At 62.6% G+C, this 112,305-nt stretch carries 117 protein-coding genes (1 of these 117 only partly in view); 40 read left to right on the top strand and 77 right to left on the bottom strand.

The features are described 5' to 3' along the window. Together ACE3OO_RS17650 and argS are read right to left on the bottom strand one after the other, a co-directional pair. Positions 1–424 carry the 5' portion of an SPOR domain-containing protein gene (locus ACE3OO_RS17650; RefSeq protein WP_374304844.1) on the bottom strand. It extends 443 nt beyond the left edge of the window, so the window shows 424 of its 867 coding nt (coding positions 1–424); it begins with the start codon at positions 422–424; the stop codon falls past the left edge of the window. 4 nt (positions 425–428) lie between these two features. Beyond that, on the bottom strand, positions 429–2,180 hold the full coding sequence (gene argS, locus ACE3OO_RS17645) for an arginine--tRNA ligase (protein WP_374304841.1): 1,752 nt from the start codon (positions 2,178–2,180) through the stop codon (positions 429–431). Between the two features lie 277 nt (positions 2,181–2,457). Between argS and erpA the strand changes: the two genes are divergently transcribed. From erpA to ACE3OO_RS17625, 4 genes are read left to right on the top strand one after another with little or no spacing between them, the layout of a single operon-like run. After that, on the top strand, positions 2,458–2,778 hold the full coding sequence (gene erpA, locus ACE3OO_RS17640; RefSeq protein WP_374304839.1) for an iron-sulfur cluster insertion protein ErpA: 321 nt from the start codon (positions 2,458–2,460) through the stop codon (positions 2,776–2,778). A 46-nt stretch (positions 2,779–2,824) separates the two neighbouring features. Further along, the gene (locus tag ACE3OO_RS17635) at positions 2,825–3,370 is read left to right on the top strand and encodes a cysteine hydrolase family protein (RefSeq protein WP_374304837.1); all 546 of its coding nucleotides are present in this window, start codon (positions 2,825–2,827) and stop codon (positions 3,368–3,370) included. Between the two features lie 20 nt (positions 3,371–3,390). After that, the gene (gene xth / locus ACE3OO_RS17630) at positions 3,391–4,161 is read left to right on the top strand and encodes an exodeoxyribonuclease III (protein ID WP_374304835.1); all 771 of its coding nucleotides are present in this window, start codon (positions 3,391–3,393) and stop codon (positions 4,159–4,161) included. A 1-nt stretch (position 4,162) separates the two neighbouring features. Continuing rightward, positions 4,163–5,056 carry an alpha/beta hydrolase fold domain-containing protein gene (locus tag ACE3OO_RS17625; RefSeq protein ID WP_374304832.1) on the top strand — a complete coding sequence of 298 codons (894 nt, stop codon included), beginning with the start codon at positions 4,163–4,165 and terminating at the stop codon, positions 5,054–5,056. Here the strand turns inward: ACE3OO_RS17625 and recQ are convergent. After that, positions 5,053–6,915, bottom strand: a complete 1,863-nt coding sequence (gene recQ / locus ACE3OO_RS17620; RefSeq protein ID WP_374304830.1) for a DNA helicase RecQ — start codon at positions 6,913–6,915, stop codon at positions 5,053–5,055. The genes ACE3OO_RS17625 and recQ overlap by 4 nt on opposite strands. Positions 6,916–7,016: 101 nt before the next feature. Further along, a complete protein-coding gene (locus ACE3OO_RS17615; protein WP_374304828.1) occupies positions 7,017–7,835 on the bottom strand; it encodes a hypothetical protein in 819 nt (272 codons plus the stop codon). Positions 7,836–8,031: 196 nt separating this feature from the next. Here ACE3OO_RS17615 and ACE3OO_RS17610 point away from each other — a divergent pair, with 196 nt between their 5' ends. After that, positions 8,032–8,697, top strand: coding sequence for a hypothetical protein (locus tag ACE3OO_RS17610; RefSeq protein ID WP_374304825.1), 666 nt, complete (start codon positions 8,032–8,034; stop codon positions 8,695–8,697). Positions 8,698–8,728: 31 nt separating this feature from the next. Here ACE3OO_RS17610 and ACE3OO_RS17605 read toward each other — a convergent pair whose 3' ends face one another. From ACE3OO_RS17605 to ACE3OO_RS17590, 4 genes are all read right to left on the bottom strand, one after another. After that, positions 8,729–9,406 carry a glutathione S-transferase family protein gene (locus ACE3OO_RS17605; RefSeq protein ID WP_374304823.1) on the bottom strand — a complete coding sequence of 226 codons (678 nt, stop codon included), beginning with the start codon at positions 9,404–9,406 and terminating at the stop codon, positions 8,729–8,731. A 172-nt stretch (positions 9,407–9,578) separates the two neighbouring features. After that, positions 9,579–10,031 (bottom strand): nuclear transport factor 2 family protein, encoded by a 453-nt coding sequence (locus ACE3OO_RS17600; protein WP_374304821.1) that lies wholly within the window; start codon positions 10,029–10,031, stop codon positions 9,579–9,581. A 75-nt stretch (positions 10,032–10,106) separates the two neighbouring features. After that, positions 10,107–10,952: a helix-turn-helix domain-containing protein gene (locus tag ACE3OO_RS17595; protein ID WP_374304820.1), complete on the bottom strand. Its 846-nt coding sequence runs from the start codon at positions 10,950–10,952 to the stop codon at positions 10,107–10,109. Positions 10,953–11,024: 72 nt separating this feature from the next. After that, complete coding sequence (locus ACE3OO_RS17590; RefSeq protein ID WP_374304819.1) at positions 11,025–12,227, bottom strand: MFS transporter; 1,203 nt, start codon at positions 12,225–12,227, stop codon at positions 11,025–11,027. 345 nt (positions 12,228–12,572) lie between these two features. On the opposite strand from ACE3OO_RS17590, the gene ACE3OO_RS17585 reads away from it, so the two are divergent. Beyond that, positions 12,573–13,532 (top strand): DUF2971 domain-containing protein, encoded by a 960-nt coding sequence (locus tag ACE3OO_RS17585; protein WP_374304818.1) that lies wholly within the window; start codon positions 12,573–12,575, stop codon positions 13,530–13,532. 15 nt (positions 13,533–13,547) lie between these two features. Here the strand turns inward: ACE3OO_RS17585 and ACE3OO_RS17580 are convergent, their stop codons facing one another. From ACE3OO_RS17580 to ACE3OO_RS17560, 5 genes are all read right to left on the bottom strand, one after another. Next, a complete protein-coding gene (locus ACE3OO_RS17580; RefSeq protein WP_374304817.1) occupies positions 13,548–14,558 on the bottom strand; it encodes a fatty acid desaturase family protein in 1,011 nt (336 codons plus the stop codon). Positions 14,559–14,627: 69 nt separating this feature from the next. Then, on the bottom strand, positions 14,628–16,259 hold the full coding sequence (locus ACE3OO_RS17575) for a hypothetical protein (RefSeq protein ID WP_374304816.1): 1,632 nt from the start codon (positions 16,257–16,259) through the stop codon (positions 14,628–14,630). Between the two features lie 538 nt (positions 16,260–16,797). Further along, on the bottom strand, positions 16,798–18,315 hold the full coding sequence (locus tag ACE3OO_RS17570) for a M81 family metallopeptidase (RefSeq protein ID WP_374304814.1): 1,518 nt from the start codon (positions 18,313–18,315) through the stop codon (positions 16,798–16,800). A gap of 71 nt (positions 18,316–18,386) precedes the next feature. After that, complete coding sequence (ilvD, locus tag ACE3OO_RS17565; RefSeq protein ID WP_374305431.1) at positions 18,387–20,111, bottom strand: dihydroxy-acid dehydratase; 1,725 nt, start codon at positions 20,109–20,111, stop codon at positions 18,387–18,389. A 124-nt stretch (positions 20,112–20,235) separates the two neighbouring features. Then, positions 20,236–21,111 (bottom strand): YihY/virulence factor BrkB family protein, encoded by an 876-nt coding sequence (locus ACE3OO_RS17560; RefSeq protein ID WP_374304812.1) that lies wholly within the window; start codon positions 21,109–21,111, stop codon positions 20,236–20,238. Positions 21,112–21,218: 107 nt separating this feature from the next. Between ACE3OO_RS17560 and ACE3OO_RS17555 the strand changes: the two genes are divergently transcribed. Further along, positions 21,219–21,596: a hypothetical protein gene (locus ACE3OO_RS17555; RefSeq protein WP_374304811.1), complete on the top strand. Its 378-nt coding sequence runs from the start codon at positions 21,219–21,221 to the stop codon at positions 21,594–21,596. 69 nt (positions 21,597–21,665) lie between these two features. Then, complete coding sequence (locus ACE3OO_RS17550; protein WP_374304810.1) at positions 21,666–22,586, top strand: AEC family transporter; 921 nt, start codon at positions 21,666–21,668, stop codon at positions 22,584–22,586. Between the two features lie 5 nt (positions 22,587–22,591). On the opposite strand, the gene era is transcribed toward ACE3OO_RS17550, so the two are convergent. The 9 genes from era to folK all read right to left on the bottom strand — a co-directional run bounded on the left by era (position 22,592) and on the right by folK (position 30,278). Next, positions 22,592–23,518: a GTPase Era gene (gene era / locus ACE3OO_RS17545; protein WP_374304809.1), complete on the bottom strand. Its 927-nt coding sequence runs from the start codon at positions 23,516–23,518 to the stop codon at positions 22,592–22,594. After that, the gene (rnc, locus tag ACE3OO_RS17540; protein ID WP_374304807.1) at positions 23,515–24,264 is read right to left on the bottom strand and encodes a ribonuclease III; all 750 of its coding nucleotides are present in this window, start codon (positions 24,262–24,264) and stop codon (positions 23,515–23,517) included. The genes era and rnc overlap by 4 nt, the downstream gene beginning before the upstream one ends. A gap of 7 nt (positions 24,265–24,271) precedes the next feature. Next, positions 24,272–25,063 (bottom strand): signal peptidase I, encoded by a 792-nt coding sequence (gene lepB / locus ACE3OO_RS17535; RefSeq protein ID WP_374304806.1) that lies wholly within the window; start codon positions 25,061–25,063, stop codon positions 24,272–24,274. 70 nt (positions 25,064–25,133) lie between these two features. Continuing rightward, positions 25,134–25,568, bottom strand: coding sequence for a holo-ACP synthase (acpS, locus tag ACE3OO_RS17530; protein WP_374304804.1), 435 nt, complete (start codon positions 25,566–25,568; stop codon positions 25,134–25,136). An 11-nt stretch (positions 25,569–25,579) separates the two neighbouring features. Continuing rightward, the gene (locus ACE3OO_RS17525) at positions 25,580–26,332 is read right to left on the bottom strand and encodes a pyridoxine 5'-phosphate synthase (RefSeq protein ID WP_374304802.1); all 753 of its coding nucleotides are present in this window, start codon (positions 26,330–26,332) and stop codon (positions 25,580–25,582) included. Positions 26,333–26,349: 17 nt separating this feature from the next. Continuing rightward, on the bottom strand, positions 26,350–26,937 hold the full coding sequence (gene pyrE, locus ACE3OO_RS17520) for an orotate phosphoribosyltransferase (protein ID WP_374304801.1): 588 nt from the start codon (positions 26,935–26,937) through the stop codon (positions 26,350–26,352). 23 nt (positions 26,938–26,960) lie between these two features. After that, the gene (locus tag ACE3OO_RS17515; protein ID WP_374304800.1) at positions 26,961–29,132 is read right to left on the bottom strand and encodes a bifunctional (p)ppGpp synthetase/guanosine-3',5'-bis(diphosphate) 3'-pyrophosphohydrolase; all 2,172 of its coding nucleotides are present in this window, start codon (positions 29,130–29,132) and stop codon (positions 26,961–26,963) included. A 133-nt stretch (positions 29,133–29,265) separates the two neighbouring features. Then, positions 29,266–29,652, bottom strand: coding sequence for a DNA-directed RNA polymerase subunit omega (gene rpoZ, locus ACE3OO_RS17510; protein WP_374304799.1), 387 nt, complete (start codon positions 29,650–29,652; stop codon positions 29,266–29,268). 113 nt (positions 29,653–29,765) lie between these two features. Beyond that, a complete protein-coding gene (gene folK, locus ACE3OO_RS17505; protein WP_374304797.1) occupies positions 29,766–30,278 on the bottom strand; it encodes a 2-amino-4-hydroxy-6-hydroxymethyldihydropteridine diphosphokinase in 513 nt (170 codons plus the stop codon). A 96-nt stretch (positions 30,279–30,374) separates the two neighbouring features. Between folK and ACE3OO_RS17500 the strand changes: the two genes are divergently transcribed. Together ACE3OO_RS17500 and ACE3OO_RS17495 are read left to right on the top strand one after the other, a co-directional pair. Continuing rightward, positions 30,375–31,043 carry an NYN domain-containing protein gene (locus tag ACE3OO_RS17500; protein WP_374304796.1) on the top strand — a complete coding sequence of 223 codons (669 nt, stop codon included), beginning with the start codon at positions 30,375–30,377 and terminating at the stop codon, positions 31,041–31,043. Positions 31,044–31,063: 20 nt separating this feature from the next. Further along, complete coding sequence (locus ACE3OO_RS17495; RefSeq protein WP_374304794.1) at positions 31,064–31,702, top strand: uracil-DNA glycosylase; 639 nt, start codon at positions 31,064–31,066, stop codon at positions 31,700–31,702. Between the two features lie 24 nt (positions 31,703–31,726). Here the strand turns inward: ACE3OO_RS17495 and ACE3OO_RS17490 are convergent, their stop codons facing one another. Continuing rightward, positions 31,727–33,310: an ABC transporter substrate-binding protein gene (locus tag ACE3OO_RS17490; protein ID WP_374304792.1), complete on the bottom strand. Its 1,584-nt coding sequence runs from the start codon at positions 33,308–33,310 to the stop codon at positions 31,727–31,729. A gap of 70 nt (positions 33,311–33,380) precedes the next feature. Here ACE3OO_RS17490 and ACE3OO_RS17485 point away from each other — a divergent pair, with 70 nt between their 5' ends. Next, positions 33,381–34,934: a M81 family metallopeptidase gene (locus tag ACE3OO_RS17485; RefSeq protein ID WP_374304791.1), complete on the top strand. Its 1,554-nt coding sequence runs from the start codon at positions 33,381–33,383 to the stop codon at positions 34,932–34,934. Positions 34,935–34,941: 7 nt separating this feature from the next. Here the strand turns inward: ACE3OO_RS17485 and ACE3OO_RS17480 are convergent, their stop codons facing one another. Genes ACE3OO_RS17480 through dapA form a run of 3 tightly spaced genes read right to left on the bottom strand, consistent with a single transcriptional unit; the run spans position 34,942 to position 37,033 of the window. After that, the gene (locus tag ACE3OO_RS17480; RefSeq protein WP_374304790.1) at positions 34,942–35,613 is read right to left on the bottom strand and encodes a sulfite oxidase-like oxidoreductase; all 672 of its coding nucleotides are present in this window, start codon (positions 35,611–35,613) and stop codon (positions 34,942–34,944) included. 25 nt (positions 35,614–35,638) lie between these two features. Further along, positions 35,639–36,106: an SsrA-binding protein SmpB gene (smpB, locus tag ACE3OO_RS17475; RefSeq protein WP_374304789.1), complete on the bottom strand. Its 468-nt coding sequence runs from the start codon at positions 36,104–36,106 to the stop codon at positions 35,639–35,641. Positions 36,107–36,112: 6 nt separating this feature from the next. Next, the gene (gene dapA, locus ACE3OO_RS17470; RefSeq protein ID WP_374304788.1) at positions 36,113–37,033 is read right to left on the bottom strand and encodes a 4-hydroxy-tetrahydrodipicolinate synthase; all 921 of its coding nucleotides are present in this window, start codon (positions 37,031–37,033) and stop codon (positions 36,113–36,115) included. 141 nt (positions 37,034–37,174) lie between these two features. Between dapA and ACE3OO_RS17465 the strand changes: the two genes are divergently transcribed. From ACE3OO_RS17465 to pcaF, 5 genes are all read left to right on the top strand, one after another. After that, entirely contained in the window at positions 37,175–39,352 is a 2,178-nt protein-coding gene (locus ACE3OO_RS17465) for a transglycosylase SLT domain-containing protein (RefSeq protein WP_374304787.1), read from the top strand. 4 nt (positions 39,353–39,356) lie between these two features. Further along, positions 39,357–40,043, top strand: coding sequence for a haloacid dehalogenase type II (locus ACE3OO_RS17460; RefSeq protein WP_374304786.1), 687 nt, complete (start codon positions 39,357–39,359; stop codon positions 40,041–40,043). Beyond that, complete coding sequence (locus tag ACE3OO_RS17455; RefSeq protein ID WP_374304784.1) at positions 40,040–40,906, top strand: alpha/beta fold hydrolase; 867 nt, start codon at positions 40,040–40,042, stop codon at positions 40,904–40,906. Before ACE3OO_RS17460 ends, ACE3OO_RS17455 begins: the two co-directional genes overlap by 4 nt. 70 nt (positions 40,907–40,976) lie before the next feature. Continuing rightward, complete coding sequence (locus ACE3OO_RS17450) at positions 40,977–41,984, top strand: threonine/serine dehydratase (protein ID WP_374304783.1); 1,008 nt, start codon at positions 40,977–40,979, stop codon at positions 41,982–41,984. A 59-nt stretch (positions 41,985–42,043) separates the two neighbouring features. Continuing rightward, positions 42,044–43,246, top strand: coding sequence for a 3-oxoadipyl-CoA thiolase (gene pcaF / locus ACE3OO_RS17445; protein WP_374304781.1), 1,203 nt, complete (start codon positions 42,044–42,046; stop codon positions 43,244–43,246). A gap of 57 nt (positions 43,247–43,303) precedes the next feature. On the opposite strand, the gene ACE3OO_RS17440 is transcribed toward pcaF, so the two are convergent. Next, positions 43,304–45,142, bottom strand: coding sequence for a methyl-accepting chemotaxis protein (locus ACE3OO_RS17440; RefSeq protein WP_374304779.1), 1,839 nt, complete (start codon positions 45,140–45,142; stop codon positions 43,304–43,306). A 342-nt stretch (positions 45,143–45,484) separates the two neighbouring features. On the opposite strand from ACE3OO_RS17440, the gene ACE3OO_RS17435 reads away from it, so the two are divergent. The 3 genes from ACE3OO_RS17435 (at position 45,485) to ACE3OO_RS17425 (ending at position 48,412) form a co-directional block, all read left to right on the top strand. Then, entirely contained in the window at positions 45,485–47,494 is a 2,010-nt protein-coding gene (locus tag ACE3OO_RS17435; protein WP_374304778.1) for a PhoX family phosphatase, read from the top strand. A 130-nt stretch (positions 47,495–47,624) separates the two neighbouring features. Beyond that, positions 47,625–48,131 (top strand): hypothetical protein, encoded by a 507-nt coding sequence (locus ACE3OO_RS17430; protein ID WP_374304777.1) that lies wholly within the window; start codon positions 47,625–47,627, stop codon positions 48,129–48,131. A 59-nt stretch (positions 48,132–48,190) separates the two neighbouring features. After that, positions 48,191–48,412 carry a hypothetical protein gene (locus ACE3OO_RS17425; RefSeq protein ID WP_374304776.1) on the top strand — a complete coding sequence of 74 codons (222 nt, stop codon included), beginning with the start codon at positions 48,191–48,193 and terminating at the stop codon, positions 48,410–48,412. 1 nt (position 48,413) lies between these two features. Here ACE3OO_RS17425 and ACE3OO_RS17420 read toward each other — a convergent pair whose 3' ends face one another. The 4 genes from ACE3OO_RS17420 to ACE3OO_RS17405 all read right to left on the bottom strand — a co-directional run bounded on the left by ACE3OO_RS17420 (position 48,414) and on the right by ACE3OO_RS17405 (position 53,488). After that, the gene (locus ACE3OO_RS17420) at positions 48,414–49,394 is read right to left on the bottom strand and encodes a pentapeptide repeat-containing protein (RefSeq protein WP_374304775.1); all 981 of its coding nucleotides are present in this window, start codon (positions 49,392–49,394) and stop codon (positions 48,414–48,416) included. 91 nt (positions 49,395–49,485) lie between these two features. Continuing rightward, positions 49,486–50,016: a gamma carbonic anhydrase family protein gene (locus ACE3OO_RS17415; RefSeq protein WP_374304774.1), complete on the bottom strand. Its 531-nt coding sequence runs from the start codon at positions 50,014–50,016 to the stop codon at positions 49,486–49,488. After that, a complete protein-coding gene (gene argC / locus ACE3OO_RS17410) occupies positions 50,013–51,059 on the bottom strand; it encodes an N-acetyl-gamma-glutamyl-phosphate reductase (RefSeq protein WP_374304773.1) in 1,047 nt (348 codons plus the stop codon). Before argC ends, ACE3OO_RS17415 begins: the two co-directional genes overlap by 4 nt. Before the next feature lie 74 nt (positions 51,060–51,133). Next, positions 51,134–53,488 (bottom strand): methyl-accepting chemotaxis protein, encoded by a 2,355-nt coding sequence (locus ACE3OO_RS17405; RefSeq protein ID WP_374304771.1) that lies wholly within the window; start codon positions 53,486–53,488, stop codon positions 51,134–51,136. 176 nt (positions 53,489–53,664) lie between these two features. Here ACE3OO_RS17405 and ACE3OO_RS17400 point away from each other — a divergent pair, with 176 nt between their 5' ends. From ACE3OO_RS17400 to ACE3OO_RS17345, 12 genes are all read left to right on the top strand, one after another. Then, complete coding sequence (locus ACE3OO_RS17400; protein ID WP_374304770.1) at positions 53,665–54,276, top strand: aminodeoxychorismate/anthranilate synthase component II; 612 nt, start codon at positions 53,665–53,667, stop codon at positions 54,274–54,276. Next, a complete protein-coding gene (gene trpD / locus ACE3OO_RS17395; protein WP_374304769.1) occupies positions 54,273–55,337 on the top strand; it encodes an anthranilate phosphoribosyltransferase in 1,065 nt (354 codons plus the stop codon). Before ACE3OO_RS17400 ends, trpD begins: the two co-directional genes overlap by 4 nt. Then, positions 55,334–56,140, top strand: coding sequence for an indole-3-glycerol phosphate synthase TrpC (gene trpC, locus ACE3OO_RS17390; protein ID WP_374304768.1), 807 nt, complete (start codon positions 55,334–55,336; stop codon positions 56,138–56,140). Before trpD ends, trpC begins: the two co-directional genes overlap by 4 nt. After that, entirely contained in the window at positions 56,137–56,616 is a 480-nt protein-coding gene (gene moaC, locus ACE3OO_RS17385; RefSeq protein ID WP_374304767.1) for a cyclic pyranopterin monophosphate synthase MoaC, read from the top strand. Before trpC ends, moaC begins: the two co-directional genes overlap by 4 nt. Further along, positions 56,613–57,824, top strand: a complete 1,212-nt coding sequence (gene glp / locus ACE3OO_RS17380) for a gephyrin-like molybdotransferase Glp (RefSeq protein ID WP_374304766.1) — start codon at positions 56,613–56,615, stop codon at positions 57,822–57,824. The genes moaC and glp overlap by 4 nt, the downstream gene beginning before the upstream one ends. A gap of 4 nt (positions 57,825–57,828) precedes the next feature. Then, complete coding sequence (locus tag ACE3OO_RS17375; RefSeq protein ID WP_374304765.1) at positions 57,829–58,707, top strand: MBL fold metallo-hydrolase; 879 nt, start codon at positions 57,829–57,831, stop codon at positions 58,705–58,707. 161 nt (positions 58,708–58,868) lie between these two features. After that, entirely contained in the window at positions 58,869–59,879 is a 1,011-nt protein-coding gene (gene dctP, locus ACE3OO_RS17370; RefSeq protein WP_374304763.1) for a TRAP transporter substrate-binding protein DctP, read from the top strand. Between the two features lie 58 nt (positions 59,880–59,937). Beyond that, positions 59,938–60,408 (top strand): TRAP transporter small permease, encoded by a 471-nt coding sequence (locus tag ACE3OO_RS17365; protein WP_374304761.1) that lies wholly within the window; start codon positions 59,938–59,940, stop codon positions 60,406–60,408. After that, positions 60,405–61,715: a TRAP transporter large permease gene (locus ACE3OO_RS17360; RefSeq protein ID WP_374304760.1), complete on the top strand. Its 1,311-nt coding sequence runs from the start codon at positions 60,405–60,407 to the stop codon at positions 61,713–61,715. The genes ACE3OO_RS17365 and ACE3OO_RS17360 overlap by 4 nt, the downstream gene beginning before the upstream one ends. A gap of 16 nt (positions 61,716–61,731) precedes the next feature. Next, the gene (locus ACE3OO_RS17355) at positions 61,732–62,961 is read left to right on the top strand and encodes an MFS transporter (RefSeq protein WP_374304759.1); all 1,230 of its coding nucleotides are present in this window, start codon (positions 61,732–61,734) and stop codon (positions 62,959–62,961) included. 5 nt (positions 62,962–62,966) lie between these two features. After that, the gene (locus tag ACE3OO_RS17350) at positions 62,967–64,472 is read left to right on the top strand and encodes an acyl-CoA synthetase (RefSeq protein ID WP_374304758.1); all 1,506 of its coding nucleotides are present in this window, start codon (positions 62,967–62,969) and stop codon (positions 64,470–64,472) included. Positions 64,473–64,554: 82 nt separating this feature from the next. Continuing rightward, positions 64,555–65,226: a hypothetical protein gene (locus ACE3OO_RS17345; protein ID WP_374304757.1), complete on the top strand. Its 672-nt coding sequence runs from the start codon at positions 64,555–64,557 to the stop codon at positions 65,224–65,226. 25 nt (positions 65,227–65,251) lie between these two features. Here the strand turns inward: ACE3OO_RS17345 and kefC are convergent, their stop codons facing one another. From kefC to ACE3OO_RS17330, 3 genes are read right to left on the bottom strand one after another with little or no spacing between them, the layout of a single operon-like run. Then, positions 65,252–67,057, bottom strand: coding sequence for a glutathione-regulated potassium-efflux system protein KefC (kefC, locus tag ACE3OO_RS17340; RefSeq protein WP_374304756.1), 1,806 nt, complete (start codon positions 67,055–67,057; stop codon positions 65,252–65,254). 7 nt (positions 67,058–67,064) lie between these two features. Then, on the bottom strand, positions 67,065–67,670 hold the full coding sequence (locus ACE3OO_RS17335; protein WP_374304755.1) for an NAD(P)H-dependent oxidoreductase: 606 nt from the start codon (positions 67,668–67,670) through the stop codon (positions 67,065–67,067). A gap of 22 nt (positions 67,671–67,692) precedes the next feature. Continuing rightward, a complete protein-coding gene (locus ACE3OO_RS17330) occupies positions 67,693–68,454 on the bottom strand; it encodes an SDR family oxidoreductase (RefSeq protein ID WP_374304754.1) in 762 nt (253 codons plus the stop codon). Here ACE3OO_RS17330 and ACE3OO_RS17325 point away from each other — a divergent pair. After that, positions 68,432–69,199, top strand: a complete 768-nt coding sequence (locus ACE3OO_RS17325; RefSeq protein WP_374304752.1) for a DsbA family oxidoreductase — start codon at positions 68,432–68,434, stop codon at positions 69,197–69,199. The two genes, ACE3OO_RS17330 and ACE3OO_RS17325, sit on opposite strands and share 23 nt — an antisense overlap. 2 nt (positions 69,200–69,201) lie before the next feature. Beyond that, positions 69,202–69,732 (top strand): PAS domain-containing protein, encoded by a 531-nt coding sequence (locus tag ACE3OO_RS17320; protein ID WP_374304751.1) that lies wholly within the window; start codon positions 69,202–69,204, stop codon positions 69,730–69,732. Here ACE3OO_RS17320 and mfd read toward each other — a convergent pair. Together mfd and ACE3OO_RS17310 are read right to left on the bottom strand one after the other, a co-directional pair. Beyond that, complete coding sequence (mfd, locus tag ACE3OO_RS17315; RefSeq protein ID WP_374304750.1) at positions 69,729–73,268, bottom strand: transcription-repair coupling factor; 3,540 nt, start codon at positions 73,266–73,268, stop codon at positions 69,729–69,731. The genes ACE3OO_RS17320 and mfd overlap by 4 nt on opposite strands. Positions 73,269–73,272: 4 nt before the next feature. After that, positions 73,273–73,539: a succinate dehydrogenase assembly factor 2 gene (locus ACE3OO_RS17310; protein ID WP_374304748.1), complete on the bottom strand. Its 267-nt coding sequence runs from the start codon at positions 73,537–73,539 to the stop codon at positions 73,273–73,275. 80 nt (positions 73,540–73,619) lie between these two features. Between ACE3OO_RS17310 and recG the strand changes: the two genes are divergently transcribed. Further along, a complete protein-coding gene (recG, locus tag ACE3OO_RS17305) occupies positions 73,620–75,731 on the top strand; it encodes an ATP-dependent DNA helicase RecG (RefSeq protein WP_374304746.1) in 2,112 nt (703 codons plus the stop codon). Between the two features lie 6 nt (positions 75,732–75,737). Here the strand turns inward: recG and ACE3OO_RS17300 are convergent, their stop codons facing one another. After that, a complete protein-coding gene (locus tag ACE3OO_RS17300; protein ID WP_374304745.1) occupies positions 75,738–77,876 on the bottom strand; it encodes a methyl-accepting chemotaxis protein in 2,139 nt (712 codons plus the stop codon). Positions 77,877–77,882: 6 nt separating this feature from the next. On the opposite strand from ACE3OO_RS17300, the gene ACE3OO_RS17295 reads away from it, so the two are divergent. Together ACE3OO_RS17295 and ACE3OO_RS17290 are read left to right on the top strand one after the other, a co-directional pair. Beyond that, positions 77,883–78,101: a hypothetical protein gene (locus ACE3OO_RS17295; RefSeq protein WP_374304743.1), complete on the top strand. Its 219-nt coding sequence runs from the start codon at positions 77,883–77,885 to the stop codon at positions 78,099–78,101. 114 nt (positions 78,102–78,215) lie between these two features. Further along, positions 78,216–79,823, top strand: a complete 1,608-nt coding sequence (locus ACE3OO_RS17290) for an alkaline phosphatase (RefSeq protein ID WP_374304742.1) — start codon at positions 78,216–78,218, stop codon at positions 79,821–79,823. 35 nt (positions 79,824–79,858) lie between these two features. On the opposite strand, the gene ACE3OO_RS17285 is transcribed toward ACE3OO_RS17290, so the two are convergent. The 7 genes from ACE3OO_RS17285 to ACE3OO_RS17255 form a co-directional block, all read right to left on the bottom strand. Beyond that, on the bottom strand, positions 79,859–81,859 hold the full coding sequence (locus ACE3OO_RS17285; protein WP_374304741.1) for an acetyl-CoA carboxylase biotin carboxylase subunit: 2,001 nt from the start codon (positions 81,857–81,859) through the stop codon (positions 79,859–79,861). A 14-nt stretch (positions 81,860–81,873) separates the two neighbouring features. Next, complete coding sequence (locus ACE3OO_RS17280; protein WP_374304739.1) at positions 81,874–83,406, bottom strand: acyl-CoA carboxylase subunit beta; 1,533 nt, start codon at positions 83,404–83,406, stop codon at positions 81,874–81,876. A 183-nt stretch (positions 83,407–83,589) separates the two neighbouring features. Then, positions 83,590–84,825, bottom strand: coding sequence for a pentapeptide repeat-containing protein (locus ACE3OO_RS17275; RefSeq protein WP_374304737.1), 1,236 nt, complete (start codon positions 84,823–84,825; stop codon positions 83,590–83,592). Between the two features lie 120 nt (positions 84,826–84,945). After that, entirely contained in the window at positions 84,946–85,650 is a 705-nt protein-coding gene (locus ACE3OO_RS17270) for an ATP12 family chaperone protein (protein WP_374304736.1), read from the bottom strand. A 22-nt stretch (positions 85,651–85,672) separates the two neighbouring features. Next, positions 85,673–87,748 carry an AsmA family protein gene (locus ACE3OO_RS17265; RefSeq protein WP_374304735.1) on the bottom strand — a complete coding sequence of 692 codons (2,076 nt, stop codon included), beginning with the start codon at positions 87,746–87,748 and terminating at the stop codon, positions 85,673–85,675. Further along, positions 87,736–88,449: an HAD-IA family hydrolase gene (locus ACE3OO_RS17260; RefSeq protein ID WP_374304734.1), complete on the bottom strand. Its 714-nt coding sequence runs from the start codon at positions 88,447–88,449 to the stop codon at positions 87,736–87,738. The genes ACE3OO_RS17265 and ACE3OO_RS17260 overlap by 13 nt, the downstream gene beginning before the upstream one ends. 111 nt (positions 88,450–88,560) lie before the next feature. Next, complete coding sequence (locus tag ACE3OO_RS17255) at positions 88,561–88,932, bottom strand: hypothetical protein (protein WP_374304733.1); 372 nt, start codon at positions 88,930–88,932, stop codon at positions 88,561–88,563. Positions 88,933–89,072: 140 nt separating this feature from the next. Here ACE3OO_RS17255 and queF point away from each other — a divergent pair, with 140 nt between their 5' ends. Both queF and ACE3OO_RS17245 read left to right on the top strand, forming a co-directional pair. Further along, the gene (queF, locus tag ACE3OO_RS17250) at positions 89,073–89,561 is read left to right on the top strand and encodes a preQ(1) synthase (protein WP_374304732.1); all 489 of its coding nucleotides are present in this window, start codon (positions 89,073–89,075) and stop codon (positions 89,559–89,561) included. A gap of 4 nt (positions 89,562–89,565) precedes the next feature. Next, complete coding sequence (locus ACE3OO_RS17245) at positions 89,566–90,378, top strand: hypothetical protein (protein ID WP_374304731.1); 813 nt, start codon at positions 89,566–89,568, stop codon at positions 90,376–90,378. Here the strand turns inward: ACE3OO_RS17245 and ACE3OO_RS17240 are convergent. Beyond that, entirely contained in the window at positions 90,353–90,973 is a 621-nt protein-coding gene (locus tag ACE3OO_RS17240) for a cysteine hydrolase family protein (protein WP_374304730.1), read from the bottom strand. The genes ACE3OO_RS17245 and ACE3OO_RS17240 overlap by 26 nt on opposite strands. Before the next feature lie 100 nt (positions 90,974–91,073). On the opposite strand from ACE3OO_RS17240, the gene ACE3OO_RS17235 reads away from it, so the two are divergent. After that, complete coding sequence (locus tag ACE3OO_RS17235; RefSeq protein ID WP_374304729.1) at positions 91,074–91,946, top strand: LysR family transcriptional regulator; 873 nt, start codon at positions 91,074–91,076, stop codon at positions 91,944–91,946. On the opposite strand, the gene ACE3OO_RS17230 is transcribed toward ACE3OO_RS17235, so the two are convergent. From ACE3OO_RS17230 to ACE3OO_RS17210, 5 genes are all read right to left on the bottom strand, one after another. Continuing rightward, a complete protein-coding gene (locus ACE3OO_RS17230) occupies positions 91,943–93,265 on the bottom strand; it encodes a DUF3422 family protein (RefSeq protein ID WP_374304728.1) in 1,323 nt (440 codons plus the stop codon). The genes ACE3OO_RS17235 and ACE3OO_RS17230 overlap by 4 nt on opposite strands. Continuing rightward, positions 93,253–94,236: an RluA family pseudouridine synthase gene (locus ACE3OO_RS17225; RefSeq protein ID WP_374304727.1), complete on the bottom strand. Its 984-nt coding sequence runs from the start codon at positions 94,234–94,236 to the stop codon at positions 93,253–93,255. The genes ACE3OO_RS17230 and ACE3OO_RS17225 overlap by 13 nt, the downstream gene beginning before the upstream one ends. Before the next feature lie 39 nt (positions 94,237–94,275). Continuing rightward, positions 94,276–94,638 carry a hypothetical protein gene (locus tag ACE3OO_RS17220; protein ID WP_374304726.1) on the bottom strand — a complete coding sequence of 121 codons (363 nt, stop codon included), beginning with the start codon at positions 94,636–94,638 and terminating at the stop codon, positions 94,276–94,278. A gap of 118 nt (positions 94,639–94,756) precedes the next feature. Continuing rightward, positions 94,757–96,085 carry a replication-associated recombination protein A gene (locus ACE3OO_RS17215; RefSeq protein ID WP_374304725.1) on the bottom strand — a complete coding sequence of 443 codons (1,329 nt, stop codon included), beginning with the start codon at positions 96,083–96,085 and terminating at the stop codon, positions 94,757–94,759. After that, on the bottom strand, positions 96,082–97,566 hold the full coding sequence (locus ACE3OO_RS17210; RefSeq protein WP_374304724.1) for a DegQ family serine endoprotease: 1,485 nt from the start codon (positions 97,564–97,566) through the stop codon (positions 96,082–96,084). The genes ACE3OO_RS17215 and ACE3OO_RS17210 overlap by 4 nt, the downstream gene beginning before the upstream one ends. 47 nt (positions 97,567–97,613) lie before the next feature. On the opposite strand from ACE3OO_RS17210, the gene ACE3OO_RS17205 reads away from it, so the two are divergent. Continuing rightward, the gene (locus tag ACE3OO_RS17205; protein ID WP_374304723.1) at positions 97,614–98,087 is read left to right on the top strand and encodes a PAS domain-containing protein; all 474 of its coding nucleotides are present in this window, start codon (positions 97,614–97,616) and stop codon (positions 98,085–98,087) included. Between the two features lie 58 nt (positions 98,088–98,145). On the opposite strand, the gene rplQ is transcribed toward ACE3OO_RS17205, so the two are convergent. The 27 genes from rplQ to rpsJ form a co-directional block, all read right to left on the bottom strand. Continuing rightward, positions 98,146–98,565 carry a 50S ribosomal protein L17 gene (rplQ, locus tag ACE3OO_RS17200; RefSeq protein WP_374304722.1) on the bottom strand — a complete coding sequence of 140 codons (420 nt, stop codon included), beginning with the start codon at positions 98,563–98,565 and terminating at the stop codon, positions 98,146–98,148. A gap of 35 nt (positions 98,566–98,600) precedes the next feature. Continuing rightward, positions 98,601–99,617 (bottom strand): DNA-directed RNA polymerase subunit alpha, encoded by a 1,017-nt coding sequence (locus ACE3OO_RS17195; protein ID WP_300296595.1) that lies wholly within the window; start codon positions 99,615–99,617, stop codon positions 98,601–98,603. 144 nt (positions 99,618–99,761) lie between these two features. Beyond that, on the bottom strand, positions 99,762–100,154 hold the full coding sequence (rpsK, locus tag ACE3OO_RS17190; protein WP_298727782.1) for a 30S ribosomal protein S11: 393 nt from the start codon (positions 100,152–100,154) through the stop codon (positions 99,762–99,764). Positions 100,155–100,192: 38 nt separating this feature from the next. Beyond that, the gene (rpsM, locus tag ACE3OO_RS17185; RefSeq protein ID WP_300296592.1) at positions 100,193–100,570 is read right to left on the bottom strand and encodes a 30S ribosomal protein S13; all 378 of its coding nucleotides are present in this window, start codon (positions 100,568–100,570) and stop codon (positions 100,193–100,195) included. Between the two features lie 189 nt (positions 100,571–100,759). Beyond that, positions 100,760–101,410: an adenylate kinase gene (locus tag ACE3OO_RS17180; RefSeq protein WP_374304721.1), complete on the bottom strand. Its 651-nt coding sequence runs from the start codon at positions 101,408–101,410 to the stop codon at positions 100,760–100,762. Beyond that, positions 101,407–102,753, bottom strand: coding sequence for a preprotein translocase subunit SecY (gene secY / locus ACE3OO_RS17175; protein WP_374304720.1), 1,347 nt, complete (start codon positions 102,751–102,753; stop codon positions 101,407–101,409). The genes ACE3OO_RS17180 and secY overlap by 4 nt, the downstream gene beginning before the upstream one ends. An 82-nt stretch (positions 102,754–102,835) precedes the next feature. Beyond that, entirely contained in the window at positions 102,836–103,351 is a 516-nt protein-coding gene (gene rplO, locus ACE3OO_RS17170; protein WP_374304719.1) for a 50S ribosomal protein L15, read from the bottom strand. 51 nt (positions 103,352–103,402) lie between these two features. Beyond that, the gene (gene rpmD, locus ACE3OO_RS17165) at positions 103,403–103,606 is read right to left on the bottom strand and encodes a 50S ribosomal protein L30 (RefSeq protein WP_374304718.1); all 204 of its coding nucleotides are present in this window, start codon (positions 103,604–103,606) and stop codon (positions 103,403–103,405) included. A gap of 5 nt (positions 103,607–103,611) precedes the next feature. Further along, positions 103,612–104,187: a 30S ribosomal protein S5 gene (gene rpsE / locus ACE3OO_RS17160; RefSeq protein ID WP_374304717.1), complete on the bottom strand. Its 576-nt coding sequence runs from the start codon at positions 104,185–104,187 to the stop codon at positions 103,612–103,614. Between the two features lie 16 nt (positions 104,188–104,203). Further along, the gene (gene rplR, locus ACE3OO_RS17155; RefSeq protein WP_374305428.1) at positions 104,204–104,569 is read right to left on the bottom strand and encodes a 50S ribosomal protein L18; all 366 of its coding nucleotides are present in this window, start codon (positions 104,567–104,569) and stop codon (positions 104,204–104,206) included. Between the two features lie 17 nt (positions 104,570–104,586). Then, positions 104,587–105,120, bottom strand: coding sequence for a 50S ribosomal protein L6 (rplF, locus tag ACE3OO_RS17150; RefSeq protein ID WP_374304716.1), 534 nt, complete (start codon positions 105,118–105,120; stop codon positions 104,587–104,589). A 12-nt stretch (positions 105,121–105,132) separates the two neighbouring features. Next, positions 105,133–105,528, bottom strand: a complete 396-nt coding sequence (gene rpsH / locus ACE3OO_RS17145; RefSeq protein ID WP_374304715.1) for a 30S ribosomal protein S8 — start codon at positions 105,526–105,528, stop codon at positions 105,133–105,135. 13 nt (positions 105,529–105,541) lie between these two features. Beyond that, positions 105,542–105,847 (bottom strand): 30S ribosomal protein S14, encoded by a 306-nt coding sequence (gene rpsN, locus ACE3OO_RS17140; protein ID WP_374304714.1) that lies wholly within the window; start codon positions 105,845–105,847, stop codon positions 105,542–105,544. A 20-nt stretch (positions 105,848–105,867) separates the two neighbouring features. Then, entirely contained in the window at positions 105,868–106,398 is a 531-nt protein-coding gene (gene rplE, locus ACE3OO_RS17135; RefSeq protein WP_374305426.1) for a 50S ribosomal protein L5, read from the bottom strand. Positions 106,399–106,424: 26 nt separating this feature from the next. After that, a complete protein-coding gene (gene rplX / locus ACE3OO_RS17130) occupies positions 106,425–106,748 on the bottom strand; it encodes a 50S ribosomal protein L24 (RefSeq protein ID WP_374304713.1) in 324 nt (107 codons plus the stop codon). Between the two features lie 3 nt (positions 106,749–106,751). Further along, positions 106,752–107,120: a 50S ribosomal protein L14 gene (gene rplN, locus ACE3OO_RS17125; protein WP_374304712.1), complete on the bottom strand. Its 369-nt coding sequence runs from the start codon at positions 107,118–107,120 to the stop codon at positions 106,752–106,754. A gap of 35 nt (positions 107,121–107,155) precedes the next feature. Further along, a complete protein-coding gene (gene rpsQ, locus ACE3OO_RS17120) occupies positions 107,156–107,392 on the bottom strand; it encodes a 30S ribosomal protein S17 (RefSeq protein WP_300296564.1) in 237 nt (78 codons plus the stop codon). Between the two features lie 10 nt (positions 107,393–107,402). After that, positions 107,403–107,603: a 50S ribosomal protein L29 gene (gene rpmC / locus ACE3OO_RS17115; RefSeq protein WP_374304711.1), complete on the bottom strand. Its 201-nt coding sequence runs from the start codon at positions 107,601–107,603 to the stop codon at positions 107,403–107,405. Between the two features lie 3 nt (positions 107,604–107,606). Next, entirely contained in the window at positions 107,607–108,026 is a 420-nt protein-coding gene (rplP, locus tag ACE3OO_RS17110) for a 50S ribosomal protein L16 (RefSeq protein ID WP_374304710.1), read from the bottom strand. Positions 108,027–108,043: 17 nt separating this feature from the next. Beyond that, positions 108,044–108,751 (bottom strand): 30S ribosomal protein S3, encoded by a 708-nt coding sequence (gene rpsC, locus ACE3OO_RS17105; protein ID WP_374304709.1) that lies wholly within the window; start codon positions 108,749–108,751, stop codon positions 108,044–108,046. Further along, positions 108,751–109,200, bottom strand: coding sequence for a 50S ribosomal protein L22 (rplV, locus tag ACE3OO_RS17100; RefSeq protein ID WP_374304708.1), 450 nt, complete (start codon positions 109,198–109,200; stop codon positions 108,751–108,753). The genes rpsC and rplV overlap by 1 nt, the downstream gene beginning before the upstream one ends. A gap of 2 nt (positions 109,201–109,202) precedes the next feature. Beyond that, on the bottom strand, positions 109,203–109,478 hold the full coding sequence (rpsS, locus tag ACE3OO_RS17095) for a 30S ribosomal protein S19 (RefSeq protein ID WP_300296551.1): 276 nt from the start codon (positions 109,476–109,478) through the stop codon (positions 109,203–109,205). A gap of 19 nt (positions 109,479–109,497) precedes the next feature. After that, the gene (rplB, locus tag ACE3OO_RS17090) at positions 109,498–110,334 is read right to left on the bottom strand and encodes a 50S ribosomal protein L2 (protein ID WP_374304707.1); all 837 of its coding nucleotides are present in this window, start codon (positions 110,332–110,334) and stop codon (positions 109,498–109,500) included. A gap of 4 nt (positions 110,335–110,338) precedes the next feature. Then, entirely contained in the window at positions 110,339–110,632 is a 294-nt protein-coding gene (locus tag ACE3OO_RS17085; RefSeq protein WP_374304706.1) for a 50S ribosomal protein L23, read from the bottom strand. Further along, entirely contained in the window at positions 110,629–111,249 is a 621-nt protein-coding gene (gene rplD / locus ACE3OO_RS17080) for a 50S ribosomal protein L4 (RefSeq protein ID WP_374305424.1), read from the bottom strand. The genes ACE3OO_RS17085 and rplD overlap by 4 nt, the downstream gene beginning before the upstream one ends. Positions 111,250–111,273: 24 nt before the next feature. Next, complete coding sequence (gene rplC, locus ACE3OO_RS17075) at positions 111,274–111,957, bottom strand: 50S ribosomal protein L3 (protein WP_374304705.1); 684 nt, start codon at positions 111,955–111,957, stop codon at positions 111,274–111,276. Between the two features lie 13 nt (positions 111,958–111,970). After that, positions 111,971–112,279 carry a 30S ribosomal protein S10 gene (gene rpsJ / locus ACE3OO_RS17070; protein WP_144257943.1) on the bottom strand — a complete coding sequence of 103 codons (309 nt, stop codon included), beginning with the start codon at positions 112,277–112,279 and terminating at the stop codon, positions 111,971–111,973. Positions 112,280–112,305: the final 26 nt, after the last annotated feature.

Genomic DNA, 112,305 nt, shown 5'->3' with positions numbered 1-112,305 from the left:
TGGGCACGGCGGCCGGGGCCGGACGGTTCGGCACCGTCACGGCATTTGCAGTGGTGTTGCTGGGTTGGGTCGGCGCGGCAGACGGCCGCTCCGGCGGCGGCAGCAGTTTTTCCGTGCCCGGCGTCGCCGCCGGCTGGTTGCCACCAAGACGTTCGTAAATCTGCTTGTCCTGGTTCGGCACCTGCATGCCGCCGGGATTCTCCGGCGCGACCTTCGCCGGGCTCTGATCCGCACGGATCAGCGGCGGGGCACCCGAGGCGCCGCGCTTCACGCCCTGGTCGTAGGCGAACCAGATGCCGATACCGAAGGCCGCCACGGCGCCCAGCGCAATGGCGGCGGTGATGATCTTCTTCGGACTGGTCGGAGCCTGCTCCGGCTCGCTCGGGACAGGGCGCGAGCCCCGGTCGCTGCGCAGATCGCTCATACTCTCACCTCATCTCTTCGACGGGCGTCACGCCCATCACAGACAATCCCGACGCGATCACCACAGCCACGGCACGCAGCATGGCCAGCCGCGCCCGCGTCAGGGGCAGGTCGTCGGGGATCAGGAACCGCACGCTGGTATCGTCGCGCCCCACATTCCACAGACCGTGGAAAGCGGCAGCCACATCCTGCAGGTAGAACGCCACGCGATGCGGCTCATGCGCCTCGGCAGCGGATTCCACCAGGCGCGGCCAGCCGGCCAGCAGCTTGACCAGCGCCAGTTCGGATGGATGTGACAGCCTGGTCATGTCGGCCTGCGCCAGCGCGCCATCCTCGGTGTCGATATCCGGCACTTCCGAAACGGCGTTGCGCAGCACCGAGCAGATGCGCGCATGGGCATACTGCACATAGAAAACCGGGTTGTCCTTCGACTGTTCGGTCACCTTCTTGAAATCGAAATCGAGCTGCGCGTCGTTCTTGCGCGTCAGCATGATGAAGCGCACGACATCCTTGCCCACTTCATCCACCACATCGCGCAACGTCACGAACGTGCCGGCCCGCTTGGACATTTTCACCGGCTGGCCGCCATCCAGCAGGTTCACCATCTGCACCAGTTTGACGTCCAGCTCGGCCTCGCCGTTCGACATGGCCTTCACGGCGGCCTTCATACGCTTGACGTAACCGCCATGGTCGGCGCCCCAGACGTCGATCATCTGCCTGAAGCCGCGCCGATACTTGTCGTCATGATAGGCAATGTCGGCGCCGAAATAGGTCCACGAGCCATCCGACTTCTTCAGCGGCCGATCGGTCTCGTCGCCGAATTCGCTGGCCTTGAACAGCTCCTGCGGCCGCGCCTCATAGTCGTCCGGCGTCTTGCCCTTGGGTGGTTCCAGCACGCCGGTATAGATCAGGCCTCGCTGCTTCAGACGATCAAACGCGCCCTGCACCGCACCGCTGTCATGCAGCGCCTTTTCCGAGGTGAACACGGCATGATGGATGTTCAGCGCCGCGAGGTCATCGCGGATCATGTCCATCATCGCCTCGGTCGCTTCCTTGCGGAAAAGCTGCAACCATTCGGCGTCCGGCGCGGTCTTGTATGTGTCGCCGTATTTCTGCGCCAGCGCAGCACCCAGCGGCTTGAGGTAGTCGCCCGGATACAGGCCCTCGGGGATTGTGATGCTTTCGCCCAGAGCCTCGCGGTAACGCAGATGCGCCGAACGGGCCAGCACATCCACCTGGGCGCCGGCATCGTTGATGTAGTATTCGCGCGCCACCTGGAAGCCGGCCTTGTCCAGCAGGGCGGCCAGCGCGTCGCCAAACACCGCGCCACGGCAATGGCCCACATGCATCGGGCCGGTCGGGTTGGCCGACACGTATTCCACGTTCACCGGTTCGCCCTGGCCGATATCGCTGTCGCCATAGGCTTTGCCGGCGCGCAGGATCACGGCCACCTGCAGCTGCCAGTGTTCGGGCTTGAGGCGCAGGTTGATGAAACCCGGGCCGGCGATCTCCACCGCCGTCACGGCCGGATGGGCCTCCAGCAGGGGTTTCAGTTTCTCGGCCAGCGCGCGCGGCGCCATGCCGGCCGGCTTGCCCAGCACCATGGCCACGTTGGTCGCCAGGTCGCCATGGGCCGGGTCGCGCGGCGGCTCGACCGCGATGGCAGACAGCGGCAGTTCACCCGCCAGCATGCCCTGCTCGGACAGGCTGTGCACGGCGGCCATGATGGCGCGGCGGAAATCGGTGAAAACGTTCATTGCGGAAGGCTTTTCTGTAAATCCCAAAACGGGGCCAAAAATCGGGGCGGACACTACCGGCTGCCCCTCCCGGCCGCAACGCACCCAAATGCCCGGACCCAATACTGAACGAACGGCATAATACCGGGCGAAATTGACTTCCGCGCCCGGGTCCCTAAATTGCTCAGGCAATGTGGCAAATTATTGGTAAACCGAGTGTAAACCTGCGATGAGCAATGCTCCAGCCCAGACGGCCCCCCAGACGGCCCCCCTTCCGGCCGCGACGGCGGATTCCGCGGTGACCCTGAGCGCCTCTGCCGCCCGCCGCATCCGCAAGGTGGCCGAATCGGAAGGCAATCCGGCGCTGGGGCTGCGCATCAGCGTGTCGGGCGGCGGCTGCTCGGGCTTCCAGTACAGCTTCAGTCTCGACGATGCCCCCACCGCCGACGACATGGTGATCGAGCGCGACGGCGCCCGCCTGCTGGTCGATACCGTGTCGCTGGACTACCTGCGCGGCTCGGAAGTCGATTTCGTCGAAGACCTCTCCGGCGCCGGCTTCCGCATTTCCAATCCGCTGGCCCAGCAGAGCTGCGGCTGCGGCAATTCCTTCTCGGTCTGACATTTCCGGGGGCGGCATAACCCTGCCGCCGAACGCGGCCCTGCTGGTGATCGACCTGCAACTGGCCATCGACGCGCCCTATCACGCCGCCGAGGGCCCGCGGAACAACCCCGACGCGGAAACCGCGGTTGCCGCCCTCCTGGCGGCATGGCGCAAAACCGCCCGGCCGATCTTCCATGTCCGGCACGATTCCGTCCTGCCTGACTCCGCCTACCGGCCGGGCCAGCCGGGCAACGACTTCAAGCCCATCGTGGCGCCGCTGGCCGGCGAGATCGTGATCCCCAAGCGCACCAACAGCGCCTTCATCGGCACCGGACTGGAAGATCGCCTGCGCCAGGCCGGAATCGACACCCTGGTGATCGCCGGCGTCGTCACCAACAACTCGGTGGAGGCCACGGTCAGGATGGCCGGCAACCTCGGGTTCCACACACTCCTGGCCGAGGATGCCTGCTTTACCTTCGCACGGCGCGACTGGCGCGGCGTGCTGCGCAGCGCCGAAGAGGTGCATGCCATGTCGCTGGCGAACCTCGATGGCGAATATTGCACCGTGGTAAAATCATCCGGCCTGCTCGACGCGGTCGCAAAAGCCTGACAATCGGCTAAGCTGCGGCCATGAGAATCGCGACCTGGAACGTCAATTCGATCAAGGCCCGTCTGGGGAACGTCACCGACTGGACACGGGCGGCCAAACCCGACGTGCTGCTGCTGCAGGAAATCAAATGCCAGGACGCCGATTTCCCGCGCCTGGAATTCGAGAGCCTCGGGTATCAGGTCCATACCCATGGGCAGAAAAGCTATAACGGCGTCGCGCTCCTGAGCCTGACCAAACCCGATGCCGTGCGCATCCGGCTGGATGGCGAGGATGCTGATGAACAGGCGCGCTACATCGAGGCCGATATCGCCGGCATCACGATCTGCGGCCTCTACCTGCCCAACGGCAATCCACGTCCGGGCGAGAAATACGATTACAAGCTGCGCTGGATGGAGCGCCTGCACCAGCGCGCCGCCACGCTGCTGGCCGCCGAGACACCCTTCCTGATGGCTGGCGATTTCAACATCTGCCCGGCCGATGTGGATGTGTTCGACCCCGTCGGCTTCGCCGAGGATGCGCTATGCGCGCCCGACAGCCGCCGGGCCTGGCGCCGGCTGCTCAACCTGGGCCTGACGGAAGCCTGGCGCGCGCTGCATCCGCGCAAGGTCGACTACAGCTTCTGGGACTACCAGGCCGGCTGCTGGCCGAAGAACAACGGCCTGCGCATCGATCATTTCCTGCTCTCGCCGCAACTGGCCGACCGGCTGGTGAGTTGCGAGATCGACCGCGAACCGCGTGGCCGCGAGAAAGCCTCCGATCATACCCCGGTGATCTGCGAGATCGCGGCCTGACATGGCGATGTTGCCGCTGCCGCTGGTCATCACGTATCTGCGTTTCACCGGGCGCACGCGCAAATTCCGCTCGGTGGAAAATCTGCACCGTGAGATCGCGAAGGAACGCCGCGGCTTCAGCCATGAACCGCCACCGGCGATTGCGCGCGATTTCACCATTCAGCGTGACGAAATCCTCGGCCGTCGCGTCTATACGCTGTCGCCCAAGGGCCGGCATTCGGACGTGCGCCTCATGCACCTGCATGGCGGCGCTTACGTCTCGGGCCTGACGGCGCATCACTGGAAGTTCCTCGCCGGCATTGCCGCCGCCACCGGCTGCCGCATCACCATACCGATCTATCCGCTGGCGCCGGAAGGCAACTGGCGCGAAGCTTTTCCGTTCGTCACCGAGGTTTACCGCCGGCTGGCAGCCGAGACCGCGCCGGAAAATCTGGTGCTCTCGGGCGACAGTGCCGGCGGCGGACTGGCGCTCGCGCTGGCGCAGACTCTGGCTGCGCAAAACCTGCCGCAGCCACGCGACATCGTTCTGATCTCGCCCTGGCTGGAAGTCACTGCGCGCAATCCCGGCATTCCCGCCGTGCAGCCTTTTGATCCCTGGCTGGCCGTGCCCGGCGCGCTGGAAGCCGCCAGGCTCTGGGCTGCCGGCGACGATCCGAATGATCCGCGCATCAGTCCGATCAATGGCGCGCTTCAGGGACTGGGTCGCATCAGCCTGTTCATCGGCACGCGCGACATCCTGCTGCCCGATTGTCGCGACCTGCGCGACCGCGCCGCGCGCGAGGGCGTGAAGCTGCATTACGTGGAGCAGCCCGGCATGATCCATGTCTGGCCTTTACTGCCGATCCGTCAGGCGAAAATCACTGCCGCCGAGATCGCCGGCATCGTCGCGGGCTAGTCCGCCGCTTCGCTCGCGGGGTCGTCGTGGGCCAGCACCACGTCGAGGAAAGCCTGGCCGAACCGTTCCAGCTTGGCCTGGCCGATGCCGTGGATGTCGCTCATGCGCCACAGCGTGCGCGGCCGTTTCACGGCGAGTTCTATCAGCGTGCGGTCGGAAAAGATCACATAGGCCGGCTGCTGCAGTTCGCTGGCATAGCGCCGCCGCAGGTCTTTCAGCGCCGCCAGCAGTGCCTGATCGCGGCCTGACAGCGCGATCTCGGCCGCCGCCGATCTTGATTTCGCCGTGTTGCGTTTGCCGGCCTGCAGGCTTTCGCTGCGCAGTTCCACGCGCTGCTGGCCTTTCAGCACGGCACGGCCGGCATCGGTGATGAACCAGCCGCCGAAACCGGCGATATCCAGGTCGATCAGGCCGGCGCCATAGATCTGCCGCAGGATCGAACGCCAGGCATGGGCATCACGATCCTTGCCCACCCCGAAGGTGGGCAGCCGGTCATGCTCGTGGCGCAGGATGGCGTCCGTCGTGTTGCCCAGCAGGATCTGCACGATGTGTTCGGTGCCGAACCGCTGCCCGGTGCGGGCGATGGCCGACATGACCTTCTGCGCCTCCACCGTTCCATCAAAACGCGCCACGCCGTCCTGGCACAGGTCACAGTTGCCGCAAGGCTGGCTCTCCTCGCCGAAATAGGCCAGCAACGTCTGCCGGCGGCAGCGTGGGCTCTCGCATAGCGCGATCAGCGCATTGAAGCGCTGACGCTCAATGCGTTTGCGCTCGTCGGAGGTCTCACCCTCCTCGATCTGCAGCCGGCGCAGGCGCATGTCGTCCAGGCCATAGAGCGTCAGCGTCTCGGCCGGCAGGCCGTCGCGCCCTGCCCGGCCGATCTCCTGGTAATAGGCTTCCACGTTGCGCGGCAGGTCGGCATGGCACACATAGCGCACATCGGGCTTGTCGATGCCCATCCCAAACGCAACCGTTGCCACCATCACCACGCCATCCTCCGCGAGAAACCGGTCCTGCGCGGCATCGCGCGCTTTCGGCTCCATGCCGGCATGATAGGCGATGGCGTCATGGCCCATGGCCTGCAGGCCGGCGGCCAGGTCTTCGGTGCGTTTGCGCGAGGCGCAATACACGATGCCGCTCAGGCCCCGGCGTGCGGCGATGAAATCGCCGATCTGCTTCTTCGCGCTGGATTTAGGCTGCATCATCAGATGCAGGTTCGGCCGGTCGAAACTGCGGATGAATTCGCGCGGCCGCCGCCCGGGCTCTGCTCCTGTGCCGAACAGCTTCTGCACGATGTCGGCCCGCGTGGGTGCGTCGGCGGTGGCGGTCAGCGCGATGGTCGGGATATGGCCCAGCTCGGCGCGGATGCCGCCCAGCGCCAGATATTCCGGGCGGAAGTCATGGCCCCATTGCGACACGCAATGCGCCTCGTCAATGGCGAGCAGCGACGCGCCGGCAGTCCTGAGCAGCGCCACGGTGTCATCGCGCACCAGGCGTTCGGGCGCCACATACAGCAATCGCAGTGAACCGTCGCGCAGGCCGCGCAGCACGCGCTGGCGCTCGGCCTCGTCGGTGGCGGAATTCAGGCTGCCGGCATTGACGCCGAAACCCTGCAGCTGCCGCACCTGGTCGCGCATCAGGGCGATCAGCGGCGACACCACCACGGTCAGTCCGCCGCGCACAATGGCAGGCAGCTGGTAGCAAAGCGACTTGCCGCTGCCGGTCGGCATCACCGCCAGCACATCCTCGTCGTTGAGCAACGCCTGCACGATCTCGGCCTGGCCGGCGCGAAACCGCTCGAAGCCGAATACGGTATGCAGGGCGGCCTCGGCCGCAACGAGGGAGGATGGAACAGTCACCGCCCAGAGCTACGCCCTGCCGCCGATTCGCGACAAGGCATCTCGGACCTAAAACATCGATCCCCGGCCGGCGGCGCTGCGTTCCGGTCCCGGGCGGCCGGTCATGCCGGCAGGCGATCCTCCGCGGTCAGTTCCAGCACCGGCTTCTGCAGCGCCAGGTCATTCACGCCGTACATGTTGGTGATGATCGGCGCCTCGCCCAGGATCATGGCGCCAAGCGGCGGACCGTCCACATCGAAGATGGTGATCACGTCGGTGAGCTGCCAGCGCAGCACCAGGCAGGGCTGGTCGGTATAGGGATTGGTCAGCACGTCGGAGAAATAGGCGGTGTTCTGCTCGCTCACCGTCACCTGCTGGAAGGTGCGCGAGGTCATGCTCAGGCTGGAGGAGACGCTGGCGGAGAACGGCCCGAATCCGGCGCTGGCGCTCATGTTCAGGCTCGCCGCCAGCGTGCTTTCATGCGTCGAGGTCTCCTGCCGGCCGGTGGTGACCGTGGTGGTGATGGTCTTCTGCTCGCCCGGCGCCAGGGTGAGCGAGTCCGGCTGGCGGTCCCAGAACTGTTCGCGCAGCACCGTCTTGCCATCGGCCAGCTGCGAGCAGCCGACCAGGATGCGCGGCGAATCCGGCGGGATCAGCATGGCGGCGGTCGGCACCGGCGGCGCGCCGATATCGTTGGGATCGACCAGCAGCGTGTAATCGACGGTGGCGGACAGGACATCCGCCTCGATTATCAGGCCGCACATGAAGGATCCGGTCTGCGCCGCCTGCACGATGCAAAGATCGTCCTCGAAATAGGTCAGCGACCCCGACTGGCCGGCATTGACATAGACCTTGGCGGTCGGGTTGGAGAGCAGACTGATATACACGGGTATGTCGAAATTGTTCTGCACCGTGAATTGCGGCAGCGGCGGCGGCGCCATGGTTGTTCCGCCCTTGGTTCCGCCCGCCGTTCCAATCTGACGCGCGGCCGGCGGCCGCGGCGCGGGCCACTGGCAATGCAGGATTTTCCGATACAGCGACCGCATCCCGACCTCCTCCAAACCCTTCGTTGCGCCTCAAGGTTGCAGCCTGTATCGTTTCCACAGCTTTTTGTTTTAGTAAAGCGGAAAAACCGCCATGCCGCTCGACCTCCTGCAGTTCCGGCAATTCCTCACCTCCGGCGCCATGCCGGCCCAGGTGAAGGCGACGCTCGAGAACAACCCCTTCTCCATCCTGGTCAACCTCAGCGAGGCCGGCGGCCCGGCCATCTCGGTCGTTACCCTGAACAGCGCCGAAATGACGCCGAAGCCGATCATCATGCAGACCACCAACAACATGCTGATGAGCCCGACCATCGCCAAGTCGCCGAGCTTCCATTCCAGCGTGCTGAATGTCACGCCGGCGCCACGTCCCGCTTTCAACGCGCAGGCCCTGACCGGCATCCGCCTGGCACTGGACGACGCCAACGACGTGATGGTGACGACGCGGCTGAATGGCTGCAGCCTGGTGTTCCAGAAGTCGCGGCCCGGGCATGATTACGTGCGCATCGTGCATCTGCAGCCCACCATGGGCTGGAACGGCCAGCAGCTCTGCCGCTATCTGCTAGACAACCCGCCGCATTTCGCCGCCGACCCGACCCTGCCGGCCTTTGTCTTCGGCCGGCTCCACCAGTCGCGCGACGATGCCGACGTGAACATCATCGCGCTGCGCCGCGGCGGCCGATGGACGCTCTATGCGCAGGAATACAACCTCGACACCAAGGCGATCTTCGAGGTGCATGTCATCCCGCTCTACGAACTGTGAGCGGACCACCTGACGCAGCAGCAGTTCACGCCTATTTCAGAAGTTCGTAGGGCCCGCCCTGCTCCAGCGCGCGGTGATAGGCCGGGCGGGCATGAATGCGGGCGAGGAAATCCTGGATCGGCCGGTATTCCGGCCGGTCGAGGCCGATGCGGCTGGCCGCCGCCTCCAGCGGGAAACTCATCATGATATCGGCGGCCGTGAAATCGCCGCCGGCGAACCAGCCGCCGCCCCTGCTGAGCGCATCGGCCCAGTATGCCATATGGGTCTTCAGCTGCGGATCGGTCACGGTCTGCTGCGCCTTGGCGGCGATCTTGGAAACCAGCGGCCGCAGCAGGGCCGGCACGCCCTTGGGCATGCGCATGAACACCAGTTTCAGCAGCAGCAGCGGCATGGCCGAGCCTTCGGCGTAATGCAGCCAGTAGGTATAGGCCCCGCGGGCGGCGGTGCTGCGCGGCGGCGACAGGCGATGGCCCGCATCATAGGTATCGAGCAGGTATTCGACGATCGCGCCGGTCTCGGCATAGACATGGCCGTTATCCTCGATCACCGGCGACTTGCCGAGCGGATGCACCTTCTGCAGCTCGGCCGGGGCGCGCATGGTGAGCGGATCGCGCTCGTAGCGTTTCACCGTATAGGGCAGGCCCAGCTCCTCCAGCAGCCAGAGCACGCGCTGGGAGCGGGAATTGTTCAGGTGATGGACGGTGATCATGGGGAGTCCCTGGGGAAAAACGGGGCCGGGCTGGATGGTCATCAGGGTAGACCATGACAGCGTAGCCGTCACCACCGCCGGGGGGAAGGGACATCCCGGCAACGCCCAGCATGAACGCAGCGCCCTGCATGAACGCAGCATTCCGGCCCCGCTCCCTCCCGGGAGAGAGCCGTCAGGCCGCCTCGGCAACCATCTCGCCACGCAGATAGCGCCGCACGATGGTGTCGTCGGGCGGGTAGTAAGCCGGTTGCAGCGGCGTCATCTGCGCCTGCACGCAGGTCCACAACCCGCCATCGAGGAAATACGTGTCGGTATAGGCGGTCATGCCGGTCACCTCCTGGCCGTCGCGGATGCGCACGTACTTGGTCACCGAGCGCACCAGCGCGGTATCGCCGAAGATGCTGATCTGCTCGTCGCGGTAATCCCAGTAGATGATGACATCGGGATCGAAGCCGGTGGCCCAGTAGTCGAGATACTCCTTCCGCCCCATCATGCGGCCGTCGGGCATGATGCAGACAAAGCGTTCGTGGATGATGGCGCTGTGCGCCTTCACGTCATTGGTGACGAAATTGTGGATGAACTTGGCATTCAGCGCGCGCAGCGCGGGCATCGGATTGTGGCGCATGGGGCTTCCCCTGGTTGACGATGCGCCACCCTGCCCCGTGCGTGCTCGCGCCGGCAATTACGCGCGATGTAAGTGCTAATCGAACACCGAGCGCTGCGGATCGGCGGCCAGGCGCTGCGCCCAGGCTTGCGTCGCGTCGTCGGCGGGAAAGAAGAACTCGATCTTCACCTGCTGCAAGGTCACGTCGCGCGGCATGGCGAACTGCGTGAGCGTGACGAAAAAGGCGATCTCGTTCACACCCACGCGCAGGCGCAGCACCGCCATCGGGCTCACACCCGCCTGCGCAGCCTGGTCTTCCGCCCCGATCAGCTCAGGAATGCCCGGATAGGCCAGCAGGTCGGCGCGCAGTTTCGCCGCCGCCGCGTTCAGGCCCTGGTTCGCCTCGCGCTGCAGCATCTGCAGGAAGGCGGCGATGAAATCCTCGCCGCCCGACATGAAGCGCCGCATGCCGCCGGGATGGCACAGCGAATGCAGCGCGTTCACCGCCAGATCCTGCGGCATGTCGTAGAGCGGCCGCAGCGCGCCGAACAGCCGCGACGCGGCCGCATTGCGCAGCCGCACGCCCCAGCTTTCGTCCAGCACGAGCGCCGGATACGGCTCCTGATGCGCGAGCATGATGTCGAGCGCCTGACGCGCCGGCGCCAGTTCGGGGGCCCCTAAGTCGCGCGCGGCATACAGCGGCGCGAAGCCGGCCGCCACCAGCAGCGCATTCTGCTCGGCCAGCGGCAGGCCCAGCACACGGGCCAGCAGCACCACCATCTCGCGGCTGGGCGCCGACCGCCCGGTTTCCAGGAAACACAGATGCCGCGCCGAGATGCCGGCCTCGGTGGCGAGCCCGAGCTGGCTCAGCCGGCGCAGGCCGCGCCAGTGTTTCAGCAGGCCGGGAAACCCTGACGAGACGGGCCGGATCATCTGGTTCATGCCTGAACGCTAGACCCGCGCCGTAAGGCGGGCAATGACGTCTGAGGTAAGCGCGTCATGGGCCGGCCCCGCTCAGGCTTTCCGGCGGACCAGCCGCCACAGACCTATCAGCCCCAGCACCGGCCCCGGCGCCAGCAGCCACACCACCGACGCGCCCATGGCGGGCAGCCTATGCGTGGCGAGTGCGATGGCGGCCAGCGTGATGGCAAAGCCGATGGCATTCTGGATCGCCAGCGCGCTGCCCACCGCTTCGGGCGGACAGGCGCGGCCCGAGAGCGCCGAGAATTGCGGCGAGTCCGCCACCACCGCCACGCCCCAGACCACCAGCAATACCAGCAACAATCCCGGCGCGGCACTCGTCGCCAGAAACGGATAGGCCACGCACAACGCGCCCGATGTGGCCAGCGCCGTGGCGGCCACCCGCGCGCTGCCCCAGCGCGCGCTGACCACACCGCCGAGGATGCAGCCCAGCGTGCCGGCGCCGATCACGGCAAAGCTCAAGCGCGAGACATCCGCCGGCGCAAGATCCGGCGCGGCCAGCAGGATCAGGAAGGGCGTGAGCGTCCAGAAGGCATAGAGCTCCCACATATGGCCGAAATAGCCCAAAGCGGCCGAGCGGAAATCGGGGATGCGGAAGGCGCTCAAGACCGCGCCGGGGCTCAGCCTTCGCGCAACAGCCGGCCGCGCCAGATGCGGCCCGTCCCCCAGCCGCAGCACCATCAGTCCGCCCAGCAAAGCCAGCGCCGAAGCCGCCAGCATCGCCGCCTGCCACGGCACCCCTGCCCCCAGCCCCCGTATGCCATGCGGCAAAGCCGTGCCGAGCGTGAGCATGCCCACCAGCAAGGCCAGCGTGCCGCCGGCCGCCCCTCTGGTCCAGCCGATCACCAACTTCATGCCCAGCGGATAGATGCCGGCAAGAGCCAGACCGACGATGAAGCGGAGCGCCAGGGCGGCGGCATAACTCTGCCACACCAGCAGGAAGGCGGCATTGGCGATGGCGCCCAGCACACAGCAGGCAAACACGATGCGGCTGGCGGCAAAGCGGTCGGCCAGGCCGCTCAGCGCCATGGCCAGCGTGCCGGCGATGAAGCCTGCCTGCACGGCATTGGTGAGCCAGCCGATATCGCGCGCCGACAGCGACAGCAGAGCCTGCAATTCGAAGGCGGCGGCGTTGGAGGAAAACCAGAGCGTGGTGCCGAGAAACTCGGCCACCACGATCAGGGCGATGGCATAGCGGGCCGAAACGGGGGGCGAAGGCGGGCTGGAGTCGGTCACCGCAACAGCCTAGCACCCCGCGCCCGCCGCGCCAGATCGGCTGGGCCAGGGCCGGATGACATTTGCGGGAGCAGCAACATGACGGGGCAGAAAAGCAACGAGCCAAACAGGTGAACGAAACTAATGCCCGCAACATAAGTCAAATGAAGTGGCCCACCGCATACTCCTACTTGGGATTCGGCTCCAAGCAGGCTGTTTTTAGGGGCCTCATCAACTAAATTTGCGCCGTATATTTCCGAATTACTAATGGGTACATATAATATCTTCACCACATTTAGAATTGATTTTGTAAGGCATTTAAAATCCTCTCAGAATAGCGAATTATAATAAGCAGGGGGTGGATCAATGGAATTACCGCCAGATCAAGAAAAACTTTTACAAATCTTTTATCCAAATTTCTGGAATCGTGTTCAAAAGGTTCAGCAGAAGCGCATTCGTTTTGTCCACTACACCTCTGCGGAAGTCGCAGCCAATATTCTAAAAAAGAAAGAACTCTGGTTGCGCAACGCTTCATGTATGAATGATTTTACCGAGATCATGCACGGCCTTGAGTGCATTGAAAAAACGATAAATAAATCTGATTCCGGGATTAAGTTTAAATCCGCATTGAACAGCACATTCGATAAGCTGTTTGATGAGATTTGGGGACATCTCATCGGATGGGAAACCTACCTTCGCACAGATACATTTTTATCCTGCTTCTCTGAACATTATGATGGTGAAGATGCCCATGGGCGTCTTTCTATGTGGCGAGCATATGGCGGAACCACCGGAGTCGCCTTAGTTCTCAAAAGCGCGCCATTCTTTACACCCAATGACTCTCTGAAAGTTGACACCAGCCCTGTTGCTTACCTCGACGAGAAACAGTTCGAAGATGAGATTGAAACAATCACGAGTAATATAATCCGCGAAGTAGACTTCATACGCCAACGAGGAAGGAATGAAATATTTAAACTTATATTTGATGCTCTAAGATTCGCAGCACTTTGTACAAAGCACGAAGGTTTCCGTGAGGAACAAGAATGGAGAATATTGCATTGTCCGTCTTATGCTAAGTCCAACATTTTGAGGAAAGAAATTGAAATTGTTCGTGGAGTACCGCAACAAGTTTACAAACTACCTTTAGTCAATATTCCGAAAGAAGGCTTGTTTGGAATAACATTACCAAATCTCATAGACCGTATCATTATTGGGCCGACAGCATACCCGACTCAATTAAGAACTACGTTTATCGATTTGCTGCTTCAAGCGGGCGTCACAGAAGCTCAAAATAAAGTTGTTATATCTGGAATCCCGCTGCGATAGCGCTTTCGTAATGTTTCAAATATGCGCCGGCTTCGCCCCGCCTGAGCCGCCGCCATCACTCATCGCACTCGCCGCCAGCCGCAGCACCTCGGCATAAGAGCCGCGCAGTTCCATCCTCTCAGCATAACCCTTCGCCAGCATCATGCGATGCGCTTGGCGTAAGCGCCAGCAGGGCACAAACAGCAGCAGGTGATGTTCGAGATGGTAGTTCACCCAGAATGGCGCGAGCAGCAGGCGCGTGAGCGGCCCGGCATAGGTCGTGCGCGTGTTGCGCAAGCTGTCGTCGTTGTCGGGCACCATGGCATGCTCGGCGATGTTGCGGATGCGGTTGACGAGCTGATACCAGGTGGCGAGCGGCAGCAGCCATAAAGCCGGATAGAGCCACCAGTAGCCCAGAGCCGTCAGCAGGCCGAGCAGCGTCAGGTTGACAAGCGCCGCGCCGACGAGGCCGCCCTTGACGAGCCGTTCCCATCTCTGGCCCCAGTTCAGGCCCGCCTCGCCCCAGGTGAGCATCACCTGCTCGCGCCGGCGGGTGAGCGCCGTGCGGCCGCTGAGGTCGCGTTGAATCTTGCGGCGCAGGCTTTGCCGCGTGATCGGGAATGGCGCGGAAAGCACAAGGTCGGGGTCGTCTTCCTGCTGGGTGAAGCGATGATGCTTCAGGTGATAGGGCCGGTAAAGATGCAGGTCGGTGATCACCGGATACGCGCAGAGCCACTGCCCGGCCAGTTCGTTGAAGCGCCGGGTTTTGAACAGCAGGCCATGGGCGGCATCGTGCATCAGGATGGCCAGCCCCAACTGCCGCCCGCCGATCACCATCACGGCAACGAGGAACGTCGCCGGGTTGGGCCAGGCGGCAAACATCGCCATGGCCAGGCCGATCAGCCCCCAGGCCGAAAGCACCAGTCCCGCGCCCATGAAATCGGAGCGCGCGCCCAGGCGCCGGATTTCATCGGCGGTGAAAATGTCAGTGGCTTTAACCGCCTTGGCCGTGTCGGCCCTATCGACTTCCGGCGCACCCTCACCCACGCCCCGCTCCCTCGTGTTCTGAATCTTTGGGTCGAGTGTAACGCGCCATCAGAAAGACGTCATGTCCGATCATCCAAGCCGCGGCAGGCGCGGACCTCGGTCGGGCGGCGGATCGCGCCGTGGCGGCTCACGACGGGGTGGTTCACGACGCGGCGGTTCGCGTGGCGTCGCCTGTGGCGGCTCGGGCCGCGGACGGTCGAAATGGTGCGGACGACCACCGCCGCCGTCACGGGCATTCTCACGCTCGCGCCGTGCCGCCTCGCGTTCGCGGCGCGCGATCTCGGCATTCACGCGGTCCAGCTCCTGCCGCACGGCGGTATAGGCGGCGGAAACACGGGTGAACAGATCGGCCTGCTTGTTCAGCTCGTCGCGGCGGGCACGCAGGTCGGCTTCGGCGCGGGCCCGCTGCTCGGTCAGCTTGTTGCGATCGAAAATGGCCTCGGACCGCACCGCCTCCTGTCCGCGCGCGATGCTCATGGCCTTGGCATGATAGGCCCGCACCATGGCCAGGCGGCGCACGGCATAGCCCCGCGTGAAGGTTGCCGGCGCGAAATGGACCGGATCGTTGGCCACGCCCATGTCGAGACCAAGCTTGGCCAGCGTCTCGCGCAGGCTCTTGTGGTTGGCCGAACTCCAGCCCCAGCCGGCAGGCAGGGACAGGTCGGCCGCCTGGCCGAACATGTGCGCGCTGCGCACGTATTTCGCCACCGGATTGCCGTCCTTCTTCGCCGCGGCATACAGATGCGCCTGCCGCAGCGGCGTGCGCGCGCCGGACGTCACCTTGATGCCGGTGAAGCCCGCCGCCTTCAGCGCCTCGACCTGCGCCTTCAGGGCCGCGTCCTTGATGTTTTCCGGATGGGCGAAAGCCTCGTTCGCCGCATCGATCAGCTTGGCGAATTCCACATCGAGGTATTTGCCGCCCTGCATCTGGTCGGTCGCCCAGGGGCGGCCGGAAACATCCTCGACATGATCTTTCACCACATCGACAAAGGGATCCTTCTCCCGGTCGTATGGAGTCTTCAGGTCGAAGGGCGGCAGCTCGGCCTTCGGCTCCTCCGGCGCCAGGAATTTCATCGTCGACATTTTGCCACGCCGCGCGTCCAGCTCGGTCTGCAGCCGGGCGGTGGCGGCTTCGGTCTCGGCAATACGCTTGCGGTAATCCGCGATGGCCGTATCGATCTCGGCGATGGTCCGCCGCGTATCGGCGATGCTGACGGCCAGCTTCCGGTTCTCCTCCGCCAGGGCGCGGTTTTCGATGTCCTGCGCTTCCCAGCGCGTCAGGTAGGACAGCCAGAAGCCGAACCAGGTTTCATCGAACAATTCGCCCACCTCGACGTCAGGCATGACGCAGAAGCGGTTCGGATAGGCCACCGGCGCGAAGGTGTCGAACGAGTCATCCTCGCGCGCCGAGGCATAGAGGCTGCGGAAAGGCTGGCTCCAGATCTGCGACTGCATCGAGCCGTCGAGCGTGAACACGCTGATGCCGCCTTCCCAATCCTGATAGCACCACAGATGCCCCGTATAATGGGCGAGCTGGAACTTCACGGGCAGCGTGGACAGAAACTCGTCGCCCAGATCCTCGGCAGGAACCCGGCCGTCCTTCGGCTTCGTGCCGCCATAGGCATGTGGATAGATGTCCGGAAAGGAATAATAGCTGCAGCCCGCGAGTAGCGGCGCCACCATCGCGGCCATGGCCAGCATTCTTTTTATCGGTCGCATGCAATCCCCCCGGATTGGCGGAAAGCTTACGGCTGAATCGCATAAACGCAAAATCGGGAAACGCGTGTCGCAGAAGAAACCGACGCGACATGCTCATCGCGCATATTCATGCATGAGGACGAGTGTATGCGGGCCGTTCCGTTACATAGGCCGTCATGGCCGGGCAAGAAGAGTTTCCTGGGCCCGGCCATCCACGAGTTCCCTTTTTTAAAAAAGCAAAACGTGGATGCTCGGGCCAAGCCCGAGCATGACGGCTGTGGGTTGGAGAGACCGGGCCGTGAAGTTTACCGCCGGCCCGACCTTCGGTCGGACCCGGTGGCCCGGCCATGACGTAACCAGTGGGGTGCCCGCCCCTTGATCCCGCCGCCTCGTTCCCTACATGTTCCAATGACCGGCATAACACCGACCCGCCGGATTATGGAAAACGCCATTTACACAGAATCAATGACTTACCTATGCAAAACCATCGCAAAACGACGCAAAGCCGGCGCGGAACAGCGCCACAAGGCGGGATGCGGCCTCAGGCGTTGGCGCGGCCGAGCGGGCTGAGCCGGATGCCCTTGCGCAGGCGGCGGTATGGCAGGGTCTCGGCGCGCTCCACGAAGGCGCCGGGGCTTTCCACGTTCAGGATCTCGTGGGCGATGTCGGTGAAGTCGCCGCGGAAATGCACGGTGCTTTTCAGGCCCACGATCTGCCGCTCGCCCGGCTCGATCCCCAGATGCCGGAACATCTCCTTGTCGGCCGCCTGCACGCGCACGGAGTTGAGCACCACATCCACGCTGCCCCCCGGCGTTTTGCAGGTCAGCCGCGCCATGGGGCCGAGCGCCATGCGCGTGCCCTTGTAGAACGGCCCGGTGCAGAGGAACCGGCCGTCGTTGAGTGCTGAGACGGTGAAGCGGTTGCGGTAGGGCTTGGCGCCGTCGAAGTAGCGCCCGCCGACCTGCAGTTCGATCTCGGCGCCCTGCCCGGCCTGGTGCGCGATGCGCGCGGCTTCGGGGTCGAACAGCAGGCCCAGCGTGGCATCGGGCACACCCTGCTCGATCAGCGCGGCGAGCAGCCCGGTGGTGTCCGAGGTCGCGCCGGTGCCGGCATTGTCCTGCACGTCAGCCAGCACCACCGACTTGCGCGCACCGCCCTGGATCATCCGGCGCGCCTGCTCGATGGCATCCACGGGCGAGAGCAGGTTGAGCCTGAACTCGGCCTCGCGCTCGGTGATGTGGCGGGCCAGATCGTCGGCGGCCTTGTCGGCGGCCTCTTGGCTATCGGCATAGGCCACGATGGTCGGGCCGCATTCAGCGATGTCGGCCGGGTGGAAGCCGGGCGAGAAGCTTAAAGAAGAAACCGCGCCGCGCTCCATTTCCCCCAGCGTCTCGTAGATGCTCTTGCATGGTTCCAGGAAGGTGCATTGCGCGGTGAGCGGGATCAGGAAGGGCACGCGGCGCAGGGCCTTCGCCTGTTTGGGTCGCTCACCGGTCAGGCGTTTTTCCAGCTGCCGCGCCACCCGGCCGCCGGTCACCGCCATGTCCAGGTGCGGATAGGTGCGGTAGGCGATCAGCAGGTCGCTGTGCCGCACCATGGCCTCCGTCACGTTGGCATGCAGGTCCAGGCTCGCCATCACCGGCAGGTCGGGGCCTACAGTAGCGCGCACGCGGCGCAGCAATTCGCCTTCGCCGTCCTCAAAGCTCTCGGTCACCATCGCGCCGTGCAGGTCCAGATAGACGGCGTCGATCCGGCCCTTCAGCCTCAATAGGCCGTCGGTGATCTTCTTCGCGACAAACTCGAAGGCTTCGTCGGTGACGTAGCTGCTCGGCTGCGCCGCCGCCCAGACGATGGGCTCCAGCGCCCAGCCCTTCGCGCGGCCTGAGGTGATGAAGCCGCCGATGGGAATGTTCATCGGCTCGAACACCTCGAAGATCGCCTTGCCCTCGGTCAGCGGCGGCCAGCCCTCGCCCTCGATGAACTTGTCCAGCGTCGCCTTCTGCGGCGCGAAGGTATTGGTCTCGTGCTGGAAGCCGGCAATGGCAATCGTATAGGTCATGGGGAGCTCGTCGTTTTTTTATGGTGGAATGAGGAAGGGCGCCGCGTTGGGCGCCCTTCGTGTGGTCGTGCTCAGATATCCGCGTAGCAATGCGTTTCCGCTTTGCCGCCGGGATGGGTCACGGCGCCGTCATGGGCGTCGCCCACGGTCTGGGCGTATTTCCACAGCGCGCCCGACTGGTAGTCGGTCTTGCGCGGCTTCCACTTCTTCTTCCGCGCCGCCATCTCCTTGGCCGAGACGTCGACGCTGAGCACACCCTTCACCGCGTCGATGGTGATGATGTCGCCGTTCTTGATCAGGCCAATCGGCCCGCCGACCGCCGCTTCCGGCCCCACATGGCCGACGCAGAAGCCGCGCGTGCCGCCCGAGAAGCGGCCGTCGGTGATCAGCGCCACCTTCTCGCCCATGCCCTGACCGTAGATCGCCGAGGTGGTGGAGAGCATCTCGCGCATGCCCGGGCCACCCTTCGGGCCCTCGTAGCGGATGACGATCACATCGCCTTCCTTGTACTTCTTGTTCTGCACGGCATCAAAAGCGGCTTCTTCAGAGTCGAACACGCGGGCCGGGCCCACATGCTTCAGCCGCGCCATGCCGGCCACCTTCACGATGGCGCCGCGCGGCGCCAGGTTGCCCTTCAGGCCAACCACGCCGCCGGTCGGCGTGATCGGGTTGGTGATCGGGCGCACCACGTCCTGGTTCTTGGGGAACTTCACGCCCTTCAGGTTCTGCTCGATGGTCTTGCCGGTCACTGTCAGGCAGTCGCCGTGGATATAGCCGCCCTTCATCAGCTCGTTCAGCACCACCTGCACGCCGCCGATCTCGTACATGTCCTTGGCGACATAGCGCCCGCCCGGCTTGAGGTCGGCGATGTAGGGCGTGGACTTGAAGATCTTGGCCACGTCATCGAGGTCGAACTTGATGCCGGCCTCGTGCGCAATGGCGGGCAGATGCAGCGCGCCGTTGGTCGAACCGCCGGTGGCGGCCACCACGCGGGCGGCATTCTCCAGCGACTTGCGGGTAACGATGTCGCGCGGGCGGATCCCAAGCTTGATCAGCTCCATGATCTGCCGGCCCGAGGCTTCGGCATACTGGTCGCGGGTTTCATACGGCGCCGGCGCGCCGGCCGAACCCGGGATCGCCAGGCCAATGGCTTCCGACACGCAGGCCATGGTGTTGGCGGTGAACTGGCCGCCGCAGGACCCGGCCGAGGGGCAGGCCACGCATTCCAGCTCGTGCAGGTCCTTCACGTTCATCTTGCCGGCGGCATGCTGGCCCACGGCTTCGAACACATCCACCACGGTCACGTCCTTGCCGCGGAAGCGGCCCGGCAGGATCGAGCCGCCATACATGAAGATGGAGGGCACGTTCAGGCGTACCATCGCCATCATCAGGCCGGGCAGCGACTTGTCGCAGCCAGCCAGGCCCACCAGCGCGTCGTAGCAGTGGCCGCGCACGGTCAGTTCGGTGGAATCCGCAATGGCCTCGCGGCTGACCAGCGACGACTTCATGCCCTGGTGGCCCATGGCGATGCCGTCGGTGACGGTAATGGTGGTGAATTCACGCGGCGTGCCGCCGGCGGCCTTCACGCCCTTCTTCACCGCCTGCGCCTGGCGGCCCAGCGTGATGTTGCAGGGCGCGGCCTCGTTCCAGGTGGTGACCACGCCGACGAAGGGCTGGTTGATCTCCTGCTCGGTCAGGCCCATGGCGTAGTAATAGCTGCGGTGCGGGGCGCGCTCGGGGCCGACCGTCACATGCCGGCTCGGCAGGTTGGACTTGTCGAATTTCCCGCCCTTCATCACGGCGCCCGTGCGCTTTTTCGCCGGGGCTTTCTTGGTCTTCTTGCTCATCTGCTGGTCCCGTCCTTGGCAAACTAAAAACCGGACACGGAGCATAGCCAGCGGACTGGCGGCGGGCCAGAGCCTAGGCAGCGTCGACAGGCGGTTTTTTGACGCTTCTGCGCCGCAGCAGGGCGGCATTCACCTCGGCGCCGAAAATGAACAGCACGGCCGAGACGTAGAAGAAGACTAGGGTGACGATCACCCCGCCCAGGCTGCCATAGGTGGCGCTGTAATTGCCCAGCCGCGCCACGTAGAGCGAGAACATTCCGGCCGCGACCAGCCACAGCACAGTGGTCGCCAGCGCCCCCGGCAACAGATGGCGCCATTTCAGGTGCCGGCCGGGCAGCCAGCGATGCAGGGCCAGCAGGCCCGCCGTCAGCACCAGCGCGGCAATGCCATACCGAAACAGGATGAAGGCCCAGCGCTCAGCATTGCTCAAGGGGAAAAGCCAAAGCAGCCCCTGCCAGATCAGCGGCCCCAGCACGATCGCCACCGACAGCAGGATGAACACGAAGCCGCCGAGCAGGATGGCCCCCAGGTTGCCCAGCCGGATCAGCCACCATGGCCGCGGCTCGCTGAAGCCGTAAGAGCTGTTCAGGGCGATCCGCAGCGCGTCGATCCCGCTGGATGCCACCCATAACGCGCCGATCAGGCCGAGCGTGAGCAGGCCGCCGTCGCGTCGCGCCAGCACTTCTCGGATCACCGGACTGAGCGTGGCCCGAACATCCTCGGGCAGCAGGTCCAGCATCGCCTGCACCGAGGCCAGGCTGCCGCCATATTCCCCCAGCACGCCGGCGAGGAAGCCGGCCAGGGCGGCGAGGAAAATCAGGAAGGGAAAGATCGCCAGCAGGCCGGTATAGGCGATATGGCCGGCCAGTTCGAAAGACAGGCTGTTCACCATGGCGCGGCCGGCGCCATACAGCACTTTCCCGATGAAGACGGTCCAGTTGCGAAACATGGTAAACATCTTCGCCGCGCCGACCCGGCCGACGCAATGCCCGTCAAGGATGAAAAAATTAACCTGTCTTTAATGTTTCTTAATGATGTTTTGACAAGGTTTGAAACATGGGCATGCAGGCAGAAATCGTTGTCCCCCGCTATGTCGTCCTGACCAGGATGGCCGACAGCTGGATTCCGCGTGCCTCCCTCAGCAATGCCGACAGCGCCGAAGCCGAAGCTTTCCGCTGGCGGCGCATCTATGGTCCGACCCGGACCAGGGTGGCCGAATACCTGATTCCCGAACGGGTGAACCTCGAGCCGATCACCGTGCCAGCCCTGCCGGTCGAACTGGCCGAAACCCCGACGCGTTATATCCGCTCATCGACAGCCACCTGCGACCATATCGGCTGGTACGATGCCGCCCTGCGCGCCTTTGCGCTGTATCTGGGCTTTGGTTTCGCCAATCGCGCGATGGAACTGCTGATTCTGCTGGCGACGCCGTAAGCGGATCGGTTTCCGCTTTCTCTCACATCCGCTACAGTCGGGCAAAATACGCCTCGCCCGAGTCTTTCCATGCTGTCCGTCATCTTCGCCATCGTTCCGATCTTCCTGCTGATCGCCATCGGCGGCGCGATGAAACGCGGGAACTTTCCAGGCGACGCGTTCTGGCCGCTGGCTGACAAGGTCACCTACTTCATCTTCTTCCCGGCCCTGCTGGTCGACAATCTGAGCAGCGCCAAGCTGGGCGATTTCGATCCCAGCGGCATGCTGGGCGCATTGCTTGCCGCTTTGCTGCTGCAGGCCGGACTGGTTTATGCGCTTAGGCCGCTGGCGAAGGTGAACGGCCCCGGCTTCACCTCGATCTTCCAGGGTGCAGTGCGGTTCAATACCTTTGTCGGCCTCGGCGCCGTGGCGGCATTGGAAGGCGGCGCCGGCATCACATTATTCGCCGTCACCATCGCGCTGGCGATTCCGACCATCAACGTGATGTGCGTGCTGACCCTGGCTCGTTACGGTGACCACGGCCAGAGCACCAGTTTCAAGAACCAGGCGATGTTCCTGATCAAGAACCCGCTGATCATCGCCTGCCTGGCCGGCATCCTGATGAACGGTCTCGACCTGTCGCTGCCGCGGGGTATCGAACCAGTATTCAAGATGCTGGGCAGCATGGCCGCGCCCATGGGCCTGCTGACCGTGGGTGCCGGCCTGCAATGGGAAGCGGCCAAGAATGCCGGGCGCGCCGTGGGCATCGCCTGCGTGCTGAAACTGATGGTCTATCCAGTGGTGCTGTTCGGCCTCAGCCGGCTGTGGGGCCTGGGGCCGCTGGAGACCAAGGTGCTGGTGCTGTGGGGCACCATGCCGACAGCCAGCGCCAGCTATATCCTGGCCCGCCAGATGGGCGGCGATGCGCCGATGGCAGCCGCCATCGTGACGGCCAGCACGATCCTGGCTTTCGTCACCGTGCCGCTGTTCATGCTGATGGTGGGCGTCTAACCCGACTACTTCTTCGGGAAATCGAGGCCCATCGCCTCGTAGCGTTCCGGGTCGTCGCCCCAGTCCTCGCGCACCTTCACAAACAGGAACAGATGCACGCGTCGCTCGAACTGTTCTTCCATGATCTTGCGGGCGAAGGCGCCGATGCGCTTGATCATCTGGCCGCCCTCGCCCAGCACGATCTTCTTCTGGCCCTCGCGCTCGACATAGATCACCTGATCGATACGGGCGGAGCCGTCCTTCTGGTCCTTCCAGTTCTCGGTCTCGACCGTGATCGCGTAAGGCAGCTCATCGTGCAGACTGTGATAAACCTGCTCGCGGGTGATCTCGGCGGCGAGGAAGCGCATCGGCACATCGGCCAACTGGTCTTCCGGATAGAGCCACGGCCCAGGCGGCATGCGGCCGGCCAGATCGCGCAGGACGTCATCGACGCCGGTGCCCTTCTGGGCCGAGATCATGAAGATGCGCTCGAAGGGATAGGCTTCGCTCAAAGCCTTGGCCAGGCCGAGCAGCTTTTCGCGCGGCACGGCATCGACCTTGTTCAAGGCCAACAGCACATGGCCGCGTTTGCGCCCCTGCAGCGCATCCACGATGGCGCGGGATTCGTCGTCGAAGCCACGCTCGGCATCCACCAGCAGCAACACGGCATCGGCATCGTCGACGCCACTCCACGCCGCATTCACCATGGCGCGGTCAAGCCGGCGCTTGGGCGTGAAAATGCCCGGCGTGTCGAGGAAAATCACCTGCGCATCACCCTGCACGGCGATCGCGGTGATGCGCGCCCGCGTGGTCTGCACCTTTTTGGAGACGATCGAGACCTTCGCGCCGACCAGACGGTTCAGCAGCGTCGATTTACCGGCATTCGGCGCACCGATGATGGCGACATAACCGCAATGCGGCGTCGCCGGGGTACTGGTGTTGGCTTCGTTCATTTCTTTCCGTTTTCAAGCCGGCCCAACAAACGACCGGCCGCTTCCTGTTCGGCGGCGCGTTTCGAACCGCCCTGCCCGCGTTCGGGATCGCCACTGCCCAACCGCACCGCGACGGTGAAGCGGGGTTCATGCGGCGGACCTTCCTGGCTGACCACATCATATTTCGGCGCGGCCATGCCACGGGCCGCGGCCCATTCCTGCAGGGCCGTCTTGGGATCCTTCGACGCCCCGCCGGTGACCTCGTCCAGCATCGGCACCATGTAGCGGCGCACGAACTTTTCGGCCACCCGCAGGCCGCCATCGAGATACAATGCCGCCACCACGGCCTCGCATGCATCAGCCAGGATCGCCGGCTTGCCGGCGCCACCGGAATCACGCTCGGAGCGCGATAGCTGGATGAAATCACCCAAGCCCAGAGACTGCGCGAACCGCGCCAAGCTTTCCTGCTTGACCAGCGCATTGTAGCGCAAGGCCAGTTCGCCAGCTTCGGCCTGCGGGAAGCGTTCGGCCAGCAGGGTGGCAACCACCAGGCCCAGCACGCGGTCGCCGATGAATTCGAGCCGATTGTAATCGCGCATCGCCGGGGGAGCATCCGGCGCTTTCTGGCGCGCCGACTTCGACCGGCTACGTCGCGGGTTGGCCGAAGGATGCACCAGGGCTTCCTCCAGCAGCTTGGGATCGGCGAATTTATGGCCGAGCGTCTGCTGCAATGCCTCGAGCGGGGATTTCCGGGTATCTGCCGTCACGCCCGCCTCAGTCGATGCCCGTGAACATCCGGTTCCAGCGCAGGGCACTGAACCACGTCCACGGCTTCAACAGCGAGGCCGAGGGCTCAATCGAAATCCAGCGCACATCGGCGCGGCCAATCAGATGATCCGACGGCACATAGCCGACGCCGCCGACCTCAAGCGCCACGCGGCTATCCTGCGAGTTGTCGCGATTGTCGCCCATCATGAAATAATGGCCGGGCGGTACAGTATAGACCCCGGTATTGTCGCTGGAACTGTAGGCATAAAGATCCAGCGTGCGATAGGTGACGGCCGGATTCTTGCCATCGGCCGGCAAGGTCTCTTCCCATTGCTGGTTGCGTTCGACCAGATTGCCGAACCGGTCGCGGCGCTCGAAATCCTCGACGCGCCGGCGCTTCACCGGCTCGCCGTTCAGATACAACACGCCTTCGCGCATCTGGATGCGGTCGCCCGGCAGGCCGATCAGGCGCTTGATGTAGTCAACCGAAGGATCATGCGGCCAGCGAAACACCACGACGTCGCCGCGCTTGGGTTCGGAGCCCAGAATGCGGCCCTCGAAAATCGGCGGGCTGAACAGCAGGGAATACTTGCTGTAGCCATAGGCGTATTTGGAAACGAAGACATAATCGCCAACCAGCAAGGTCGGCAGCATGGATTCCGAGGGGATGTGGAAGGGTTCGTAGGCGACGGTGCGGATGCCCAGCGCGATCAGCACGGCATAAACGAGGGTGCGGAGGCTGTCCCAGAGTTCTCCGCCACGCGTTTTGTGCTTCGCCACCACCTGCTCCCGATCCATATAAATCAATCCCTTAAGGCCATTTTAGCCCCAGCCGGGGCTGCATCAAGCCGGCAACCAGCCAGCAAAGTCAAGCACCCGCTGCCGTCGGCAATCCGGGGGGCAATATCGGCCTTGCCGTGATGATGACAATGGCCTGGGCGAGCGGCGGTTCGTCGGTCAGCGACACATCGATCTGGGCCTCGTGACCGGGCGGCAACAGGCTTTGCAACTGGGCCAGCGCCCCGCCGGTCAGGGCCATGGACGGCTTGCCGCTGCGCAGGTTGACCACGCCCATATCGCGCCAGAACACCCCCTTGCGGAAACCGGTGCCCAACGCCTTGGAGCAAGCCTCCTTGGCCGCGAAACGCTTGGCGTAGGATTCGATGCGGGTGAGTTGACGGCGCTCGGACCGCGCCTTCTCGACCGGCGTGAAGATACGATCGAGGAAACGGTCGCCGAAACGGGCAATGGTCTGCTCGATACGGCGGATATCAATCAGGTCGGAACCGAGGCCGATGATCATCGCATCATCACTCAGGCCGTACGGCCGGTGACGCCGCGGGCGTCATTCATCAGGGCGCGCATGCGCCGGATCGCGCTGTCCAGCCCGCTGAAGATCGCCTCGCCGATCAGGAAATGGCCTATATTGAGTTCGACAATGGTTGGGATTGCCGCTACCGGCATCACCGTATCGAAACTCAGGCCATGGCCGGCATGGCATTCCAGTCCAATGGCATGCGCATGGATGGCGGCCTGCTCGATACGCTGCAATTCGGCGGCCTGCGCCTCGCCACTGGTTTCGCAGTAGCGACCGGTATGCAGTTCAACGACCGGAGCCCCCAACTTTTTTGCAGCATCGAGCTGGCGGACGGATGGTTCGATGAACAGCGATACGCGGATACCCGCTGCCGACAGCCTTTCGATCATCGGCGCCAAGTGATCATACTGACCGGCTGCATCCAGACCACCTTCGGTGGTGCGTTCCTCGCGCCGCTCGGGCACGATGCAGCTCGCATGTGGCTTGTGGCGCAGCGCGATGGCCAGCATTTCTTCGGTGGCAGCCATTTCCAGATTGAGCGGCAGATCGATCTCGGCCATCAACCGGTCGATATCGCTGTCGGAAATATGGCGGCGGTCTTCGCGCAGATGGGCCGTGATGCCATCTGCGCCGGCAGCCGCGGCCTGCTTCGCGGCGCGCACAGGATCGGGATGGTGCCCGCCGCGTGCATTGCGGATGGTGGCAACGTGATCGATGTTGACGCCCAGACGCAGAATCCGCGAAGTCATCACCGCCCTCCTCTCCCTTACGCCAGATTACGCGAGCCGGGCTTGATTGCCGGAATCTTCTGCAGTTCAGGCGGCAGTTCATCCTCGCGATAGGCCGGCACCTTGAAGCCGCAGAGCGAAAACAGCGGCACGCCCAGATCGACCTCACCGTCCGACCGGTCAACGATGCAGGAGGCCGCGACCGTGACGCCGCCATGGGCTGAAATGCAATCGATGCATTCGCGGCTGGACTTTCCGGTGGTGACCACATCTTCCGCCATCAGCACGCGGGCCCCCTTGGGGATATCGAAGCCGCGGCGCAGGGTGAATTTCCCATCCACCCGTTCTGTGAAGATCGACGGCACGCCCAACTGCCGCGCCAGCTCGTAGCCAACAACCACGCCGCCCATGGCCGGCGAACAGACCAGATCGACCGGCTTCGGCCCCAGCTTGGCACGGATCGCGTCGGCCAGCGCCTTGCACAGGGCCTCGGCGCGTTCGGGATGCATCAGCACGCGCGCCGACTGCATATAGACCGGGCTGTGCAGGCCGGAGGTGAGCAGAAAATGGCCTTCCAGCAATGCACCGGACTCCCGGTAATGCCGTAACACGTCCTCGCGATTCATGATCCCCCGTTTCTCCGTACTGGTCAGCCCTTGGCGCGTTCCACCGAGCTGATGCTCGGCGTGGCGCGCAGGGCGGCGATGATGTTGGTCAGGTGTTTCACGTCGCGTACCTCGATATCCACGAACATCTCGAAGAATTCGGGGCTGCGATTGGTGATCTTCAGGTTGGTGATGTTGCCCTTGTGCTTGGCGATAACAGTGGTGACCGCGCTGAGCGCGCCGGTTTCGTTGTTGATCACCAGGCTAACGCGACCGACATGGCCGTGGGCCTTCTCGTTCTCTGTGGGTGCATCCCAGGCCAGATCGAGCCAGCGCTCGGGCTGTTCGGCGAACTGTTCCAGCGCATCGCAATCGATGGTGTGGATCGTCACGCCCTTGCCGGTGGTGACGATGCCGACGATACGGTCACCCGGAAGCGGATGGCAGCATCCGGCGAAATGCATCGCCATCCCGGGGATCAGGCCGCGGATCGGGATGCCGCCACCCTTGCCATGTTCGGCCTTGTGCAGCCTGGGCAGCGGCGGCGCCTTCTCGGCCTCGTCCTGCTTCTGGCCCGGGAAAACGATGTTGAGCACCTGGCGTGCGGTGATGTTGCCCTCGCCGACACCGACAAACACATCGTCGGCCGAGCGCAGCTTCAGCACCTTCACCGCCGGTTCCAGTGCCTTTTCCGAAGCGGTGGCATCATGCTCGCGGAATGCCTTCACCAGAATCGCCTTGCCAAGTTCGTGATACTGGCCGCGCTGCTGCTGGCGAATGAAGCGGTTGATGCAGGATTTGGCACGTCCCGATTTGACAAAATTCAGCCAGGTCGGATTCGGCGCCGGCACTTTCGAACGCAGGATTTCCACCTGATCGCCGTTGCGCAGCACGGTGCGCAGCGGCACGACGCGGCCATTCACCTTGGCGCCAACAGCCGTGTCGCCCACGTCGGAATGCACCGCATAGGCGAAATCGACCACGGTGGCGTCGCGCGGCAGGGCGATCAGGTCGCCTTTGGGCGTGAAGCAGAATACCTGATCCTGGAACATGTTGAGCTTGGTATGCTCAAGGAATTCCTCCGGATCGGAGGTCTGCTCCAAGATTTCCAGCAATTCGCGCAGCCAGCGATATTGCCGCGCTTCCGCCTCAGGCGCGGCCTGGCCGTTATGCTTGTATTGCCAGTGTGCGGCGACGCCGAGATCGGCGATGTCATGCATTTCCTGGGTGCGGATCTGGATTTCGATCCGCTTGTTTTCCGGGCCGATCACCGTGGAATGCAGGCTGCGATAGCCGTTCTGCTTCGGTGTGGAAATATAATCCTTGAAGCGCCCCGGCACCGACGGCCAGGTCTGATGCACCACACCCAGCGCGTGGTAGCAGGCGGCCAGATCCCGTACCACGATGCGGAAGGCCATGATGTCGGAGAGCTGCTCGAACGCGATGTTCTTGCGCTGCATCTTCTCCCAGATCGAGAACGGCCGTTTCTCGCGGCCGGACACCCAGGCATCGATGCCGTTTTCGGCCAGCGTGCGTTTCAGCCGGTCGGCAATGCGATCGACCAAGCTGCCGCCCTCGCTGCGCAACTGATCCAGACGCGCGATGATCGAGGCGCGCGCATCGCCGTTCAATTCGGCGAAGGCCAGATCTTCCAGTTCCTCCTTCAAATCCTGCATGCCGATGCGGTCGGCCAGCGGGACGAAGATTTCCATGGTTTCCTTGGCGATGCGCCGTCGCTTGTCGGGGTCCTTGATGAAATGCAGCGTGCGCATGTTGTGCAGCCGGTCTGCCAGCTTGACCAGCAGCACGCGGATGTCGTTCGACATCGCCAGCAGCAGCTTGCGGAAATTCTCGGCCTGGCGCGTGCGGTCGGACTGCAGCTCGATGCGTGACAGCTTGGTGACGCCATCGACCAGGCGCAGCACATCGCTACCGAAATTCTTCTCGATTTCGTCGGGCGTGGCGACGGTGTCTTCCAGGGTGTCGTGCAGCAGGCCGGTGGCGATCGCCGTGCTGTCGAGCTTCATGCCGGCCAGGATGCCGGCCACCTCGACGGGATGCGAAAAATACGGGTCACCCGAGGCGCGTTTCTGCGCCCCGTGGGCTTTCATGGAGAACACGTAGGCACGGTTCAGCAGGTCCTCGTCCGCCGCGGGATCGTAGGCGAGGACTTTTTCCAATAGCTCAACCTGGCGCATGACACGCGGACGCATCATTCCTGCCCCGTTCTCCGCCTCCGGCAAACGGTTGTACATAAAGAGTAATTTTGATCGAAAAACCGGCGGGGACAAGCCCGCCGGCAGCAGAATTCGGGGAAATCAGCCCTGCAGGAAATGCAAGGCGACCGGATCAGGCCTCGTCGGCTTCGTCGGCGACCTCGGGGCCCTCGTCGCCCTCGGTCTCGTCGATCGACATGCCTTCGGCAAGGTCTTCATTGTCCTGCTGCACGCCGGCCCATTCGCCGGACTGCATCAGGGCCGCCATGTTGTCCTCTTCCGGCTCGTCGACCTCGACATGCTTCTGCATGCCGCCGATCATGCGCTGGCGCAGACCTTCGATATCCACGGTTTCATCGGCGATTTCGCGCAGGGCGACCACCGGATTCTTGTCGTTGTCGCGATCCAGCGTCAGGGAAGCACCCGACGAGATGGCGCGGGCGCGCTGGGCGGCCAGCAGAACCAGCTCGAAACGGTTCGGGATCTTGATGACGCAATCTTCGACGGTGACGCGGGCCATGGTTTACCCTCGGTAAAATCGGCAGCGGAAAGCGGGAGCGCGCTTATTAAGGGCGATTCCCAGCGGTTGCAAGCCCTTATACAAGCAGAAAACAGGCCGGAAACCCAAGAAAATCATTCTAACTTATTGATTTTAATGACATTCGCCTGCCCAATCAGAGCGTCGATAACAACCCCGGAAACAGGATGCCGCCATTCCGGGGCGATTTCCTGCAGGGGCAGCAGCACGAACAGCCGCTCCTGCAGCCGCGGATGCGGAAGGATCAGACCACCGCCCTCGCCGCTGGTGCTCTGGCCGCGGTAATCGATCAGGTCGAGGTCCAGCACCCGGGCCCCCCAGCGGGTCTGGCGCACCCGTCCGAAAGACGCCTCAATGCGATGCAGCAACGCGAGCAGCCCATCCGGCGGCAATGTCGACCCGATTTCCACAACACCGTTGATGAAATCCGGCTGGTCAGAGACCGGCTGCGCCGCCGACTGCCACCATGAGGAGCGTTTCACAATCTGAACACCCTCGCGGGCGAGAAACCGCACGGCGGCCTCAAGTGTTGCGCGTGGCGCGCCATGCACCGCACTCGGGAGATTGGCGCCCAAGGCGACAAAGATGCCGGATCGCTCTGTTGCCATGATTTTATTCTTGCCTTAGGCCTGTCGCCGCCGCACAAAGGATTACATAAAACGTTACGGTCATTGAACCCAAGTCTATACAGCAAGGAATAGATCATGAAGTTCTATACTCAGGAGCGCGTGGCGCTTTTCATTGATGGCGCCAATCTGTATTCCGCCGCCCGCAGCCTCGGTTTCGAAATCGATTACCGCCGCCTGCTCGAGAGCTTCCGCAAGGAATCGCATCTGGTGCGCGCCTTCTACTACACGGCACTGGTCGAGGATCAGGAATATTCGCCGCTGCGGCCGCTGATCGACTGGCTGGATTATAACGGCTTCACCATGGTGACCAAGCCGGCCAAGGAATACACCGATGCCATGGGGCGCCGTAAGGTGAAGGGCAACATGGATATCGAGCTGGCTATCGACGTGATGGAGATGGCGCCGCATATCGACCATGTCGTGCTGTTCTCGGGCGATGGCGATTTCCGCCGCCTGGTCGAAGCCGTGCAGCGCAAGGGCGTACGTGTCAGCGTGGTCAGTTCGACCAAGACCCAACCGCCCATGGTGGCCGACGAACTGCGCCGCCAGGCCGACACCTTCATCGAATTGCAGGATCTGATGCCCAAGATCATGCGCGATCAGACTGCCCGCGATCACTCGCGCACCGCCGGCGTGCATGCCACGTTGCGCACCGGCTCCAGCAGCGCGCCGCCCAGCCCGGCCCAGGCGATGGACGATTTCGACGAGATCGACACGGCCGATCCGCGCAAGCATCTGCGCTAACCGGTTCGTCGCCTGTCGCGATGACTGTTGCTCCTCAGCCGGGCCACAATTGCCCGTTCTGCCCACGTCTGGCTCAGTTCCGCGACGCGAACCGCCAGGCCTATCCGGATTTCTTCAACGGCCCGGTGCCGCCCTGGGGCGACAAAGACCCTGCCCTGCTGGTGGTTGGCCTGGCACCCGGCTTGAAGGGCGCCAATCGCACCGGCCGGCCCTTCACCGGCGATTATGCCGGTGATCTGCTGTATGGCACGCTGATCAAATACGGTTTTGCCAAAGGCGTTTTCCGCGCCGATCCGAATGACGGTCTGCAGCTCGTGCGCTGCCGCATCACCAATGCTGTGAAATGCGTGCCGCCGGAAAACAAGCCGACCCCGGCTGAAACGAAAACCTGCCGCAACAGCTTCCTGGCGCATGAGATCGCGGCGTTGAAGAATCTGAAGGCCATCCTGGCGCTCGGACAGATCGCCCATGTCGCCGTGCTCGATACCTTGAAGGTCAAACGCGCGTCGGCGCCATTCGGCCATGGCTCGGAACACAGGATGCCGAATGGCGTGACGCTGTTTTCCAGCTACCATTGCTCGCGCTACAACACGAATACCGGTCGGTTGACCGAGGCAATGTTTCACGCCGTGTTCGACAGGATCGCCGCCGCCATCTGAACGACGGCGGCAATCCTGTCGGAATCAGGCCTTGGGCTTCAGCATCAAGGCATTGAACCGGCGTTCCGGGCGCGGGGTGATCACCATCTCGCGCTTGCAGGCCATTTCTGCATTGGGATGGAAAACCGGGATAATGGCCTGGGCCTCCATCGACATCTCGATGGCCTGCTGCACAAGCTGTTTGCGCTTGGCCGGATCCATCTCGGTCTGCGCCTTCTCGACCACCGCATCGATGGCTGGATCTGAGAACTTGGTGCGGTTGGCCGTGCCATAACCACCGCCCGGCGTATGGACCAGGACGCGCGGACCGATGGATGCATCCTCCGAGCCGTATTGCGCCATGAAAGCGGAGTATTCCTGCTTGCTGGCCTGGCTGAAGAACACCGTTCCCGGCAGGGCTTCGACATTTACCTGCAAGCCGATGCGCGTCCACGCCTGACCAACCGCCTGAGCGATGTCCTTGTCCTTCGGATAGCGGTCGTTCGTGGCGTGCAGCGTGATCTTGAAGCCATTCTCGTACCCTGCTTCCTTCAGCAGCGCCTTGGCCCGCTCCAGGTCGGCCGCTTCCACTTTCAGTTTCGGGCTGGTGCCCTCGAACCGAGACGGCAGGAATTGCGATGCCGGTACGCCTGATTTGTCCAGAATACGGTCAACGATGAGCTGCCGGTTGATCGCCAGCGACAGAGCCCGGCGCACCCGGCGGTCTTTCAGCGGATTGCCCTTCAGCGGCGGCTGACCATCCTTGGCCGAGACAAACGGACTCTCGTCACGCACGGCATCCATGGCGATATACTGCACGGTCGCCGCCGTGCCGCTGGATACCGTGAAACGCTTGTCCTCGCGGATACGCGGCAGATCAATCGTCGGTATCTCGTCGATGGCATCCAGATCACCGGACAACAGGCCGGCGATACGACCGGCATCGCTCTTGATCACCCGCTCGGTGACGCGCGCCCAGGGCTGTGCCGGCCCCCAGTATAGGGGGTTGCGATCCAGCACCAGATGCTGGCTGTTCACCCATTCCACCACCTTGTAGGGGCCAGTGCCGATGGCGGCCGCACCGGAATTGAAATCTGCAGTGCTCGCGGCGACGAATTTCTTTGAGATGATAAATACACGGGCCAGGTCGTTGGGCAGGCTTGGCGTCGGCGCATCGGTGCGGAAACGGATGCGGTGATCGCCCAGCTTCTCGCTGGATACGATGGCGCGCGTGAAGAACGTAAATGGGTTCGGGCTGTTCGGCACTTTCGGCACACGCTCGAGCGTGGCGATCACATCGTCGGCCGTGAACGGCGAACCATCGTGAAACTTCACGTTCTGCCGCAGTTCGAATTCCCAGGTCAGATTGTCGACACTGCGCCATGCCGTGGCCAGGCCGGGCTGCAGACGCAGTTGTTCGTCGTAGGACAGCAGGGCGTCGAAGATCGTGGAATGCGACGAACCCTGCGGAAAGCCGTTAAAGAAATGCGGATCGAGCGTGTTCAGTTCCAGCTTGGTACCGATCCGCAACTGCGCGGCCGTCTGCGCGAGACCGCACGAGACCATGCCGCCAGTCGTCAGCGCCGCGAAGGTTCCGCCCATAAACAGGCGCCGCGATACAATCATCATCCCCTGAGTCCTTTTCATATGAGTCTGTCCCCGCCATTATTGGGCGTCGCAAGGAGTCGGGTGTCAACACATGATGCGGTCTGAAACCATAACGTCCGGTAATACGTCCCAAAAAGCACCGCGTATCGCGGTCGGTGGCTTCATGCTGGAAAGCAACGGCCATGCGCCGATTTCGACCCGCGAGGAATTCATCGCCAACGTACTGCTGGAGGGCGATGCCTTGCTTGCCGACCTGGCCGGCGCCAACCCACGCAGTCCAACGACGCTAACCGGGTTCACGGCTGCCATGAACGCCAGCGGCCCATGGGAATGCCTGCCGTTGATCATGGCTGCTGTAGGCGCTTCCGGTCCGGTTGATCAGCCGTTTTTCGAATGGGTGATCGAACGCCTGCGCCTGCACCTGCGCAACGCCGGCCCACTGGACGGGGTTTTCCTCTCGCAGCATGGCGCTGCAACCGCAACAGGCGATATCGACCCTGACGGCACCGTCTTTCGCGCGGTGCGCGAGATTGTTGGGCCCGATGTGCCCATCGTCGCCACCCTGGACCTGCATGCCAATGTCAGCCAAGCCATGGTGGATGCTGCCGACATACTGGTCGCGTATCGTTGCAACCCGCATACCGACATGCCGGATCGCGGCGCGGATTGCGCCCGCCATCTGCGCGCTATCCTGGCCGGCATGAAGCCCCATTCCACCTTCGTCAAGCTGCCGTTTATCCCGCCCTCGACCAGCCAGAACACCAAATCGGGCCCCTATGCCGATGTGATTGCCTATGGCCAATCGCAGGTCAAAGACGGTGTGATCGATGTTTCGGTATCTTCGGGCTTCACTTTGGGCGACACGCCGAAGAATGGCATGTCTGTGATCGCCACTGCGACCGATCCTGCCCGGGCGAAAGCCGTGGCACGAGACGTCGCGGCTTATGCCTGGTCGCAGCGGCAGCGCTTCATCACCCGCCTCACCCCGCTGCAGGATGCCACGGCAATGGCGCTGGCCTGCGGTCGAGAGGCTGGCCGGCCAGCCCTCTTGTTTGCCGATGTGGCGGATAATCCCGGCGGAGGCGGTCGCGGCAATACGTCCTACATTCTCGCCGCGTTCCACAAGGCCGGCGTCACCGGCTGCGCCATCGGTCCGGTCTACGATCCGGAACTGGCTGCCGAAGCGCATCGACTGGGTCTGGGCGCAGAATTCGAGGCACGCTTCAACCGCAGCGAGACGACCACTTTCTCCGAAGCCTTCACGGCCCCAGGCAAAGTCGTCGCGCTCAGCGATGGCATTTTTGTCGGCCGCCGCGGCATGGCGGCAGGTCGCACGCTGAATATCGGCCGATCAGCCGTGGTCGCGGTTGGTGGCATCCAGGTGGTGGTGACCACAATCCGGCATCAGGCGCTGGATCCGATGTATTTCGAGACTTTCGGGATCGATATCGCAAAGCTGCGCTGCCTGGTGGTGAAGTCGCGCGGCCATTTCCGTGCCGCCTTCGACGAATTCTTCCCTGACGACCGCATCATCGAGGTGGACGTACCCGGGCTGACCACCCCGGTTTTACAAAATGTGCCATGGCGGCAGGTGCCACGGCCGATCTATCCGCTGGATCCGGATATGGAATGGTCACCGGCTTGAGCCGGGATCAACCGTAGCGCTCTTCCTTCCAGGGATCGCCGGTATTGTGATATCCGCGCACTTCCCAATAGCCGGGTGCGTCGCGGTCGAGGAAGGCGATATGCTTGATCCATTTCGCCGACTTCCAGAAATAGAATTTCGGCATAACGATACGCACCGGTCCGCCATGCTCGCGGGTCAGCGGCGATCCTTCCCAGGAATGGGCCAGCAGCACATCGGAAGCAGCAAACATTTCCAGCGTCACGTTGGTGGCATAGCCGTCGTAGGACTGGAAAACGATATGGTGCGCATCGGCATGCGGCTTCACCAGTTTGAGGAAATCGCTGGCCAGAACGCCGGTCCACCGGTTGTCATACCGCGACCAGGCGGTGACGCAGTGGATATCGGATACGGTGTCGGTCTGCGGCAGATCGAGGAAGTCGTTCCAGGTCAGCCTGACCGGGTTCTGCACCAGTCCGCCGACGCTGAGTTGCCAGCGGTCGAGCAGGATATTGGGCTGCACGCCGAGATCGAGCACCGGCCAGTCGCGCACCAGGCGCTGTCCCGGCGGCAGGCGACGCTGGTTCGACGCGGAGGTTTCTCCGGTCAGCAGCCTGCCGTCTTTCGCCCATTGCTGCTTCGAGGCGATCAGCTTGTCCTTGATCTGGCCGATCAGGCCCGGCTTGTAGTCATCGCTCATCGCCACCTCCCGAAGGGTTACGCGATCATTCCCGGCCCTTGCTGCGCATCAGCCGCTGTTTCTCGCGGTTCCAGTCGCGGGTTTTCTCGGTCTCGCGCTTGTCGTGCAGCTTCTTGCCGCGGGCCAGCGCGATCTTGACCTTGGCCCGACCGCGCTCGTTGAAATATATGCTCAGAGGAACCAAAGTCACGCCGCCGCGCTTTAACGCGCCGATCAGCTTGTCGATTTCCTTCTGCTTGAGCAGCAGTTTGCGCGGCCGGCGCGGCTCATGGTTGAAGCGGTTGGCGCCGGCATATTCCGGGATATGCGAGTTCACCAGCCAGATCTCGCCGCCCTGCTCGGCGGCATAGGCATCCTGGATGCTGGCGCGGCCGCCGCGCAGACCTTTCACCTCGGAGCCGACCAGCACGATGCCGGCATCGAAGGTTTCGTCCAGATGATAATCAAAACGCGCACGGCGGTTATCGGCCACCGTGCGCGGTTGCTGGGCCATGAAAACTTACTTCTTCTTTTTCTTCGCGGCAGACTTGCCCGACTTCTGCTTCGGGCCGGTGAGGCCGAGCTGTTTGACCAGCGCCTTCACCCGGTCGGTGGTCGCCTTGCTGGGCGGCACCATCGGCAGGCGCAGTTCAGCCGTGCAGATGCCCAGCAGCTCGGCAGCGTATTTCACCGGGCCCGGGCTGGTTTCGGCGAACAGGGCATTGTGCAACGGCATCAGCTTTTCCTGGATCGCCAGGGCCTTGGCATGGTCACCGGCCAGGCTGGCTTCCTGCATCTGCGACACCAGCTTCGGCGCGATATTGCCGGTCACCGAAATGCAGCCGGTGCCGCCATGGGCGTTGAAGGCCAGCGCCGAGGCATCGTCGCCATCAAGCTGGCAGAATTTCGGGCCCGAGGCGATGCGCTGCTTCAGCGGCCGGACCAGGTCGCCGGTGGCATCCTTCACACCCTTGATGCGCGGCAGCTTGGACAAGGCAGCCATGGTCTCGACCGACATGTCGATCACGCAACGCGGCGGGATGTTGTAGATGAAGATCGGAATCTTCGTCGCGTCGTGGATCGCCTTGTAATGGGCATACAGGCCGGCCTGGGTCGGCTTGTTGTAATATGGCGTCACGACCAAGGCAGCATCGGCGCCGGCTTCCTGCGCATGTTTGGTCAACTCGATCGCCTCATCGGTCGAGTTCGAGCCAGTGCCGGCCATCACGGGCACACGGCCATGGGCGGCTTCGATGCAGATCTCCACCACGCGCTTGTGCTCGTCATGGCTCAGCGTGGGCGACTCGCCGGTGGTGCCGACCGGCACCAGGCCATGCGTGCCCTGGGCAATCTGCCATTCGACGAAATCGCCGAACGCTTTCTCGTCCACCTTCCCCTTACGGAACGGGGTGATCAGTGCGACGAACGAGCCCTTGAACATGGTGGTTCCTTTACCTTTGCACGTTACGAAACGGATAAGCTGCGACCTTACCCGCGCCGGCAGGCTCCATCAAGGGCAAGCCGCGCTTTTGCCGGGGCCCGCAGCCTGTTATCATGTCTTTGGATTTCCGAAAGATTCGCCGTGCCGCAGCATTGTATCGATTGTCCCTCCCGCCGCTGGCGCCGGCCGTTCGGCCTGGCCCTGCTGGGTGGGCTTGTATTCGGCTGGATCACCCCCTGGGCCGTTCCGGCAACCGCCCGCCAGCCCACGCCTGAAACCAAGCCCTCCGTCGAGCTGGCCTCGGCATCGGCCACAGCCCCGCTGCCAGCCAGCAAACCCCGCCGCGGCACGCCGCCTGCCAGGCCAGAGCAGACCCAACTGCCGGCACAGCAGGCCCTGCTAAACGCCACCGACCGCGAGATCGGCCGGAAGGCCATGCAGGAGGCCGAGGCCGGCCGTTTCGATGCCGCGCGGCGCATTGCCGCCGCCGCCCGCGATCCACTGATCCCGCAACTGGTGCGCTGGCTGTGGTTGCAGAAAACCAATAGCGGCGCGTCTTTCGAGGAAATCGCCAATTTCATCGACAGCAAGCCGGACTGGCCCGCCCGCGAGGCATTGCTGCGCCGTGCGGAGGAAGCCATGAACGGCGCCACCGGCGACGGCCGCATCATTGCCTGGTTCGATGCCCACCCGCCGGAGACCGGCCTCGGTCTGCTGCGGCTGGGCGAGGCCTTGCTGCGGCTGGGCCGCGAGGCCGAAGCCTTCCCGGTGATGCGCCGGGCCTGGATGGACGGCAATCTGGCCCTGCGCGACGAAAAGACCCTATGGGCCGAGTTCGGCCCGCGCTTCTCCGATGCCGACAATGCCGCCCGCACCGACCGGCTGCTGTGGGACGGCAATATCGAGGCGGCACGGCGCATGTTGCCGCGACTGGATGCCGACACGCGCCGGCTGGCGGAAACCCGCATCGCGCTGGCCAATAACGTCGCCGGTGCCGAGAAGCTGGAGGCCGGCTTGCCCGCGCATCTGCGCGAGGATGGCGGGCTGGCCTATGACCGCCTGCGCTGGCAGCGCAAGCGCGGCATGGACGATGGCGTGGAGGCCCTGCTGTACAACGCGCCCGACGATCTTGGCCGGGCCGAGAAATGGTGGGTCGAACGCCATCTCCGCGCCCGCAAGGCGATGACCGAGGGCCGTATCTCGGAAGCCTATCGCCTGGCCGCCGGCCACGGCCTGAAAGGCGGCAGCGCCCTGGCCGAAGCCGAATGGCTCGCCGGCTGGATCGCCCTCCGCCTGCTGCAGGAACCGCAATCGGCGCTCAAGCATTTCGCCAAACTGCAGGACAGCGTGCGCTATCCGGTCAGCCTGTCGCGCGCCGGCTACTGGCTGGGCCGCACGCATGAGGCGCTGGGCGATGCCGACCAGGCGCGGCGCGCCTATGCCGAAGCCGCCCAGCACAGCACCACCTTCTATGGCCAGCTTGCCGCCCATGCCCTCGATCCGAATGCACCACTGGACCTTCCGGAGGCAACCCAGCCCAGCAGCGAAGCCACCCGGCATTTCGAACGCCGCGAAGTGGTGCGAGCGGCGCGCATCCTGGTCGAACTGGATCAGGAGGATCGTCTGCGGCCCTTCATTCTGCGCCTCGTGCATACGGCCAATACGCCCGAGGAACACAAACTGGTGGCACAACTGGCACGCAATCTCCGTCGCGTCGATCTTGCCGTGACGGCCACCAAGCGCTCGGCGCGGCAGAATGTCATTCTGGTGCGGGAAAGTTTCCCTCTCGTGGAGCCGATGCTGCATGTGCACGAACCGGAAACCGCCCTGGTGCTGGCGCTTTCGCGACAGGAAAGCGAATTCAACCAGTTCGCAATTTCGCCGGCCGGAGCGCGTGGCCTGATGCAGTTGATGCCGTCCACGGCCCAGGGTGTGGCGAAAGAGATCAAAGCGGGGTACCAGCCCGCCAGCCTGACCAATGATGCCAGCTACAACGTCAGGCTCGGTGCGCATTATCTGAACGGCCTGTTGCAGAACTGGAACAACAATTACGTATTGGCGCTGGCGGCATACAATGCCGGCGAGGGCCGGGTGCGCCGCTGGATCCGTGACTGGGGAGATCCGCGCCTGCCCCACGTGGATGTGATCGACTGGATCGAGCTGATCCCGTTTTCGGAGACCCGCAACTATGTGCAGCGGGTGCTGGAAGGCGTTCAGATCTATCGCGCCCTGCTGGGCAACAAGCCGGCGAATCTGGAGCGCATGTATGTCGACATGCGCGGTATGCCGCGACAGGCCTGCAGCGGCGACGGCTGTTGAAACCATGCTCCCGCCCGGCACGATCAAGGCCTGTTTCTTCGATGCCTATGGCACGCTGTTCGATGTGAATGCCGCAGCCCGCGCCCTGGCCGGCGAACTCGGTGCAGAGTGGCAGCCGCTGGCCGAAACCTGGCGCGCCAAACAACTGAATTATTCCTGGCTGCGCAGCCTGATGGGCGGGGCCCATGCCGATTTCTGGCAGGTGACGGCCGATGCGCTCGATTTCGCCCTGGATGAGCGCAAGCTGAACCGGCCAGATCTGCGCCAGCGCCTGCTCGACCTCTATTACAATCTGGCCTGCTTTCCCGAAGTGCCGGAGATGTTGCGCCGCCTGAAACAGGCCGGCCTGATCACCGGCATACTCTCGAATGGCGCTCCCGCCATGCTGCAAGCGGCCTGCACCTCTTCCGGGATTGCCGGTCTGATCGATCATTGCATCTCGGTGGAAGAGGTCGGCATCTACAAACCCGATCCACGGATTTACCGCCTGGTGACCGACCGCTTGCATCTGCCGGCCTCCGCCATTGCCTTCCACAGCAGCAACGGCTGGGACATCCACGCCGGCAAACGCGCTGGCTTCTATGCCATCTGGATCAACCGCGCGAACCAGCCGGCCGAACGCCTCCCCAACCCGCCCGATGTGATGCTAACCAGCCTCAGCGATGTGCCGGCCGTTCTCGGGGTTACATGACCTCTGACGGATTCACCGAGCATTACTTCCATGCGCAGGATGATCTGCGCCTGTATTACCGTGTTTATGGCGACCGCCATTCGGCACGCGCCGCCCTGCTCTGCCTGCCGGGCCTGACCCGCAACGCAAAGGATTTTCACGACTTCGCCCTGCAACAGTCGGCCAGCCGGCGCGTGATCTGTTTCGACTTCCGCGGCCGCGGTCGTTCAGCCTACGATCCGAACCCAGCCAATTATCAACCGTCTGTGTACTTGAGCGACCTGCAGCATCTGCTCGCCGTCACTCATCTGCACCGGGTAATTGTTCTGGGCACCTCGATGGGAGGCATCATGGCTATGGCAATGGCCGCCGCGATGCCGACCGCACTGGCCGGTGTGATCCTCAACGATGTCGGGCCGGATGTCAGCGAAGCCGGCCGGCAGCGCATTGCGGGCTATATCGGCAATCCGATCCATGCGCCCGATTACGAAACCGCCATGGCCATCCTACAGAAAACCTATGCGCCGGCCTATCCGAAACTTGGCCATGATGCCTGGATGAGGATTGCGCGAGCCACCTTCACCGAAGATCGAACGCACGCCGGCCTGCGCCTGGATTACGACCTGAACATCGCCATAGCCCTGCGGGAACAAGCCAAGCAGCCACTGCCCGATCTCTGGCCATTGTTTCGTGGGCTGCATCATGTGCCCGTGCTGGCCCTGCGCGGCGCGTTGTCGGATATCCTGACCGCCGAAACCCTGATCCGCATGAAGCGGGAACATGCCGGGATGACCGCGATAACCATACCGGATGTCGGCCATGTGCCACAACTGGATGAACCTGAAGCAGCCGCGGCCATCGATGCATACCTGGCCGGGTTATAGAGAGCCCGGACTGTGAAGCCTGCACAGGCTCGTGCTATAAACCGGTCCTGCCCGTTTGGAGATATTTATCATGAACGCCCCCGCCAAACTGCCGCCCCTGCCCACCGTGGCGGATGTCGAAAACGCCGCGAAATGTCTTCGCGGCATCGCTGTACAGACTCCCTTGCTGGAGAACCGTTTCCTGAATGAAAGGCTGGGCGGGCGACTTCTGATCAAGGCCGAGCCGTTGCAGGTGACCGGCTCATTCAAGTTCCGTGGCGCCTATAACCGGATCAGCCGGCTGGATGCCGAAGAGCGCAAGCGTGGGATCGTCGCTTTCTCTTCAGGCAACCACGCCCAGGCCGCAGCCTGGGCCGCGCGCCTGTGCGGCACACCGGCGGTGATCGTCATGCCTAGCGATGCGCCGGCGATCAAGATCGCGAATACACGCGCCTATGGCGCCGAAGTGGTGCTGTACGACCGCTACAAGGAAGACCGCGAAGCCATCGGCCGCCGCTATTGTGACGAGCGCGGCATGACCCTCGTGCCGCCCTTCAATGATCCATTCATTATCTCGGGCCAAGGCACCATCGGCCTGGAAATCGCGGCGCAATGCGCCGAACGCGATATCGTTCCTGATGCCGTGCTGGCGCCCGCCTCGGGCGGCGGTCTGATTTCCGGCATCGCACTGGCGATCAAGGATCGCCTGCCCGGCACCGAAGTCTATTGCGCCGAGCCTGACCAGTTCGACGACATCGACCTTTCCCTCAAGGCCGGCAAGATCGTCAGCCATGCCGGCAAAGGCAATACCTTCTGCGACGCCCTGATGGCCCCGCATCCCGGTGACATTACCTTCGGCGTCATGAGCGACAACCTGAATGGCGCCGTTTCGGCCACCGATGCCGAAGTGGAGACCGCGATTGCCACGGCATTCCATTACTTCAAGCTGGTGGTTGAACCCGGCGGTGCCGCGGCGCTCGCCAGCGTTCTGAACGGCAAGGTGCCGTGCGCTAACCGCACGGTGGTTGCCGTCGCATCCGGCGGAAATATTGACTCGTCGCTCTACTCCGCCATCATCAGCCGCACCCCGCCGGTCTGATTCCGATCAGCCGGTGGCGGCTTTGTTCCACTCGGCCGAGAGACCCTAGGGAGAGACATATGACCGAGGCATTTATTTGCGACGCTATCCGTACGCCTGTTGGCCGCTATGGCGGCGCCCTGTCGAGCGTGCGCGCCGACGATCTGGGCGCTGTGCCGATCAAGGCCCTGATGCAGCGGAATCCATCCATCGATTGGGACGCCGTCGACGACGTGATCTTCGGCTGTGCCAATCAGGCTGGCGAAGACAACCGCAACGTGGCCCGCATGGCCCTGCTGCTGGCCGGCCTGCCTGAAAAAGTTCCCGGCGCCACGGTAAACCGTTTATGCGGTTCCGGCCTCGAGGCCGCCGGCAGCGCCGCGCGCGGCATCAAGACCGGCGAGCTTGAACTCGTCATCGCGGGTGGTGTGGAAAGCATGAGCCGCGCGCCCTTCGTTATGGCCAAAGCGGAAAACGCTTTCTCGCGCACCGTCGAAATCCATGACACGACCATCGGTTGGCGCTTCGTCAACAAGCTGATGAAGCAGAAGCATGGCGTCGACTCCATGCCCGAAACAGCCGAAAATGTTGCCGAGCAGTTTCATATCAGCCGTGCCGACCAGGATGCCTTTGCCCTGCGCAGCCAGCAACGTGCGCTGAACGCGATCAAGCTGGGCCTGTTTGAGGCCGAGATCACTCCGGTAACCATTCCGAGCCGCAAGGGTGATCCGGTGGTGGTGGATCGCGACGAACATCCGCGCGATACATCGATCGAAGCATTGGCCAAGCTGCCGACGCCGTTCCGCCAGGGCGGGACTGTCACTGCGGGTAATGCGTCTGGTGTGAACGATGGCGCGGCCGCTCTGATCATCGCATCGGAATCCGCGGCCAAGAAACATGGCCTGACGCCGCGTGGCCGCATCGTCGCCACAGCTGCGGCTGGTGTGCCGCCGCGCATCATGGGCATTGGCCCGGTGCCCGCCACCGAAAAGGTGCTGGCAAAGGCTGGCCTGAGCATCCGCGACATGGATGTGATCGAGCTGAACGAGGCATTCGCCGCACAGGCCCTGGCCGTGCTGCGCGAACTGAAAGTCCCCGATGACGCCACCTATGTTAATCCGAATGGCGGCGCGATCGCCATCGGCCATCCCCTGGGCATGAGCGGCGCGCGGCTGATCACCACGGCCCTGAATCATCTGGAACGGACCGGAGGCCGCTATGGCCTTTGCACCATGTGCATCGGTGTCGGCCAGGGCATCGCGATGGTGATCGAGCGGGTCTGACCGGACCGCCAGCCGGAAAATCAAAGAGCGGGTTTTTGGCCCGCTCTTTTTTTTGCCTCAGATCTTGTAGCCGATGCGGAAGCCGCCCCAGTGCCGGCCCTGAATGATGATCGGGGCGGACATGTCCTTCATCAGGACAAATACCCCGCCGCCCATGTCGCGGCGATAGCATTGCAATAGATAGGGCTTCTCGTTTCGGCCACAGGCCAGGCCGACCGGATCATTGAAGATGCGCCGATTGCGCGCGTTGGCGGCATTCCATACCGGATCGCTGCCCTGGGGCTGGCAGTATTTCAGGTTATGCGTGGGCAGGAACCCGTTGCGGTCGACCGCGGCGCAGAAAGCGATCGAGGCATTGGATTCCAGCAGCGGTTCCTGGATCTTTGGCAGATGCGTGTCGGTGAACTTCACAAACCGCGTCATGAATTGCTGCGGATTGGTGCCCTTGATCGGTGCGTAATTCTCATCGAAGAAATCCTCGATGCTCATCTCGCCGCGCCGGATGGCATCCTCGAAGATGGCGCTGATCTCGGCCGCCCCCTGCTTGGCCGCCATCAGGAACGGCCGGTCCGCCGTGGTGGTGACAAAACCGATCTGGGTCGCCAGATTGGCCACCTGCTGGTCAATATCCTGAATCGCAGCCCCGGTGCGCTGCACCACGGAAAGATAGCCGCGCGTGGCTGCGTTCATGTCGGTGATCGCATGGGTCACGCCGTTCACGCGGTTCGACTGGTCGGTACTGGCCTGCTCGATCTCGCCGAGTTGCTGGCCCATCGAATCAATCGCCTCGACGATGCGGTTCAACACGGTGCCCGTTTCACTCACCAGCGTCACGCCGGATTTCACCTTGTCGTCGGACTGCTTGATGATGGCGCCAATATCCTTCGACGCATTGGCCGAACGCTGGGCCAGGGCGCGCACTTCCTGCGCCACCACAGCGAAGCCCTTGCCGGCCTCACCGGCACGGGCCGCCTCAACCGAAGCATTCAATGCCAGCAGGTTCGTCTGGAAGGCGATTTCATTGATCAATGACGTGATTTCCGAGATGCGATGCGACATCTCGGCCATCTCATTCATCGCATCGATCGAACGGCGCACCACCTGCACGCCGCTCTGGGCTGCTGCCCGTGCTTCGTCGGCACGCTGGTTGGCGCGCTTGGCGGCAGCCTCGTTGGCGCGCGCAGCCTCACTCAGGGAAGCGGCATCGGCGGCCGTCCGGTCAAGGCTGGTGGATTGCGATTCCGCACTTTCCGCCAGACCTTTTGCTTCACGGGTCAGTTGCACGGTGGCGGCAGAAATCGTATTTGCGGCCTGCACAATGGTGCCGATCACATTCCCCAGGCGCTCGATGGCCTGCTGAACACCTTCGCGCATCACCGCGAAATCGCCGCCGCGATGGTTCGGGATGCCTTCGGATAGGTTCCCCTCCGCCATCCGGGAGAACAAATCCTTCAGATCACCAACCACTGAATCCAGGGTTCCGGCCATGGTATTGAAATGCTCGGCCAGACGGTGCGCCGCCTCTTCGCCATCATGCTCAGAGACACGCTGATGCAAAACGCCGTTGCCCATCGCCCCGCAGAGTTCGGCCATTTCATCAAGCACGGCCGTATCCGCCTGCCGAACCCGTACGAGGTCGCCCTCAAGCTCCGCGATCCGCCGCTCCAGAGCCTGCCGACGCGCCTCGCCCTCCCGCCAGAGCCCCGCGAGATGCCGGATCTGTTCTGGTGCCTCGTCGCCGGCCGCCGATTTAGGCCAATTCTGCAGCAAGCTGAGGAGGTGCGACTGCCCGGCCGCAACCGACGCGGTCAGCGCGGCACCGATCAGCAGAACTGCAATGGCTGCCACTATGCCGTATTGCGCGCCAGCCATGCCGCTCTGGCTAACGCTCCACATCCATCCGGACGCCAAAACCAGCAATGCCAAAATTGCCAATCCCAGCCGCAATCCAAGGGGCAGATTGGTCAGAACGCGCATATTTCCTCCCCATATCATCCGTACTCTGCGCGATTTGTTTTTATGTTGTTTCGATCACACCGCGCTATTTGAGATTAACGCAAACCCGGGTGGCTTGTGGAAGAGAGGGTTTCCAACTTTCTCGTCCATTGCACACGACTTTAGTCGAAAACACCCGTGCAAACTGTACCACAAGTTGCGGAATTTGTTTCATCATCCCGTCATATAACGGCGCTACCCATCCTGCATCGGACGAACCAGATCCGAGGCCAGGAGATTGCCATGACCCGCCCCACCTTCGACGGCCGCAGCCGCAGTGAAGCTTTTGAAGATTCCCAGAATATCGGCATCAATCAGAGCCCCAATCCGACCATCGATGAGGTGGTGCAGCAGCGTTATGGCCGCCGCGACGTACTGAAGGGCCTGCTGGCCGGCAGTGCGGCCGGCATTGCCCTGACCGCAGGTCTGCCCCTGAGCGCCCCGGCTTCGGCCCAGGCCATGCCGCGCTTCACCTTCACCGAAATTGCCCATGGCGCAGACGAGCGCCATCATGTCGCTCCCGGCTACGATGCCGATATCCTGATCCGCTGGGGCGATCCGGTCACGGCCGATGCGCCGGCCTTAAATGTGCGGGCACAGACCGCAGCCGCCCAGGCCAAGCAGTTCGGCTATAATAACGATTTCATCGGTTATTTGCCGCTGCCGCTGGGCAGCCGGAATTCCGACCGCGGCCTGCTGTTCGTCAATCACGAATATACCAGTGAAGAGGTGATGTTCCCCGGCATCGGCCGGCAGGACAGCAAGGACAAGCTGTTCAAGGACATGACGCGCAGCCTGGTCGAGATCGAGATGGCGGCCCATGGCGCCAGCGTGATCGAGATTCAGAAAAATGCAGACGGGAAATGGGGCCTGGTTGGCGGCAGCCTCTATGCCCGCCGCATCGATGGCCTGAGCAGCATTTGCGAACTGACCGGGCCCGCCGCCGGTCATGCGCGGATGAAAACCAAGGCCGATCCGACCGGTCGCCGTGTGATCGGCACGCTCAATAACTGCGCCGGCGGCCTGACGCCGTGGGGCACGGTGCTGACGGCGGAAGAGAATTTCCACGGCTATTTCTGGGGCAAGCTGGAAGCCGGTCATCCGGAAGAACGCAACTACAAGCGCTACGAGGTTCCGGGCAACTGGTACAACTGGGGCCAGCACTTCGATCGTTTTGACGTCGTCAAGGAACCGAACGAGGCCAACCGTTTCGGCTGGATGGTCGAGGTTGATCCTTACGATCCCAAATCGGTGCCGAAAAAGCGGACCGCTCTGGGCCGTTTCAAGCATGAGGGGGCCGCCGTCGTGCTGAATAGCGATGGCCGCGTCGTGCTGTATTCCAGCGATGATGAGCGGTTTGAATATGTCTACAAATTCGTGACCGCCAAGCGGTTCAATCCGAATGACCGCAAGGCAAATTTCAACTTGCTGGATGAGGGCACGCTCTATGTCGCCCGCTATAATGCCGATGGTTCAGTCGACTGGATGCCGCTGGTGCATGGCCATGGTCCACTGACGGCGGCCAACGGCTTCAACAGCCAGGCAGATATCCTGATCGAAACGCGCCGCGCAGCCGACCTGCTGGGCGCCACCAAGATGGACCGCCCGGAAGATATCGAGGCGCATCCCAGCAACGGCCGGGTCTATGTAATGCTCACCAACAACAGCCGTCGCAAGGCTGATCAGCTCGACGCTGCCAACCCGCGCGCCTCGAACGAATGGGGCCAGGTGGTCGAGATGGTGGTGAGCAACGGCGACCATGCTGCCGCCAAATGCCAGTGGTCGCTGCTGCTGCAGGCCGGCGATCCGGCCGATCCGAAGGTTGGCGGCAAGTTCCATGCGGCCACCAGCAAGAATGGCTGGTTCGCCTGCCCTGACAATGCCGCGATCGATCCGCAGGGCCGGCTCTGGATCACCACCGATCAGGGTGAAGCCTGGCAGAAGGCCAGCGGCACGGCCGACGGCGTCTGGGCGGTGGAGACCGAAGGGCCGAACCGCGGCCTGTCGAAGATGTTCTTCCGCGTGCCGGTTGGCGCCGAGATGTGTGGTCCCTGTTTCACACCGGACGGGAAGACCTTTTTTGTTGCAGTGCAGCATCCGGCGACCGATGGCGGTGAAAAATTCACCAAAAGCGGCAAGGGCTCGACTTTCGAGGATCCCGCGACCCGCTGGCCCGACTTCCAGCCTGACATGCCGCCACGGCCGTCCGTTGTCGTGATCACGAAAAAGGACGGCGGGCTGATCGGCGCATAATGCTTCCTGTCACCGGACCGGCCGGGGCCAGTCCGGCGGCCTATACAGGGTAACCCGAGGCCGATATAACCGCGTCTGCCCGCCGTACGGGAATATCCCGCATATCAAAAGGCGGTCAGGTCGTGGAGCGATGGCCAAAGGGATCAGCAAACCGCGCTTTATCAAGGCGCCACAGGATTTGCGTCAGAAGGCGGTGAATTTCAGCACCGGCCTGGACGTGACACTGACTGACGAGGTACGCGCCAAAATCGATTCCGTGATCGCGGAGACCGCCGACGAGTTCTCGACCGAAATCCTGAACAACCTGCGGGAAATGCGGATCCAGGTGAAGGCGGCGGAAGACGATCCGCTGTCGCGCATCTTCATCATGGAAACCATTTCCGAACTGGCTTTCGACATCAAGGGCATGGGCGGCACCTTCGGCTACCCATTATTGAGCGAACTGGCCAAATCGCTGAAAGACTTCATCGCCAAGCTGGGCATTCCCAACGAGGCTCAGCTTGAGGTGATCAGCATCCATATCGATGCCATGTATGTGGTTCTGGCCCAGGGCATCAACAAACCATCCCCGAAGATGGAAAAAGAATTGCTGGAAAACCTGCGGGTTGCGGTGGACAGGGTCAAGGACATGGCCTGATCCTGTGTTCAGGCCATGTCCTTACCTTTCGCTAACCTTTTGCCGCCAGTCTGCCGTTCATGAACTCCGATGCTGAAATCTGGCGCGCGGCGCGCGACCTGATCGCCGACCACGGCCCCCGCCGTGCGGAAACGCATGCGACCAAGGTTCTGGCGGAAATGACACTGGGTGGCGATTTCGCCGGCACGCTGGTCTGGCGCCGCATCCTGCGGGCGGTCAAGGGCCTGAATGCCAATGGCGGGAAGGCCGGCAGTTCCGGCCTGCCCCAGCGGCGCCGCTGATCTAGTTTTTCTTATCGTTCAGCACCACGGGCAGACCGCGCGATCCTTCGATCAGGGCGCCACGGAAATCCGCATCCGTCATGTTGCTGTACATCAGGTTTGCATCGCGCAGATCCGAACAGATCAGCTTGGCGCCATGCAGATTGGCGTTTGAGAGGTTGGCCGCGCGCAGATCCGCACCGTTCAGGTTTGCCTGCGCCAGATGCGCACGCGACAGATACCAGCCCGCCATGATCGCCCGTCGCCCCGTATGGCCCTCGGACTCGATCCAGGACAGGTGATCGCGCAGAACCTGCTCGATCACTTCAGGCGCCACTTCCTTGGGCAGCTTTGCCCCGGTGCCCTGCAATTCACGCAGCATTTCGGGCGGGAAATCGGCCAGATTGAAATTCGCATCATGCAGCTTGGCATTCTTGAACTGCACCTTGCTCAACGTCGAATAAGAGAAATCGGCGCCTTCCAGGTCAGCATTGTCGAGGATGGCGCCATCCAGGATCGCGCCCACAAAAGAAGCCCCCAGCAGCTTGGCCTGGCTCAGGTTGGTGTTATGCAGCGTCGTATCCTTCAATGACACCACGCCGCCTTTGCCGTGTGGCGGTACCGGTGGATCGGTCATCGGCCGCATGTCGGCATTCTCGAACCGCGTGCCCTTCAGGATTGCCCGCGACAGGTCTGCGCCCCGCAGGTTCGCCCAGATGAAGCGGGAGTTGGTGAGATCCGCACCGGAGAAATCGCAGCCGGTGAGCACCGCCTGGCTGAAATCGGAATTGCGCAGATCCGCGCAGTAAAAGCGGCAGCTGCGGAATACAGTGCGCTGCAGGTTCATGCCGACCAGCTTGATGCCGGTAAGATCGGCGCCAACGAGGGTGAGCTGTTTGCCGCGCGTCAGCTTGCCCAGTTTGCCGGACAAGAATTCGCCATGGGCCTTGATCTGCTCGTAGAGATCATCCGGCCATGGGGCATGGGTGGCGCCGCTGCTCATGTCTCCATCCGCTGCGCGACCGGGTTTCCACCGGGTCGCATTCATCCTTGCAGTGAATGTGTAAGGCTAGCGTCCGGAATTCAAGAAAGTCTTAACGAGTCGTTGCCAGTTGGGCCCGATAGGTCGCCCCCAGACGGGCGTAATGGGCTGCGGTCTCATGGATATTCCGCAATTCATCCGTATCAAGACGACGCATCAGCTTGGCGGGCCGGCCGCCCCAAAGCTCGCCGCTGGCGATGCGCTTGCCAGGTGTGAGCAAGGCGCCGGCCGCCAGCATGCCCTCGCTCTCGATCACGCAGCCATCCATTACCGTGGCCTGCATGCCGACAAAGGCATGGTCTTCGAGAGTGCAGCCATGAACGAGGGCCAGGTGCCCAATGGTGACGCCAGAGCCGATCACGGTGCCGAATTTGGCCCGCGTGACATGCACCACGGTTCCATCCTGGATATTGGTATCGGAACCGACACGGATGCTATTCACGTCGCCACGCAGGACGCAACCGAACCAGATCGAAGTGCGGGCGCCGATCTCGGTGTCGCCGATCACGGTCGCGTTCGGCGCAACGAAGGCATCCGGCGCGATGGCCGGATGCCGGTCGCCGAAAGGCAGCACCAGACTCACGGGAACAGGGCGATCTGGTCCAGGCCGGTGGTTTCCGGCAGGCCATACATCACGTTGAAATTCTGCACGGCCTGGCCACTGGCGCCCTTCATCAGGTTATCGATCACAGAGAACAGCATCGCACGGCCCTTCACCCGATCGGCGAACACGCCGATATGGCAGGCATTGGTACCGCGTACATGCCGGGTCTGTGGCGCTATGCCCTGGGGCGTGATTTCAACAAAAGGCTCGTCGGCATAACGCTGCAGCAGCGTCGCCCGCAGGTCATCGGCGCTGACGCCCGGCTTCAGCTTCACGTAGATGCTCGACAGCATTCCCCGGTTCATCGGCATCAGATGCGGCGTGAAATTCACCACGATCGGCCGGCCGACGGTTTCGGACAGGATCTGCTCGATCTCCGGTCCATGCCGGTGCGAACCAACGCCATAGGCATGAGTGCCCTCGCCCACCTCGCAATACAGTGAGCCTTCCTTGGCGGCACGGCCTGCGCCCGATACGCCGGACTTGGCATCGATCACGATATCGTCAGGATCGATCTGGCCCGCCGCCAGCAGCGGCATCAGGGGCAACTGGGCCGAGGTGGGATAGCAGCCGGGATTGGCTACCAGCCGCGCCTTGGCAACGCCGGACCGGTACATCTCGGTCAGGCCGTAGACCGCCTCTTCCTGCAGCTTCGGGGCCCGGTGTTCGTGCCCGTACCACTTGGCATATTCAGCCGGGTCCCGGAGCCGGAAATCGGCCGACAGGTCGACGATCTTCAGATGCGTGGGGAGACCGGCAATCACCTCCTGGGTCGTGCCATGCGGCAGGGCGCAGAAGACGGCATCCACGCCGCTCCAGTCCACTTCCTGGATGGTAACCAGCTTGGGCAGACCCATGCCCAGGAATTGCGGGAAGACCGTGTCGATCCCCTCACCGGCTTTCCGGTCCGCGGTCAGGGCAACCACACGGACGCGCGGGTGACGCAGCAGGACGCGGAGCAGTTCCGCCCCCGTGTAACCGCTGGCACCCAAAATCGCGACCCTGATGGCGTCCGTGGCCATACTGACCTCCTGTGAAACAATGCCGGATGGGTATAACGCGCTGGACGTGCGGGTCAAACGCTAAATTGTCACCCTCAGACGCGGAATTGTCCCACCAAATCCGCCAGTTCCTGAGCCTGGCGCGCCATGGCCTGGGCCGAGGCGGTAGTCTGTTCCACCAGAGCGCCGTTGCGCTGGGTCATCTCGTCCATGTTCGCCACGGCGGTATTCACTTCGTCCAAGCCAACGGCCTGCTCCCGGCTAGCCGAGGTGATCTCACCCACGATATCGGCCACCTTTTTCACGGCATTGACGATTTCGGTCAGGCTGGCGCCAGTCTGGTTGACCAGGCTCGCGCCGGTCTTCACCTGGGCATTTGATTCCTGGATCAGCGCCTTGATGTCCTTCGAGGCATCGGCCGAACGCTGTGCCAGCGCGCGCACTTCCTGCGCCACCACGGCGAAACCCTTGCCGGCTTCACCTGCACGTGCAGCCTCGACCGAGGCATTCAGCGCCAGCAGGTTGGTCTGGAAGGCGATCTCGTCGATCAGCCCGACGATGTCGGAAATCTTGCGCGCACTGTCCTCGATCTGCGTTACCGCCGCGACCGCATTCTGTACGACGCTCCCGCCCTTCTCCGCAGTATCGCGGGCCGTAACAGCCAGTTGGTTGGCCGCCTCGGCATTATCCGCATTCTGCTTCACCGTAGCGGTGATCTGATGCATCGATGCAGCCGTCTGCTCCAGACTCGCGGCCTGCTGCTCGGTGCGCTGGGCCAGATCGTTGCTGCCGGTCGAAATTTCAGCCGCGGCATCGCGCACGGTGGCTGCGGCAGACGTGACTTGTCCAACCGTCTGCGCCAGCTGCTGCGCTGTACGGTTGGCATCCTGTTTCAGACGATCGAATACACCGGCATAATCAGCCTCAATCCGATGGGTGAAGTCGCCGCGCGCCATCGCGCCCAGCGCATCGCCAAGACTGGCGAATACCTCCTCCACGGTTTTCAGAAGACCATTCATTCGCTCGCCCAGACGGGCCGTCATGCCTTCGAGAGCATCCGTGTCGATGCGAGCGGTGAGATCGCCACCGGCCGCAGCGCCCACAACCTCGCCCACGGCACGATCGAGCAATTGCTCCTGTTGTTTGCGCTGTTCTTCCGCGTTCTGCCGGTTGCGTTCGACCTGTTGCTGAAGCTGCTCGTTCTGCAGGCCGTTTTCCTTGAATATCTGCACGGCGCGGGCCATGTCGCCAATCTCGTCGCCACGCTCCTGATCGGGCACTGTTGTTGCCCATTCGCGATTGGCCAGACGCCCCATGGCCGAAGTCAGGATCGTCAGGGGATCGGCAATGCGTCGACCGATATAAAGCCAGCCGACAAGGATGGCGGCCGCCAGACTGGCGATTGCCACGATGATCAGGATCGTCTTGCCGCCCATGCTCACACTTTTGGCATCATCGGTTGCCGCCGCAACGCCGATATTGGCATCTTCGACTACAGCCTGGGCCAGGCCACCGAGACGACCGGCCGCGTCCCGGCTGGTCTTCAGCGTTGATTTTGAATATTCGAGCGAATCCAGTTCTTGCTCGCGGAAGCTTAGCAACCCGGTTCCCTCGTCGCCGAATTCGAGCACCGCCTTCGTTGCCTTCGCCAATTCAGGATGCGGATTGATCTTCTCCACCACTGCCAAGGCATTCATGATCTTGTTCGCCGTTGTCTTGAACCGGCGTGAGATGGCTTCCAGCTCGTCGCGTTTGCCGGCTTGCGAGCCAACCGCAAGCAGACCGACAGCATTGTTTATTTCGCCAATCAAGGTTGCAGTCGCCTGCACCAGCAAGAGATCGTTGCCAGCCAGGCGATTCAGCGTACGTTCAATCCTGCCCAGATCGCCGCTGCGGGTCACGGATGTCAGACTGCCGGTCAGATCGACGACTGCATCGTCGATCTGCGGATTGGCGAATTGCAGGAAGATGCCGTGCGCTTTGCTCAGGTTCTGGGTTTCAGCCTCGCGCTGCTGCGTGGTCCGGATGCGCGCGACGACCAACTGCTCCAGCCGGCCTATATTGGCCAGCAGGCCGTCGGTCTCCTTCTGGATATCGGCCATCTTTTCGGCTGACACACGCTGACCGACCAGTTCCAGAACGGAGCGGATGTCTTTTTCCCTGGCCTTGTTCGCATCGGCCACGATCTTCACTTCCTCTTCGCTCGACGCGGAAACCAGATCGGGGGCTGCACCGGCCATGTCGGCAACACGCTCGGCCAAGGCCAGCGCAGCCACCACGGAGCTGACCCCTTCATCGGTGACGGTGGTGATGGCGCTATCAAGCCTGGACAGCGCGAACCAGCCAGCCGCGGCCGACAGCAGGGCAAAGGAGGCGATGGCCCCAACGGCAATGAACAATCGCTGGCGGATACCGCCGCGGCGCGTGGAAACCGGCCCCGTATCGGCCATGGCGAATCCCCCTTCCGATTCTATCTGTGTGAAGATTGTTCTGTGTTTTGACGAATCCCGCAATACTATGATTCACAAAGAAAAAAGTTACCTGTATACCCGCGAGGCGAGTGCCGGCGGTAGCAGTGGCCTGGTAATGCGATTATGCTAGTCTCGTGCGGGAAGGACGCCGAAACATGCTGGTTTTGATCGATAATTACGACAGTTTCACCTGGAATCTGGTCCATTACTTCGGCCAACTCGGCGCCGAAATGAAGGTTTTCCGCAATGATGAAACCACGCCGGAGGCGATTTTATCGCTGAAACCGGCCGGCGTGGTACTCTCGCCGGGGCCCTGCGACCCTGACCGGGCCGGCATCTGCCTGCCGATGATCGCCAAGGCCGCCGAAACCCGCCTCCCCCTATTCGGTGTCTGCCTCGGCCACCAGGCCATTGGTCAGGCCTTCGGCGGCAAGGTTGTCCGTGCCCCGCTGCCCCTGCATGGCAAGCTGAGCCGCATCCATCACGGCGGGGAAAGCGTCTTCGCCGGTCTGCCGCAGGATTTTCTCGCCACGCGTTATCATTCGCTGGCGGTCGATCCGGCCAGTCTGCCTAACAGCCTGACAGTGACGGCCCGATCGGAAGACGGTGTGATCATGGGACTTGCGCATCGCGAGTTGCCGATCCACGGCGTGCAGTTCCATCCGGAAAGCATTGCATCCGAGCACGGCCTTGCGATGCTGGCCAATTTCGTGCGCTATTGCGGCCTTCCGGTGAACGAGACAGCGGTACGCGGACAGGCGGCATGAGCGCGGATGTAGTTGAATTCAAGCGGCTGCTGGCGCAGGTGGCCGGTGGCGCGACCTTAAGCGTCGAGGATGCCTGCACTGCTTTCGACGTGATGATGTCGGGCAATGCTACGCCATCGCAGATGGGCGCTTTCCTGATGGCCCTGCGGGTGCGTGGCGAAACCGTTGACGAGATCACCGGCGGCGCCATGACCATGCGAGCCAAGGTGCATGGTGTAACGGCACCTGTCGGCGCCATCGACATCGTAGGCACTGGCGGCGATGTGAAGGGTACCTGGAACGTTTCGACCTGCTCGGCTTTCGTGCTCGCTGGCTGCGGCGTGCAGGTGGCAAAACACGGCAACCGGGCGGTATCGTCCAAGACTGGTGCGGCCGATGTGCTGACGGCTCTGGGCGTCAATATCGACTGTGATTTCCGCCTGATCGAGAAGGCCATCTCTGAGGCCGGCGTTGGCTTCCTGATGGCTCCGCGACATCACGGTGCCATGCGCCATGTCGGCCCGACCCGCGTCGAGTTGGGCACCCGCACGATCTTCAATCTGCTTGGCCCCCTGAGTAACCCGGCTCTGGTCAAACGCCAGTTGATCGGCGTATTCGACCGGCAGTGGGTGCAGCCATTGGCCGAGGTGATGGGCAAACTGGGGGCCGAGAAGGTCTGGGTCGTGCATGGCTCGGACGGCCTGGATGAAATCACCACCACGGGCCCGACCCATGTATCGGAAATGGCCGCTGGCAAGCTGCGCCATTTCGAGATCACGCCGGAAGATGCTGGCCTGCCGCGCGCCAGGCTGGAAGAGTTGAAAGGCGACGAACCCACTGCCAATGCCGTGGCCCTGCGGGCCGTACTGAACGGTGCCCCAGGCGCGTTCCGCGACATCGTTCTCTTCAACTCTGCTGCCGCCCTGGTGATCGCAGACAAGGCGAAAGACCTGCGCGAGGGTGTCGCCATGGCCACGCAATCCATCGACAGCGGCAAGGCCCGCGCCGCACTGGCCCGTCTGATCGAAATCACCCATGAACCGCCGCCGGCCGATCCGGCGGAAGAAGACAAGAAATCATGAGCGACGTTCTCGCCAAAATCTGCGCCGACAAGCTGGAACATATTGCCCGCTGTAAAATCAATATGCCGCAGGCAGAGCTTGAACGACTGGCGAAAGCCACCGTTGCGCCACGCGGCTTCATCCGCGCCCTGAGGGTCACGGTTGGCGCCGGTCGATATGGCCTGATCGCCGAGATCAAAAAGGCCTCTCCTTCGAAGGGCCTGATCCGGGCCGATTTCGATCCGCCCGCCCTGGCACGGGCCTATGCCGCAGGCGGCGCCACCTGCCTCTCGGTGCTGACCGACGAACCCTATTTCCAGGGCAAGGACGAATACCTGCGCCAGGCCCGCGCCGCCGTCAGCCTGCCTATCATCCGCAAGGATTTCATGCTCGATCCCTACCAGGTGATCGAGGCCCGCGCGCTGGGCGCCGATTGCATCCTGCTGATCATGGCCGCCCTCACCGATTCACAAGCCGCCGAACTGGAATCCACCGCGACCGAATATGGCCTGGATGTGTTGGTCGAGGTGCATGACGGCGAAGAACTCGACCGCGCGCTGAAACTGAAATCGCCGCTTCTGGGTGTGAACAACCGTAATCTCAAGACGCTGAACGTCGATCTCGCTACTACCGAGGCACTGGCATCCCGTGTGCCGTCTGACCGCATGCTGGTAGCCGAATCCGGTCTCTACACCAAGGCCGATCTCGACCGTATGGCGAAATGCGGAGCGCACTGCTTCCTGGTGGGCGAGAGCCTGATGCGACAACCCGATGTGGAAGCCGCCACCCGTCTGCTGTTGACCGGCAAGGACCTGGCCGCATGAGCGACAAGCTCACCCATATCAATGCGGCTGGCGAGGCCCATATGGTTGACGTGTCGGCCAAGGCCGAGACGGAACGCGTGGCCCGCGCCGGCGCCCGCGTGATAATGCAGAAATCCACGCTTGAACTGATCATGTCTGGTCAGGCGGCCAAGGGCGATGTGCTGGCCACGGCACGCATAGCCGGCATCATGGCCGCAAAACGTACATCCGACCTGATCCCACTCTGCCATCCACTGGCCCTGAGCCAGGTGACGGTTGACCTGACTCCGGATCTCGCGGGTAACGCAATCAACATTATTGCCACCTGCAAGTTGAAGGGTCGTACCGGCGTTGAAATGGAGGCCCTGACGGCTGCCAGCATCGCCGCCCTCACCGTCTATGACATGGCCAAGGCCGTCGACCGCGCCATGCAGATTACCGATGTGCGGCTCCTGCACAAATCCGGCGGCAAATCCGGCGTATTCGACGCATCATGATCCCCGTTGCCGAAGCCCGAGCCCGCATCGTTGCCGGCCTGCCGCGGATGCCGGCCGAAACGGTTGCGCTGAGCAATGCCGTGGGCCGGGTGCTGGCTGAGGATGTGACCGCGCGGCGCACCCAGCCGCCTTTCGATGTCAGCGCCATGGATGGCTGGGCCTGCCGCCAGGCTGATCTAGGAACAATCCCGGCGAAACTGAAACCGGTCGGCAAAGCGGCCGCCGGCGGACGCCACGATGGCATTGTCGGCACGCGTGAATGCGTGCGCATATTCACTGGTGCGCCGCTGCCGGCAGGCACTGACGCCATCGTGATCCAGGAAGATGCCGATCTGGGTGCCGATGGCCTGCTGAGTGTGCGCGAGGCACCAAAACCCGGCCAGTGGATCCGGCGGGCCGGCCTGGACTTCAGTGAAGGCCAGGTGCTGTTGAAAGCCGGGCGGCAACTTGGTCCTGCCGATCTTGCGCTGGCCGCGGCAATGAACGTGCCGTGGCTGGCCGTGTGTCGCAAACCGCGGATCGCCGTGCTGGCAACCGGCGACGAACTGGCGCGGCCAGGTGAACCGATCGGGCCAAACCAGATCGTCAGCTCAAACAATATCGGCCTCTGCGCCCTGATTGAAATGCAGGGCGGCAAGGCCATCGATCTCGGCATCGCCCGCGACACAGAAACTGATCTGCACGCCAAAGCCGCAGCTGCGGCCGGTTGCGACCTTTTGCTGACACTTGGCGGCGCCAGCGTCGGCGAGCATGACCTGATCCACAAAGTGCTGGGCGACGGCGGAACTGGCATCGATTTCTGGCGCATCGCCATGCGGCCGGGCAAGCCGCTGATGTTCGGCCGGGCTCATCTGGGCAACGGACAATCCATTGCCCTGCTCGGTCTGCCCGGCAACCCGGTTTCCGCCATGGTCTGCGGCCATAACTTCCTCGTGCCGGCCCTGCGCGCCATGCTGGGGCTGGAATGGCAGGTGCGGTTTGAAACGGCGTTGGCAGCGCACGACCTGCCCGAGAATGACAGGCGTGAGGACTACCTGCGGGCCCGGCTCAGCCTGAACGCCGCCGGCCAGCCGGTCGCCGATGCCTTCGGCAAACAGGACAGTTCAATGCTGCGGCTGCTGAGCGATGCCGACGTGCTGATTGTGCGTCCTCCGCTGGCTCCCGCGCTCAGGGCCGGCGAAGCCGTGCCGATCCTGCGGCTGCGCTGAATCCATGCGGGTTACGCTGCTCGGCACCGGTTGCCCACAGGTCTCGACCCGACGTTACGGCCCTTCCAGCCTGCTGCGTTGGAAGGAACGGCAGTTCCTGGTCGATTGTGGCTCCGGCGTCACCCAGCGACTGCTCGGCGCCGGCAGTGCCGGGAAAAACATCGATGCCCTGTTCCTGACGCACCTGCATTCCGACCATATCGTAGACCTGTTCCAGCTGATCATTTCCAGTTGGCATCAGGGCCGCGACCGGCCTCAACGTATTTTCGGCCCACCGGGCACAAGACAATACCTGAATGGCCTGATGGCCCTGTGGCGTTCTGAGCTTGAGCAGCGCATCGCCCATGAGAAACGACCATCCACCAGGGCACTGGAGCTCGATATCACCGAGGTTGAACCCGGCATCGTGCTGCGTGATGGCGATCTGACCGTGATCGCCGTGGCGGTGCGGCATCAGCCGGTGAAAGCCGCCTACGGCTATGTTTTCACTGATGGCAGCCAGAAGGTTGCCTTCAGCGGCGACACGGCTTTCTGCCCCGAACTGATCCTGGCCGCCAAGGACGCCGACGCTCTGGTGCATGAATGCTTCATTCACCGTGAAATGCTGGCCTTGCCGGGTGTGCGTAGGCCAGAAACCATCGAAAATGTAGCCAGCTATCACACGCTGTCGACCGAAGTCGGCAAAGTCGCCGCACAGGCACGTGCCCGTTGCCTGATCCTCAATCATTTCGTTCCGGTCGCTTTCGACGCCGCGGCCCTTATGGCAGAAGTCCGTGCCGATTATGCGGGCCCCGTTCTGGTCGGGGAAGACCTGATGCAGTTCGATACTGCTACCCGCATGGTCAGCCATGGCGATGTTATGGTGGCGTTGCCGCCATCCTGACGCCGCAGATTCGGCCCGGCAAAACCAAATCAAGCCGTTCAAGTGTTAAAAACCGCTAGGTGCATCGCAATAATTTAGCAGATGCGAGATTTCTTGTTGGGTCGAGCCCGTTTTATTAGTATGACCATCAAACAATTACATAACAAAACGGAGGAAACATCATGACCCGACCGATGCATCGCCTTGCCGGTGCCGCCATGCTTGTGGCGGCCGGTTTCCTCGCAGCCGGCGCGGCTGCGGCAGCCGATATCACGTTGAAAGCGTCGCACCAGTTCCCCGGTGGCAAGGGCGATGTGCGCGATGAAATGGTACAGATGATTGCCCGCGAGGCCGCGAAGGCCAATGTCGGGCTGGACATCAAGGTCTATCCCGGCGCCAGCCTGGTGAAAGCCACCGAGCAGTGGAATGCCATGCTCAAGGGCCAGATCGACATCACGTCCTTCCCGCTCGATTATGCATCGGGCCAACATCCCCAGTTCGGCGCCACCCTGATGCCCGGCCTGGTGAAAAACCATGATCATGCCAAGCGCGTCAACGCATCGCCCTTCATGCAGGACATCAAGAAGATCATCAATGACGCCGGCGTTGTGGTGCTGGCAGATGCATGGCTGGCTGGTGCCTTCGGTTCGAAGAAGAACTGCATTCTGGAACCGAATGACGCCAAGGGCCTGAAGGTTCGCTCTGCTGGCGCCACCTTTGCCGAAATGTGGGCTGGCGCCGGCGCCTCCATCGTTTCGATCCCGTCGAACGAAGTCTATAACGCCCTGCAGACTGGGGTGGCCGACGCCACGGATACATCCTCTGGCAGCTTCGTGTCTTTCCGCCTCTATGAGCAGGTAACCTGCCTCACGGCTCCGGGCGACAATGCATTGTGGTTCATGTATGAGCCCGTACTGATGTCGAAGCGCAGTTTCGACAAGCTCAATGACGCGCAGAAGAAGGCCATCATGGAGGCGTCGAAAAAGGCTGAGGACTATTTCGCCACCGAATCGAAAAAGCTTGATGATGAACTGGTCGACGCCTTCAAGAAAGCCAATGTGAAGGTCGTCACCATGACGGAGGAACAGGCAGCAAAGTGGCGTGAAGTGGCCAACAACAGCTCCTACCGCACCTTCTCGGAGAAAGTGCCAAACGGCAAGGCCCTGATCGTCAAGGCTCTGCAGGTGCGTTGAGCCAGACCCCATGGATCGTTTCGTATCATTTATCCGGTTGCTGTCGCGGATCAGCGGGATGGTTGCCGTCCTGCTGATCCTGCTCAGCATCGTTATCGTCTGCCAGATGATCTTCCAGCGCACCGTACTGCAACAGTCCACCATCTGGCAGACTGAGTTCGTCATCTTCACGCTGATCGCGGCCACTTTCATTGGTGCCCCCTATGTGCTGCTGACACGGGGCCACGTGAATGTCGATCTGCTGCCGCTGATGGCGGGACACAGAACGCGGGTGGCTATGGCCCTGGTGGCCTCAGGGCTCGCTCTGGTCTTCTGCGCCATCCTGTTCTGGAGCTCGATCTTCTGGTGGCATGAGGCCTATGTCACGAATCGTCTGACAAGTTCGATGTGGCGAGCCCGCGTCTGGATTCCGTATCTGTCCTTGCCTGTCGGCATGGGACTGCTCTGCTTGCAATACATTGCCGATATATGGGCCATCGCCACCGGGCGCGACATGCCGTTCGGCCTCAAGCCTGAGGACCGCCTGTGAATGAGCTTCATCTTGGCGCACTGATCTGCGTCGTCGCACTCGCCATTCTTGCCACCGGCATCCCTATCGCCTTTGGCCTGGGCATTGTTTCGCTCGTTTTCCTGATCACTCTTGAAGGCTGGGGCAGCATCGACTTCCTGGCGGACACCATCTTCGCCGGACTCGATGACTTCACCCTCGTCTCGATCCCCATGTTCGTCATCATGGGGGCCGCCGTGGCTTCATCACGGGCCGGAGCCGATCTCTACGAGGTGCTAAATCGCTGGCTCAACCGGGTGCCCGGCTCGCTGGTAATATCCAATATCGGCGCCTGCGCGCTATTTGCCGCCCTCACCGGCTCCTCGCCAGCCACCTGCGCTGCCATCGGCAAGATGGGCATCCCCGAGATGCGCAAACGTGGCTACTCGGCCGATCTCGCCACAGGCGCGATTGCCGCCGGCGGCACACTTGGCATTCTGATCCCTCCCAGCGTGACGATGATCCTTTATGGCATCGCCTCGGAAACCTCGATCGGCAAGCTGTTTCTTGCCGGTGTTCTGCCCGGCCTGTTGCTGACCGCCCTGTTCATGGCCTGGGCCATGTTCATAAGCTGGCGGCGTGGCGAAAAGCTGGCGGATTTCGGCCGTCGTTATTCCTTAGCCGAAAAACTGGAACTCCTGCCTCGTGTTGTTCCATTTGTGCTGGTGATCATGGGAGTCGTCTATGCTTTGTATGGTGGCATTGCCACACCATCCGAAGCGGCCGGCGTCGGCGCCATGCTATGCCTGTTAATGGTGGTCCTGATCTACCGCGTGTGGAATCTACACCAGCTATGGGAAATCCTGCGCGACGGCATGCGCGAGTCCGGGATGCTGCTGATGATCATCGGCACATCGATCCTGTTCAGCTACATGATGTCCAGCCTGTTCGTGACACAGTCCATCGCGCAATGGATCGCCGGCCTCGAGGTCAATCGCTGGATTCTTATGCTGTTCATCAACATCCTGCTGCTGGTGGCCGGCTGCTTCCTGCCGCCAGCAGCCATCATTCTCATGACCACGCCAATTCTGGCCCCCATCATCGCGAATGCCGGTTTCGATCCGATCTGGTTCGGCGTGATCCTGACCATCAACATGGAACTCGGCCTGATCACGCCGCCAGTCGGCCTCAACCTGTTTGTCATCAACGGTATTGCCCCGGATGTGCGCCTACCGGTCATCCTGAAGGGCGCCCTGCCTTTCATGCTGTGCATGGTTGTGGCTATCATACTGCTCTGCCTGTTTCCCGGTATTGCCACCTGGCTGCCGGACGTATTGATGGGCAAATAACAGCCGTGGTGCCGTAATGCCGATTGCCTGGCGCATCCTGCTCTGCGCCTGCCTGACATACATCATCAGCCAGTTCTACCGCTCGGCCAATGCGGTGATCGGCCCCGACCTGATGACCGAATTGCACCTGACGCCGGAAGACCTGGGCATACTGACCGGCGCCTTTTTCCTGACCTTCTCGATCAGCCAATTGCCGGTTGGCATAGCGCTTGACCGCTGGGGGCCGCGGCGCACCATCATCGCGACTTTGGTCATCGCCTTTCTGGGCGCCCTAGCCTTCGCCCATGGCCGCAGCTTGACCGAACTCAGCCTTGCCCGCGTTGTCCTGGGCTTTGGCTGCGCCGCATTGCTGACCGGTCCCCTGGTGCTGTTCTCACGCTGGTTCAGCCCGGAGAAATTCGCCCAGATGTCGGGCATCCTCATCGCCATCGGCAATCTTGGGGTGATCGCCTCGACCGCGCCGCTGGCCTGGTTCACCGCGGCTTTCGGCTGGCGGGCCGCCTTCTATGTCACCGCCGCCATGACGCTGGTCCTGCTGGCCTTGTCGTTCTGGGCCATCCACGACCACCCCGATCCTTCAAAAGCCCGGCCAGGTGCCGGCGAAACCCTGGGGCAGGCATTGCGGGGCGTGGCGACCGTCATGAAGCACCCGGCTTTTCCGCATCTCTTCGTCATCATTTTCACAGCCTACGCAACATTCATCACCATCCTCGGGTTATGGGCCGGCCCCTACCTGCATGACGTGCACGGCATGGATGCCACGGCACGGGGGAACGTACTGATCTTCATGGCCGCCGGCGCAGCCGGCGGCTACTTCATCTGGGGCCCGCTCGATCGGGTGTTCAATACGCGCAAATGGCTGCTGGCGACGGGACTCGGCGCACAGATTCTGTGCCTGCTTGTCCTCGTCCTCATTCCGAATCTGGGCGTGCCTGCGATCACCATCCTGTTCACCGTGATGGGCATCATGAATGGCTGCGTGGTCATGATTTTTGCCCATGCGCGATCGGTTTTCCCTGCGGAACTGGCCGGGCGCGGCATCACCACATTGAACATCGGCACCATGGGCGGTGGCGCCTTCCAGCAGATACTCACAGGTTTTCTGATGGGCTGGCTGGTCCCCAAGGGAACGCTGGCGACCGAGACAGATTATCGTATTCTTTTCGGCCTGCAGACCGTGCTGCTGCTATCCGCCCTGCTGTTCTATCTGCGCACACCCGACGCCAAGCCTCACCAGACCGCCTGACTGTCATGATCGAACCCGTTGCCCCGCGTTTCAACATTGCCCGCTACTGCCTGGCCGACAATGCCCGCCTGCGGCCGGACAAAACGGCCATGATCCTGGTGGGCGAGAGCGGCGAATTCCGCATGACCTTCGGCGAAGTCGACCTGGCCGTGCGCCGCCTAGCCGCCGGCCTGCAAAGACTGGGATTGCCGCCTGGCAGTCGCGTCATGATCCGCATGGCCAATGACGCCGATTACGCCCTCACCTATTTTGCCACGATGGCCGCCGGCTTTGTCGCCCTGCCCTCCAGCGCCCAGTTGACACCAACCGAGGCCGCCTACCTTCTGGAAAATTCTGGCGCAGCCGTGGTCGCGGCCAGCGCTGAGCTGGCGCGCGACCTGACCCTGCCGTCCAGCGTGATCCTGCTCGATCCGCAACGGCTGGCCACTCTGAAGCAATCCGCGCCGTTATCCGATTATACCGATACCGCTGCCGATGACCCCGCCTATCTGGTCTATACATCGGGTACCACGGGCAAACCGAAAGGCGTGCTGCATGCCCATCGCGCCGCCTGGGGCCGCCGTCCGATGCATCAGGGCTGGTTGGGCTTAAGCGAAAGCGATGTGATGCTGCATGCCGGCGCCTTCAACTGGACCTACACCCTGGGTGTCGGGCTGGTCGATCCCTGGGCCGTTGGCGCCACCACCGTCTTGTATAATGGTCATCGCGATATCCAGGTCTGGCCCCGCCTGCTGGAGCAGCATCGCGCCACACTGTTTGCCGCCGTACCGACGCTATATCGCCAAATCCTGAAATACTGCGATCTGGAGGCTCATGACCTGTCGGACTTTCGCCATGGCGTCACGGCCGGCGAGGCCCTGCCTCCGGGCTTGCTCGCCGAATGGCAAGGCCGCACCGGAAAGCCGCTGTACGAAGCACTCGGCATGTCGGAGATTTCCACCTACATATCCACCGGCCCTGGCATGACGATCAAACCGGGCAGCCCGGGGAAACCCCAGCCCGGTCGCCGCGTCGCCATTCTCGACCCCGATACATCCGCCATCCTGCCACAAGGCGCTACTGGTCTGCTGGCCGTGCACCGTTCCGAGCCTTCGCTGATGCTGGGCTATTGGCATCGGCCCGAGGAAGAAGCTCTGGTTTATCGTGGCGAATGGTTCTGTGGTGGCGATCTGGCCAGCATCGATGAGGATGGCTACCTCTGGCACCATGGCCGGAACGACGATGTGATGAACGCGATGGGCTATCGCGTCTCACCGGTTGAGGTCGAAGCAGCGATTGCCGAACATCCCGCCGTGGCGGAAGTGGCTGTAACAGAGTTGCGGGTGCGCAGCGATGTTTCCGTCATCGGCGCCTTCATCGTTCTGCGCGAGGGGTTATTGCCCAGCCATGACGAGCTGGCAGCCTTCACCGAACAACGCCTGGCCGCTTATAAATGCCCGCGGGAATGGCGCTTTGTTACCAGCCTGCCACGCACGACCAACGGTAAGGTCCAGCGCAAGAAGCTTGCCTGACCTGAACTGAAGGGCCCGCCCGAGGCTGGCACCAGCCTTGCAAATACCTCGTCGAGACCAATTGACGGGGATGATTATGAGTATGACCACTTCCGCTGCCGCCCGCGCCACATTCGGCGAGGTCATGACGGCTCATCAGACTGTTGCCGCCAACACCCCGGCCGTGGCGACAGCACAAAAATTCGCGGAATACCTGAAAGAAAAGCAACCCGCCAATACAACGACCACCGCCACGTCCGGTTTCGCCCCCACCCCCGAACAGCTCGCCAAAAGTCTGTTCGGCAGCGCGTACGACCCAGAGACAAAGACCGTTCGGCTCGACAAACTTGCCGGCGAGACAGCCAAACGCACGGCAGAATTTGCCGAGCGGCTGGCCGCCAGACTATCCACTGCGAGCATCGACCAGACACCACCCATCGAGCTGAGTGTCGGACTCGACGGCCGCATCATCGTCGACAGCACTCATCCCCAAGCAGCCCAGATCACCAATCTGTTCGAGGACGATTCCGCACTGGCTCAAGCCTATCGCAATGTAGCGGCGCAAAACGATCACCTGGCCACCCTGCAGGCCGGAGCGGCCTATGTGAAAGAGTGGAATGGCGCCAAGACCGATGCCGAGCGTCAGATGATCTGGAACCGTTACGGCACCCTGATGGAACGCCTGTCCAGCATGTTCAGTGGTCGCATGACCTTCGGCACGGCGGGAGCCATCGTCGAAAGTCAGCAGATTCTGCGCCGCATGGACCTGGCCTGATCTAGGATCCCCCGATCCAGAGCCTTCAATCCCACCCCAGGCCACGCGCCTCTTCCTGCGCCTTTTCGTCTGCTGCCAGGTTTTGTTGCAGGCGCGCACGGGCCTGCTGTTGCAGCGTGATGCGCTTGTCCATGTCCTCGGACCAGTGGGCATGGATCTGCTTCAGCAAACCCTCGTTGTGCTGGCGGAATGTCAGCGTTTTTTTGCGGGCCGCATAGGCTGGCTGCCCCAGGGCCTTCAGTGTTTCCTCTCCAAGACGCAGCGCAGAGTGGAAAGTTTCACGCTCGATCACGGGAATCTTGCGGTTCATCAGCTCAACGGCATGTGGTAGATCGCGCGCACGAGCAATGATCCTGAGTTGAGGGAAATGCTGCTGCACAAGATCGGCTAGCGCCAGCGATGCGTCCTGGTCATCGACCGCTATCACCAATACCTTGGCCTTGGCTGCGCCTGCAGCCTCCAGAAGATCAAGCCGTGTGGCATCGCCGTAGAAGACCTTGAAACCAAAGCGGCGCAAGGTGTCTATGATTTCCGGATCGTGATCCAGAACCGTGACTCCGATCCGATTGGCATACAGCAGGCGTACAACGATCTGGCCGAACCGACCGAAGCCAGCCACAATTACGGGATTGCCTTCATCCTCGGGTATGTCGTGCGGCCGTTCATCAAGCCGGGTGAAGCGTGGTTCGATCCAGCGGTCGTTGATCACGACGAGCAGCGGTGCCGTGGCCATTGAGAGCGCGACCACAACGGTCAGCAGCGCGACTGTATCGGAATCCATCACGCCAATCCCGGCCGCGCTGCCGAACAGAACGAAGGCGAATTCGCCACCCTGGGCCAGCAGAAAGGCAAACAGGGCAATCTGACTTGAAGGTAATCGCGCAAAGCCCGCCACGGCGACAAGAATCGCAGCCTTGAGCAACAGCAGGCCGGCAACCAGGCCTAGCACCATGCCCGGTCGGCTAAACAGCAATCCAAAATCGACCGACATGCCTACGGCCGTGAAAAACAGCCCCAGCAGCAAGCCCTTGAAAGGTTCGATATCGCTTTCCAGTTCATGGCGATATTCCGACTCCGCCAGCAGTACGCCAGCCAGAAACGTGCCCAATGCCATAGAAAGACCGGCCAGTTGCATCAATAGGGCGATGCCCATCACCAGCAGCAGCGCCACGGCCGTAAAAATCTCGCGCAGACCAGTGCTTGCGATCATGCGAAATAATGGCCGTGTCAGGAACCGGCCACCGAAAATGATAATCGAGATGGCTGCCGCCGCCTTCAGGGCGCCGATCCATCCGGGTTCTCCGCTGCCGGTCCCCGCGGTTTCCGCCAGCAACGGCAACAGCGCCAGGATGGGAATCACCGCGATATCCTGAAACAGCAAGATCGAAAAAGCCGAGCGCCCGCCCGGAGTACCAAGCAGGTTCCGTTCTGTCAGGGGCTGTAGGGCGATGGCCGTGGATGACAGTGACAAGCTGAGTCCCGCCGCCAGCGCGGTCTGCCATGACCATCCGAGCAGCATGCCCAGGGCCATCAGCGCCAGCGTACTGCCAACCACCTGGCCGCCGCCAAGCCCCAGAATAGGCCAGCGCATGCCCCACAGCCGCCTTGGATTCAGCTCAAGCCCGATGACAAACAACAACAGTACGACGCCGAATTCCGAAAAATGCAGAATCGCATCCACGTCGGTAATCAGCTTCAAGCCCCATGGCCCAACAACGATCCCGGCGATCAGATACCCCAGCACCGAACCCAGGCCAAGCCGTTTGGCAAGCGGTACCGCAATGACCGCGGCCGCGAGATAGATCACTGCGTTCAGCAGAAGACCGTCCATGCTCCCCTCACCGGTCGCAGGCCGGCACAGCCGGCTGATCGCATACCGGCTGTCGACCGGGATGCGGATAATTATCCAGCCATTGCCGATAGGCTGCGGCATGGGCTGCGATGTCTTCCGGCAACCTTAGCCGCGCCCCTTGAAACAGGAAGGGCGCGCCATAGGTCATGCCGCAAAGAGAAGCCGTCCGTTCAAAGGGCCGCAACAGCTCCGTCATGGTCACGCCATTGTAGCCATCGGGCTGATAGGCGTGACCCGGCCCGCCCGTGGAGACAGCCTGCACAAGCTCCTTGCCGCGCAGCCTGGTGCCGCCCGAGCCATAGGCCCAGCCATATTCCAGCACCGTGTCCATCCACTCCTTCAGCAAGGACGGACAGGAATACCAGTAAAGCGGATGCTGCATGACGACCACGTCGTGGGCTTCCAGCAGCACCTGCTCCCGTTTCACATCGATATGAAAATCGGGGTAAATCTCGTAAAGATCGTGCACGGTCACATGCGACAGGTCGCCTATGGCAGCGATCATCGCCGCATTGATCCGCGAATGATGCGGATAGGGATGTGCGAACAGCACCAGGATTTTCGGTTTTCCTCTGGCCTGAATATCCGTCACGTCCCCATCCCTCATTCCTGCATCATGTTATGGCCAGGCCGTCATCGGCAGCGATGATCGCTCCGTTGATGAAGCGTGCCTCGTCAGAGGCCAGCAACAGCAGCAGGCCATCCAAATCCTTGGGTTCGCCCACGCGACGGCGCGGCAATACTTCGATCAGCTTCTGGCCGCCCGGCGTGCCCCAGTAATCGCGGTTGATCTCGGTTTCGATATAGCCAGGGCAGATCGCATTGGTATTGATGCCATACCGTGCCCATTCCAGGGCCATGGCCTTGGTCATCTGCACCACCGCCGCCTTGGACATGCAATAGACCGACAATTGGCTCAATACCCGCAAGCCGGCGACGGAAGCGATATTGATGATGCGTCCGGCCTTCTTTTTCGCGATCATGTCCTTCGCAGCCGCCTGAGCCACAAAGAAGGCTCCCTTGGCATTGGTGTTCATGGCAAAATCGTAATCCTCCGGCGTGACATCGACGATCCGGGCCTGTTTGTTCACACCGGAATTGTTGATCAGAATATCCACACCCCCGAGCTGCCTTTCGACCTCGGCAAAAGCACTCTGGATATTGCCATAGTCGTTCACGTCGAGTTTTACCGTGATGGCCCGCCCCCCGGCCGCCGTAATCTTGCCGGCCAGATCGGTCAGCCGGTCTGTGCGGCGGGCCGCCAGTGCCACGGTCGCCCCGGCATTGCTGAGAATTTCAGCAAACCGCTCGCCCAGCCCACTGCTCGCCCCGGTCACCACCGCCACCTTGCCCTTGAGATTCACGCCCTGGCTCATTGATTCCTCCAGATTTTCTGTCGGTCCGATGGTCGGTCCTGGCCGACGTGGGGTCAAGGGGCTGGCCGGTTCGGGAGTCCTGCGCTACCCTAACGGCATGCGCATTGAAATTGTCTCCGACGTCATCTGCCCCTGGTGTTTCATCGGCAAGCGCCGCCTGGAACAGGCCATGGCCCAGCGCCCCGATATCGATTTCGAGATCGGCTGGCGACCGTTCCAGCTCAATCCCGATATGCCCCGCGAAGGTGCCGACCGGAAAAGTTATCTGGAAGCCAAGTTCGGCGGTCCGGCCCGGGCGAAAGAGATCTATGCCCGTGTCGCCGCCGAGGGCGCCAAGGAAAACATCGCCTTCGATTTCGACAGCATTAAACGCACCCCAAACACATTGGCCGCCCATAGCGTACTGCGCTGGGCTCTGTCAGCCGGAGTGCAGAATGCCCTGAAGGAACGGCTGTTCCGGTTATATTTTTTGGAAGGTCAGGATATCGGCGACCATCAGGTTCTGGCCGATGCCGCTGCCGCCGAGGGCATGGATGGCGCGCTGGTGAAGGCGCTCCTGGATGAAGGCCGCGACACCGATATCATCGAAGACGAAGATCGCATGGCGCGCGAACTAGGTATTACCGGGGTGCCTTTTTTCATTTTTGAACGACGTTATGGCGTGTCAGGCGCGCAGACACCCGACGTATTGCTGCAGGTGATTGACAAGATCGCCGCCGAACCACCAGGTACAGATCAGGATTGATCATGGAGCTGGCCGGCCCTTCAGCCCTGTCGCAGGGCGCGCCATCTCTGGATTTCGCCTCCGACGCTGGCCGCATTCAGGATTCCAACGTCCGGCAATTCCTGCAATTGTGGCTTGCTGCTCGTGATGCAGGTCCATTGCCTGACAAAAGCTTTCTCGACCCCCTGCGCCTGCGCTTCCTGCTCGGTTCGCTATCGCTGCTGGAAGTGCAGCCGGATCCACTGCGGTTCCGCTATCGCCTGATCGGCACCGATATCGTGCAACGTCTGGGCTACGAACTGACGGGCAAATGGCTCGATGAGCATCCTGATCCAACCATTCGCCCCTTCATCCTGAAAGGGGCGACGATGGTCTTCCATGCCGCCAAGCCGGTTTATGGTCATGCTCAAGCACGTGTCCTGGGAGAAGATTGGCTGCTGGAGGTGGTGGCCGTGCCGCTATTCGGCCCGGATGGCGAGGTCGCCTATATCGGGGCGGGCCAGAGCTTCCCGCCCGGAAAAGCCGAACGACCGCCCGGCCAGCCGACGAGCTAGGCCGCCTTCCTTGCCTTCTGGGCGATCTCGCCCAGGCGCGAGGCGATGTGCAACACACCCTTTAGCCGGTCTTCCGGTTCAGGCCAGTCGTGGATCAATACCACCTTGTGGTCGGGCCGCAGCTTGGCCTTGCCGCGCTCGGACTGGATGAACAGCACCAGCCCGGCCGGATCGGCGAAGCTGTTGTCGCGGAAGGTGAGCGTGGCACCCTTCGGGCCAGCCTCGATCTTCAGGATATTGGCGTCGCGGCAATGCTTCTTGATCGCGACGATATCCAGCAGATGCTGCACTTCGGTGGGCAGCGGACCGAACCGGTCGATCAGTTCGGCAGCAAAGGCCTCGATCTCAGCGCGGCTTTCCAAGTCGGCAACACGACGATAAAGCTGCATGCGCAAGTTGAGATCGGCCGCATACGAATCCGGGATCAGGACAGCAGTACCGATCTGGATCTGTGGCGACCATTTTTCGCCATGCAGGCTGCCTTCGCCCCGGGCGGTGGCACGCGCTTCAGCAATCGCATCCTGCAACATTTCCTGATACAGTTCGAAGCCGACCTCCCGGATATGCCCTGACTGTTCTTCACCCAGCAGGTTGCCCGCACCACGCAGGTCGAGGTCGTGCGAGGCCAGGCTGAAACCGGCACCCAGGCTATCCAGGCTCTGCAATACGCGCAGACGCTGATCCGCAGCCGGATTCAGCAGACGACCGGCCTGATAGGTGAAATAGGCATAGGCGCGCAGCTTCGAGCGGCCAACGCGGCCACGCAACTGATACATCTGCGCCAGACCGAACAGGTCGGCACGATAGACTACCAGCGTATTGGCCGACGGAATGTCCAGACCGCTTTCGACGATATTGGTCGCCACCAGCACGTCGTAACGTCTGTCGTAGAAGGCATTCATCACGTCGTCGAGGTCGGTCGGCGCCATCTGGCCATGCGCCACCACGGCTTTCAATTCAGGTACATGCTCGCGAATGAAAGCCATGGCGGTGTCGAGGTATTCTATGCGCGGACAAACGAAGAAGCTCTGGCCACCACGGAAATGCTCACGCATCAAGGCTTCACGGATCACCACCGGATCGAATGGCGTGACATAGGTGCGCACGGCGAGCCGATCCACGGGCGGCGTGGCGATCAGGCTGAGTTCGCGAACGCCAGAAAGCGCCAACTGCAGGGTGCGCGGGATCGGCGTAGCCGACATGGTCAGCACATGCACCTCGGCACGCAACTGCTTCAGGCGTTCCTTGTGCTTGACGCCGAAATGCTGTTCCTCGTCAATGATCAGCAGGCCCAGCCTTTTGAATTCGATGCTTTTCGACAACACGGCATGGGTGCCGATCACTATATCGACCGTGCCGTCCTTCAGCCCTTTCTTGGCCTCGTTTGCCGTTTTGGTCGACACCATGCGCGACAGCTGCTCGATCCGCACAGGCAGGCCACGGAAGCGTTGTACGAAAGTACGATAATGCTGGCGGCACAGCAGCGTGGTCGGGCAGACCAGCGCCACCTGCTGACCGGCCATTGCGGCGGCAAAGGCCGCGCGCAGGGCGACTTCGGTTTTGCCAAAGCCCACATCACCGCAGATCAGACGATCCATCGGTTTGCCGCTGGCCAGATCGTCCAGCGTCTCCTCGATGGCACGGCCCTGATCCTCGGTTTCGTCATAGGGGAAACGGGCGCAGAATTCCTCGTAGAGGCCATCCGGAGGCAGCACCCGCTCGCCCTGGCGCAACTCGCGCTGAGCCGCGATCTTCATCAGCTCGCCAGCCATGTCCTTCAGGCGCTGCTTCATGCGCGCCTTGCGGTTTTGCCAGGCCACACCGCCCAGCTTGTCGAGGGTTATCTCCGCTTCCGGCGAACCGTAGCGCGACAGCATCTCGATATTCTCGACCGGCAGATACAGCCGGTCGCCGCCATCGTAATGCAGCAGCAGGCAGTCATGCGGCGCGCCGGCGATATCCAGCGTCACCAGATCCTTGTACTGGCCGATGCCATGGTCGATATGCACGACGTAGTCGCCGGGCTGCAACGCGCTGGCCTCGGCGATGAAATTCTCGGCCCGGCGCTTCTTCTGGCGCGGCCGCACCAGACGGTCGCCAAGGATATCCTGCTCGGCCACCACACAGAGGTCGGCGGCCTCGAAGCCGTGCTCGATCGGCAGCACGGCAATCGCCGCCACGCTTTTCGGCAGGCTTTCCAGTTCTGCAGCTGTCTCCACCGGCTGCGGCGCGTCAAGACCGTGGTCCTTCAGGATATGCCCGAGACGATCGCGTGCACCGGTCGAGAAAGTGGCGAACAACACGCGTTTGCCTACCTGCGCCTGTTTGGCCAGATGGCCGCCCAGCGCATCGTAGACACTGATTTGGCTCGCGGCTTTATGCTCGGCAGCCTGGGCGGCCTGGGTCCGCTCCGGCGCGAAATCGCGTCCCGGCCTGCCGCCCAGATCAACCACGATGACATCGGCGCCGCCGGCAGCATCGAAGGGATACAGCAGACCCAACGGCCTTTTCTCCAACCGGGCCGTCCATTCGCCGGCAGTCAGGTACAGTCGATCAGCAGGCAGCGGCTTGTAGGGTGCACCGCCCTCTTCCAGTCCGCGCTTCATCGCGGCGCGACGGGCGTCGTAATGGTCGGCAATCGTTTTCAGTCGTTCGTCGGCTGCATCGCCGGTCAGGTGATCCAGTGTCACCGCAGCCTTGGGCAGATAATCGAATATCGTAGCCAGCCGGTCGAAAAACAGCGGCAGCCAGTGTTCCATGCCGATCTGCCGCCGACCGGCCGAAACGGCTTCGTAAAGTGGATCTTCCTTGGTGATGGTGCCGAACAACTCACGATAACCGCTGCGGAAGCGCGCGATGGCATCATCGTCCAGCGGCACCTCACTCATCGCCGTTAGCGAGAGTTCGCCAGCCGCGCCTATGGTGCGCTGGGTAGCGGGATCGAAGCGCCGGATATTCTCCACCTCGTCGCCGAAGAAATCCAAGCGATAGGGCGCCTCGCTGCCCGGTGGAAACAGGTCGACCAGGCCGCCGCGCACGGCGTATTCGCCAGATTCGTTCACGGTGGAGACGCGGGTATAGCCGTTACGTGACAGATACTCGATCAGTCTTTCCGGCGCGATGCGGTCGCCTTTGGTGGTGCGAAATCCGGTGCTGCCGAAATAATCCGGTTGCGGCAGGCGCTGCAAAGCCGCATTCACCGTGGTCAGCAACAGCAAGGGTTCGCCGTCCTGCCGGTTCGCCAGCCGGTTCAGCGTATCCATGCGCCGGGCAGCGATCTCGGCGTTTGGCGAGACGCGGTCATAGGGCTGGCAATCCCAGGCCGGCAGGGTCAGCACGGGCAGGGCAGGCGCAAAGAATTTCAGCGCCGCCTCGACTGTAGCCATGCGGGCATCGTCGCGGCAGACATGCAGCACGCCGCCGCCCTGCTGGCGCTGTACCAGGGCGATCAGCAGGCGCACATCCTGACCTTCGGGCGTGCCGGCGAGTGCCCAGCGGCCCGGCCGGGTCAGGATATCCGGCAGCGCGAAACTCATGGGATCAGAGTGGCAGCTTGTAGGCCCTGAGCAGCTTCATCACCCCGCTATCCAGGTGCTGTGGCACCGGATCACGGCCGATGGCCCAGGCATAGATCTGGGGATCGTCGTAATTCTCCAGCAGGCTTTCGTACTGGTCGAGCTCACGGTCCGTGAAGGTGGGCAGATGGCGCGCGGCAAAGCTGCCGAGCAGGATGTCGGTCTCCTTCATGCCGGTATAGCGGCTGCGGTGCAGCAGGCGCTTGCGCCGGGTTTCGGTATCCTCTGCCATGGGGTGCCTCCGGGGTGAAGGCAGGATATAGTACGCCAAGCTACGGATTCTCAAGGTTTCCCCGGAATTTTCAGCCCTTTATGCGCCCGGAATCGCTGTTTCCCGCCTTCGCCCCGATCACCAGCCTGAAAGGCTGCGGGCCCAAGCTCGCCCCGCTGGTGGAAAAGCTGGTGGGGGGCGCCCGGGTGCTGGACCTGTGGTGGCACCTGCCCGCCGGGCTGATCGACCGGCGCTACCGCCCGGCCGTGGCCGAAGCCGAACCGGGCCGCATCGCCACCCTGGAAATCACCATCGACCGCCACCTGCCACCCCGCAACCCGCGCATGCCGTACAAGATTACGGCCCATGACGGCAGCGGGCGGATCACGCTGGTCTTTTTCAATGGCCGCGAAGACTTCCTGAAACGCAGCCTGCCGGAAGGCGAGACGCGGCTGGTCAGCGGCCTGGTCGAATTGTTCGACGGCCAGGTGCAGATTACGCATCCCGACCGTTTCGGCACACCGGAGGAAATCGAGCAACTCGCCGCTGTCGAGCCGGTCTATCCGCTCACTGCCGGCGTAGCGCCGCGCACTTTGGCCAAGATCATTGACCAGGCTCTGGCCAAGGCGCCGCCCCTGCCCGACTGGCTCGACCCGGAGTTCAAGCGCCGGCAGGATTGGCCCAGCTGGCGTGAAGCCCTGTTCGCCGCCCACCGGCCCGACGGCATGGCCGATCTGGACAAGGACAGCCTGCCGCGCCAGCGTCTGGCCTATGACGAATTGCTGGCCAGCCAGTTGGCCCTGCTACTGGTGCGTCGACGGCTGAAACGCCTGACCGGGCGACCCTTGCAGGGTGACGGCCGGCTGCGCGACGGGCTGGAAAAACTTCTGCCCTGGCCGCTGACCAATGCCCAGAAGCAGGCCAATGCCGAGATCGCCGGCGACATGGCATCCGATAGGCGCATGTTGCGTCTGCTGCAGGGCGATGTGGGCAGCGGCAAAACCATGGTGGCGCTGAACGCCATGCTGCTCTGCGCCGAGGCCGGTGCGCAGGCCGCATTGATGGCCCCCACCGAAATCCTCGCCCGCCAGCACGCCGAGACGCTGGAACGCTATTGCAGCCAGCTGGGCGTGACCCTCGCGCTGCTCACCGGCCGCGACAAGGGCAAGGCCCGCGCAGCCCTGCTGCAGCGTCTGGCCGATGGTGAGATCGATATCCTGGTCGGCACGCATGCCCTGTTCCAGGACGACGTGGTGTTCAAAGACCTCGCCCTTGCCGTGATCGACGAACAGCATCGCTTCGGCGTCAGCCAGCGGCTTGGCCTCGCCGCCAAGGGCCAGCACGACAAAGGCGGTGTCGATGTGCTGGTGATGACGGCCACGCCGATCCCGCGCACCCTGTCGCTGACCGCCTACGGCGACATGGATGTTTCCAAGCTGACCGAGAAGCCACCCGGCCGCGCACCGGTGGATACCCGAACCATCGCGTCCGACCGCTTCCTCGACGTGGTTGGCGCCGTGAAGCGCAAGGTTCAGGCCGGCGAACGGGTCTACTGGGTCTGTCCGCTGGTGGAGGAAAGCGAACAGAGCGACCTTGCCGCCGCTGCCGAGCGTCATTCCGCTCTGAAGCTGGCACTGGAACCTGAACTGGGCGAAGGCAGCGTCGGGCTGGTGCATGGCCAGATGGGCAGCGCCGAGAAGGATGCCGCCATGGAAGCTTTCGCCAGCGGCAGATCAAAGCTGCTGGTCGCCACCACCGTCATCGAGGTGGGCGTGGATGTTCCCGAGGCAACTCTGATCGTGATTGAGCATGCGGAGCGGTTTGGCCTTGCGCAGTTACACCAGTTGCGCGGACGGGTCGGCCGCGGCGGCAAACCCGGGGCCTGCCTGCTGGTCTATTCCGGCCCGCTGGGTGAAACGGCGCGTGCCCGCCTGAAGATCATCCGCGAAACCGACGATGGGTTCCGCATCGCCGAAGAAGATCTGAAACTGCGCGGCGCTGGCGAAGTGCTGGGCACGCGGCAGAGCGGCCTGCCCGAATTCCGCGTGGCCGACCTCGCCGCCCATGCCGAATTGCTGATCACGGCTCGCGACGATGCGAAGCTGATCCTGGAGCGCGACCCCAAACTGGCCAGCCCACGCGGCAAGGCCCTACTGGAACTGCTCTATCTTTTCGAGCGCGACGCTGCGATCCAGTATCTGCAATCCGGTTGACGTAGCCTATTCCGCCGCTGCTGGCAGATCGATCAGATCGGCATGCTCGACACGCAGGCGGAAGAACCCGACCAGATCGGCCAGTTCCTGCGCTTGACGACTGAGGGTGCGGGATGCCGCATGGGTCTCCTCGACCAGTGCGGCATTGCGCTGGGTTATGTCGTCCATGCCCGCAATGGCAGTGTTGATCTGCTCCAGCCCACGGGCCTGTTCGCTGCTGGCATTGGCAATTTCGGCCACGATGATCGAAACTCCGCGGATCGAATTGACAATATCGCCCAGGCTGGCGCTGGCTTCATGGGCCAGCCCTGTGCCAGTCTTCACCTCGGTATTCGATGTCGCAATCAAGGCACGGGTCTCCTTTGCCGCATTTGCCGAGCGCTGGGCCAGGGCGCGCACTTCCTGCGCCACCACGGCAAAGCCCTTTCCGGCCTCGCCGGCCCGCGCCGCTTCCACGGCGGCATTCAAGGCCAGCAGGTTGGTCTGGAAGGCGATCTCGTCGATCATCCCCATGATATCGGAAATCCGGTGCGCTCCATTGGCGATTCGGTCCATCGCTTCCACCACCTGCGTCACCACCGCCCCGCCACGTTCGGCATTGCGACGTGCCGCATCTGCCAGCCGGTCGGCATCGTGGGCATTCCCGGCATTCTGCCTCACCGTGGCCGTCACCTGATGCATGGCGGCCGCCGTTTCCTCAAGCGAGGCGGCCTGATGTTCGGTGCGTTGTGCTAAGTCCTCGGCGCCCCCCGTGATCTCGGCCGAGGCATCGCGCACCGCGCGGGTTGAGACATTGAGCCGACCGGCGAATTCGCTCATCCGTACCGATAAAGCATTTGCCGCTTGCTTCAGGTCGGCGAACACACCGCGATACTCGCCTTGCATCTTCTGCCCAATCTCGCCCTCGGCCAGAGCCTGCAATACGCCAGACAATTCACCGATCACACCTGCCAGTGTATCCGTCAAAAAGTTGATGCTGAGGCTGACGTCGCGGAAATCGCCTTCCTTACCGGCCAAGTCGAGGCGCCGCTCCAGGTTACCTTCGGAAACCGCCCTCGACAGGTCGGCGATCTCGGCTGCCATCGCGGCCTCGCGCTGCCGCTGGACCTGCTGTTCGGCGGCATGCGCGCGTTCGCGCTGTTGCTCTACCTGGGCCATCTGTCGACGCTCGCTCTCGTGGCCACGGAAGACCTCATAAGCCCGCGCCATGGCTCCGATTTCATCGCGGCGTTCGGCATCCACACTGACCACAGTCAAGTCACCCGCTGCAAGCGCGGTCATCGCAGATGTCATACGCTGAATCGGGCGCAGGATGCCCCGGGCGACGATTACGCTGGCAATCACGACGATCAGCAGAATTCCCAGCACGGCCAATCCGGAAGACAGCAATATCCGCTGCTGCAGCCGCGCGGCATCTTCGACTGCCACACGCTCGATCTGTTCGGCCTGGTCACCAAGTTCGGCAATCATCGGTGCCAGCTCAACCCATTGCCCACCGGCCATACGCTGCGCACCGGTCATGGCCTCGACCGTCTGGCCGTATTTCTTCGCCGCATTGCTGTAGGCCATGAACTGGACCCTCAGGCCCTCCTGCCTGTCTGCCGGCAACGCCGCATCCAGCAATGCTTTGTTCAAAGCCTGCGCAGCCGTGTCGAAGCCGTCCTCGAGGTCGTATAGATCGGCAGCCAGCGAGTATTCGAATTCAACGGCGCGCAACCGCAGGGCGATACGTCCGATTTCAGCAATACCCGGCTGCGCGGTGCCCTCCTTCTGCATGGCCTGCACCGCCTGTTGAAAGGTGGCGCCGGATTTGATCAGATCGCCACGCAATCCACTTGAATTATTGAATCCGATCGCCGTTTTGGCGCGCAGCAGGCGGCTATTGGCGCTCCAGGCTGCATCCGCCTTGGCTGTTACCGCCTCGAGCGGCTCGGCAAGTTCGCTGCCCTCCACCAGGACGGCCAGTGCCTTTAGATCGACCTCGATCTCGGCACGCATCTGCGTCAGGCGATCGACCAGACTGGCATCATTGCCGAATACCGCACGTCCCGCCGTCTCCCGATAATCCAGAAAGCGCCGGCTCAGGCTCTGAGCCGACAACTTGACACCTGCGGCGCGATCAAGATTGCGCCGCGTATCCGCCATGGCAAGGTGATCGACGACATACGCCCCTGCGGCCACGCCAACGGCAAGAATGGCTCCGAAGATAATGGCGCCGATCCGCTGACCGATGGAAATCCGCATGAACAAGCCGGTGACACTGGTTTCGTTGCGCCAGCCTTAGCGGCGCAGCATGACAACCGGGTGACATCTGCAAAATTTGTCGAGATCTCATTCGAAAAACAATTCAAAAGAGAAAAAGCCGCGTGAAGATACCATTGTCTTGAATCGCTTACTTGTCATCGCCCGGTCACGGCATGATCAAGCCAGTGCAATGCGCCTAGGGCAATGAGAGTCCCTGACCAGACAAGCAGAGGCTCCAAGATGACACGCAAGTTCCGAATGCCCAACCGCCGTGGTTTTCTTCTGCAAGGTGCCGCAGGAATCGTGGCCGCATCGGGTATTCCGGCCATTGCTTTTGCTCAGGACCGCGCGCCAGCCATGATCACATCCGACAAGATGAGACCTGCCGTGCCGTCAGGCGTCATGAGCGGCGACATACATGCCGACCGTGCAATTGTCTGGGGCCGCAGCGACCGTGCCGCACGGATGGTCGTGGAATACGACACCACTGAAAGCTTCCGAAATCCGCAGAAGATCGTAGGGCCTTATGCGCTGGAAGACACGGATTTTACCGCCCGGGTCGACCTGACGGGACTGCCTGCCGATCAAACCATTTTCTACCGTGTCAATTTTGTCGACCTCGGCGACCTGAAGACGCCAAGTCGGCCATACTCCGGCAAGCTGCGGACTGCCCCAGCAGCCAAACGCGACATCACTTTCCTGTGGTCGGGGGATACCTGCGGTCAGGGATACGGCATCAATCCCGAATGGGGAGGCATGAAGATCTACGAAACAATGCGCAAGCTGCAGCCCGATTTCTTCATTCACAGCGGCGATACCGTCTATGCCGACGGACCATTGGAGAGCGAAAAGAAACTGCCGGATGGCACGATCTGGAAAAACATCGTCACCGAGGCCAAAAGCAAGGTTGCCGAGACGCTCGCCGAATTCCGCGGTCAATACGCTTATAATCTGCTGGATCACAATGTCCGTAATTTCAACGCCGACGTACCCCAGATCTGGCAGTGGGACGATCATGAAGTGACGAATAACTGGTCCGATAGCAAGGACCTGTCCGATGACAACAGATACCAGGAAAAGCGCGTTCCCTTGCTGACTGCCCGAGCAACGCGGGCTTTCTTCGAATACGCTCCCCTGCGTATCCATGGCGCCGAGGAATCCCAGCGCGTGTATCGCAAGATCCCCTACGGCCCCTCCCTGGATGTATTTGTCATCGATATGCGCAGTTATCGTGGCCCCAACACCGCCAATCGTCAGACCGCAGAAAGCGACCAGACCGCATTCCTGGGGCGCCCGCAGGTTCACTGGCTCAAGCAGGGGCTGCTTGCTTCGCGCGCGACGTGGAAGGTGATCGCGGCCGACATGCCGATCAGCCTGCAGGTTCCCGACGGCAAGGATGCCCAGGATAATCCGCGGTTTGAAGCGATCGCCAATGGCGACGGACCCGCGCTTGGCCGTGAGCTGGAAGTCGCAGGTCTGCTCCGCTTCATCAAGCAGAATGGCATCAGGAACGTAGTATGGCTGACTGCCGATGTGCATTACACGGCTGCCCATTATTACGATCCGAACCTGGCCGCCTTCAGCGATTTCGAGCCGTTCTGGGAGTTCGTTTCAGGCCCGCTGAATGCCGGCACCTTCGGGCCCAATCCGCCAGACAACACCTTTGGCCTTCAGGTGGTATGGCAGAAGGCTCCCGATAAGGGGCAGGTCAACCTGCCACCCAGCATGGGCATGCAGTTCTTCGGCGAGGTAAAGATCGATGGCCGAACCGATGCCATGACCGTATCGCTGAAAGACCTGGGCGGCACAACCCTGTACAAGAAGACGCTGGAACCGGCCGGCGTCTGACGACGCCACCCCCAGGCATCCCGATCAGCAGTGGATCAGGCGAATTCTAGGATCACCTGATCCACGGCCAAGCTGTCGCCTTTCTTGGCATTCACCTTCTTCACCGTGCCGTCGCGTTCGGCGCGCAGCACGTTTTCCATCTTCATGGCCTCCACCACGGCCAAGGCCTGCCCGGCCTTCACCGGCTCGCCTTCCGCCACGTTGATCGAAACCACCAGGCCCGGCATCGGGCAAAGCAGGAACTTCGACATGTCGGGCGGCAGCTTCTCGGGCATCAGCCGCGCCAGTTCGGCCGCCCGCGGCGTCCGCACGGCGATATCCAGTTCGGCGCCGCCATGCACGACGCGGACGCCATCAGGCCGCGCCGATACGCGCGCCACCACAGTCTGACCGTTCACACTGCCACGGAAGAAGGGCTGGCCCGGCTTCCAGTCACTGCGAACCTTCAGTGCCTTGCCCTTCCCGACTTTCACATCGATGCCGCCTTCGGCATTGGCGACATGCAGCGGATATTCCACCTTATTCAGCACCGCGATCCACTCGGCACCCGGCTCCCAGTCCGGCAGACCAAGCTTGCCGCCCAGATGGCGGGCGCGGAATTCGTTGCGGATATGCAGCAGGGCCGCGACAGCCAGCATGGCGCTCTGTCGGCCTTCCGGCAGCACCGTGCCGCCATAACCTGCCGGCCATTCCTCGGCGATGAAATTGGTCGAGAGCCGGCCCTCGCGGAAACGCGGGTGATCCAGCACGGCCGAGAGGAAATTGACGTTATGGCCGATGCCGGCGATCCAGGTCTCATCCAGCGCGGCCGAGAGTGTGGAAATCGCCTCGTCGCGATCCTTGCCGTAAGAACACAGCTTCGAGATCATCGGATCGTAGAACATGCTGATCTCGCTGCCTTCCACGACACCGGTGTCGTTGCGGATGACGTCGGATTCCGGCGCGGTGCGCCAGCGCACCAGCCGGCCGGTGCTGGGCAGGAAGCCGCGCAACGGGTCTTCCGCGTAGATGCGGGCCTCGACGGCCCAGCCATTCAGCTTCACATCCGCTTGCGCGATACTCAGTTTTTCGTTTGCCGCCACGCGGATCATCTGCTCGACCAGGTCGATGCCGGTAATCAGCTCGGTGACCGGATGCTCCACCTGCAGGCGGGTATTCATCTCAAGGAAATAGAAGCTGCGGTCTGGACCGACGATGAATTCCACCGTGCCGGCGCTGTCGTAATTCACCGTCTTGGCCAGGGCGACGGCCTGCTCGCCCATCGCCTTGCGGGTCTTCTCGTCGAGGAACGGGCTTGGTGCCTCCTCAATCACTTTCTGGTGCCGGCGCTGAATCGAGCATTCGCGTTCGCCCAGATAGATCACGTTGCCATGCTTGTCGCCCAGCACCTGGATCTCGATATGGCGCGGCTGCTCGATGTATTTCTCGATGAAGACGCGGTCATCACCGAAGGAGTTTTTCGCCTCATTTGTGGCCGACGAGAATCCCTGCGCCACCTCGTCGGCCGAGCGCGCGATACGCATACCCTTGCCGCCACCGCCGGCCGAGGCCTTGATCATCACGGGGAAGCCGATCTCGGTGGCGATCTTCACCGCATCAGCCGTGGTGGCGATGGCGCCCAGATACCCTGGCACGGTGGAGACGCCGGCCTGCTTGGCCAGCTTCTTGGACTCGATCTTGTCGCCCATGGCGTAGATCGCATCGGGATTCGGGCCGATGAAGGCGATCCCGGCTTCCTTCAGCGCCGCAGCGAAGGCGCGGTTCTCGGACAGGAAGCCGTAGCCAGGATGCACGGCCTGGGCGCCGGTCTTCTTGCAGGCGGCAACGATCTTGTCGATCACCAGATAGCTCTCGGCAGCCGCCGAAGGGCCGATGTGGATCGCCTCGTCGGCCATGCGCATATGCAGGGCGCCATCGTCGGCATCGGAATAGACCGCAACGGTCTTGATGCCCAGCTTGCGGCAGGTCTTGATGACGCGGCAGGCGATTTCGCCACGGTTGGCGATCAGGATTTTGGTGAACAGCTTGCTAGCCATGATACGCGCCACCCTTACAGCGGAATGTTGTCGTGCTTCTTCCACGGATTCTCCAGCTTCTTGTCTCGCAACATGGCGAGCGAGCGGGCAATCCGGTAGCGCGTGTTGTGCGGCATGATCACATCGTCGATGAAGCCACGATGGCCCGCGACGAAGGGATTGGCGAATTTCTGGCGATATTCCTCGGTACGGGCGGCGATCTTGTCGGCATCGCCGATTTCGCTGCGGAAAATAATCTCCACCGCGCCCTTCGGGCCCATCACCGCGATCTCGGCCGAGGGCCAGGCATAGTTCACGTCGCCACGCAGATGTTTGGACGACATCACGTCGTAGGCGCCGCCATAGGCCTTGCGGGTGATCACCGTCACCTTCGGCGTGGTGGCCTCGGCATAGGCGAACAGCAGCTTGGCGCCATGCTTGATGATGCCGCCGTATTCCTGCGCAGTGCCGGGCAGGAAGCCGGGCACATCGACAAAGGTGACGATCGGGATGTCGTAACAGTCACAGAAGCGCACGAAACGCGCGCCCTTGCGGCTTGAATCAATGTCCAGGCAGCCGGCCAGCACCATCGGCTGATTGGCGACGATGCCTACCGTCTGGCCGCCGATGCGCGCCATGCCGGTGATGATGTTCTTGGCATAGTTCGGCTGGATCTCGAAGAAATCGCCCTCGTCGACCACCTTCTCGATCAGCTCCTTCATGTCATAGGGCTTGTTCGGATTCGGCGGCACCAGGGTATCGAGCGAGGTTTCCTGCCGGTTGATCGGGTCCCAGCTTTCGCGAACCGGCGATTTCTCGCGATTGTTCAGCGGCAGGAAATCGAACAGGCGGCGGGTCTGCGCCAGGGCCTCGACGTCGTTCTCATAGGCATTGTCGGCCACCGACGACTTGGTGGTATGGGTGATGGCACCTCCAAGCTGCTCCTGCGTCACAACCTCTTGCGTCACCGTCTTCACCACGTCGGGACCGGTGACGAACATGTAGCTGCTGTCCTTCACCATGAAGATGAAGTCGGTCATCGCCGGGGAATACACCGCGCCGCCGGCGCAGGGCCCCATGATGACGGAAATCTGCGGCACCACGCCCGAGGCCAGCACGTTGCGCTGGAACACCTCTGCGTATCCGGCCAGGCTGTCGACACCTTCCTGGATGCGCGCGCCGCCGGAATCGTTCAGGCCAATCACCGGCGCACCAGCCTTCATCGCCATGTCCATGATCTTGCAGATCTTGCTGGCATGGCTGGCCGAGAGTGAACCGCCAAACACGGTGAAATCCTGGCTGAACACAAAAACCGGGCGGCCGTTGATGGTGCCGTAACCGGTCACCACGCCGTCGCCGGCCACCTTCTGCTCGGCCATGCCGAAATCGGTGCAGTCATGCTCGACGAACATGTCCCACTCCTCGAAGGAGCCGGGATCGAGCAGCAGTTCGAGCCGCTCGCGCGCGGTCAGCTTGCCCTTGGCATGCTGGGCCTCGATACGCTTCTTGCCGCCACCCTCGCGGGCCTGCGCGCGTTTTTCCTCAAGCTGACGGATAATGTCCTGCATGCAACTCCCCCGTTAACCGGGCCTCCCAAGAGCTATTCTTCGGGACGGAACCCGCCCGGCCAGCCCATGACATGGCTGTGACAATTGCGACGGGCTGCATAGCATATCGCAGGCCGAGGCAAAATAGTCGGCGCTGCACTGCAAAAGAGCAAGAGATCAGAAGATCTTATCGAATCTGATATATCAGCTATGCCGCTGCGGCAGGCGGGCTTCGCTCAGATCGGCGCCATCGAGCAAGGCACGGCTCATATCGGCCTCGTCCAGCCAGGCCAGACGCAGCTTCGCCCCACGCAGATCGGCTCCGCGCAGCAGGCTGCGGGTCAGATTGGCCGGGAAGGATCGTTCCGCCCCCAGCACCAGCGGACGCAAATCCGCATCCCGCAAATCGGCACGAACCAGCATCGCGCCGCTTAGATTGGCACCGCGCAGATCGGCCCCCGACAAGTTGCAATCGCGCAGGTCCGCATCCTGCAATCTGGCGCCCTGCAGCAAGGCGCGTTCAAGATTGAGCCCCTGCAGGATTGCGCCATCCAGCGCGGCGCCGGTCAGCACGATGCCGGGACGCGGCCCGATCTGGCGCAGATCAAGCCGGCTGAAATCGAATAGCCGTCCCTTGGCGCCACCGGTTTCGACCCACAGCTTGTAAAGCCGGAAGGCTTCTTCGATCGGCATGCCCAGTTCTGCCAGCGGCCGGCCGCGCAGCTTGTCATCCAGCACATTGCTGGTATCGGCGCCCGCCATGACGGCATTATCGAGATTGACGCCGACCAGCACGGCACCACGCAGTTGGGCGTCTTTCAGGTTGGCCCCCGAAAGATCGGCGCCTGAAAGATTGGCGCCCTCCAGCCGGGCCGCCGCCAGATTGGCGCGGGTGAGTAGGCAATTGACCATGATGGCGTCGGTGAAGTCGGTGCGCCCTGCCGCCACCCCCGTCAGGTTGGCACCGGTCAGATCGGCTGCGACCAGCCTCGCACCGCCAAGATCAACCGCTTCGTGATCCGGCTTGCGAAGTTGAACCCTGCCGCTCTGGTCGCGCTCGGCAATCACGCCGTCGCGCATGTCCGCATCCAGCAGACGCGCTCCGGTGAGATCGGCGCCGCGCAACGAAGCCCCGCGCAGATCCGCCCGGTCGAGCCGGGCCCCCTGCAATGCGGCTCCACGCAGATCGGCGCCATAGAGAACGGCGTTGCTGAGATTGGTATCGGCCAGATTCACCGACTGAAGGTTGCAGCCAGTAAAATCGGCGCCGGCCAGATCGACGCCCGCCATGGTCAGATGCGATAGGTCGCGGAACTGAAAAATCGCCCGTTTACCGCCAGGCAGACGCTGGCGGTATTTCTCATGGTCGGCGATGGTCGCCAACAATTCGCCATAGCCGACTTTCGGCCGCTGGCGCTGCGATAAATCGGACCCTGCCACGCCGGACCCCCCGATGGCCGACATTGCCTCAGCGAGTACGGATTATATCGAATCAACGATAAGTGCGGTAGGAGAGGTTACAGGCTATTTGCAGAATCCCTGCATCCCTGAGGCGTGGAATCAACCTTGCGCGTTCAGTAAAGCGAGAAAACGCTGGACCGCATCCAATTCAGAGCGCAAAGCGGCCCTTCGTGCAGCCGCCTCCTCGTCCTCGCCCCAGCGTTCCACCTGGAACAGTTCATCCAGCAGACCGAGTCGGTGCGCGGTTGCTGCATCGATTGCACCTTCCAGCACTGCCAGCCCCAGCACAACAGAGCCGGTCGCGGCGGTTGCCGTATGCAGGGCCGTCAGGCGGAAGGCATCGAGGGTCGCGCAAATGCGGGTGAGCCGAGGCTGCAATTCAGCTGGCTGCTTCACCGCCACAATGCCGCTGGTGACGGCGATCTGGACGTCATACCGCTCACGGAACCAGTCCAGAATCGGCTGCCACTCCTGGGCCTGGCGGGCAGCCAGTTCGGGCGGCTCATCGGCCCGATAGGACAGCAGGTCGGTATCGCCATAACGCACCACCTCTTCGGCGGCATGCCGGGGGGCTGCCTGCACGCGATCGATGGCTGTGGCTGCCAGACGGGTCAGTGGCATCTCGTGCGGCTTGATCTCGTTGCCCTGGGCGGCCCATTCCGCCGCAACGGCTTCGCCCAGCGCCAGGCCAGGCAGGACGAAATCGGCCTTGGCCGGGGTCTTCAGGCGACGGCCGTCCAGCAGCACAATGGCGGAACCGTCAGGCTGCTTTTCCGCAGTGACCGACTTGTAGAAGCGCTTCATGGGGCCGGCTTATAACCGGCCATCAGCGCCCCAGCAATCCACCCAGCCCCTTGCGCAGATCCTGCAGCGGGCTCGGCTGTTGCTGCTGTTGCTGGCTCGGCTGTGTCGAGGATTGCGGCACAGGCCGCCCCTCGGCCAGGGCCGTGGCTTTGGCGCAGGCGGTTTCGGCATTGTCGCCTCCCGAACCCAGAGCCGGCGACAGCAATGCCAGGGGCCCCAGCGCCGCAATACCGGCCGCCGTACCGATCACGCTTTTCGCCAGCGCAGCCGGATCTGGGGTGAAACTGGGGTCGAGCAGCATGCCGCGCACCCGCACCGGCGGCAGGGCAGCGGCCAAGCCGGTATCGCGCGAGGATGGGATGATACGCAGATCGAGCTGCTCGGTGCCAAGATTGATCGTTCCGTCGCCCGTGACCGTGAGGCTCCCGGTTTCTGCAAGCAAAGCCTTGGGGGTCACGACTCCCGCCTTGATATCAAGGCCGGTCACGACGCAATGCAGCTTGGTCTTGGCTGTGGCACGGCCGAGGACACTCACCGCATCGGCCAGACGCGGCAGCGTGGCGCGAACATATTCTTCCTTCAGCTCGCCCTCACCCACCTTCAGCACGGCTTTGCCATTCAGGCCCGCCATGATTTGCCGCAGGCTGGCACCCTGGCTGCTGACATCCAGCGCAAGATCAGTGGCGCCGCCGCGCCGTATGACATCGGTGATATCGGCCTTCTGCAGATAATCGCTCAACACGATGCCTTTGCCATTCAGCTTGGCGATCAAGGCTTTAGATTTGCCGTTCAGCGTGATGTCGCCGTTCAGGCTGCCGCCAGCAAGCTGCTGGATTGCCGGTTTGAGCTGCAGCACGCCATCCTTCAGCACCAGATCGAATGCCAGCCCCTGCACATCCAGGCTGGGCGCCTTGAACCGCTCGGCCTTGTAGGCCAGCACGGCATCCACGGCGTTCAGGCCGTCCAAGGGCAACGGATCGTTGCTGAACAGGCGCCCATCTGATTTGGCTTCCGATTTGGCGGCTGGCGCTGGCACCCCGCCACTCCCGCCGACTGCTGCGGGCTTGGCCCCGTTGTTCTTGGGCATCAGCTTTGTTGCATCGAAGCTCTTCGAGGCGAGGTCGAGTTTCACCGCAGGCCTTGCCCCGGCCAGATTGATCTCGCCGCTCCCCGTCAGATCGCTGTCGCCCAGCTTGGCGGCAATCCCAGAGAGGCTGTAACGCTGCGGCCCCGGGTCCTTCAGTTCAGCCTGCAGGTTGACGGGCACGGCCGGTGCCGCCGCTCCGAACTTGGTCGCCACGGCCGCCAGATCAGGAATATCGGCCGCGATTTTCAGCGCCAATCCCTTGGCTTGCATCGGCTGGGCAATACTGCCGTCGATGCTGGCCTTGGCGCCGGGCACGGTGACTGCCATCTTGATCGGCCATGGCCGCGTCTGGGCCATCAGGTCGTCCAGGCTGCCCAGGGTGCCTTCGGCACGGATTTCATTGCCATCGACCACGGCGGCAAGCCGGGTCGCCAGCAAACCGCCCGATGCCTGCTTAACCGACAGTTCGCTTAGGTTCACATCATTGCTAGCGCCGCTCTGGGCATCGCGGTATGCCAGTTTCACATTCTTGAGTGAAACATCCGAGATAACTGGCAACCCACTGAATCCACTGTCTTTAGACTCGGTCCTGGACTGCCCTGGCGCGGCAGCCGGAGCGCCCGGCTTGGCCGGCTGAAACTCCCAGTTCGCCTGGCCCTGGCGGTTCTTTTCCAGCAGCAAATCGACATCGGCTAGAACCAGACGATCAATCTTGATCTGCCGGCCGAGCAGGGCAAACAGGTCAACCTGGGCCGTGAATTCGCCGATAGTGGCCATCTGCGGGCGGCTGCCCCAAGCGGCATTGGCGAAACTGACCTGCTTCACACCGACGCCTAATGGCCAGAGGCTCAGCTTCATGTCCTGGGCAATTTCCAGCTTGCGGCCGGTGGCATCTTCAATCGCAGCCACGATCTGCGGCTTGAAACGGTTCACATCGATGGTCAGCACAGCGATGGCGACGGCGGCAACCAGAACGGCCAGGATGCCCAAACCCCATTTCAGCGCACGCATACGGCACCTCCCATCAATTGATTCACTAGGTCAGGAAGTTCCCCAAAGTTATTGATTATGTGTAGCGCTCCAGCCTTAGCGAGCACGTTCTCGTCATGATAGCCCCAAGCTACGCCAATGGCTGGAACCCCGGCATTGCGGGCCATTTCGATATCGTAGGTGGTGTCTCCTATCACCACCGTAGAGGCCGGAACGGCGCCGGTTTCCGCCATCGCCTGAATAACCATATCGGGTGCTGGCTTGCCCGCCGCAACCACGTCATTGGTCTGCAGGGTAACAAAACGGCCGACGAGGTTATGAGTTGCCAACGTGAAATCGAGTCCTCGCCGAGCCTTGCCTGTAGCAATCCCCAGCAGGAACCCAGCCATCTCCAGGCGGTCGAGCGTCTCGACCAGCCCCGGAAACAGCGGTTCGCAATGATCCGGCGCCAGCCGTTGGGCAATGGCGGCTTCTTTGTAGGCCTCCACCACCGCCGCCAAGGTTGGGCCCCCGGGGGGTAACAGGCTTTCAATCGCGGTAGCCAAGGGCAGCCCCACGGTGCGACGTATACAATCCGGGTCGGGAAGTGCCAGTCCATGGGCGCCAAAAGCGGAATGCATGGCCGCAACGATATGATGCTGGCTGTCGACCAGCGTGCCATCGCAGTCGAAAATCACCAGACGGGGCGGTTCAAATTCCAAATTGGCGGTCAGGTTATCCATCGCCCGAAAATCGCATGCCCAGAGAAATCCCTCAACCGCACACCTAGCCCGAAAAACCGACAAAAAAAGCCCCCGCTCATCGCGGGGGCTCCGACTGGCCGTCACTGCGCCTCAGTTGACGGCTTTCCGGGTATCCTTGGCCTTCTGGTCGGCCTTGCGAAGGTCGGATTTCTTCTCGTCGGCCTTCTTTTCCGCCTTCTTGGCATCAGCCTTTTTTTCGTCGGCTTTCTTCTCGGCTTTTTTCGCGTCGGCACGAGTCTGGCCTGACTGACCCTGAGCAGCCGGATTGGGAGCCGCCGGGGTGGCTGGCGTTGCCGTGGTCACGCCCGGCTGGGCCGGGGTAGCAGGCTGGGCCGGAGCGGCGGGCTGAGCCGGAGTCTGGATCTGCTGCGCATAGGCTCCGCCGGCCAGCGACAGGACGCCCAACGACAGGGCGCTGGCAAAAGCGGCGCCGGTAGCGAACGATTTCAGACGAAAGGTCATATCTGCCTCCTTGGGGGCAATCGATGATCCGGCCGGGCATCCGTGATGGATGCTGCTGTTCTGCCGGACACTTTCAATCTGGCCGCCGATCATGGCAGCACGGGGATGCAATAAAGGTATTGTTGTGGCAAAACAGGGCCATGGCAAAGCGCAAAACATCCCCTTCATCCACCCCTCATTACCCGCAGCTCACCCAGCTCGGGCAGGCGACGGATCAGCCCCTCAGCCCCTCTGAGGCGAAACTTGAAACCGTGCCCAACCCCCAGCCCGGCACGCTATATCTGATCCGTTTCGTACAGCCGGAATTCACCAGCCTGTGCCCGATGACCGGCCAGCCGGATTTCGCCCATCTGGTGATCGATTACGTGCCAAACCGCAGCATCGTGGAATCCAAATCCCTGAAACTGTTCCTCAACAGCTTCCGCAACCATGGCGCCTTTCACGAAGATTGCACGGTCAGTATCGCCAAGCGCCTGGTGCAGGCGATGAAACCGCGCTGGCTGAGGATTGGCGGTTATTGGTATCCGCGGGGCGGCATGCCGATCGATGTATTCTATCAAACCGGCAAGCCGCCCGCCGGCTTGTGGCTGCCGGACCAAGGCGTCGCTTCCTATCGCGGTCGCGGCTGAGCCCATGTCCGGGCGCGTTGCGCTGATCCTGGTTTTGCTCGCCGGCCTGACGGCTTGCAGCGGCATGGAAAACAGCGTGCGTGACCTGAATCGCAGCCTGTATCGGAGCTGGGCCGGGAGCGACAATCGTCCCAGCCGCAACACCTCGGCGGAAGAAGTCACGGCAACGGCCAGCGGTGTCCCCTGCTTCAACAGCGATACCGGCCTGCTCTACACCAGCCAGACCGGCCGCTGCGCACCGGGCTATGCTCCCATCGGCATGGATCAGGCCGAACGGCAATTCACCACGACGCGCGCGCCAGTCGCGGGCCGCGGCGCACCCGAAATCGCACCGATCACATCGCGCAATGCCGCCCCGGCCAGGCCTGGCGCCGTGCCGCAAAGCAATACGCCGCCAGCGGGACCAAGCGCCTATTCGGGCACGCCTTATGCCAGCAACGCCGCGCGCGTTGGCGACGGCGTATACGCACTCTGCTACAACGAGAGCACAGGCAATGTCTTCGAGGCGCAGGTTTGCCCGGCCGGCAGTCGCTGGATCAACTCGGAGGAAGCCGAGTTGCTGCAACGTGCACAATTGGCCGAAGCCTCATGGTGTTTTTTCCCGACCCGCAGTCTGCTCTATCGCAGCCGCACCTGTCGCCCGGGCGACCGAAAGCTGACCCTGGCCGAGGCCAACTCGGTCTGGGAGACCCTGCCGGCTGACCGCCGGACGCGGCAGCGGCCTTCGGAAACCGGTGGTCCCATCCAGCCGGTGCCACCCGCCGATGCCGCGCCGCGCGGTGGTGTAAACGCTACGCCGCTGCCTGCACCGAAATAGCCGAAGCATTGCGCACGACCACGGCGAAGCGGTCGTTCAGCGCCGTCATGCTGATACGATGCAAGTCGGCCGCCGGAACGACAGCGTCGCCCGTAGGATCAGGCAAATCGCGCGTGGCGCAGGCATCGGCCACCACGACGCCGCGATAGCCATGATCCAGGGCACTACGCGCCGTGGCGCTGACGCACATATGGCTCTGGAAACCGGCAATGATCAGTTCCTTGCGACCCAGGCCGCGCAATACACTGTCCAGATCGGTATTGGCAAAAGAGTTCGGCAACGCCTTGGTCACCACCGGCTCACCTTCCAGCGGGCGAATCGTGGAAATGAAATCCGCCTTCGGGCTTTCTGGATTGAACAGCGCCCCGCCCGGCCGGCCATGATGCCGCACATGTACCACCGGAGCACCAGCGGCCCGGGCGGCGGCCAGCAGGCGGCCAATTTCGGCCACGGCGGCATCGATGCCGGGCAGCGGCAGGCCGCCCGCGGCGGTGTATTCGACCTGATGGTCGATCAGCAGCAGGGTCGCGTTCTGCCACAGGATGGGCTGACCGGCGACGCCGGCCATCTCGAGCAATGTCTTGGGGCGGGTCATGATCTGAGTCCTTTTGCAATAGGCCATACGTTATCGGCTATTTCGGCCGGTCCTGATTTAGCGGCTGGCCCCCTCTGTGCGAATTCCGTAAGATCGCGCGATGCCTGTTCATAAACGCACAGATGATATCGACTGGAACGACCTGCGTTACGCCTTGGCGCTGGCGCGGCATGGCAGCCTATCGGCCACGGCACGGCTGCTGAAGGTGAACCATGCCACGGTAGCTAGGCGTATCGCCGCGTTGGAAGCCAGCCTGGGCATTGTGCTGTTCGAACGGCGGGCCCGGGGATATCGACCTACGGCCCAGGCCCAGCCTGTATTGCAGGCGGCCGAACAGGTGGAAGTGCCTTTGCTGCGTCTGGGCCGGCTAGCCGATGCCGAGCGCGGCCAGCAGCTCGAAGGCAATGTACGCGTCACCTGCACCGAGGGCATCGCTAGTCATTGCATCGCGCCACAACTGGCGGCCCTGCGACAGCGCTGGCCTGGATTGCAGATCGAAATCACCGTCGAGCATCGCTCACTCAGCCTCGCCCGTCGCGAGGCCGATATCGCGATCCGCTGGGCGCGCCCGCAAAGCGGCGAGCTTTATGCCAGTCGACTGGGCAATGTGCCATACCGGCTGTATCGCAATCCCCTCACCGGTGATCGTTCGGTTATTGCCGCTTTTGATGAAAGCCTGCCTGACCTGCCGGAAACCCGCTGGCTGGCAAAACAGAAAACCCTCCGGCCGGTGATCCGCAGCAACAGCATGCTGCCGCTGGTGGCCGCTGCCCGTGCCGGCGCCTGCGCCGTGCTGCTGCCCGAATTCATCGGCCGGCAATTCCCGGAACTGGTGGCCGAGCCCGGCCGTCCGCCGGTGTCGCGCGAATTATGGCTGGTGCTGCATCGCGACCTGCGCAGGACGCCGCGCGTGCGCACGGTAGCCGATTTTCTGGGTGCCGCAATCCGCGCGTTGCTTCGCCAATCGTCTTAGTGCAGCCCATCCTTCTGCAATGAACGGCGAAAGCGCCGCAGGCCCCACCAGACCACGCCAGCCACGATGGGAATGGCGATACCGATGGCAATTTCCTTGTTCACCGGCAGGCCCATGGCATGCAGAGCCTGCGCGCCATATCCCACCAGGCCGACGAAATAATAGGTGATCGCGGCAACCGACAGACCTTCAACGGTTTCCTGCAACCGCAACTGCAAATGAGAGCGCCGGTTCATCGCATCGAGCAGCTCGACATTCTGACGTTCCAGCGAAACGTCGACGCGCGTGCGTAGCAGGTTGGCCATTCGAGTAGCGCGGCGCGACAATCCCTCGATGCGCTCGGCCATGGTGATGCAGGTTCGCATGGCCGGCGACAGACGCCGCTCCATGAACTCGCCAATGGTCGGCAGTCCTTCGATACGCTCCTCGCGCAGTTCGGCGATACGACGTTCGACCAGCGCGTGATAGGCCCGCGCAGCACCAAATCGATAGGGCGTTTCCACCGCCAGCGTCTCGACCTCGGCGGCAAGGCCGGCAATCTCGCGCAGCAAGGTCTGCTCGCTTTCATGGGCGACATCCACCATGCGGCCAGCCAGCGTGGCAAGGCCATGCTCGAGCTGGGTGATGCGCGGCGCCACCTGCTGGGCCAGCGGCAGGGCCAGCAGGGCCATCATGCGATAGGTTTCGATTTCCAGTAATCGCATTACCGCACGACCGCGCTGGGCGTCGCTCAAGCCACGATCATGCACCAGGAATCGTACGGTGTCGTCGGCACCGAGGAAGAAATCGGTCCAGACCGTGGCATGCTTGCTGGCAATCCGGCTGGCCACCAGGGTCGGGCCGTCGAACAGGCGCTGCAGCAACGCGGCATCCGGTTCTGGCTCATGAGCCGCCAGCAATGTCACATCGGCACTGACCATCAGTTTGCCGGGCAGCGTATCCAGCCAGCCTGACGGCAGCGGCAGACCCGCGGCCCGGTCATCCAGCGGGGCGCCGGGCTGACGACGCAAATAAAGCGTGTAGGTCGAGAACTCGGTGCGTTTTTCCCAGATCAGATGCGCAGCGCCATTAAGCGGAATCGCCACATGTTTCGTGCCACGCATCGGCTCAGGCTGCCCAGCATGACGGCATAACGCGGCCAGTTGATCATATTCGGCGGCATTCTCACCAGCGTCGAGCAGAAGGCCGAGATGCAGCACGCGGGCCGGCGCCGCCAATGGCAACGGCGGGCGGGCGTGCACCTCGCCGGCCAGGGCTGGCCGCAAAGGATGGGCGCGGTTACGCAGCCCTTCGGGCAGCAATGGCCCTATTCCAGCCATTCATCCGCCTCTTTATCAATCTCAAGTCCCAGGAAATCCCAGGTCGCCTGCATATGCGGCGGCAGCGGGGCGTGCACCTGCAGAAAACCGCCAGCGGGATGCGGCAGCCGGATGGCGCGCGCATGCAGGTGCAGTTTGCGGCTGACACCGCCGGTCAGATAAGCCTCGGCGCCACCGTATTTGCCATCGCCGACGATAGGCGTACCCATGGCGGCGGCATGCACGCGCAGCTGATGCGTACGGCCGGTCAAGGGTGCCATTGCCAGCCATGCGGCCCGGCGGCCGGCCGTATCCACGGTGCGATAGAGCGTGACGGCGTTTTTGCCGTCTTCCTCATCGGCGACCATGCGTTCGCCGGCAGCACCGGGCAGTTTCGACAGCGCGAGCTGGATCTTGCCCTGGCGATGCTCGGGCACACCCATCACCAATGCCCAGTACAGCTTGTGCGCCTCGCGGGTCTTGAGCGCATTGGCGAGTTTCGCCGCCGCCGAGGCTGTTCGCGCCAGCAACAGCACGCCGGACGTATCCTTGTCCAGGCGATGCACCAGACGTGGACGTTCAGCGGCGCCGAATTTGAGATAGCCCAGCAGGCCATCCAGATGCTCGCTCTGGCCAGTGCCACCCTGCGTGGCGAGGCCGGGTGGCTTGTTGATCACGAGCACGGAATCATCCTTGTGCAGGATCGCCGCTTCCAGTTCGGCGATGCGCTCCGGGTTCGCCTTGGCCGGCCGGGGTTCGCGCGGCCTATCGTCATCCTTCGGCGGTTCGCCCAACGGCGGAATCCGGATCGCCTGCCCCGCTTCCAGCCGCGTGGATGCTTTGGCACGACCGCCATCGACACGGACCTGCCCGGTGCGCAACAGCTTCTCCAGCTTGGCATGACCAAGCCAGGGATAGTGACGTTTGAACCAGCGGTCGAGACGAAGATCGGCCTCGCCGTCACTGACGGTGCGGGTGGAAACCTGGGACATGGTGCTACTCGGAAAGAGGAAAACGATGAAACGAAACACTTACCGCCAGACGCGGCGCACACGGTCAAGCTCTTTTGGTTCCTCGGGTGCCGCTTCGACGGGCTGGGCCGCGCGCTCCCGGGCCTTCTGGGCCTGTCGCTCGATCCATTCCTGCCGCATCTGCTCGTGGCCTTCCAGCGACTGCACCTCAAGCTCGCAATCCTGCGCCACCTGAAAGATGATCTGCCGGGTCACATTCTGGAACTGGGCGAGTTTGCGATAGAAGCAATCCTCGCGGCTCGGGATGCTGCCGGGCGTATAGAAGGGCTTCTCGCGGCCTGGCCCGGTCATATAGGTGTAGAGGCCCGCCACAATCAGCAGGACAAGCGCCAGACCACCCAAGATGCTGAACCGTTGCAGCACTGAAAACCGTTCCGCCAAGCTTTCGCGTCGAGATAGCATAATTTTATTAGTATATAGGAATTACCGTCGCGGCACAGCAGGGGCAGCTTGGTTAACGATTATATTGGCGGATTTCTGGCTATTTTTCCTCAGCCTGGCGCTTGTTGCGCAGCTTCTGCCAATAATCCAGCCGCTTGAGAATCTCGCGTTCGAAGCCGCGTTCGACCGGGCGATAAAACACCTGCCGCTCCATGTCCTCAGGGAAATAATTCTGTCCTGAGAAGCCATCCTCGGCATCATGATCGTAGGCATAGCCTTTGTTGTAGCCGAGTTCCTTCATCATCTTGGTCGGCGCATTCAGGATATGCATCGGCGGCATCAGGGAGCCATGCTCCCGCGCAGCCCGCTTGGCCCGGCTTTCGGCCTTGTACGCGGCATTGGATTTCGGTGCTGTAGCGAGATAAACTACAGCCTGCACCAATCCCAGTTCGCCCTCCGGCGAACCGAGGAAATCATACATCTCCTTGGCCGCCAGGGCTTGCAGCAGCGCATTCGGATCGGCCATGCCGACATCCTCGGCCGCGAATCTCACCAAGCGGCGACAGATGTAAAGCGGATCCTCGCCGCCGACCAGCATACGCGCCATCCAATACAACGCGGCATCAACGTCGGAGCCCCGCATGGATTTATGCAGAGCCGAGATCAGGTTGTAATGCTCGTCCTGAGTTTTGTCATAAAGCGGTGCGCGCTTCTGCAGCGTCTCGGCCAGCCGTTCGGGATCCAGCGGCGCAGTTGAGGGCGGCAGTGTGTAGATCTGTTCGGCCATATTGAGCAGATAGCGGCCATCGCCATCCGCCATCGCGCGCAGGGCGGCACGCGCATCCGCGGTGAGCGGCAAGGCACGATTCTCGATGACTTCCGCCCGCTGCAACAACGCCTCCAGAGCCGCATCATCCAGGCGATGCAACACCACGACGGAAGCACGCGACAGCAGCGCCGAATTCAGTGCAAAGCTCGGATTTTCCGTGGTGGCGCCAACAAGAACCACGGTACCGTCCTCAACATATGGCAGGAAACCATCCTGCTGTGCCCGGTTGAAGCGGTGAATTTCATCGACGAACAGCAGTGTCGTCTGGCCTATGGCGCGGCGCTTGCGCGCTTCATCGAACACCTTGCGAAGGTCGGCCACGCCGGAGAACACCGCAGAAAGCGGCGCGAAGACCAATCCGGTGGCATCGGCCAGGAGGCGCGCGATCGAGGTTTTCCCCGTGCCCGGCGGGCCCCACAGAATCAGGCTGGCGAGTTTCTTGGCCTGCACCATGCGGGCCAACGGGCCCTCGCCTTTCAGCAAATGATCCTGGCCGATGATCTCGTCCAGGCTTTTCGGGCGTAGGCGATCAGCCAAGGGACCCGCCGGTGCCGTCTCCAGGCCGGCTGCCGCAAAAAGATTGTCGCCGCCAGCACTCATGCACGCACACTGAATGACAGGAGTTGCTTCCCGCGCTTCAGCACCACGGTCCATTGATCCGTGCCGCGCAGAAGTCCTTGCAGGTTGCGCACATCGGCCACATCGCGGTTGTTGATCTTGACGACCAGATCACCCGGTCTCACCCGCAGGCGATAAGCCGTGGAGCCCTGGGCAACATTCATCACAATTACCCCCCGTTCCAGGGTGTCCAGACCGATCTCTACAGCCAGCGCCGGCGACAGGTTGGCGACCGTGGCGCCTGCCAGCGGCTGGTTGCCGGAAAGCTGAGTGATGTCGCGCGGCGGTGTTTCCGGTGCTTCGACCATAAGCATATGCAATGCTATGCGCTGGCCGCGCCGCAGAACATCCATGGATACGGTTTCGTCCAGCTTCCGCGTCGAGATGCGAAATTTCAGCGCCTGCGGATCGCTAACATTCCGACCATCAACAGACAGCACGACATCGCCCGTGCGGAGGCCGGCACGATCAGCAGGGCCACCACGATAAACCTCACCGATCAGAACACCATCCGGCCGCGCCATGCCCAGACCGGAGGCGATTTCCGATGTGACAGGCTCACCATTGGCGCCAAGCCAGGGGCGCTTGATACCCTTGCCTGCCAGGGCGCTGGAAACCGTGGACGCCACAAGGTTGGAAGGAATGGCAAACCCAATTCCAATAGAGCCGCCCGAACGGGAATATATCGCAGTGTTCACGCCAGCCAGTTTGCCGTCCATGGTGACCAGGGCACCACCTGAATTTCCAGGATTGATCGCAGCATCCGTCTGGATGAACGACTGCGCGTCTGCGTCGCCGATTCCGGTACGTCCCAAAGCCGAGACAATACCCTGGGTGACCGTCTGGCCAACGCCAAAGGGATTGCCGATCGCAACCACCAGATCACCGACCTGCAGTTCGTCGGAATCACGGAACTCAAGGAATGGCAAGCTCTCGCCGCGAGTGTCGATGCGCAACACGGCCAGATCAACGCGCGGATCCGCAGCGATCACCCGTGCCTCGAATTCCCGACGATCGGCCAGCGCCACCACGATTTCGGTGGCGCCCTCGATCACATGGTTATTGGTGACGATCACGCCGTCTGCTTCCACGATCACGCCGGAGCCCAGCGACTGGGCAATACGTTCGCGCGGTTCGCCGAAGGGCATCTGGTCGCCAAAGAAATGCCGGAAGAACGGATCGTCGAATAACGGCGGCCGCTGCACCTTTTCAACCCGGCGGGTGTAGACGTTCACCACGGCCGGGGCTGCCCGCTGCACCAGGGGCGCAAAGCTGAGCTGGACCTCGGTGCGGGTGGCCGGTACCCGCTGCTGTGCCGAGGCGATAGCCGGCAACAGCACGGCCAGCAGGCCAGCCAAGATCAGGGAGACACGGTAGGAAAACGGCTGTCTGGACATGCTTTTTAATAAGGATGTTTCCGAAAGGTTTTCAATGGGCGGGCCTCGCTTTAAGACCCCCTTCACCTTCCGGCTGGATTAATTGCCATATGACTGGGGGATCAGCCGGACTTATGGAGCTTAGCCAGCCGCTGCTGCTGCAGCTATACGCTTACTGGGATGACAAGCGGCGCCACAGGCGTTTTCCGGCTCGCGAGGATATCGATCCGCTGGACCTGAAATTCATCCTTGGCAACCTCATCCTGATCGATATCGAACCCGTTCCCTTGCGTTTCCGCTATCGTCTGTTCGGCAGCGAAATTGCGCGCCGGCAAGGCTTTGACATGACCGGGAAATACAACGACCAGCACCCGTGGCCGGAATTCGCCGCCCGGGTGCGCGAGGTCTATCTGGAGGTAATCGAAAGCAGCTCGCCGGCCCTGGTCCGCAGGCGAGGCCTGATCGGAGACCAAGCGATGGACCATCAGTCCCTCATCCTGCCGCTGGGGCGCGACAAGGTGGAGATGATTCTGGTCGGTGTGATCTTTTCGCCGGCTGCCAAGGATGATCCGGCCGCAGGCCCGGGCGGGGCATATACCCGGCCTTGAAAAGAAAACGGCGGCCAGGATACCGGGCCGCCGCTTGGAACTTGTATATGTCAGCCGATCAGGCCGCCGCTTCCTCACCAGCCGTCTGAACCGGACCCGAGTCCAGGCCCTTGGCGGCCGGATCGCGATCAACCAGTTCGACCACAGCCATCGGGGCGGCATCGCCATAGCGGAAGCCGGCCTTCAGCACGCGGCTGTAGCCACCGTTACGGCTGGCATAGCGCTGGTTAAGGGTCGAGAACAACTTGTCCACCGCGGCCTTCTCGGGCAGGAAGGACAGGGCCTGGCGACGGGCATGCAGGTCGCCGCGCTTGCCGAGCGTGATCAGCTTGTCGATCAGCGGCTTCAGTTCCTTGGCCTTGGGCAGCGTGGTGGTGATCTGCTCATGCTTGATCAGCGACGCGGCCATGTTACCGAACATGGCGCGACGATGGGCGCTGGTCTTATTGAGTTTGCGGCCGGCATTGCGGTGACGCATCGCTACTCTCCTCGATCTTCTTTAGGCGGACAGGATCAGTACTGATCCTGCAGCTTCTTCGCCAGTTCCTCGATATTCTCCGGCGGCCAGTTGGGGACATGCATGCCAAGATGCAAGCCCATCTGAGCCAGAACTTCCTTGATCTCGTTGAGCGACTTGCGGCCGAAATTCGGCGTGCGCAGCATCTCAGCTTCGGTCTTCTGGATCAGATCACCGATGTAGACGATGTTGTCGTTCTTGAGGCAGTTGGCCGAACGCACCGACAGCTCCAGTTCGTCGACGCGGCGCAGCAGGTTCGGGTTGAACTCCGGCTCGGCCGAGGTCTTCTCGCGGGTCTCGGCCTTCGGCTCTTCGAAATTGATGAAGAGCTGCAGCTGGTCCTGCAGGATACGGGCAGCATAAGCCACCGCATCTTCCGGCTTGATCGCGCCGTTAGTCTCGATCTGCATGGTCAGCTTGTCGTAATCGAGGATCTGACCTTCGCGGGTGTTCTCGACCTTGTAGGAAACCTTGCGCACTGGGCTGTAGAGCGCGTCCACCGGGATCAGGCCGATCGGCGCGTCTTCCGGACGGTTGGCCGAAGCCGGCACATAGCCCTTGCCGGTCTCGACAGTCAGTTCCATGCGGATGGTGGCTCCGGCATCCAGCGTGCACAGCACGTGGCTGGGGTCCATCACCTCGATGTCATGGCCGGTCTCGATCATCTTGGCTGTGACTTCGCACGGTCCCTGGGCATTCAGATGCATGCGCTTCGGGCCTTCGCCGTGCATCTTCAGCGCCATCGACTTGATATTCAGCACGATGTCGGTGACGTCTTCGCGCACGCCCGGGATCGACGAGAATTCATGCAGCACGCCGTCGATCTTGATCGATGTGACAGCGGCGCCCTGCAGCGACGACAGCAGTACGCGGCGCAGTGCGTTGCCCAGGGTAAGGCCGAAACCACGCTCCAGCGGTTCGGCAACAATAGTAGCGGTACGGCCCGGCACGGCGCCCGGCTCGATCACCAGCTTGTTCGGCTTAATCAGATCGGTCCAATTCTTCTGGATCACCTGTAACCTCGTTCGGTTGCGGCGGGTGCGGGCACTCCGCCTAGACCACCTCGGTTGCGGCAGCGGCCGCCCCTGAATTTTGTTCGGGGTGGCGGCCGGCCACGTTGTTCTCGTTGCGCGCCGGATGACGCCCGGCGCGATAGATCAGATGCGGCGACGCTTCGGCGGGCGGCAGCCGTTATGCGGGATCGGCGTGACGTCGCGGATGCTGGTGATGACAAAGCCAACTGCCTGCAGGGCGCGCAGGGCCGACTCGCGACCCGAGCCCGGGCCCTTCACCTCGACTTCCAAGGTGCGCACGCCGTGCTCGGCAGCGCGACGGCCGGCCACATCGGCGGCGACCTGGGCGGCATACGGGGTCGACTTGCGCGAACCCTTGAAGCCCTGGCTGCCGGCCGACGACCAGGCAATGGTGTTGCCCTGCGCGTCGGTGATGGTGATCATCGTGTTGTTGAACGATGCATTCACATGCGCAACGGCAGATGTGATGTTCTTCTTTTCCTTGCGCCGGGGGCGCGCGGCCTTGTCCTTGACCATGGGTATCCTGCAGTCCTTCGAAAACGGAAGCTAACGGTTTAGCGCGTCGCCTTTTTCTTGCCGGCGATGGCAACAGCCTTGCCCTTGCGGGTACGGGCGTTGGTGTGGGTGCGCTGGCCGCGGACCGGCAGGCCCTTGCGATGACGCAGGCCGCGATAGCAGCCCAGGTCCATCAGGCGCTTGATGTCCATGGCGATTTCGCGACGGAGGTCACCTTCGACCTTGTAGTCGCGGTCGATGGTTTCGCGGATCTGCAGAACCTCGGCATCGGTCAGTTCGTTGACCCGACGCTCAGGCGGCAGCCCCACCTTCTCGCAGATTTCCTTCGCCTTCACCCGGCCGATGCCGTAGATGTAGGTCAGTGCGATCACGACCCGCTTATTGGTCGGAATGTTCACGCCAGCGATACGCGCCACGTTTTTCTCCTCGAATCACACGTCCCGGCCGGCCGGGACGTTCACCTTGGGCGACCCAAAGGCATGGGACAAACCCAACGAAGTCAAAGACTTACGTCAGGGTCCCTTGCCTCTTTTCCTGCTCGCGCCCTTAGCCCAAGGGGCGCGATTATAGAAACTCTCTCTACTCAGTCAACTACTTAAGTGCAATCAGAGCGAGGCCAGAACGCCCTCAATCTGACGCGTAACTTCGTCAATATCCGCCATGCCATCGACCTGACGCAGGATACCCCGTCCCTCGTAATACGGGAGAAGCGGCGCGGTCTGCTCGTGGTAGGCCTTAAGCCGGGGAACCACGGTTTCGGCCTTGTCGTCGGCGCGACGGGTGAATTCGGTGGACCCGCAGCGGTCGCAGACGCCCGGCTGCGTGGTCGGCTGGAATTTGTCGTGATAACCGGCGCCACACTTGGCACAGGTGAATCGGCCGGTGATTCGCTCAACCAGAACGCTATCATTGACCTTCATCTCAATGACGGCATCCAGCTTGAGTTTGCGCTCAGCCAGCATTTTATCCAGCGCCTCGGCCTGCTTGGTGGTACGCGGAAAACCGTCCAGGATGAAGCCCTTGCGGCAATCCGGCTGGTCGATCCGCTCGGCGATGATGCCGACCACGATCTCGTCCGAGACCAGGGCGCCGCTATCCATGACGGCCTTCGCTTTCAATCCGATGGCGGTACCCGCCTTCACGGCGGCGCGCAGCATGTCGCCGGTGGAAAGCTGGACCAGGCCGTGATTGGCGGTCAGGCGCTGGGCCTGGGTGCCTTTGCCGGCACCCGGGGGTCCGAGCAGGATCAGCCTCATTTCCGCGCTCCCCTCAATTTGGCCTTCTTGATGAGGCCCTCATATTGATGCGCCAGCAGATGCGACTGGATCTGGGCGACGGTATCCATGGTGACGCTGACCACGATCAACAGCGAGGTGCCGCCGAAATAGAAGGGTACCGAATATTGCGAGATCAGCAGTTCCGGCAGCAGGCAGACCGCTGAAATGTAGACTGCGCCAACCACGGTCAAACGGGTCAGAACGTAATCGAAATATTCGGCTGTACGCTGGCCCGGGCGGATACCGGGTACGAAGCCACCATGTTTCTTCAGATTATCAGCCGTATCGTTCGGGTTGAATACGACCGAGGTATAGAAGAAGCAGAAGAAAACGATCAACCCGACGTAGGTCGCCATATACAGCGGCTGGCCATGGCCAAGCAGCGTGGTGATCGTGGTGACCCAACCAGGCGCACCGGAGCCGGCACTGAACTGCGCCAGGGTGGCTGGCATCAGCAGCAACGACGAAGCAAAGATCGGCGGAATCACGCCCGAAGTGTTCAGCTTGAGCGGCAGATGCGAACTCTCGCCACCAAACATCCGTGCGCCCTGCTGCCGCTTGGGATATTGCACCAGGATACGGCGCTGGGCGCGCTCCATGAACACGATGAACGTGATCACACCGACAATCAGCACCAGCAGGAACAGGATGAAGAAGGTGCTGAGCGCACCGGTACGGCCCAATTCGAGGGTTGCCGCCAAAGCACGCGGCAGCTCGGCGATGATGCCGGCGAAGATGATCAGGGACGTGCCCTGCCCGATGCCGCGCTGGGTGATCTGCTCGCCCAGCCACATCAGGAACATCGTGCCGCCCGTCAGCGTCACGACTGTGGTCAGACGGAAGAACATGCCCGGGTCAAGCACGGCGCCGCCGCGGCTGCCCGTCATGCCTTCAAGGCCGACCGCGATGCCATAGGCCTGAACAATAGCCAGCAGCACGGTACCGTAGCGGGTATACTGGTTCAGCTTCTTGCGACCAGCCTCTCCCTCTTTCTTCATTGCCTCAAGCTGCGGCGAAACCGCCGTCAGCAACTGAACAATGATGGAAGCCGAGATATACGGCATGATGTTCAGCGCGAAGATGGTCATGCGCTCAAGTGCACCACCCGCAAAGACATTGAACATGCCAAGTATGCCGCCAGCCTGCTGGCGGAAGATATCGGCCATGATCATGGGGTCGATGCCAGGCAGCGGGATATAGGTGCCCAAGCGATACACGATCAGCGCGCCGATCGTGAACCAAATGCGCTTCTTCAATTCGGTCGCTTTGGCAAACGCCCCGAAGTTGAGGCTGCCCGCCATGCGTTCCGCTGCCGATGCCATGTCCGAGCCCTAAAATCCGACCGCGTGAACTTACAATAAGAACGACGGGGCCTTGCGCCCCGTCGCAATCGACCCGTAGGTCTTACTTCTTCTTGCCCTTGGCCTTTTTCTCGGCCTTTGGCTCGGCTTCAGCCTTCGGCGCAACCAGCACGGTAATGCTGCCGCCGGCCTTCTCAACCGCGGCCTTGGCAGTGGCCGAGGCGCCGCTAACCGTGATCGTCACTTTAGACTTCAGCTCGCCGGTGCCCAGCAGCCGCACGCCGCCGGCCTTCCGCGAGCACAGGCCCGCTGCCTTCAGCGCGGCTTCGTCGAGCGGCTTGGAGGCATCGATCTTCTTCTTGTCGATCGCAGCCTGCAGGCGGCTGATATTCACGGTTTCGTAGGAAACCGGATTGAGCGGATTGAAACCGCGCTTCGGCAAGCGGCGATAGATCGGGGTCTGACCGCCTTCGAAGCCATTGATGCTGACGCCGGTACGCGCCTTCTGGCCCTTGACGCCACGGCCCGAAGTCTTGCCCTTGCCGGAGCCGATGCCGCGACCAACGCGCATACGCTCCTTGCGGGCGCCCGGATTGTCGGCGATCTGATTGAGACGCATGTTGCTAACCCTTCCGCTCGGGCCGGCAGATGAATGCCGGCCGCTTGTTCCTTAGCCTTCGACCTGCACCAGGTGCTGAACCTTGGCAATCATGCCGCGGACCGAGGGAGTATCCTCCAGCTCGCGGGTCTGATTCAGCTTACGCAGACCTAGACCAACCAGAGTCTGCTGCTGGTCGACCGTGCGCTTGTTAGCCGACCGGATCCAGGTGACCTTCACGGTCTTGCCGGCGGCTGCAGCTTTCGCCTTCGCCATGACTCTTACTCCTCAGTCTCGGGACGACGACCAAGAATGTCGCCGACCTTCTTGCCGCGCTTCGCCGCGATGTGCCGGGGAGCGTTAAGCTGCTTCAGCGCCTCGAAGGTCGCCTTCACCATGTTGTGCGGGTTGGACGTGCCAAGCGACTTGGTGACCACGTCGGCGACACCCAGTGTCTCGAAAACCGCGCGCATCGGACCGCCGGCGATGATGCCGGTGCCCGGAGGGGCGGCACGCAGCACGACCTTGCCGGCGCCATGACGGCCCTCGATGTCGTGATGCAGCGTGCGGCCTTCGCGCAGGTTCACGCGGATCATATTGCGCTTGGCATGTTCGGTCGCCTTGCGGATCGCTTCCGGCACTTCGCGGGCCTTGCCCGAGCCGTAGCCGACGCGGCCCTTCTGGTCGCCAATGACGACCAGCGCAGCGAAGCCGAAGCGACGGCCACCTTTCACCACCTTGGCGACGCGGTTGATGCTGACCAGCTTGTCGACGAGTTCGTTGTCACCGCGCTCGCGATCACCGCCGCGCTCGCCGCGTTCCCGCTCGCCCCGTTCAGCCCGTTGAGTAACAGCCATAGTACCCAAACCTTTCTTAGAAATTCAGGCCAGCTTCGCGAGCCGCCTCGGCGAGCGCCTTGACGCGCCCGTGATACAGATAGGCACCGCGGTCGAAGGTGACGTCGGTGATGCCCGCAGCCTTGGCACGCTCGGCGATCAGCTTGCCGACCTCCGAGGCAGCCTTGCTGTCGGCACCGGTCTTCAGCGAACCGCGCAAACCGGGCTCCAGCGACGAGGCTGCAACAACGGTCACGCCCTTCAGGTCGTCGATGACCTGGGCATAGATGTAACGCGAGGAACGGTGCACGCTCAGACGCGGACGACCATGGGCCGCGGCGATGATCTTGGTGCGGTTCCGCTGCTTGCGGCGCTCGTTCAGAGCGTTCAGGCGAGTCTTCATGCTCATAGCGGCATTCCTTACTTCTTCTTGCCTTCCTTGCGCAGGATGGTCTCGTCGGAATACTTGATGCCCTTGCCCTTGTAGGGCTCGGGCGGCTTGATCGCACGGATTTCCGCGGCGACCTGACCGACGAGATGCTTGTCCGCGCCCGAGATCTTGATCGAGGTGGGCTTTTCCACCTTGATTTCGATACCCGCAGGGATCGGATAGATCACTTCATGGCTGAAGCCCATGTTGAGCTGCAGGTTCTTGCCCTGCATCGCCGCACGGAGACCGACGCCATTGATGTCCAGCTCACGGCTGTATCCATCCTTGACGCCCTTCACCAGATTGTTGACCAGCGTGCGCTGCATGCCCCACATGGAACGGGCGCGACGGGTGGCCTGACGCGGCTTGACGGTGATCTTGTTGTCAGCCAGGGCGACGTCGAGGTCCTCGACGATGGTGAGCTTAAGCTCGCCCTTCGGGCCCTTGGCCGTCAGGGTCTGGCCGGCCAACTGGACCTGCACGCCCTGCGGCACCGGAACCGGATGCTTGCCGATACGCGACATGGTTCAGACTCCTTAGAACACGCGGCAGAGGACTTCGCCGCCAACATTGGCAGCGCGGGCCTCGACATCGGACATCACACCGCGCGGGGTCGACAGGATCGAAATCCCGAGGCCGCCACGAACCTTGCCGAGGTCCTTGATCGCCGAATAGACGCGGCGGCCAGGCTTCGAGACGCGGTCGATCGTCTTGATCACCGGCTCGCCCTCGTAATATTTGAGTTCGATACGCAGGTTGCGCTTGTTGCCATCTTCCTGCAGCTCGTAGCCGCGGATATAGCCTTCCTTCTTCAGCACCTCGAGCACGTTCATACGCAGCTTCGAGGCCGGGGAGGCGATGGTCGCCTTGCCCGCCTGCTGGCCGTTACGGATACGGGCCAGCAGATCGCCCAGGGGATCGGTCAGAGCCATGTGTCTGCTCTCCTTACCAGCTCGACTTGACCATGCCGGGGATCTGGCCGCTCGAGGCCAGTTCACGCAGCATGTTGCGCGACAGTTTCAGCTTGCGATAGGTACCGCGCGGGCGGCCCGTCAGTTCGCAGCGGTTACGCACGCGGATCTTTGCGGAATTGCGCGGCAGTTCAGCCAGCTTGAGGGCTGCCTCGAAACGCTCTTCCGGGGTGACGTTCTTGTTCTTGATCGTGGCCTTGAGCTTGGCGCGCTTGGCCGCGTACTGCGCCGACATCTTGCGGCGGCGCTCGTTTTTCTCGACGGAACTCGTCTTTGCCATATCAGCGGTCCCTTCTCGGCTCAGTTCATGAACGGCATGCGGAAACCGGCCAGCAGGGCCTTGGCTTCCTCGTCCGTCTTCGCCGTGGTGCAGATGATGATGTCCATGCCGCGCGTGGCATCGACCTTGTCGTAGTTGATCTCGGGGAAGATCAGCTGTTCTTTCAGGCCGAGCGCGTAATTGCCACGACCATCGAAGCTCTTGCCGTTCACGCCGCGGAAGTCGCGGACGCGCGGCAGCGCGATGTTGATCAGACGATCAAGGAACTCATACATGTGCTCACGGCGCAGCGTGACCTTGCAGCCCACGGCCTGGCCTTCGCGCAGCTTGAAGTTCGCGATGGCCTTGCGGGCCTTGGTCAGCACCGGCTTCTGGCCGGTGATGGCGGCCAGCTCGGCGGCGGCGGCCTGCACCTTCTTGGAATCCTGTGCGGCTTCGCCGACACCCATATTCACGACGATCTTGTCGATCTTCGGCACTTCCATCGGGTTCTTGTAGCCGAACTTCTCGATCAGCTGCTTGCGAACCTGATTGTCGTACATGTCTTTCATGCGCGGATTGGCCATCTCAGCCTCCATCAGCGATCAATGACTTCGCCAGAGCGCTTGGCAAAGCGCACGCGGCGACCGTCATCAAGGGTTTTCACGCCAACGCGGGTCGGCTTGCCGTCCTTCGGGTCGGCATGCATCACGTTGGAAATATGCAGGCCGGCCTCGCGCTCCTCGATGCCACCGGCCGCGGTGCGGCTCGGCTTGACATGCTTGGTTACCTTGTTCGCGCCGGCAACGACGACGCGGTCGGTCACGCGGTTCACGCTCATCACCTCGCCGGTAACGCCCTTCGAGCGGCCGGTGATGACGACGACCTTGTCGCCCTTCTTGATCTTCAGCTTCTCGGCCATGGCTCAGAGCACCTCCGGCGCCAGCGAAATGATCTTCATGTGGCCCTTGCCACGCAGCTCGCGGGTCACCGGGCCGAAGATACGGGTACCGATCGGTTCCTGCTGCTTGTTGATGAGGACCGCAGCGTTGCGGTCGAAGCGGATCGCGCTGCCGTCGGGGCGGCGGATCTCCTTGGCGGTGCGGACGATGACGGCGCGATGCACGTCACCCTTCTTCACGCGGCCGCGCGGAATCGCGTCCTTGACGGACACGACGATGATGTCGCCGACCTGTGCCGTACGGCGCTTGGCTCCACCCAGCACCTTGATGCACTGGACCCGGCGTGCGCCCGAATTATCGGCGACGTCGAGATTGGTTTCCACCTGGATCATTGGACCTGTACCTCGCTAAATATCTTTTGTGGGCTTTAGGAGGCGTTCTCGACGACAACCCACCGCTTAAGTTTGGAGATGGGTTTCGACTCCTGAATCCACACAACCTCGCCCTCCTTACGGGAGTTATTCTCGTCGTGGGCGTGGTAATTCTTCGAACGACGGATGAACTTCTTGTAAACGGGATCCATGATCCGCCGTTCGACCTTGACGACGACGGTCTTGTTGCCCTTGTTGCTCACCACGACGCCCTGCAATACGCGCTTCGGCATCTTTCTCTCCTTACGCCTGCTTGCCGCCGACCTGCTTGTGCAGGGCGGTACGCACACGGGCGATGTCGCGGCGCACCTGATTGACGCGCGCGGTGTTCTCCAACTGACCGGTCGCCTTCTGGAAGCGCAGGTTGAACTGCTCCTTCTTCAGATCGGCGAGCTTGGTGGTCAGCTCGTCCTTGGTCTTGCCGACCAGTTCGTTGGCCTTCATGACTTACGCTCCCTCACCCAGACGGGTGATGACTTTGGTGCGGATCGGCAGCTTTGCAGCGCCCAGCGCGAAGGCTTCCTTGGCCAGGTTCGCCGGAATGCCATCAAGCTCGAACATCACGCGGCCCGGCTTGATCCGGCAGACCCACAATTCGGGCGAACCCTTGCCCGAACCCATGCGGACTTCGGCCGGCTTCTTCGAAACCGGCAAATCCGGGAACACGCGGATCCACATGCGGCCCTGACGCTTGATGTGACGGGTGATCGCACGGCGGCAGGCTTCGATCTGGCGAGCGGTGACGCGCGCCGGCTCCATCGCCTTCAGGCCAAAGGCACCGAAATTGAGGTCGGTGCCGCCCTTGGCGACGCCCTTGATGCGGCCCTTAAAGGCCTTGCGGAACTTGGTACGCTTCGGTTGCAACATCTCTCGTTACTCCCGGCTCAGCCCTGACGGCCCTGATGGCCGCCCTGGTGACCCTGGACCTGCTCGGCCATGCGCTTGTCCTGCGCCATCGGGTCATGGGCCATGATTTCGCCCTTGAACACCCAAACCTTCACACCGCACGAGCCATAGGCGGTCTTCGCCGTCGCACGGGCGAAATCCACATCGGCGCGCAGCGTATGCAGCGGCACGCGGCCTTCGCGATACCACTCGACGCGGGCGATTTCCGCGCCGCCCAGACGGCCGCCGCAATTGATGCGGATGCCACCGGCACCCAGACGCATCGCCGACTGCACGGCGCGCTTCATGGCGCGGCGGAACGCCACGCGGCGCTCCAGCTGCTGAGCGATATTCTCAGCCACCAGCTTGGCGTCGAGTTCCGGCTTGCGGATTTCGACGATGTTCAGATGCACTTCCGACTTAGTCATCTTGGCCAGATCGGAACGCAGCTTCTCGATGTCGGCACCCTTCTTGCCGATCACCACGCCCGGACGAGCCGAGTGAATGGTGATGCGGGCCTTCTTGGCCGGACGTTCGATGACGATGCGGGCGACGCCAGCCTGGGCCAGGCGCTGCTCGAGATACTTGCGGATCTTCAGATCCTCGTGCAGCAGGCCGGCATATTCCTTGTCGCCGGCATACCAGCGGGAATCCCAGGTGCGATTGATGCCGAGGCGAAGCCCGACCGGATTGACTTTCTGACCCATTACGCCTGCTCCCCGCTCTGCGCTTCAGCCTTCTTCGACTTCGGAGCCGACTTGGCCTTGGCCGGAGCTTTCTTCTCTTCCTCGCGCTCACGCACCACGATGGTGATGTGGCTGAACGGCTTCAGGATCTTGGCGCCACGGCCGCGCGCGCGGGCATGGAAACGCCGCATCACAAGGCCCTTGCCCACGCTGGCTTCGGCAACGATCAAACGATCGACATCGAGCTGGTGGTTGTTTTCGGCATTGGCGATCGCCGACTGCAGGACTTTCTTGACGTCCTGCGCGATGCGCCGCTTGGAGAAGGACAGCTCAGAGAGAGCCGATTCAACCCGCTTGCCGCGGATCAGACCGGCCACCACACCCAGCTTGCGGGGGCTAACACGGATGTTGCGCCCCACGGCCATGGCCTCGTTCTCGCCGAGGCGGGATTCGCGCGCCTGCTTGCCCATGGTTACTTCTTCGCCTTCTTGTCAGCGGTGTGGCCGTGGAAGGTGCGGGTCGGCGAGAACTCGCCGAACTTGTGCCCGACCATTTCCTCGGTCACCAGAACCGGGATGAACTTATTGCCGTTATGAACGCCGAAGGTCTGGCCAACGAACTGCGGCATGATCGTCGAGCGGCGCGACCAGGTCTTGATGACCTCCTTGCGGCCCGACGATGCAACCTTGTCGGCCTTCTTCAGCAGATACCCGTCAACGAACGGGCCTTTCCAGACAGAACGTGTCACGATCTACCTCCTAGCCCGATCAGCTATGCTTGCCCGACGGGCGGCGGCGCAGGATCATCTTCTGCGTCCGCTTGTTGTTGCGGGTGCGCTTGCCCTTGGTGTTCTTGCCCCACGGGGTCACCGGATGGCGACCGCCCGAGGTACGACCTTCACCACCACCATGCGGATGGTCGATCGGGTTCATGGCAACACCGCGAACGGTCGGACGGATACCCATCCAGCGCTTGCGACCAGCCTTGCCCAGCTTGGTGTTCTGGTTGTCGGGGTTCGACACCGCACCGATGGTGGCCATGCATTCGGCCTGCACCAGACGCTGCTCACCCGAGGCCAGGCGCACCAGGGCCATGCCCTGATCCTTGCCGACCAGCTGCACGAAGCTGCCGGCCGAACGGGCCATCTGGCCACCCTTGCCGGGCTTCAGCTCGACATTGTGGATGATGGTGCCGACCGGGATCGACTTCATCGGCATCGCGTTGCCCGGCTTGATGTCAGCCTTCTCGCCGGCCACCACGCGATCGCCAGCCTTCAGGCGCTGCGGGGCCAGGATGTAGGACAGCTCACCGTCATCATACTTGATCAGCGCGATGAACGCGGTCCGGTTCGGGTCATACTCGATCCGCTCGACCGTGGCGCCGATATCGAACTTGCGCCGCTTGAAATCGACCATGCGGTAGCGGCGCTTGTGGCCGCCGCCGATATGGCGGGTGGTGATGCGACCGAAATGGTTGCGACCGCCCGTCTTTTTCAGGCCCTCGGTCAGCTCCTTGACCGGACGGCCCTTGTGGAGCTGCGAGCGGTCGATCAGCACGAGGCCGCGGGTCGACGGCGTAACCGGCTTGTAAGTCTTCAACGCCATGGCTTTAGATCCCCGTCGTCACGTCGATCTTGTGGCCGTCGGCGAGGGTGACCATCGCCTTCTTCCAGTCCGAGCGCTGGCCCGGCTCGCCACGAAACATCTTGGTCTTGCCCTTCGAACGCAGGGTGTTGACAGCCTTCACCTTGACCTTGAACAGCGCCTCGACGGCGGCCTTGATCTGCGGCTTGGTGGCGGTCAGCGGCACTTTGAAAGTGACCTGGTTGTACTCGGAAGTACGGGTCGCCTTCTCGGTGATCACCGGCGCGAGGATCACGTCGTAGTGATTGATATTGCTCATTTCAGGCGAGCCTCCAGAGCCTCGACCGCGGCCTTGGTTAGAACCAGGGTGTCGCGGCGCAGGATGTCGTACACATTGGCGCCCTGCTCCGGCAGCACGTCAACATGACGCAGCGAGCGCACGGCGCGGGCAAAATTCTCATCCAGCGTCTTGCCGTCGATGACCAGCGCGCTTTCCAAGCCCAGGCCCTTCAGCTTGCCCGCCAGTTCCTTGGTCTTGCCAACCTGCAGGACGGCATTGTCGACAACCTTCAGCTTGCCTTCGGCCAGCTTGGTCGACAGCGCGGTCTTCAGTGCCAGCTTGCGGACCTTCTTGGGCAGGTCGATGGCATGGCTGTGCGGCACCGGACCGAACGCCTTACCGCCACCACGGAACTGCGGAGCGCGGATGCCGCCGTGGCGGGCGCCGCCGCTGCCCTTCTGGTTGACGATCTTGCGGGTCGAACCGGCAACTTCGCCGTAGGTCTTCGACTTGTGAGTGCCCTGCTGGCGCTTGGCAAGCTGCCAGATCACATAACGCTGCAGCAGGTCGGCGCGCGGCGGCAGGCCGAACACGTCCTTGGACAGCGCAAGCTTGCCCGAGTCCTTGTTCTCCAGCGTGGTAACCGCGACTTCGATGGTATCGGCCATGATCCTATACCCTTACTTCTCGGCTGCCTTGAGGGCGGCCGGCATCGGCAGGTCCTTCGCCCGCGGCTTTTTCACCGCATCACGAACAACCACATACTGACCCTCGGAGCCCGGAACGCTGCCCTTGAGCATGATCAGGCCACGAGCGGCATCCGTGCGCACCACCTGCAGGTTCTGCTGGGTGCGGTTACGGTCGCCCATATGGCCGGCCATCTTCTTGCCCTTGAACACCTTGCCCGGATCCTGACGCTGACCAGTCGAACCATGGCTGCGGTGGCTGATCGAGACGCCGTGCGAGGCCTCCAGGCCGCGGAAATTGTGGCGCTTCATGACGCCGGCAAAGCCCTTACCGATGGTCGAACCCGACACATCGACAAACTGGCCAACGACGAAATGTTCGACCGACAACTCGGCGCCGACATCGACCAGGGCCTCGGCCGGAACGCGAAACTCAACGAGCTTGCGCTTCGGCTCGACATTGGCCTTGGCAAAATGCCCGCGCAGGGCCTTGGTGACATTCTTCGGCTTAGCCGCCTCAACGCCGAGCTGGAGGGCCGTGTAGCCATCCTTTTCCTCGGTGCGCTGCGCCACCACCTGGCAGTTGTCCACCTTCAGCACGGTGACGGGTACATGTGTCCCGTCCTCCGTGAACAGCCGGGTCATCCCCAGCTTGCGTGCAACCAATCCGGTCCGCATGGGTTCGCTTCCCTTACAGCTTGATCTCGACATCCACGCCGGCGGCGAGGTCGAGCTTCATCAGCGCGTCCACCGTCTGCGGGGTCGGGTCGACGATGTCGAGCAACCGCTTGTGAGTGCGGATCTCGAACTGCTCGCGCGACTTCTTGTCGACGTGCGGCGAACGGTTCACCGTGAACCGCTCGATATGGGTCGGCAGCGGGATCGGGCCCCGCACGCGGGCACCCGTGCGCTTGGCGGTGCTGACGATCTCGCTGGTGCTCTGGTCGAGCACGCGATGATCGAACGCCTTCAGACGGATGCGGATGTTCTGACTGTCCATGGTCCTATGTCCCAGCTAGACGGCGT

The organism is Ferrovibrio sp. (assembly GCF_041906005.1).
Taxonomy (GTDB): domain Bacteria; phylum Pseudomonadota; class Alphaproteobacteria; order Ferrovibrionales; family Ferrovibrionaceae; genus Ferrovibrio.
The sequence above is the reverse complement of the archived record's forward strand: the minus strand, read 5'-3'. Positions and strand labels throughout refer to the sequence as shown.

Coding starts and splice junctions, on each gene's coding strand:
- argS (WP_374304841.1), bottom strand. CDS start 2,180: ATGAACGTTTTCACCGATTTCCGCCGCGCCATCATGGCCGCCGTGCAC.
- xth (WP_374304835.1), top strand. CDS start 3,391: ATGAGAATCGCGACCTGGAACGTCAATTCGATCAAGGCCCGTCTGGGG.
- ACE3OO_RS17625 (WP_374304832.1), top strand. CDS start 4,163: ATGGCGATGTTGCCGCTGCCGCTGGTCATCACGTATCTGCGTTTCACC.
- ACE3OO_RS17615 (WP_374304828.1), bottom strand. CDS start 7,835: ATGGCGCCGCCGCCGCTGCCGCAATTCACGGTGCAGAACAATTTCGAC.
- ACE3OO_RS17610 (WP_374304825.1), top strand. CDS start 8,032: ATGCCGCTCGACCTCCTGCAGTTCCGGCAATTCCTCACCTCCGGCGCC.
- ACE3OO_RS17605 (WP_374304823.1), bottom strand. CDS start 9,406: ATGATCACCGTCCATCACCTGAACAATTCCCGCTCCCAGCGCGTGCTC.
- ACE3OO_RS17600 (WP_374304821.1), bottom strand. CDS start 10,031: ATGCGCCACAATCCGATGCCCGCGCTGCGCGCGCTGAATGCCAAGTTC.
- ACE3OO_RS17595 (WP_374304820.1), bottom strand. CDS start 10,952: ATGAACCAGATGATCCGGCCCGTCTCGTCAGGGTTTCCCGGCCTGCTG.
- ACE3OO_RS17585 (WP_374304818.1), top strand. CDS start 12,573: ATGGAATTACCGCCAGATCAAGAAAAACTTTTACAAATCTTTTATCCA.
- ACE3OO_RS17575 (WP_374304816.1), bottom strand. CDS start 16,259: ATGCTGGCCATGGCCGCGATGGTGGCGCCGCTACTCGCGGGCTGCAGC.
- ACE3OO_RS17570 (WP_374304814.1), bottom strand. CDS start 18,315: ATGACCTATACGATTGCCATTGCCGGCTTCCAGCACGAGACCAATACC.
- ilvD (WP_374305431.1), bottom strand. CDS start 20,111: ATGAAGGGCGGGAAATTCGACAAGTCCAACCTGCCGAGCCGGCATGTG.
- ACE3OO_RS17560 (WP_374304812.1), bottom strand. CDS start 21,111: ATGTTTCGCAACTGGACCGTCTTCATCGGGAAAGTGCTGTATGGCGCC.
- ACE3OO_RS17555 (WP_374304811.1), top strand. CDS start 21,219: ATGGGCATGCAGGCAGAAATCGTTGTCCCCCGCTATGTCGTCCTGACC.
- ACE3OO_RS17550 (WP_374304810.1), top strand. CDS start 21,666: ATGCTGTCCGTCATCTTCGCCATCGTTCCGATCTTCCTGCTGATCGCC.
- era (WP_374304809.1), bottom strand. CDS start 23,518: ATGAACGAAGCCAACACCAGTACCCCGGCGACGCCGCATTGCGGTTAT.
- lepB (WP_374304806.1), bottom strand. CDS start 25,063: ATGGATCGGGAGCAGGTGGTGGCGAAGCACAAAACGCGTGGCGGAGAA.
- acpS (WP_374304804.1), bottom strand. CDS start 25,568: ATGATCATCGGCCTCGGTTCCGACCTGATTGATATCCGCCGTATCGAG.
- ACE3OO_RS17525 (WP_374304802.1), bottom strand. CDS start 26,332: ATGACTTCGCGGATTCTGCGTCTGGGCGTCAACATCGATCACGTTGCC.
- pyrE (WP_374304801.1), bottom strand. CDS start 26,937: ATGAATCGCGAGGACGTGTTACGGCATTACCGGGAGTCCGGTGCATTG.
- ACE3OO_RS17515 (WP_374304800.1), bottom strand. CDS start 29,132: ATGATGCGTCCGCGTGTCATGCGCCAGGTTGAGCTATTGGAAAAAGTC.
- rpoZ (WP_374304799.1), bottom strand. CDS start 29,652: ATGGCCCGCGTCACCGTCGAAGATTGCGTCATCAAGATCCCGAACCGT.
- folK (WP_374304797.1), bottom strand. CDS start 30,278: ATGGCAACAGAGCGATCCGGCATCTTTGTCGCCTTGGGCGCCAATCTC.
- ACE3OO_RS17500 (WP_374304796.1), top strand. CDS start 30,375: ATGAAGTTCTATACTCAGGAGCGCGTGGCGCTTTTCATTGATGGCGCC.
- ACE3OO_RS17495 (WP_374304794.1), top strand. CDS start 31,064: ATGACTGTTGCTCCTCAGCCGGGCCACAATTGCCCGTTCTGCCCACGT.
- ACE3OO_RS17490 (WP_374304792.1), bottom strand. CDS start 33,310: ATGATGATTGTATCGCGGCGCCTGTTTATGGGCGGAACCTTCGCGGCG.
- ACE3OO_RS17485 (WP_374304791.1), top strand. CDS start 33,381: ATGATGCGGTCTGAAACCATAACGTCCGGTAATACGTCCCAAAAAGCA.
- ACE3OO_RS17480 (WP_374304790.1), bottom strand. CDS start 35,613: ATGAGCGATGACTACAAGCCGGGCCTGATCGGCCAGATCAAGGACAAG.
- smpB (WP_374304789.1), bottom strand. CDS start 36,106: ATGGCCCAGCAACCGCGCACGGTGGCCGATAACCGCCGTGCGCGTTTT.
- dapA (WP_374304788.1), bottom strand. CDS start 37,033: ATGTTCAAGGGCTCGTTCGTCGCACTGATCACCCCGTTCCGTAAGGGG.
- ACE3OO_RS17460 (WP_374304786.1), top strand. CDS start 39,357: ATGCTCCCGCCCGGCACGATCAAGGCCTGTTTCTTCGATGCCTATGGC.
- ACE3OO_RS17455 (WP_374304784.1), top strand. CDS start 40,040: ATGACCTCTGACGGATTCACCGAGCATTACTTCCATGCGCAGGATGAT.
- ACE3OO_RS17450 (WP_374304783.1), top strand. CDS start 40,977: ATGAACGCCCCCGCCAAACTGCCGCCCCTGCCCACCGTGGCGGATGTC.
- pcaF (WP_374304781.1), top strand. CDS start 42,044: ATGACCGAGGCATTTATTTGCGACGCTATCCGTACGCCTGTTGGCCGC.
- ACE3OO_RS17440 (WP_374304779.1), bottom strand. CDS start 45,142: ATGTGGAGCGTTAGCCAGAGCGGCATGGCTGGCGCGCAATACGGCATA.
- ACE3OO_RS17435 (WP_374304778.1), top strand. CDS start 45,485: ATGACCCGCCCCACCTTCGACGGCCGCAGCCGCAGTGAAGCTTTTGAA.
- ACE3OO_RS17430 (WP_374304777.1), top strand. CDS start 47,625: ATGGCCAAAGGGATCAGCAAACCGCGCTTTATCAAGGCGCCACAGGAT.
- ACE3OO_RS17425 (WP_374304776.1), top strand. CDS start 48,191: ATGAACTCCGATGCTGAAATCTGGCGCGCGGCGCGCGACCTGATCGCC.
- ACE3OO_RS17420 (WP_374304775.1), bottom strand. CDS start 49,394: ATGAGCAGCGGCGCCACCCATGCCCCATGGCCGGATGATCTCTACGAG.
- argC (WP_374304773.1), bottom strand. CDS start 51,059: ATGGCCACGGACGCCATCAGGGTCGCGATTTTGGGTGCCAGCGGTTAC.
- ACE3OO_RS17405 (WP_374304771.1), bottom strand. CDS start 53,488: ATGGCCGATACGGGGCCGGTTTCCACGCGCCGCGGCGGTATCCGCCAG.
- ACE3OO_RS17400 (WP_374304770.1), top strand. CDS start 53,665: ATGCTGGTTTTGATCGATAATTACGACAGTTTCACCTGGAATCTGGTC.
- trpD (WP_374304769.1), top strand. CDS start 54,273: ATGAGCGCGGATGTAGTTGAATTCAAGCGGCTGCTGGCGCAGGTGGCC.
- trpC (WP_374304768.1), top strand. CDS start 55,334: ATGAGCGACGTTCTCGCCAAAATCTGCGCCGACAAGCTGGAACATATT.
- moaC (WP_374304767.1), top strand. CDS start 56,137: ATGAGCGACAAGCTCACCCATATCAATGCGGCTGGCGAGGCCCATATG.
- glp (WP_374304766.1), top strand. CDS start 56,613: ATGATCCCCGTTGCCGAAGCCCGAGCCCGCATCGTTGCCGGCCTGCCG.
- ACE3OO_RS17375 (WP_374304765.1), top strand. CDS start 57,829: ATGCGGGTTACGCTGCTCGGCACCGGTTGCCCACAGGTCTCGACCCGA.
- dctP (WP_374304763.1), top strand. CDS start 58,869: ATGACCCGACCGATGCATCGCCTTGCCGGTGCCGCCATGCTTGTGGCG.
- ACE3OO_RS17365 (WP_374304761.1), top strand. CDS start 59,938: ATGGTTGCCGTCCTGCTGATCCTGCTCAGCATCGTTATCGTCTGCCAG.
- ACE3OO_RS17355 (WP_374304759.1), top strand. CDS start 61,732: ATGCCGATTGCCTGGCGCATCCTGCTCTGCGCCTGCCTGACATACATC.
- ACE3OO_RS17350 (WP_374304758.1), top strand. CDS start 62,967: ATGATCGAACCCGTTGCCCCGCGTTTCAACATTGCCCGCTACTGCCTG.
- ACE3OO_RS17345 (WP_374304757.1), top strand. CDS start 64,555: ATGACCACTTCCGCTGCCGCCCGCGCCACATTCGGCGAGGTCATGACG.
- kefC (WP_374304756.1), bottom strand. CDS start 67,057: ATGGACGGTCTTCTGCTGAACGCAGTGATCTATCTCGCGGCCGCGGTC.
- ACE3OO_RS17330 (WP_374304754.1), bottom strand. CDS start 68,454: ATGAGCCAGGGCGTGAATCTCAAGGGCAAGGTGGCGGTGGTGACCGGG.
- ACE3OO_RS17320 (WP_374304751.1), top strand. CDS start 69,202: ATGGAGCTGGCCGGCCCTTCAGCCCTGTCGCAGGGCGCGCCATCTCTG.
- mfd (WP_374304750.1), bottom strand. CDS start 73,268: ATGAGTTTCGCGCTGCCGGATATCCTGACCCGGCCGGGCCGCTGGGCA.
- ACE3OO_RS17310 (WP_374304748.1), bottom strand. CDS start 73,539: ATGGCAGAGGATACCGAAACCCGGCGCAAGCGCCTGCTGCACCGCAGC.
- recG (WP_374304746.1), top strand. CDS start 73,620: ATGCGCCCGGAATCGCTGTTTCCCGCCTTCGCCCCGATCACCAGCCTG.
- ACE3OO_RS17300 (WP_374304745.1), bottom strand. CDS start 77,876: ATGGCGGATACGCGGCGCAATCTTGATCGCGCCGCAGGTGTCAAGTTG.
- ACE3OO_RS17290 (WP_374304742.1), top strand. CDS start 78,216: ATGACACGCAAGTTCCGAATGCCCAACCGCCGTGGTTTTCTTCTGCAA.
- ACE3OO_RS17285 (WP_374304741.1), bottom strand. CDS start 81,859: ATGGCTAGCAAGCTGTTCACCAAAATCCTGATCGCCAACCGTGGCGAA.
- ACE3OO_RS17280 (WP_374304739.1), bottom strand. CDS start 83,406: ATGCAGGACATTATCCGTCAGCTTGAGGAAAAACGCGCGCAGGCCCGC.
- ACE3OO_RS17270 (WP_374304736.1), bottom strand. CDS start 85,650: ATGAAGCGCTTCTACAAGTCGGTCACTGCGGAAAAGCAGCCTGACGGT.
- ACE3OO_RS17265 (WP_374304735.1), bottom strand. CDS start 87,748: ATGCGTGCGCTGAAATGGGGTTTGGGCATCCTGGCCGTTCTGGTTGCC.
- ACE3OO_RS17260 (WP_374304734.1), bottom strand. CDS start 88,449: ATGGATAACCTGACCGCCAATTTGGAATTTGAACCGCCCCGTCTGGTG.
- ACE3OO_RS17255 (WP_374304733.1), bottom strand. CDS start 88,932: ATGACCTTTCGTCTGAAATCGTTCGCTACCGGCGCCGCTTTTGCCAGC.
- queF (WP_374304732.1), top strand. CDS start 89,073: ATGGCAAAGCGCAAAACATCCCCTTCATCCACCCCTCATTACCCGCAG.
- ACE3OO_RS17245 (WP_374304731.1), top strand. CDS start 89,566: ATGTCCGGGCGCGTTGCGCTGATCCTGGTTTTGCTCGCCGGCCTGACG.
- ACE3OO_RS17240 (WP_374304730.1), bottom strand. CDS start 90,973: ATGACCCGCCCCAAGACATTGCTCGAGATGGCCGGCGTCGCCGGTCAG.
- ACE3OO_RS17235 (WP_374304729.1), top strand. CDS start 91,074: ATGCCTGTTCATAAACGCACAGATGATATCGACTGGAACGACCTGCGT.
- ACE3OO_RS17230 (WP_374304728.1), bottom strand. CDS start 93,265: ATGGCTGGAATAGGGCCATTGCTGCCCGAAGGGCTGCGTAACCGCGCC.
- ACE3OO_RS17225 (WP_374304727.1), bottom strand. CDS start 94,236: ATGTCCCAGGTTTCCACCCGCACCGTCAGTGACGGCGAGGCCGATCTT.
- ACE3OO_RS17215 (WP_374304725.1), bottom strand. CDS start 96,085: ATGAGTGCTGGCGGCGACAATCTTTTTGCGGCAGCCGGCCTGGAGACG.
- ACE3OO_RS17205 (WP_374304723.1), top strand. CDS start 97,614: ATGGAGCTTAGCCAGCCGCTGCTGCTGCAGCTATACGCTTACTGGGAT.
- rplQ (WP_374304722.1), bottom strand. CDS start 98,565: ATGCGTCACCGCAATGCCGGCCGCAAACTCAATAAGACCAGCGCCCAT.
- rpsK (WP_298727782.1), bottom strand. CDS start 100,154: ATGGTCAAGGACAAGGCCGCGCGCCCCCGGCGCAAGGAAAAGAAGAAC.
- ACE3OO_RS17180 (WP_374304721.1), bottom strand. CDS start 101,410: ATGAGGCTGATCCTGCTCGGACCCCCGGGTGCCGGCAAAGGCACCCAG.
- secY (WP_374304720.1), bottom strand. CDS start 102,753: ATGGCATCGGCAGCGGAACGCATGGCGGGCAGCCTCAACTTCGGGGCG.
- rplO (WP_374304719.1), bottom strand. CDS start 103,351: ATGCGTCTCAATCAGATCGCCGACAATCCGGGCGCCCGCAAGGAGCGT.
- rpmD (WP_374304718.1), bottom strand. CDS start 103,606: ATGGCGAAGGCGAAAGCTGCAGCCGCCGGCAAGACCGTGAAGGTCACC.
- rpsE (WP_374304717.1), bottom strand. CDS start 104,187: ATGGCTGTTACTCAACGGGCTGAACGGGGCGAGCGGGAACGCGGCGAG.
- rplR (WP_374305428.1), bottom strand. CDS start 104,569: ATGAAGACTCGCCTGAACGCTCTGAACGAGCGCCGCAAGCAGCGGAAC.
- rplF (WP_374304716.1), bottom strand. CDS start 105,120: ATGTCGCGTATCGGCAAGCATCCGGTTCCGGTGCCGCAGGGCGTGCAG.
- rpsH (WP_374304715.1), bottom strand. CDS start 105,528: ATGGCTCTGACCGATCCCCTGGGCGATCTGCTGGCCCGTATCCGTAAC.
- rpsN (WP_374304714.1), bottom strand. CDS start 105,847: ATGGCAAAGACGAGTTCCGTCGAGAAAAACGAGCGCCGCCGCAAGATG.
- rplE (WP_374305426.1), bottom strand. CDS start 106,398: ATGAAAGACATGTACGACAATCAGGTTCGCAAGCAGCTGATCGAGAAG.
- rplX (WP_374304713.1), bottom strand. CDS start 106,748: ATGGCCGAGAAGCTGAAGATCAAGAAGGGCGACAAGGTCGTCGTCATC.
- rplN (WP_374304712.1), bottom strand. CDS start 107,120: ATGATCCAGGTGGAAACCAATCTCGACGTCGCCGATAATTCGGGCGCA.
- rpsQ (WP_300296564.1), bottom strand. CDS start 107,392: ATGCCGAAGCGCGTATTGCAGGGCGTCGTGGTGAGCAACAAGGGCAAC.
- rpmC (WP_374304711.1), bottom strand. CDS start 107,603: ATGAAGGCCAACGAACTGGTCGGCAAGACCAAGGACGAGCTGACCACC.
- rplP (WP_374304710.1), bottom strand. CDS start 108,026: ATGTTGCAACCGAAGCGTACCAAGTTCCGCAAGGCCTTTAAGGGCCGC.
- rpsC (WP_374304709.1), bottom strand. CDS start 108,751: ATGGGTCAGAAAGTCAATCCGGTCGGGCTTCGCCTCGGCATCAATCGC.
- rplV (WP_374304708.1), bottom strand. CDS start 109,200: ATGGGCAAGCAGGCGCGCGAATCCCGCCTCGGCGAGAACGAGGCCATG.
- rplB (WP_374304707.1), bottom strand. CDS start 110,334: ATGGCGTTGAAGACTTACAAGCCGGTTACGCCGTCGACCCGCGGCCTC.
- ACE3OO_RS17085 (WP_374304706.1), bottom strand. CDS start 110,632: ATGAGCAATATCAATCACTACGACGTGATCCTCGCGCCGGTGATCACC.
- rplC (WP_374304705.1), bottom strand. CDS start 111,957: ATGCGGACCGGATTGGTTGCACGCAAGCTGGGGATGACCCGGCTGTTC.
- rpsJ (WP_144257943.1), bottom strand. CDS start 112,279: ATGGACAGTCAGAACATCCGCATCCGTCTGAAGGCGTTCGATCATCGC.